This window comes from Ihuprevotella massiliensis, assembly GCA_900095835.1.
GTDB classification, from domain to species: Bacteria; Bacteroidota; Bacteroidia; order Bacteroidales; family Bacteroidaceae; genus Alloprevotella; species Alloprevotella massiliensis.
Genome location: LT608321.1, coordinates 57672 through 173014, shown reverse-complemented (window position 1 = coordinate 173014; position 115343 = coordinate 57672). Strand labels below are relative to the sequence as shown.

General features: G+C 45.1%; 88 protein-coding genes, 8 tRNA genes and 2 pseudogenes (2 of these 98 cut by a window edge). 67 read left to right on the top strand and 31 right to left on the bottom strand.

The annotated features are described in order from the left end of the window. The 4 genes from truA to rpsF form a co-directional block, all read right to left on the bottom strand. A protein-coding gene (gene truA / locus BQ2633_RS00805) for a tRNA pseudouridine(38-40) synthase TruA (protein WP_075564571.1) crosses the window boundary here: on the bottom strand, positions 1 to 23 show its beginning. It extends 706 nt beyond the left edge of the window; only the first 23 of its 729 coding nucleotides appear in the window; its start codon is at positions 21 to 23; its stop codon lies off the left edge, out of view. Positions 24 to 273: 250 nt separating this feature from the next. Further along, positions 274 to 723 carry a 50S ribosomal protein L9 gene (gene rplI / locus BQ2633_RS00800; RefSeq protein ID WP_075564570.1) on the bottom strand — a complete coding sequence of 150 codons (450 nt, stop codon included), beginning with the start codon at positions 721 to 723 and terminating at the stop codon, positions 274 to 276. An 18-nt stretch (positions 724 to 741) separates the two neighbouring features. Further along, on the bottom strand, positions 742 to 1005 hold the full coding sequence (rpsR, locus tag BQ2633_RS00795) for a 30S ribosomal protein S18 (RefSeq protein ID WP_009437654.1): 264 nt from the start codon (positions 1003 to 1005) through the stop codon (positions 742 to 744). A 3-nt stretch (positions 1006 to 1008) separates the two neighbouring features. After that, a complete protein-coding gene (gene rpsF, locus BQ2633_RS00790; RefSeq protein WP_044063311.1) occupies positions 1009 to 1344 on the bottom strand; it encodes a 30S ribosomal protein S6 in 336 nt (111 codons plus the stop codon). A 249-nt stretch (positions 1345 to 1593) separates the two neighbouring features. On the opposite strand from rpsF, the gene BQ2633_RS00785 reads away from it, so the two are divergent. The 39 genes and pseudogenes from BQ2633_RS00785 (at position 1594) to BQ2633_RS00595 (ending at position 47128) form a co-directional block, all read left to right on the top strand. Further along, positions 1594 to 4107 (top strand): ATP-dependent Clp protease ATP-binding subunit, encoded by a 2514-nt coding sequence (locus BQ2633_RS00785; RefSeq protein WP_075564569.1) that lies wholly within the window; start codon positions 1594 to 1596, stop codon positions 4105 to 4107. A gap of 100 nt (positions 4108 to 4207) precedes the next feature. Next, a complete protein-coding gene (locus BQ2633_RS00780) occupies positions 4208 to 8179 on the top strand; it encodes a DUF4922 domain-containing protein (RefSeq protein ID WP_075564568.1) in 3972 nt (1323 codons plus the stop codon). Continuing rightward, entirely contained in the window at positions 8172 to 9455 is a 1284-nt protein-coding gene (locus BQ2633_RS00775) for an MFS transporter (RefSeq protein WP_075564567.1), read from the top strand. Before BQ2633_RS00780 ends, BQ2633_RS00775 begins: the two co-directional genes overlap by 8 nt. 25 nt (positions 9456 to 9480) lie before the next feature. After that, positions 9481 to 10077, top strand: a complete 597-nt coding sequence (locus BQ2633_RS00770; protein ID WP_176720069.1) for a DUF4199 family protein — start codon at positions 9481 to 9483, stop codon at positions 10075 to 10077. A gap of 1058 nt (positions 10078 to 11135) precedes the next feature. Next, positions 11136 to 12113, top strand: a complete 978-nt coding sequence (locus BQ2633_RS00765; protein ID WP_075564565.1) for a glycosyltransferase family 2 protein — start codon at positions 11136 to 11138, stop codon at positions 12111 to 12113. A 52-nt stretch (positions 12114 to 12165) separates the two neighbouring features. Further along, positions 12166 to 12690, top strand: coding sequence for a DUF6452 family protein (locus BQ2633_RS00760; protein ID WP_075564564.1), 525 nt, complete (start codon positions 12166 to 12168; stop codon positions 12688 to 12690). Beyond that, the gene (locus BQ2633_RS00755) at positions 12647 to 13570 is read left to right on the top strand and encodes a DUF6048 family protein (protein ID WP_346047886.1); all 924 of its coding nucleotides are present in this window, start codon (positions 12647 to 12649) and stop codon (positions 13568 to 13570) included. Before BQ2633_RS00760 ends, BQ2633_RS00755 begins: the two co-directional genes overlap by 44 nt. Beyond that, positions 13567 to 14574, top strand: a complete 1008-nt coding sequence (locus BQ2633_RS00750) for an FAD:protein FMN transferase (protein WP_075564563.1) — start codon at positions 13567 to 13569, stop codon at positions 14572 to 14574. The genes BQ2633_RS00755 and BQ2633_RS00750 overlap by 4 nt, the downstream gene beginning before the upstream one ends. Next, the gene (locus BQ2633_RS00745; protein WP_075564562.1) at positions 14571 to 15245 is read left to right on the top strand and encodes a Crp/Fnr family transcriptional regulator; all 675 of its coding nucleotides are present in this window, start codon (positions 14571 to 14573) and stop codon (positions 15243 to 15245) included. The genes BQ2633_RS00750 and BQ2633_RS00745 overlap by 4 nt, the downstream gene beginning before the upstream one ends. A 70-nt stretch (positions 15246 to 15315) precedes the next feature. Continuing rightward, positions 15316 to 16137 (top strand): nucleoside triphosphate pyrophosphohydrolase, encoded by an 822-nt coding sequence (mazG, locus tag BQ2633_RS00740; RefSeq protein ID WP_075564561.1) that lies wholly within the window; start codon positions 15316 to 15318, stop codon positions 16135 to 16137. 7 nt (positions 16138 to 16144) lie between these two features. Further along, positions 16145 to 17185: an isochorismate synthase gene (locus tag BQ2633_RS00735; protein ID WP_075564560.1), complete on the top strand. Its 1041-nt coding sequence runs from the start codon at positions 16145 to 16147 to the stop codon at positions 17183 to 17185. Positions 17186 to 17212: 27 nt separating this feature from the next. Beyond that, complete coding sequence (menD, locus tag BQ2633_RS00730) at positions 17213 to 18742, top strand: 2-succinyl-5-enolpyruvyl-6-hydroxy-3-cyclohexene-1-carboxylic-acid synthase (protein WP_075564559.1); 1530 nt, start codon at positions 17213 to 17215, stop codon at positions 18740 to 18742. A gap of 34 nt (positions 18743 to 18776) precedes the next feature. Next, complete coding sequence (menB, locus tag BQ2633_RS00725) at positions 18777 to 19634, top strand: 1,4-dihydroxy-2-naphthoyl-CoA synthase (RefSeq protein ID WP_075564558.1); 858 nt, start codon at positions 18777 to 18779, stop codon at positions 19632 to 19634. Positions 19635 to 19679: 45 nt separating this feature from the next. After that, positions 19680 to 20768: pseudogene (locus tag BQ2633_RS11545) on the top strand (o-succinylbenzoate synthase); the annotation flags it as partial. Next, the gene (locus BQ2633_RS11540; RefSeq protein ID WP_346048681.1) at positions 20745 to 21764 is read left to right on the top strand and encodes an AMP-binding protein; all 1020 of its coding nucleotides are present in this window, start codon (positions 20745 to 20747) and stop codon (positions 21762 to 21764) included. The pseudogene BQ2633_RS11545 and the gene BQ2633_RS11540, both read left to right, overlap by 24 nt. A gap of 439 nt (positions 21765 to 22203) precedes the next feature. After that, on the top strand, positions 22204 to 22455 hold the full coding sequence (locus tag BQ2633_RS00715; RefSeq protein ID WP_075564556.1) for a type B 50S ribosomal protein L31: 252 nt from the start codon (positions 22204 to 22206) through the stop codon (positions 22453 to 22455). A 426-nt stretch (positions 22456 to 22881) separates the two neighbouring features. Continuing rightward, a complete protein-coding gene (locus BQ2633_RS00710) occupies positions 22882 to 23490 on the top strand; it encodes a thiamine phosphate synthase (RefSeq protein ID WP_075564555.1) in 609 nt (202 codons plus the stop codon). A gap of 161 nt (positions 23491 to 23651) precedes the next feature. Continuing rightward, the gene (locus BQ2633_RS00705; protein WP_075564554.1) at positions 23652 to 24584 is read left to right on the top strand and encodes a ribose-phosphate pyrophosphokinase; all 933 of its coding nucleotides are present in this window, start codon (positions 23652 to 23654) and stop codon (positions 24582 to 24584) included. Positions 24585 to 24797: 213 nt separating this feature from the next. Then, complete coding sequence (locus BQ2633_RS00700; RefSeq protein WP_075564553.1) at positions 24798 to 27197, top strand: transglycosylase domain-containing protein; 2400 nt, start codon at positions 24798 to 24800, stop codon at positions 27195 to 27197. Positions 27198 to 27282: 85 nt separating this feature from the next. Beyond that, positions 27283 to 28047 (top strand): 3-deoxy-manno-octulosonate cytidylyltransferase, encoded by a 765-nt coding sequence (gene kdsB / locus BQ2633_RS00695; protein WP_075564552.1) that lies wholly within the window; start codon positions 27283 to 27285, stop codon positions 28045 to 28047. A 94-nt stretch (positions 28048 to 28141) separates the two neighbouring features. Beyond that, positions 28142 to 29266, top strand: coding sequence for an MORN repeat-containing protein (locus BQ2633_RS00690; protein ID WP_075564551.1), 1125 nt, complete (start codon positions 28142 to 28144; stop codon positions 29264 to 29266). A gap of 155 nt (positions 29267 to 29421) precedes the next feature. Continuing rightward, the gene (locus tag BQ2633_RS00685) at positions 29422 to 31497 is read left to right on the top strand and encodes an alpha amylase C-terminal domain-containing protein (protein ID WP_176720068.1); all 2076 of its coding nucleotides are present in this window, start codon (positions 29422 to 29424) and stop codon (positions 31495 to 31497) included. Between the two features lie 3 nt (positions 31498 to 31500). Then, positions 31501 to 32442, top strand: a complete 942-nt coding sequence (locus tag BQ2633_RS00680; protein WP_075564550.1) for a hypothetical protein — start codon at positions 31501 to 31503, stop codon at positions 32440 to 32442. A 47-nt stretch (positions 32443 to 32489) separates the two neighbouring features. Then, positions 32490 to 33005, top strand: coding sequence for a DUF5063 domain-containing protein (locus tag BQ2633_RS00675; protein ID WP_075564549.1), 516 nt, complete (start codon positions 32490 to 32492; stop codon positions 33003 to 33005). A 31-nt stretch (positions 33006 to 33036) separates the two neighbouring features. Further along, positions 33037 to 33654, top strand: a complete 618-nt coding sequence (locus BQ2633_RS00670; protein WP_075567115.1) for a 3'-5' exonuclease — start codon at positions 33037 to 33039, stop codon at positions 33652 to 33654. Between the two features lie 18 nt (positions 33655 to 33672). Then, positions 33673 to 34863, top strand: a complete 1191-nt coding sequence (locus BQ2633_RS00665; RefSeq protein WP_075564548.1) for a class I SAM-dependent rRNA methyltransferase — start codon at positions 33673 to 33675, stop codon at positions 34861 to 34863. 90 nt (positions 34864 to 34953) lie between these two features. Next, positions 34954 to 35028: transfer RNA gene (locus BQ2633_RS00660), tRNA-Arg, on the top strand. Between the two features lie 206 nt (positions 35029 to 35234). Then, entirely contained in the window at positions 35235 to 36062 is an 828-nt protein-coding gene (gene pyrF, locus BQ2633_RS00655; protein ID WP_075564547.1) for an orotidine-5'-phosphate decarboxylase, read from the top strand. Between the two features lie 465 nt (positions 36063 to 36527). Then, positions 36528 to 36601, top strand: a tRNA-Thr gene (locus tag BQ2633_RS00650). Positions 36602 to 36953: 352 nt separating this feature from the next. Next, the gene (locus BQ2633_RS00645; RefSeq protein WP_075564546.1) at positions 36954 to 37640 is read left to right on the top strand and encodes a cell division ATP-binding protein FtsE; all 687 of its coding nucleotides are present in this window, start codon (positions 36954 to 36956) and stop codon (positions 37638 to 37640) included. A gap of 142 nt (positions 37641 to 37782) precedes the next feature. Continuing rightward, complete coding sequence (locus BQ2633_RS00640) at positions 37783 to 39096, top strand: aspartate kinase (RefSeq protein ID WP_075564545.1); 1314 nt, start codon at positions 37783 to 37785, stop codon at positions 39094 to 39096. 138 nt (positions 39097 to 39234) lie between these two features. Further along, the gene (lysA, locus tag BQ2633_RS00635) at positions 39235 to 40374 is read left to right on the top strand and encodes a diaminopimelate decarboxylase (protein ID WP_075564544.1); all 1140 of its coding nucleotides are present in this window, start codon (positions 39235 to 39237) and stop codon (positions 40372 to 40374) included. A 104-nt stretch (positions 40375 to 40478) separates the two neighbouring features. Next, the gene (gene hemW, locus BQ2633_RS00630) at positions 40479 to 41606 is read left to right on the top strand and encodes a radical SAM family heme chaperone HemW (RefSeq protein ID WP_075564543.1); all 1128 of its coding nucleotides are present in this window, start codon (positions 40479 to 40481) and stop codon (positions 41604 to 41606) included. Positions 41607 to 41741: 135 nt separating this feature from the next. Beyond that, positions 41742 to 43217: a Do family serine endopeptidase gene (locus BQ2633_RS00625; protein WP_075564542.1), complete on the top strand. Its 1476-nt coding sequence runs from the start codon at positions 41742 to 41744 to the stop codon at positions 43215 to 43217. 622 nt (positions 43218 to 43839) lie between these two features. Further along, positions 43840 to 44688, top strand: a complete 849-nt coding sequence (locus BQ2633_RS00615) for an outer membrane protein assembly factor BamD (protein WP_075564540.1) — start codon at positions 43840 to 43842, stop codon at positions 44686 to 44688. A gap of 63 nt (positions 44689 to 44751) precedes the next feature. Continuing rightward, positions 44752 to 45096: a DNA-directed RNA polymerase subunit omega gene (locus BQ2633_RS00610; RefSeq protein ID WP_075567113.1), complete on the top strand. Its 345-nt coding sequence runs from the start codon at positions 44752 to 44754 to the stop codon at positions 45094 to 45096. Between the two features lie 321 nt (positions 45097 to 45417). Further along, positions 45418 to 45891, top strand: coding sequence for a DUF4293 domain-containing protein (locus BQ2633_RS00605; protein WP_075564539.1), 474 nt, complete (start codon positions 45418 to 45420; stop codon positions 45889 to 45891). Positions 45892 to 45993: 102 nt separating this feature from the next. After that, positions 45994 to 46389, top strand: coding sequence for a single-stranded DNA-binding protein (locus BQ2633_RS00600; protein ID WP_075564538.1), 396 nt, complete (start codon positions 45994 to 45996; stop codon positions 46387 to 46389). A 73-nt stretch (positions 46390 to 46462) separates the two neighbouring features. Then, positions 46463 to 47128, top strand: coding sequence for a 4'-phosphopantetheinyl transferase family protein (locus BQ2633_RS00595; protein ID WP_075564537.1), 666 nt, complete (start codon positions 46463 to 46465; stop codon positions 47126 to 47128). A 90-nt stretch (positions 47129 to 47218) separates the two neighbouring features. On the opposite strand, the gene BQ2633_RS00590 is transcribed toward BQ2633_RS00595, so the two are convergent. The 6 genes from BQ2633_RS00590 to BQ2633_RS00560 form a co-directional block, all read right to left on the bottom strand. After that, positions 47219 to 48124: a glucosaminidase domain-containing protein gene (locus tag BQ2633_RS00590; protein ID WP_075564536.1), complete on the bottom strand. Its 906-nt coding sequence runs from the start codon at positions 48122 to 48124 to the stop codon at positions 47219 to 47221. Positions 48125 to 48573: 449 nt separating this feature from the next. Next, complete coding sequence (fumC, locus tag BQ2633_RS00580) at positions 48574 to 49971, bottom strand: class II fumarate hydratase (RefSeq protein ID WP_075564535.1); 1398 nt, start codon at positions 49969 to 49971, stop codon at positions 48574 to 48576. A gap of 213 nt (positions 49972 to 50184) precedes the next feature. Then, positions 50185 to 50257 (bottom strand) — tRNA-Pro (locus BQ2633_RS00575). A 78-nt stretch (positions 50258 to 50335) separates the two neighbouring features. Continuing rightward, a complete protein-coding gene (locus tag BQ2633_RS00570) occupies positions 50336 to 51622 on the bottom strand; it encodes an ABC transporter permease (protein WP_075564534.1) in 1287 nt (428 codons plus the stop codon). A 183-nt stretch (positions 51623 to 51805) separates the two neighbouring features. Further along, the gene (locus tag BQ2633_RS00565; protein WP_075564533.1) at positions 51806 to 53008 is read right to left on the bottom strand and encodes a pyridoxal phosphate-dependent aminotransferase; all 1203 of its coding nucleotides are present in this window, start codon (positions 53006 to 53008) and stop codon (positions 51806 to 51808) included. A 59-nt stretch (positions 53009 to 53067) separates the two neighbouring features. Continuing rightward, positions 53068 to 53976 carry an RluA family pseudouridine synthase gene (locus BQ2633_RS00560; protein WP_075564532.1) on the bottom strand — a complete coding sequence of 303 codons (909 nt, stop codon included), beginning with the start codon at positions 53974 to 53976 and terminating at the stop codon, positions 53068 to 53070. Between the two features lie 190 nt (positions 53977 to 54166). Between BQ2633_RS00560 and BQ2633_RS00555 the strand changes: the two genes are divergently transcribed. Together BQ2633_RS00555 and BQ2633_RS00550 are read left to right on the top strand one after the other, a co-directional pair. Then, positions 54167 to 55282, top strand: coding sequence for a hypothetical protein (locus BQ2633_RS00555; RefSeq protein ID WP_075564531.1), 1116 nt, complete (start codon positions 54167 to 54169; stop codon positions 55280 to 55282). A gap of 126 nt (positions 55283 to 55408) precedes the next feature. Beyond that, positions 55409 to 57049: an OmpP1/FadL family transporter gene (locus tag BQ2633_RS00550; protein ID WP_075564530.1), complete on the top strand. Its 1641-nt coding sequence runs from the start codon at positions 55409 to 55411 to the stop codon at positions 57047 to 57049. A 638-nt stretch (positions 57050 to 57687) separates the two neighbouring features. Here the strand turns inward: BQ2633_RS00550 and BQ2633_RS00540 are convergent. The 3 genes from BQ2633_RS00540 to BQ2633_RS00530 form a co-directional block, all read right to left on the bottom strand. Next, positions 57688 to 58728: a DHH family phosphoesterase gene (locus tag BQ2633_RS00540; protein WP_075564528.1), complete on the bottom strand. Its 1041-nt coding sequence runs from the start codon at positions 58726 to 58728 to the stop codon at positions 57688 to 57690. 181 nt (positions 58729 to 58909) lie between these two features. Next, the gene (rpe, locus tag BQ2633_RS00535) at positions 58910 to 59557 is read right to left on the bottom strand and encodes a ribulose-phosphate 3-epimerase (protein WP_075564527.1); all 648 of its coding nucleotides are present in this window, start codon (positions 59555 to 59557) and stop codon (positions 58910 to 58912) included. 15 nt (positions 59558 to 59572) lie between these two features. Further along, complete coding sequence (locus tag BQ2633_RS00530) at positions 59573 to 61342, bottom strand: hypothetical protein (RefSeq protein ID WP_075564526.1); 1770 nt, start codon at positions 61340 to 61342, stop codon at positions 59573 to 59575. A gap of 303 nt (positions 61343 to 61645) precedes the next feature. On the opposite strand from BQ2633_RS00530, the gene BQ2633_RS00525 reads away from it, so the two are divergent. After that, positions 61646 to 63589, top strand: coding sequence for a S9 family peptidase (locus tag BQ2633_RS00525; protein ID WP_075564525.1), 1944 nt, complete (start codon positions 61646 to 61648; stop codon positions 63587 to 63589). Between the two features lie 97 nt (positions 63590 to 63686). Here BQ2633_RS00525 and BQ2633_RS00520 read toward each other — a convergent pair whose 3' ends face one another. After that, positions 63687 to 65045 (bottom strand): DEAD/DEAH box helicase, encoded by a 1359-nt coding sequence (locus BQ2633_RS00520; RefSeq protein ID WP_075564524.1) that lies wholly within the window; start codon positions 65043 to 65045, stop codon positions 63687 to 63689. A gap of 567 nt (positions 65046 to 65612) precedes the next feature. On the opposite strand from BQ2633_RS00520, the gene BQ2633_RS00515 reads away from it, so the two are divergent. From BQ2633_RS00515 to BQ2633_RS00430, 17 genes are all read left to right on the top strand, one after another. Next, positions 65613 to 65683, top strand: a tRNA-Cys gene (locus BQ2633_RS00515). Between the two features lie 133 nt (positions 65684 to 65816). Further along, positions 65817 to 66755, top strand: a complete 939-nt coding sequence (gene lptB / locus BQ2633_RS00510) for an LPS export ABC transporter ATP-binding protein (protein ID WP_346047868.1) — start codon at positions 65817 to 65819, stop codon at positions 66753 to 66755. A 1930-nt stretch (positions 66756 to 68685) separates the two neighbouring features. After that, on the top strand, positions 68686 to 71031 hold the full coding sequence (locus BQ2633_RS00500; RefSeq protein WP_075564522.1) for a prolyl oligopeptidase family serine peptidase: 2346 nt from the start codon (positions 68686 to 68688) through the stop codon (positions 71029 to 71031). 170 nt (positions 71032 to 71201) lie between these two features. After that, entirely contained in the window at positions 71202 to 72047 is an 846-nt protein-coding gene (locus BQ2633_RS00495) for a DUF4348 domain-containing protein (protein ID WP_083233879.1), read from the top strand. A gap of 73 nt (positions 72048 to 72120) precedes the next feature. Next, positions 72121 to 73125: a UDP-N-acetylmuramate dehydrogenase gene (gene murB, locus BQ2633_RS00490; protein ID WP_075564520.1), complete on the top strand. Its 1005-nt coding sequence runs from the start codon at positions 72121 to 72123 to the stop codon at positions 73123 to 73125. Positions 73126 to 73199: 74 nt separating this feature from the next. Beyond that, positions 73200 to 73955 (top strand): exodeoxyribonuclease III, encoded by a 756-nt coding sequence (locus BQ2633_RS00485; protein WP_176720128.1) that lies wholly within the window; start codon positions 73200 to 73202, stop codon positions 73953 to 73955. A gap of 65 nt (positions 73956 to 74020) precedes the next feature. After that, positions 74021 to 75802, top strand: a complete 1782-nt coding sequence (gene sppA, locus BQ2633_RS00480; RefSeq protein ID WP_075564518.1) for a signal peptide peptidase SppA — start codon at positions 74021 to 74023, stop codon at positions 75800 to 75802. A 74-nt stretch (positions 75803 to 75876) separates the two neighbouring features. Continuing rightward, the gene (lpxK, locus tag BQ2633_RS00475) at positions 75877 to 76947 is read left to right on the top strand and encodes a tetraacyldisaccharide 4'-kinase (protein WP_075564517.1); all 1071 of its coding nucleotides are present in this window, start codon (positions 75877 to 75879) and stop codon (positions 76945 to 76947) included. Then, positions 76910 to 77722: a purine-nucleoside phosphorylase gene (locus BQ2633_RS00470; RefSeq protein WP_075564516.1), complete on the top strand. Its 813-nt coding sequence runs from the start codon at positions 76910 to 76912 to the stop codon at positions 77720 to 77722. Before lpxK ends, BQ2633_RS00470 begins: the two co-directional genes overlap by 38 nt. 329 nt (positions 77723 to 78051) lie before the next feature. Further along, positions 78052 to 78645, top strand: a complete 594-nt coding sequence (locus BQ2633_RS00465) for a TetR/AcrR family transcriptional regulator (protein ID WP_075564515.1) — start codon at positions 78052 to 78054, stop codon at positions 78643 to 78645. Between the two features lie 38 nt (positions 78646 to 78683). After that, entirely contained in the window at positions 78684 to 79430 is a 747-nt protein-coding gene (fabG, locus tag BQ2633_RS00460; protein WP_075564514.1) for a 3-oxoacyl-[acyl-carrier-protein] reductase, read from the top strand. Positions 79431 to 79589: 159 nt separating this feature from the next. Further along, the gene (locus BQ2633_RS00455; protein WP_075564513.1) at positions 79590 to 80288 is read left to right on the top strand and encodes an RluA family pseudouridine synthase; all 699 of its coding nucleotides are present in this window, start codon (positions 79590 to 79592) and stop codon (positions 80286 to 80288) included. A 323-nt stretch (positions 80289 to 80611) separates the two neighbouring features. Next, entirely contained in the window at positions 80612 to 82270 is a 1659-nt protein-coding gene (locus tag BQ2633_RS00450; protein WP_075564512.1) for an AMP-binding protein, read from the top strand. Positions 82271 to 82564: 294 nt separating this feature from the next. Continuing rightward, positions 82565 to 82825, top strand: a complete 261-nt coding sequence (locus BQ2633_RS00445; RefSeq protein WP_009437568.1) for a hypothetical protein — start codon at positions 82565 to 82567, stop codon at positions 82823 to 82825. Between the two features lie 9 nt (positions 82826 to 82834). Continuing rightward, entirely contained in the window at positions 82835 to 83386 is a 552-nt protein-coding gene (gene bamJ, locus BQ2633_RS00440) for a BamJ family beta-barrel-assembly machinery protein (protein WP_083233878.1), read from the top strand. Between the two features lie 483 nt (positions 83387 to 83869). Next, positions 83870 to 85066 (top strand): tryptophan synthase subunit beta, encoded by a 1197-nt coding sequence (gene trpB, locus BQ2633_RS00435; protein WP_075564511.1) that lies wholly within the window; start codon positions 83870 to 83872, stop codon positions 85064 to 85066. Positions 85067 to 85124: 58 nt separating this feature from the next. Continuing rightward, entirely contained in the window at positions 85125 to 85691 is a 567-nt protein-coding gene (locus tag BQ2633_RS00430; RefSeq protein ID WP_075564510.1) for an anthranilate synthase component II, read from the top strand. Between the two features lie 786 nt (positions 85692 to 86477). Here BQ2633_RS00430 and BQ2633_RS00425 read toward each other — a convergent pair. Further along, on the bottom strand, positions 86478 to 86726 hold the full coding sequence (locus tag BQ2633_RS00425; protein WP_141700096.1) for a hypothetical protein: 249 nt from the start codon (positions 86724 to 86726) through the stop codon (positions 86478 to 86480). Between the two features lie 1850 nt (positions 86727 to 88576). On the opposite strand from BQ2633_RS00425, the pseudogene BQ2633_RS00415 reads away from it, so the two are divergent. The 5 genes and pseudogenes from BQ2633_RS00415 to BQ2633_RS00395 all read left to right on the top strand — a co-directional run. Further along, a pseudogene (locus tag BQ2633_RS00415) lies at positions 88577 to 89125 on the top strand (ATP-binding cassette domain-containing protein); the annotation flags it as partial. Between the two features lie 1102 nt (positions 89126 to 90227). Further along, positions 90228 to 91853: an ABC-F family ATP-binding cassette domain-containing protein gene (locus BQ2633_RS00410; RefSeq protein WP_075564507.1), complete on the top strand. Its 1626-nt coding sequence runs from the start codon at positions 90228 to 90230 to the stop codon at positions 91851 to 91853. A 122-nt stretch (positions 91854 to 91975) separates the two neighbouring features. Next, entirely contained in the window at positions 91976 to 92566 is a 591-nt protein-coding gene (locus BQ2633_RS00405; RefSeq protein WP_346047860.1) for a nucleotide exchange factor GrpE, read from the top strand. A gap of 52 nt (positions 92567 to 92618) precedes the next feature. Continuing rightward, positions 92619 to 93782 carry a molecular chaperone DnaJ gene (gene dnaJ, locus BQ2633_RS00400; protein WP_075564505.1) on the top strand — a complete coding sequence of 388 codons (1164 nt, stop codon included), beginning with the start codon at positions 92619 to 92621 and terminating at the stop codon, positions 93780 to 93782. A 29-nt stretch (positions 93783 to 93811) separates the two neighbouring features. After that, positions 93812 to 95119 (top strand): bifunctional folylpolyglutamate synthase/dihydrofolate synthase, encoded by a 1308-nt coding sequence (locus BQ2633_RS00395; RefSeq protein WP_075564504.1) that lies wholly within the window; start codon positions 93812 to 93814, stop codon positions 95117 to 95119. Between the two features lie 128 nt (positions 95120 to 95247). On the opposite strand, the gene BQ2633_RS00390 is transcribed toward BQ2633_RS00395, so the two are convergent. The 16 genes from BQ2633_RS00390 to ileS form a co-directional block, all read right to left on the bottom strand. Continuing rightward, complete coding sequence (locus tag BQ2633_RS00390; protein ID WP_075564503.1) at positions 95248 to 96876, bottom strand: CCA tRNA nucleotidyltransferase; 1629 nt, start codon at positions 96874 to 96876, stop codon at positions 95248 to 95250. A gap of 94 nt (positions 96877 to 96970) precedes the next feature. Next, positions 96971 to 97966 carry a translation elongation factor Ts gene (tsf, locus tag BQ2633_RS00385; RefSeq protein WP_075564502.1) on the bottom strand — a complete coding sequence of 332 codons (996 nt, stop codon included), beginning with the start codon at positions 97964 to 97966 and terminating at the stop codon, positions 96971 to 96973. 108 nt (positions 97967 to 98074) lie between these two features. Next, on the bottom strand, positions 98075 to 98851 hold the full coding sequence (gene rpsB, locus BQ2633_RS00380) for a 30S ribosomal protein S2 (protein ID WP_075564501.1): 777 nt from the start codon (positions 98849 to 98851) through the stop codon (positions 98075 to 98077). Between the two features lie 292 nt (positions 98852 to 99143). Continuing rightward, complete coding sequence (gene rpsI / locus BQ2633_RS00375) at positions 99144 to 99530, bottom strand: 30S ribosomal protein S9 (protein ID WP_075564500.1); 387 nt, start codon at positions 99528 to 99530, stop codon at positions 99144 to 99146. 17 nt (positions 99531 to 99547) lie between these two features. Continuing rightward, positions 99548 to 100009 (bottom strand): 50S ribosomal protein L13, encoded by a 462-nt coding sequence (gene rplM, locus BQ2633_RS00370; RefSeq protein ID WP_009752160.1) that lies wholly within the window; start codon positions 100007 to 100009, stop codon positions 99548 to 99550. Positions 100010 to 100344: 335 nt separating this feature from the next. Next, a tRNA-Val gene (locus BQ2633_RS00365) sits at positions 100345 to 100422 on the bottom strand. A gap of 33 nt (positions 100423 to 100455) precedes the next feature. Beyond that, positions 100456 to 100530, bottom strand: a tRNA-Val gene (locus tag BQ2633_RS00360). A 56-nt stretch (positions 100531 to 100586) separates the two neighbouring features. Further along, a tRNA-Val gene (locus BQ2633_RS00355) sits at positions 100587 to 100661 on the bottom strand. A gap of 27 nt (positions 100662 to 100688) precedes the next feature. Next, a tRNA-Asp gene (locus BQ2633_RS00350) sits at positions 100689 to 100762 on the bottom strand. An 84-nt stretch (positions 100763 to 100846) separates the two neighbouring features. Beyond that, positions 100847 to 101374, bottom strand: a complete 528-nt coding sequence (locus BQ2633_RS00345) for a GNAT family N-acetyltransferase (RefSeq protein WP_075564499.1) — start codon at positions 101372 to 101374, stop codon at positions 100847 to 100849. Further along, positions 101371 to 102546 carry a glycosyltransferase family 2 protein gene (locus BQ2633_RS00340; RefSeq protein WP_075564498.1) on the bottom strand — a complete coding sequence of 392 codons (1176 nt, stop codon included), beginning with the start codon at positions 102544 to 102546 and terminating at the stop codon, positions 101371 to 101373. The genes BQ2633_RS00345 and BQ2633_RS00340 overlap by 4 nt, the downstream gene beginning before the upstream one ends. A 46-nt stretch (positions 102547 to 102592) precedes the next feature. Next, complete coding sequence (locus BQ2633_RS00335; RefSeq protein ID WP_141700095.1) at positions 102593 to 102844, bottom strand: hypothetical protein; 252 nt, start codon at positions 102842 to 102844, stop codon at positions 102593 to 102595. Positions 102845 to 102997: 153 nt separating this feature from the next. Beyond that, on the bottom strand, positions 102998 to 103819 hold the full coding sequence (locus BQ2633_RS00330) for a DUF4296 domain-containing protein (protein ID WP_075564496.1): 822 nt from the start codon (positions 103817 to 103819) through the stop codon (positions 102998 to 103000). 86 nt (positions 103820 to 103905) lie between these two features. Then, positions 103906 to 104568 (bottom strand): lipoprotein signal peptidase, encoded by a 663-nt coding sequence (locus tag BQ2633_RS00325; RefSeq protein ID WP_075564495.1) that lies wholly within the window; start codon positions 104566 to 104568, stop codon positions 103906 to 103908. Positions 104569 to 104720: 152 nt separating this feature from the next. Beyond that, entirely contained in the window at positions 104721 to 105101 is a 381-nt protein-coding gene (locus tag BQ2633_RS00320) for a TraR/DksA family transcriptional regulator (protein WP_075564494.1), read from the bottom strand. A gap of 104 nt (positions 105102 to 105205) precedes the next feature. Further along, a complete protein-coding gene (gene ileS / locus BQ2633_RS00315) occupies positions 105206 to 108751 on the bottom strand; it encodes an isoleucine--tRNA ligase (RefSeq protein ID WP_075564493.1) in 3546 nt (1181 codons plus the stop codon). Positions 108752 to 109099: 348 nt separating this feature from the next. Here ileS and BQ2633_RS00310 point away from each other — a divergent pair, with 348 nt between their 5' ends. The 3 genes from BQ2633_RS00310 to BQ2633_RS00300 form a co-directional block, all read left to right on the top strand. After that, entirely contained in the window at positions 109100 to 111802 is a 2703-nt protein-coding gene (locus BQ2633_RS00310) for a hypothetical protein (RefSeq protein ID WP_075564492.1), read from the top strand. Positions 111803 to 112104: 302 nt separating this feature from the next. Next, entirely contained in the window at positions 112105 to 114807 is a 2703-nt protein-coding gene (locus BQ2633_RS00305; RefSeq protein ID WP_141700094.1) for a hypothetical protein, read from the top strand. A gap of 325 nt (positions 114808 to 115132) precedes the next feature. Next, positions 115133 to 115343, top strand: the beginning of a protein-coding gene (locus BQ2633_RS00300) for a hypothetical protein (protein WP_141700093.1). It continues 2498 nt past the right edge of the window; only the first 211 of its 2709 coding nucleotides appear in the window; its start codon is at positions 115133 to 115135; the stop codon falls past the right edge of the window.

Genomic DNA, 115343 nt, shown 5'->3' with positions numbered 1-115343 from the left:
GAAAAGGTGATAAAGTAACGCATAAAATATAGTTTACAGCGCAGAGAGATGCTAGGTTTATTTTCGGACAACAATAAATCTCCACACTTACAGCGACTTAATAGGAAAGAAGAAGCCTTAAATCAGTATGGCACCAACCAAGCCTCCTCGAAATTGCAGCTTAATGCAAACAAAGTCATCGCTTGCACAAAATCATAAGTAAAGAAAAAACGCTGTACCCCTATAATAGGAGTACAGCGTAAATGCTAGTTACTTACAGCTGCAAGGGGAAGTTTAGGCTTCTTCAGCAACTACTTCGAAAGTAACTTCAGCAGTTACGTCCTTGTGGAGCTTAACAGCAGCCTTGTAAGTACCGATTTCCTTAACATCCTTGAGAACGATGCTCTTACGATCTACATCGAGACCGAGCTTAACGAGTTCTTCAGCGATGTGGAGGCTAGTAACTGAACCATAGATAGCACCAGTAGCGCTTACCTTAGTTGCAATTTTGATACCTTCAACAGCGTTGATTTTGGCAGCAAGTGCGAGAGCATCATTCTTGATCTTCTCGAGCTTGTGAGCTTGTTGCTTGAGAACTTCAGCAAGTTCCTTCTTTGCAGAAGCAGTAGCTACAACAGCCTTACCAGTGGGAATGAGGAAGTTACGACCGTAGCCGTCCTTCACAGTAACGATTTCATTCTTGAAACCGAGACCTTGCACGTTTTCTTTGAGAATAATTTCCATGTGTGTACCTCCTCTTTATTATTTCATCAAGTCAGTTACGAAGGGAAGGAGTGCAAGATGACGAGCACGCTTCACGGCCTGAGCCACACGACGTTGGAACTTCAAAGAAGTACCAGTGATACGACGGGGAAGGATCTTACCTTGTTCGTTGAGGAACTTCTTAAGGAATTCAGGATCTTTGTAGTCAATGTACTTGATACCGCTCTTCTTGAAACGGCAGTACTTCTTCTTCTTGACGTCTACTGTAGGGGGAGTCAAATAACGGATTTCAGATTGTGCCATGTTTTAGTCCTCCTTCTTATTTGAGCGACGCTTTGCAGCATATTCAGCAGCAAACTTGTCGAGTTTAACAGTAAGGAAACGGATTACGCGCTCGTCGCGACGGAAACCAACTTCCAATTTGTCTACTACAGAGGGTTCAGCCTTGAACTCCACCAATTGATAGAAACCAGTGCTCTTCTTGTCGATGGCATAAGCCAACTTCTTGAGGCCCCAGTTCTCTTCATTGATAACCTCAGCACCATTAGCGGTGAGGATACCTTTGAACTTTTCGACCGCTTCCTTCATCTGAACTTCAGACAAAACGGGAGTGAGGATGAAAACGGTCTCATACTGATTCATCATGTTGTGAATGTATTGAGTGAATAAATGAACATTCTCTTAGGGCTTCAACATCATTTACACAGAGAAAATGGCAGAATAGCCCAAAAGACGATGCAAAAGTACAACATTCTTGCAAAACGACCAAGTATTTCGAGCAAAATCCTCATTTTGGCATTATTATTGTAGGAATAGGGCAAGCATTACAGCTAGAAAGTTGTACCTTTGCAAAGATTACTCTACATAAAAGATATATCCGATACAGAAATAATGACTGACAACTTATCGCCTATAATTGCCCAAGTTCTCACCCTGAGTAAGGAGGAGTCTCGTCGCTTTCATCATCCGAAGGTGACCTCTTTGGCGTTGTTGCTGGCTATGCTCCGTAATCAAGAGGGGCAAGTGCGACAAATGATTGAGAATTTGGGAGCTCCAGTGGAACTTCTTCGTGATACTCTTGAACAAAGAATGGCAAATACCTCTAACCATGAGATTGCTGCGGAGGAACCGCAACTGGATGTTGACGCAGAACGAATTCTCCGCTTATCCCATCTTGAAGCACGACTACAGAAATCGCAAGAAACGACTGATGTACACATGCTTCTTGCTTTGCTTCGCGACCGCCACAACGAAGCCTGCAAACTCATTAATCAATATGGAGTAGAATATAAAAACATCACATCAAATCATACGAATTCTACTCCTACAACAAATCAACGTAACCCCGAGAACTCTCTTGAAATGGCTGGTGACATGCCCAGTAGTAACGGAGAAGCTCAACGTGGTGTAACCTCAAACTCTCCAAATGGTGGTGTAAGTAACAGCGAAACTCCTATCCTTGATAAGTTTGGGCAAGACCTGACACAAGCCGCTGCACAAGGTTGGTTAGACCCTATCGTAGGACGTCATGATGAAATCCAACGTGTGGCACAAATTCTTACACGTCGCAAAAAGAACAACCCTATTTTGATAGGTGAACCAGGCGTGGGCAAAAGTGCCCTTGTAGAAGGCTTGGCCCAACTTATTGTAAAAAATCAGGTGCCTCATCTGTTGATGAATAAGCGCATTGTGACGTTAGATATGGCTTCTATCGTTGCAGGGACACAATATCGTGGGCAGTTTGAAGATCGCCTACGTAAGCTCATCGAGGAACTTAAGTCCCATCGTGAAATCATTCTTTTCATTGATGAGATTCACACCATAATTGGTGCTGGTAGTGCCCCTGGTTCTTTAGATGCTGCTAATATCCTTAAGCCAGCTCTAGCACGTGGAGAAGTGCAATGCATTGGTGCCACCACCATTAGTGAGTATCGTAAGACCATCGAAAAAGATGGAGCTTTGGAGCGCCGTTTTCAGAAGATTCAACTTGAACCTACCACATCCGAGGATACTCTCGTCATACTAAATAACATCAAAGCGCGTTATGAAGATCACCACAATGTGACATATACCGACGCCGCTTTGCAGGCTTGTGTCACATTGACAGAGCGCTATATGTTCGAACGCTCACTACCCGATAAAGCCATCGATGCTTTGGATGAGGCAGGTAGCCGCATGCACTTATTGAAAGTGCAATTACCTGAACCCATTGTTGCACAAGAAAAGACTGTTGAAGCTCTTCGCCAATCAAAAGAAACTGCTGCGGCAGAACAAAGATATGAAGAGGCCGCTGAATTACGAGACCAACTCCGTCTGGCAGAAGCTGAAGTCGAGCGTTTGAAGGCAGAATGGCAATCAAATCTAAAGGAGCATCGCATCACTGTAGATGAAGCAGACATAGCAAGTGTTGTTTCGCTCATGAGTGGTGTCCCTGTGGAACGCATGCAAGAAGAAGAAACGATTCGCCTCAAAGGCATGCAACAAGCACTTGCTAGTAAGGTTATTGCCCAAAACCGTGCCATTCATCGTCTCACACGTGCCATCACACGCAACAGACTTGGGCTTAAAGACCCTAATCGTCCCATTGGTACTTTTATGTTTGTTGGACCTACCGGTGTTGGTAAGACTCACTTAGTAAAGACCTTGGCGGAATTTATGTTTGGCACGAAAGACTCTCTCATTCGTATTGACATGAGCGAATATGGAGAAAAGTTTTCAACCTCGCGTCTCATTGGTGCACCTCCTGGATATGTAGGCTATGAAGAAGGTGGTCAGCTCACGGAACAAGTGCGAAGACATCCCTACTCTATTATCCTACTCGATGAAATTGAAAAGGCACACCCTGATGTTTTCAATACACTTCTCCAAGTGATGGACGAAGGTCGTATGACAGACGGCAATGGCACTACTGTCGATTTTCGCAACACCGTCATCATTATGACCTCTAATAGTGGTAGCCGGCAGGTAAAAGAATTTGGAGCTGGAGTAGGTTTCGGCAGTTCTTCCGACGGAATTTCAGCAGATGCGGCAGAAAGCATTGTTCGAAAAGCTCTGCAACGCCAGTTTGCTCCAGAATTCCTCAATCGCCTAGACGAAATCATCATGTTTGACCCGCTCAACGCAGAAGGAATTGCACAGATTGCCGAACTGGAGATTCAAGCTCTCTCCAAACGTCTATCAGACAATGGACATCAACTGGAACTTACTCCTGCAGCGAAGCAATTTGTGGCGAAAAAAGCTTTTGACCCAGTATATGGAGCTCGCTCTTTGCGTCGCACACTTCAAGAATATGTGGAAGACCCAATCTGCGACCTGTTCTTAGATGGTGACCAGAAGCCTGTTCTCCGCATTGATATCGATGAACATGGCAAAAAGCTCAAACTAACCTCTTCCGATACCCTTTAACCCGTTTTGATACCCACTTGCGTTTTTCTCTATCTACAGAGATAGTAGTGGGTGTTCCAACGGTATTCTTCGCTTTCGGGCGAAAACAGATTTATAAGATATGACTGCATCTATTGATTTCTTCATCTATTGCCGTCCTTCTCAAAACATTGACACCGCACTTTCCATGACAGCTCACCCTGCCGTGGAAAGTGTGCATGTTTTACAGGACGATGATGTCCAACTTCCAGAAGCCCTTTCAACAATAGGTATAGATTTACCCACTTCTTCTAAGACCATACGCACCATTGCTCGCGAAAGTTCTGCAGAATTTGTACTTCTATTCTTGCAACCCAAGGGATTCTTACCCAATTATCGTTGTATTGATCGTATGCTACAAGTAGCAAAAGACACCAATGCTTCGATGGTATATGCTGATCGCTGGGAGCAACAAGAACATGAAGATGGAAGTTTCACACCACCTATATTGCATCCTGTCAATGACCACCAAATAGGTTCTGTTCGCGATGATTTTGATTTTGGTGGTTTGTGGCTTATTCGTGGCGAATTACTCCGACAATTCGCTGTCGGTCACAAACAACGCTATAAATATGCTGCCCCTTATTCGCTACGCCTTTTCCTAAGTCGTAGTGGTAACATCGTGCATCTGCGTGAGCCACTCTATTCAATGATAGAAACAGACGTACGCAAAAGTGGTGAAAAGCAGTTTGACTACGTAAACCCTTCTGCTCGCGAAGTACAACTAGAGATGGAGAAGGCATGCACTCTGCATCTTAAAGAAATTGGCGCATGGGTATCTCCCGAAGAATTCGATGATGTCCCCACTCCTTTTCCATCCTCTCTACTGAACGCTACAGAGAAGCCCAATACCCTCTCCCAGGCTTCCACAGAGATCACCGCACTGCCTACCGTACCTCTCGAAGGAAACACCGAACACTTCCCAGTAATGGCATCGGTCATCATTCCCGTACGGAATCGTGTACGTACTATTGCCGATGCTGTTCAGTCAGCTTTGTCACAAGTGGCAGACTTCTCCTTTAATGTCATTGTCATAGACAACCATTCGACCGACGGTACAAGCGATATATTAGAGAAACTTGCTGTAGACTCGAGAGTTAAAGTGCTAACACCGCAACAAACCGACTTGGGAATTGGAGGTTGCTGGGATTTGGCCATTCGCAGTGAGCATTGCGGTCGCTTTGCAATACAACTTGACTCCGACGATCTTTATAGCGGTACTGATGTATTGAGTCGTATTGTCGCAGCCTTTCACGAGCAAAAGGCAGCTATGGTGATAGGCGCCTATCGTATGGTGGATTTCTCGCTCAACACTCTACCTCCGGGTCTCATTGCTCATGCTGAATGGACGCCAGACAATGGCAGAAACAATGCGTTGCGTATCAATGGTTTGGGAGCTCCACGTGCGTTTGACGTGACAATACTACGCGGCATTGGTGTCCCCAACACGAGCTACGGTGAAGACTATGCACTGGGGCTCGCGATTTCACGCCACTATCGCATTGGACGTATCTATGACGAGCTTTATCTTTGCCGCCGATGGGAGGGGAATTCTGATGCAGCTCTTGCCATTGATGCTGTGAACCGCCATAATGCTTATAAAGATCAGTTGCGTACCATTGAGATTCAGGCAAGACAACAAATGAATCTTCGCTGGAATCATAATCTTCAGCAGTCAGAAGTAGTAGATTTCATCCGACAACAACTCTTTGCTTGGGAAGAAGTACGCCAACGCTTCGAGGCACTTCATCATTCTACTGAACTGAAATCTCTCCCTACTGCCACCTGTACACTCGCAGCGCAGCACAATCCTACACGCATTCACTCCACAAAAGCCAATATTACCCAAGACTTTCTGAAGAAACGTCCCTGTTTCCTCTGTGACAACCATCGTCCAAAGGTACAAACATGCCTACCTGTGGAAGGCAAATACCAAGTATTGATCAACCCCTACCCCATTCTTCCTCAACACCTCACGATTGTAAGTCGTCGTCACACCCCACAATCACTCAAAGGACGTTTAGGAGATTTCTGTAAAATGGTAATGGAGTTGCCCGACTTCATAGTATTTTACAATGGTGCTCGCTGTGGAGCTTCTGCCCCCGACCATATGCACTTCCAAGCAGGTGCAAGAGGGGTCGTTCCTCTTGAACGCGATTGGGCACAATACGAAGGAAGCCTTGAACGCCTCTATCCTATTTCCACTGAAGAGATTGTAGAAGTAGAAGAAGCTGGCTACACGCACAAGCACGAAGGTATCTATTTATTGCGCAACTACGCTTGCCCTGCCTTTGTGGTAATTGGGGAAAAGGCAGAAGGTAATCAGTTATTACTTTCCAAACTTTTATCTGCTCTTCCCGTTGCTTCGGGCATGAGTGAACCCGATGTGAACCTTCTTGCATGGCGTTCGTCCGGTCATGCTGCACACCCAGATACCACCGTTACGATTGTCTTCCCTCGCAAAAAGCACCGTCCTGCGTGCTATGCAGCCGAAGGTCCCGAACAACGCCTGATTTCTCCTGGAGCTATAGACATGGCAGGATTGATTATTACTCCACGCCATGAAGACTTTGATGCGCTCACGTCCCAACAAGCAGCTTCTATTTTAGCAGAAGTAACGCTTTCTGAAACAGAAATCGCTGCCATCACTCGCAAACTGCACAAGGCAGCCTCTAACAATGCAGCCCGTCGTAAGCCCAATCTCTTCAACGGTCGACGAGAGCCCAATGTAGAGGTTGCTATTATGAGCCACTCTCGCATCGAGTTCACGCTCAACACTCCTTTCTCTGCTAAAGGACACGTCATCTCGGGTACTCAAACCGTAGAATATAAAGATGGTACAATCCTATGGAATGGCAATGCTTACAGTGAATTATCCTTCCTCCCCGATACTCCTCTCAACGAAGCGTCATTTACCCTTCAAGGTGTACCCATTGGCATCAACTTCCACTGGGAACGTAAGCTCAATCAAACCTTCCATGGTGCGCTCTACTTCAAGGTTCATGAAGAATCTATCCTTGCCATCAACCATATTCCTGCTGAGCTATACCTTGAAAGTGTGATTTCTTCAGAGATGAGCCCAAATGCTTCACTCGAGCTGCTCAAGGCTCATGCCGTGGTTAGCCGTAGTTGGCTCTTCCGCATGATGATGCAACGTAGAAACAATGCACAGGGAGAGGGCAACTTCTTCACCTTCCAACGCAAAGACGATGAATATATCCGCTGGTATGGACGTGAAGAGCACACTCTCTTTGATGTATGCGCAGATGATCACTGCCAGCGCTACCAAGGAATACCCACCATTTCGCGTCCTGAAGTGCTACAAGCTATTAACGAAACGCGTGGACTTGTGCTAATGTCTGAAGGAGACATCTGCGATGCTCGTTTCTCAAAATGCTGTGGCGGTATGACCGAACGCTTCTCTTCCTGCTGGGAAGATCAAGATGAGCCCTATTTGGTAGCAACTCGCGACTTGCTCCCCAAGTCTTACAACGAACAGACCGCCTCAGAAGTAGACTTAACCAACGAGCAACAAGCTACAGCTTGGATTAAATCTACACCAGCCGCTTTCTGTCATACGCAAGATCAAACAATTCTGGCGCAAATTCTAAACGACTACGACCAAGAAACAGCAGACTTTTATCGTTGGGAAGTCTCTTATTCCCAAGAAGAAATTTCCCATCTTATACAAGAAAAGTTGGGACTTAACTTAGGCAACATCAAAGCGCTCATACCTATCGAACGCGGAGATAGTGGACGCATCATTCGACTTAAGTTGGTGGGTACAGATAAGACAATGACTATCGGTAAGGAACTCGAGATTCGCCGTGCACTTTCTCACACGCACCTCTATTCTAGTGCCTTTGTCGTTGAAACCTCTGGTGAAACAGCCGAAGGGCTCCCAGCTAACTTCCACCTTTATGGGGCTGGATGGGGGCATGGGGTCGGTCTTTGTCAAATTGGTGCCGCAATGATGGGTGCAGAAGGTTACAACTACGAAGAAATTCTTCTCCACTATTACAAAAATGCTTCAATCGAGACAAAATATGAATAGTTCAAAGCGCCATTCTCTCTTTTGGATTCCCTCTCTTTATTTTGTTGAAGGTGTGCCGTACACCATTGTAACAGTAGTTTCTCTCATCATGTACAAACGTTTAGGACTCAGTGACACTCAGTGTGCTGCTTACAGTGGTTGGCTAGGCCTTCCGTGGGTGATTAAACCGCTGTGGAGTCCTATTGTAGAGATTTTCAAGACCAAACGTTGGTGGATTCTTACGATGCAAGCACTGATGGGGATAGCTCTTGCACTCATAGCCTTCACTATTCCCACGCATTACTACGTTCAAGCAAGTCTTGCGCTCTTTTTCCTCATTGCCTTCTCTAGTGCAACACATGACATTGCTGCCGACGGTTTCTATATGTCAGCTCTAAACGAACATGATCAAGCGCAATACGTGGGCATTCGTAGTACATTCTACAAATTAGCAACCATCTTTGCAGAAGGGCTACTTCTTATGTATATTGGAAGTTGGGAGGTCATAACCAAAAATGTCACGGACGCATGGAGTATCGGTCTTGGAACTATTGCAGGACTTCTCATGTTAATGACAGTCTATCATTTGTGTACACTTCCAAAGACGGAACATAATGCCCACGATGACCGACATCATCTTAGCATAAAAGAAGCTGCCAAAGAATTTGGAACTACATTTCTGAGCTTTTTTCAGAAGCCTATGATTTTTACGGCACTTGTTTTTATGTTGCTCTACCGCTTACCCGAGGCTTTTCTTACAAAGATTTTTCCTCTCTTCCTTAGTGCAAAAGTAGAAAATGGTGGTCTAGCTCTTACTACGCAGCAAGTTGGTTTCGCTTATGGTACCGTTGGAGTTATAGGTCTGACTCTGGGCGGAATTTTAGGAGGAATGGCCGTTGCAAAAGATGGCTTCCAGCGTTGGAAATGGCCTATGGTTATAGCCATTTCTCTCCCCAACGTCCTCTATTGTTTCCTTGCCTACTATCAGCCGAGCAATTTTGTGTGGGTGAACGTGGCTATTGCCATAGAACAATTCGGTTATGGATTTGGTTTTACCCTCTATATGCTATTTTTGCTCTACTTTGCGCAGGGAGAATCTAAGGCGGCACACTATGCGATATGCACGGGTTGCATGGCATTAAGTCTGGCGGTACCAGGAATCACAGCGGGCTGGATAACGGACCAACTAGGCTATTACACAAGTTTCATTCTAGTGATGTGCCTCATCCCTGTGACATTCTGGGTTACTTCTATTATCAAAGTTCCTAACGACTATGGTCGCAAGACCAAAGTATAAGAGTTACGACCAAGACACTTTCTATATGGCAACTAATAAATCTTCAACAACGCCAATCAGCTCCTTTACCCAAACCAATGCTTTTGCGATGCAGCATGGGATTATCTTAGGGTTGATCCTCATTATCTTGCTCGGTACGCTGATAGCAGGGCTAACCAACAGCACCGCTTCCCTCATCTCAACGATACTAATCGTGGTCTATCCCATCATCGTGGGTAGACTCACCTTTGGCTTCCGTAAAATAGTGGCTCCCACTGATCGTTTTCCTCTTTTCAAAGGCTTTAGCCACGCACTTTTTAGCATGTTGTATGCTTCCATTTGGGCAGCCATCGCAACTTATTTCTACATGCGTTTCTTCGACAACGGACATTTCGTAAACACCTTACTGACATCTGTTTCTAATCCTCGCATGCAAGAATTGCTGAAAGCCAACGAACTTTGGTTTGTATCGCAAACACACTCGGGCCCCACGATCCTTGATAGCGTGCGTCAAATGCAGAACATCCCTCCAGCTACCTATGCAGAGACAGTTCTCTACATGAATATTTTACTCACACCCATCACCTCCCTCATCATTGGACTCTGCGCCATGCGCAACTACACAATACCAGCGCAACGATAGCTTTTGAACAGATCTATTTGCTTGACTTTACTTCTAAATCAAATATATGGAAAAGTTTCATTTAGGATAACAGCTAGCAAACAAAGATTATTCAACTCAACTTTGTGCTTTCCTTCCAAGGAAAGCGTTGACAAGCAAACATCTTGTCCCTAGCATTCCTTCATTATCCTGCGAAGTTAAAATCAACTTCGCAGGATTTCTTTTTCTTGTTTTGTTTACTCTTTAGCACTACCAGAGAGTTCTGCTTTTTTCTCTTTTTACGTCCCTACTAACGTTAATTGCATCCCCAAAATATAAGCCAAGTTTTCTAGAAACTAGGGGGATAGTTGCGCTTCTGACAAAAGAACTACAATACCCTTAGGCACATTTACACCCATTCTCACAAGTTTTCATCGATTTGCAGCACACTTATGAACTGCATCTTGCGAAGTTTTACTATTTTCGTGGTCATCTTTCTTCTATTTTATCGGAGATAATTTTAGAAATCTCCCTCGTTTTCTGAGTTTTCTCGGAGAAAATCTGAATTCCCTCCTTTGCTCCACACTAATATCCCGCAGATTTTCCTCTGAAGCTCCGTTCTAAATTTCCATAGCCACCTAGGAAGAGTACCAAACACAGGATTAAAAGTTAAATTAGCACTTTATTCCTGTAAAGTTTCCCTAACAAACTAATAGAAATTGGGGAGTGGAAAACCGTAAAGACTCCACAAATACCTAATATTTCTTTCAGGTGAATGATGGACTCTCCACCAAGTAAGACCCAAGGTCAAACATTCCGTTGGCCTTCAAAGTTTCCCCCCATAAAGTCCACCGAAGTTATCCTTCCGATAAGGCAAGTAACTAGCTTAGACAAACAGACTAACTAGCCCAGAGCAAATATACCTAACTTTCAACCTCTAATCTCTTTCCTCAATCGCTTGTGAAACCAAAGATAATTTGCTAACTTTGCAAAGTATATACTAGCCCTAAAACGGTAAAGTAAAGCGGAGACACTGCAATCAGTCGTAAAGCCTCTGCCCAACCACCGCTTGATAGCCCAAGCCAATAGGCATTTACACAATGAATACACCCACCACTTACCCCTGCGACATCACTGTTGTCGTTCCTCTCTTCAATGAAGATGAAAGTCTTCCCGAACTCTATGCATGGATTAAACGCGTCATGCACGAGCATAATTTCAGTTATGAAGTACTTTTTGTAGATGATGGATCTACAGATCAGTCATGGAATATCATCCAAAAATTGTCGGAAGAGGAAGAAGCAGTGCACGGCATCAAATTTCGTCGTAATTATGGCAAGAGTCCTGCCTTGTTTTGTGGATTCCGCAGCGCAAAAGGGCGAGTGGTCATCACCATGGATGCTGATTTACAAGATAGTCCCGATGAGATTCCCGAATTGTATCGCATGATTACCGAAGACGGATATGATCTCGTCAGCGGTTATAAGCAGAAAAGATACGACCCTATCTCGAAAACAATTCCCACCAAACTTTTCAATGCTACTGCACGAAAGGTAAGTGGTATCCCTAATCTTCACGACTTCAACTGTGGACTCAAAGCTTACCGCCTAGAAGTGGTGAAAAACATTGAGGTATATGGTGAGATGCACCGCTATATTCCTTACTTAGCAAAAAATGCAGGTTTTTCAAAAATCGGAGAAAAGGTAGTGCAACACCAAGCGCGCAAATTTGGCACTTCCAAATTTATGGGATTGAATCGCTTTGTCAACGGTTATCTTGACCTACTGTCGCTGTGGTTCCTCAACAGCTTTGGACTCAAACCCATGCACGTATTTGGGTTCTTGGGCACAGTGATGTTTGTCTTTGGTTTCTTAGCTACAATTGTAGTCGGCGGTGTGAAGCTCTATCACCTTTTTGCAGGTATTCCTGCGCCACTCGTCACCAACTCTCCCTATTTCTACATCTCACTCACCATGATGGTTCTAGGAACTCAGCTTTTTGTTGCTGGATTTTTGGGAGAACTCATCAGTCGCAACGCGCAGGGTCGCAACGACTATCACATCGAAGAAGAATTTTAAGACATAGGGTAAGCCTCAGACACCGTTTGCCCTGCACTCGCTCTACCATAATATGGCAAAAAACCTCCTACATAGTTTTCTTGGTCTTGCGGCATCTGGCATCATAATGGGAGTGGCAAGTTGCACCAACATTGATTGTCCACTCGACAATCAAGTGGAAATGGTACTCAATTTCTACCATTATGAGACAAAAAAAGTACTTTCACTCTCAGATACTTTAAGCATCTATGGAGTTAAAGGCGATACAACACAATTACTGTTCAATCGTGCGATAGGACAACGCACCATTCAAGTACCTTTGAATGTTGCATCCGAACGCGATACGCTGTTGCTCCGTTTCTCTTCTAGCACCGAAACTGCAACAGATACGTTGATTGTGTCGCATCAACCAAAGTCTCATTTTGAATCGCTGGACTGCCCAGCTTCTGTGTTCCACACGCTTACCAAAGTGAACTGGCGCGCGCACCAAAACACATCCAATCTCCTAACTGTGCAGGAAGTACTCATCACCAACCCCAATGTAGCATACGAAAATGTGGAACATCTCAAAGTATTCCTTCGTCCTGTTGCTCAGTAGTCTAGCCTCACTGGGTTCGATGATTAATGCAAAGGCTGCGAAAGTACAATCTTCGGCTTCTACGCCTGTCTGTTCTTCAGAAGAACAAGGACACTCTAATGAGTCAGTAGTAGCTCTTTCACCGCAAGACACTGAAGGTCGATTAGCAAACTCTCCTCTACCACTGCAGGACGACAGCACCACTATCACTCGCGCCCCACAAGGTGTGGAGTTTAACGACAGTAAACGTGAAGCCCTCAATCGTCTATTGGGTAATCGCAGTGTCCCCCTCTTGGCAGGTGTGAGCGTTTCGGTCAATCTAGCTGGTGCTTTTCTCAACACCTTCACTTCTTCGGGTACTTACGAAGGAGCTTTGCGCCTAAATTTCCGCAATAAATACTTTCCCATTGTAGAATTGGGTATCGGTGCAGCGAATCAAACGAGTGAAACTACGCAATTACACTACACCACTCGCGCACCATTTGGGCGAATTGGGCTTGACTACAATCTAAAGCGCGATAAACGAAGTACAAATCGCGTTTTTGTGGGAGCACGCTATGGATTTTCGGCCTTCAACTATGCCCTAAGTGGGACTCCTGTCCAAGATACACATTGGAAAACGGAAGCTCCCTTCCAATTCAATAACATCAGCGACAATGCCCACTGGGGTGAACTGGTGTTCGGATTGGAAACCTCAATATGGAAATTCATTCACCTTGGTTGGTCATTACGCTACCAAGTGCGCCTTTATGAGCACAACACCAACATCGGAAGAGCTTGGCACGTGCCTGGTTTTGGACGAAACTCAGAAAATAGTCACTTTTTTGGAACGTTCCAACTAATTTTTGATCTCACTCACTTTAAGAAAGCAAAAGCCCCTTCTATAAACTCTAGCAAATGAAACGTATCCTTTCTCTCATCTTCCTCATACTCTTAGTTGCTGGCACTGTATTTATTCTTTCTAGAAGTAAGTATCAGACTAGTGAAGGGCAGATTTTCGGCACTACTTACCATGTGCGTTACAATGCAACACACAGTTATGATAAGGAAATTGCAGAAGAACTCAATCGCGTGGACACTATATTCTCTCTCTTTAAAGAGAATAGTCTACTCTCTCGCTTCAATCGTGGAGAAGATAAGGGAATAGGCAATCCTCTATTTGCAGAAGTCATCAAGCTATCTCTTGAGATTTCTAACGACACTGAGGGGGCATTTGACATCACGGTTGCTCCATTGGTCAATGCTTGGGGATTTGGTTTCAAAAACAAGCAACCTCTTACTGATAATCAGGTAGATTCATTGCGCAAACTCGTAGGGTATCAGCATCTTTCATTTGATGGTAAACAACTCACTAAGGATATCCCCAACCTACAAATCGATTGTGGAGCAGTTGCAAAAGGATATGCTGTAGATCGCATAGCAAAATTGCTCAGCGAAAAGGGATGCCAAAACTATATGATTGAAATTGGTGGGGAAGTCGTTGTGAAAGGCAAGAACGATAAAGGTGAGAAATGGAAGATTGGAATCAACAAACCCACAGAAAATGCCAATACTTCTGACGAAGAACTCGAGACACTTCTAAGTCTCACGAATTGTGGTATCGCAACCTCTGGCAACTACCGCAACTTTTATATTAAAGATGGGAAGAAATACGCCCATTCTATCAATCCCAAGACGGGCTACCCTGTACAGCACTCTTTACTTTCGGCTACGGTTGTCAGTAATTCCTGCGCTAAAAGCGATGCACTTGCCACTGCTTTCATGGTGATGGGCTTAGATAAGGCTAAAGCCTATGTGCAAACCCACAAGGATGTCCATGTCTACTTTATCTATGCTGACGCAAAAGGCAACTACCAAGTGTGGATGTCCGACGGCATGAAACCTTTGATTGACTTACAACCATGAGCAGCCACATTTTCCACCGATTCGTCGGAAATCCGCTCTTTCAAGGACTGAGCGTAGATGACTTTGAACAGATTGCAGAGCGCGTACCTTTTGATTTCCATACGATAGCTCCAGGGCACACAATCGTACACGCCGACGATCCTTGCGATAGTCTCATCTGTACCCTCTCTGGCACGGTTTGCAAAGAAGAAGTAAGCGACTTACGCCACTATACTTTCCGCGAATTCATCACCACCAACACAGTGATTCAGCCAGAACGTCTTTTTGGCTTGCGTCCGCGTTATAGTGCCACTTTCTTAGCAGAGACAGAAGTACAATACTTCTCTGTGCCCAAACGAGAAGTGAGAGATGTATTGTTCACACTCACCCCTTTCCACCTCAACTATCTCAACCTTATCTGCACCACTCAACAGTTGCAAGATAGCAGAGTTTGGCGAGCTCTTCCAGACTCTTTGGAAGGACGCTTCTTGCATTTCCTCTATACACGGTCCTCGCGCCCTGCAGGTCAAAAAGAACTCGTGATAGACATGGTGGCTCTCGCAGGAGAACTCACTGCCACACGATTGCGCGTTTCACAAATGCTCAATGAACTCAATGATCGTGGGCTCATCGAATTGCGCCGACGACACATTCTCATTCCTTCTATGGAGGCTTTATTACAACATAATTAAAGGTGCTTCCACACATTTGAGAATTGTCTTCTCAACCCTCCTCCACCAACAGGATTATCCAACCATAACTATGCATACTCGACAAGAACAATTAGAAGCCTTCAGTCGCATGCTCGACGTGCTCAACGAACTGCGTGAGAAATGTCCATGGGATCGCAAACAAACCAACGAAAGCTTGCGCCCAAACACAATCGAAGAGGTGTACGAACTCTGTGATGCCCTCATGAAGTCGGACGAAAAAGAGATTTGCAAAGAATTAGGTGATGTGCTTCTCCATGTTTGTTTCTATGCTAAGCTGGCAGATGAAAAAGAACAATTTGACATTGCCGATGTTTGCAATAGACTTTGCGACAAACTCATCTTTCGTCATCCTCATGTTTACCCACCTTCCGATATCGCTGCAGCAGGTTTGCGTCAAGGCATCAAAATAGAGACCGCATCTGACGTGAGTATGCAATGGGAACAACTCAAGCAACTCGAAAAAGATGGCAATGAAACGGTATTGAGTGGCGTTCCGAATTCTCTTCCCGCCTTGATTAAAGCCTATCGGGTGCAGGATAAAGCGCGCAATGTCGGCTTTGATTGGGAAGAACGCTCACAAGTGTGGGAGAAAGTCAAAGAAGAACTGGCGGAATTTGAGGCTGAGGTGGAAAACATGGACAAGGACAAAGCAGAAGCCGAATTTGGCGATCTCATGTTCTCGTTAATCAACGCAGCCCGTCTGTATAAAATCAATCCAGACAACGCATTAGAGCGCACCAATCAGAAGTTTATCCGCCGATTCAACTATTTAGAATCTCAAACCCTCAAGAAAGGACGCAAGCTCACCGAGATGTCCCTAGAAGAAATGGACAAATACTGGGAAGAAGCCAAACGTCTAGAACAAGAATAACGCAGTAATGCTTGCATCCGTACGCTATCGTCTTCCAGGGGAAACCCTAGTGCATGAAATTGGCACAAAGCATCCTCCTAAAAGATGCACATCATTAGCTGAGATACCCCCTCAAAAAGGGTACCTCTTTGCACCATTTCAGGAAAACGACGCGCACCCACTCTGGTTCTTCCCAGCAGATGAGCAGCGCACTTGGACACAACCCACAGAAGTGCCAAGTTTTTCGCTAGCTTATGAAGTAGAAGAAGACCATCGTACGGAATATGTTCGTGCCTTCGAAGCATGTCAAGCTGCATTTCAACAAAGCGAACTACAGAAAGTAGTGCTTTCTCGCACTCTCTCTGTTCATTTTGACCCAAACCTTACTACAGACGATTATCATCGCTTGTTCGAACAAGCCTGCATCGCTTATCCTAATAGCTTTGTCAGCCTAATCTCATTACCAGCTCCATGGGGAACCTGGTTGATGGCTACGCCAGAAATCCTCATTTCTGCGAAAGATAACTTATGGCATACGATGGCTTTAGCAGGAACAATGGAAAAGACAGAAGACTCCTCTCTCAGCCTAGAAGTTTGGTCAGAGAAAAATCGCAAGGAACAACAATGGGTGGTGGATTATATCAGTCGACAATTAGAAAAACTCGGCTGTGACTATCAGAAGAGTCCAACCTACGTGCGACCCGCAGCGCATTTGCTGCATCTTTGTACGGACTTCTCTGTAATTCCCCCCAAGGAGAAAAGCATAGCTTGCGTCATTGAAGCACTTCACCCCACTCCTGCTGTCTGTGGTTGGGAGACTTCTACTGCCCAAGCGCTAATTTCTAAAGTAGAATCGCACAATCGCAGTTATTATTCAGGATATTCTGGTCCGATTGATCCCAATTCTGCACACCTATTTGTGACATTACGCTGTATGAATCTGAATAATGACACCGCAACTCTCTATGCAGGTGGTGGACTATTGCCAGAAAGCAACGAGAACAGCGAATGGCAAGAGACAGAACGTAAGCTCAATACGATGTTACGTTTGTTCTCTGCTCATAAATGAAGACTAGACTAGGCTCCAACGCTATATATGTATTCCAATAAGGCTAATATAAATTTACTCACAGCGCACCTCATTGCACATGACATTCGAGATATTGTCGTATGTCCAGGTTCGCGCAATGCCCCCATCGTACATAATTTGTACGAAGCAGGCAGTAAATTTCAGCTACATCCCATCACCGACGAGCGTAGTGCAGCTTTCGTAGCCATTGGTCTATGGATTAAGAAAAAAAGACCTATTGCCATCTGTGTCACCTCTGGTAGCGCCTTATTAAACTGTCTGCCAGGTATAGCAGAGGCGGCTTTTCGCCATATTCCTCTTGTGATGATTTCTGCCGACCGTCCTTTGTCCTTGCAGGGACAATTAGACGGACAGACAATTCCTCAGCAAGGTGCATGCACTCCCTATGCAAGATGCTGGCAAGTAGATGAAATTACAGAGGATTCTCAAGCCAGGGAAGTAAACCTCTACTTGCAATCAGCATTCGCTGCTTTGTCAGATAATGGTGGGCAACCGATACATTTGAATATCCCTATCAGCGAACCACTATTTGAGTTTACGACTAAGGAGTTGCCCCAAGTGGAGATTTCCGCAAGAGTAAACAAACCTGTAGCAAAACTCCCTAAACATTGGCAAGAACTTCTTTGCAATGCGCGTCTTCCCCTCCTGATTGTCGGGCAATATGAAGAGCCATTTATACCTGCCATTCAGCAATTACGCGCCAACAATCAGTTGCTAGTTTACGCTGAAAACATCAGCAACCAGCAGGATGCACGCATGGCATTGTGGCTTGATGAGCAAAAACTGTCTCCAGACGCTGTGATTCACATAGGCGGCTGTTTAGTAAATAAGTTTTTCAAGCAGCATTTACGCACGATAAACCAACTTCCAGTACTCCGTATCGATGAAACAGATGAATGCCCCGACACCTTTTTTCAAAAGGCAGAGAAACTCACCTGCAATCCTGCGGAAATTTTGCAACAGCTTGTAGATACCCTTCCCACAAAAAACGAAGTAGCTGCGGCTTATTCTCAACTATCCTCTCCCAAACAGACCTTCGACTACTCTATCGAAGCTATGTTTGTAGGCAATAGCACAGCAGTTCGTTGGACAAATAGACAATGGCAAGTCTTAAATGTACCCGTATATTGTAATCGAGGTACGAACGGTATTGAAGGTTCATTGTCCACAGCAGCAGGATACTCGCTTGCAGCAGCAGGAAAAGTGCTCTGTGTCATCGGAGATCTCTCGTTTTTCTATGATGCAAATGGACTTTGGAATCAGCATCTGGACGGTAAACTTCGCATTTTACTCATCAACAATCAGTGCGGTGCGATATTCCATCACCTTCCAGGCTTAAATCAAACCCCAGCCCTACCACAATTTGTTGCAGCAGCTCATCAAAACTCCGCCAAAGGTATAGCCGAAAGCTATCATTGCACATACCTTTCTGCAGAAAGTTTGTATTTAGCGGAAGACGCTCATCATCTCCTCATCAAACTATTGAACATTGAGAGTACGCGCCCCGTTATACTAGAAGTGTTTACTCCGATTTAATCAGCATATACACCCCTATAATTCACTCCTTCTTATGAGAACTTGGACTTCCCTCCACACCTATCAAGAAATTCTCTTCGACTTCTTCGAAGGCATCGCTCGTATCACCATCAATCGCCCTCGATATCGCAACGCGTTTACGCCAACAACCATCATGGAAATCTCTGACGCGCTACGCACTTGCCGCGAGAATCCAGACATTAATGTGGTTGTTTTAACTGGTGCTCACTCGCCTTTGCAAGAAGGACAAACGGAAGAAGAGCGTTTACGCACCGAAGCATTTTGCGCTGGTGGCGATATGCACGTAAAAGGTCGCGGTGGTTACGTTGGAGGAGACGGTGTGCCACGCTTGAACGTTTTGGAGGTACAGAAGCAAATCCGCTCACTACCTAAGCCCGTTATTGCCATGGTCAATGGTTTTGCTGTGGGCGGTGGCCACGTGTTGCACCTTATGTGTGACCTGACTATAGCCTCCGAAAATGCAAAATTTGGACAAACCGGACCTAAAGTTGGTTCGTTCGATGCCGGATTTGGCGCAAGCTACATGGCACGCATCGTAGGACAGAAAAAAGCACGTGAGATTTGGTTCCTTTGCAACCTTTATTCTGCCGAAGAAGCAGAACGCATGGGTATGGTCAATAAGGTCGTTCCTTTTGAACAACTCGAAGACGAAGTGGTGGCATGGGCAAAACGCATGATGGAACACTCTCCTCTTGCCCTACGCATGATTAAAGCAGGCTTGAATGCTGAGCTCGATGGTCAAGCTGGTATCCAAGAGTTGGCGGGTGATGCCACGATGCTCTACTACCTTCTCGATGAAGCGCACGAAGGTGGTCAAGCTTTTCTTGAAAAGAGAAAGCCTGACTGGAGCAAATTCCCAAAACTTCCTTAAGTTTTCTCCCTCTTCTACTGAAACACTTTTGTAAATCGTCATCTTATGTCGCACGATTTCGAGCAACTTACAACAACTTATTCCGAGAAGTCCTTGCATTTCCTCCAACCTGCAGGGACTTCTCGCGGTGTTTATCACGAGCGCAAAGTTTGGTATGTAGAAGCACGCGCACGTTATTGCGGACGCACCATTTATGGCATTGGAGAGTGTGCCCCACTTCCCCAGCTGAGTTGCGATGATGTTCCTAATTATGTTGAGATTCTTGCAGAAGCCTGTCAATTATGGGAAAAATCAGGACAACTACCTCGCGAGTTTTTACAAATCTATCCCTCCATTTTGATGGGTTTGGAGACTGCAGAACTTTCCCTTCGTTCTTGCGCCCAAAATGGTAATCCTTTTCAACTTTCCTCTACCCCATTTGCTCGTGGAGAAAAAGGAATTTCCATTAACGGTCTTGTGTGGATGGGCAACGCAGAAGAGATGATGACGCGCATGGAAAGCAAATTGTCGACTGGTTATCGGTGCGTGAAAATAAAAATCGGCGCTATTGACTTTGCTGCAGAACTGAATCTTTTGCGTATCTTGCGACAACAATATTCAAAAGCCGAGGTAGAACTTCGACTCGATGCCAATGGAGCCTTTTCTCCTAGTGAAGCTATGGAGAAGCTACAACAACTTGCAGCGTTCGACATTCATAGCATTGAGCAACCCATTCGCGCAGGTCAATGGGAGACAATGGCTGAACTCTGTCGCAAAAGCCCAATTCCCATAGCCTTAGACGAAGAACTTATAGGGGTTCATACAAGGCAAGCTAAAGAACGTCTGCTGGACACAATTCGTCCCCACTACATCATATTGAAACCCTCCTTACATGGGGGATTTTCAGGGGCGGAGGAATGGGAAGAACTAGCTGATGCACGGGGAATTGCCCACTGGGCTACCTCAGCACTTGAGAGCAACGTAGGCTTAAATGCGATTGCGCATTGGACAGCACGCAGACAGCAAGACCAAACTAAGCAAGATGGAGAATTGATGCCACAAGGACTGGGCACTGGTCAGCTCTTTACAGATAATTATACGGCTATTTCTTTAGAAATCAAAGGAGATGAGCTGTGGAATGGCACAGAGAAAGAGCGTTTTTTTCTGCAAGAACTCCGCACCTTCACCGAGGAATGGAATGATAGCACCAAAGATGTCGTAGAATTACAAACGAGTGGCAGCACGGGCAAGCCTAAAGTGATGCAAGCCACTAAAAGTGCCATGCGTGCTAGTGCCCAACGCACCCTTGACACTTTACACATCACTCCTGGAGCTACCGCCCTTCTCTGCCTTCCTCTTCAATATGTAGCTGGAAAAATGATGGTCGTTCGCGCACTAGTCGGTGACTTACGCCTGATTACAGCCGTTCCTAGTTTGCACCCTTATGAGCATCTTACAGGTGCTCCGCAATTTGTAGCCTTAACTCCACTACAAGCAGCAGCAACCCTTGAAGTCCCCAAGGAAAAAAGACTTTTAGCATCCACCGGCTGTGTCATTCTCGGAGGAGGCAGTGTTAGCCAGACTCTAGAAGAGAACCTTCAATCCTGCAAGGGCAGTGTCTATAGTACGTATGGAATGACGGAGACGCTCTCTCATATTGCTCTTCGCCGCATCAATGGTGCGCATCGTTCTGTTTGGTACACGCCATTAGCTGGTGTGCAGGTGACACTCAACACAGAGGGGTGCTTGATAATTTCAGATCCGACAACCAACAACTCCAGGCTCACGACCAACGACTTAGCAGAAATAAATGCTGTCGGACAATTTCGCATTCTAGGACGACGGGACAACGTAGTCTGCTCGGGAGGACTAAAACTGCATCTGGAAGTACTTGAGACCAAGTTGCAAGCTGAGGAAAAAGGACTTCTTCTTACCTCGGTCCCAGATGAAACTCTCGGAGAAGCCTTGGTCTGCTTATACCTCTCCACATACGACGAACAACACGTCAAAGAGCACTGTCAAAAGGTGCTCACCAAGCACGAACAACCTCGTCATTTTGTTGGTGTAAATAGTCTTCCACACACAAAGACAGGCAAACCAGCTCGTGCTGTTGCCAAAGAAATAGCTCTAAAAGCGTTATCCCTACCATAATCACCAACACTCCTCTTAAGAGGTAAACCGATATTGAAGGCATTGACGCAGGACCATGGTATAAAAACAGAGTTCTAATCATACCCCTTAGATAATCTTGCAGAGAGATTCAAAGGTTCAATCAAAATCGTCAGAGTTTTCCTCATAATCTCTGGGACAAGTTGAAAAATGTCATATACTTTCCCAAAATAAGTCAGAGTTTTTCCCAGATTTACTGTTTTTTTCTTTGAATGCGAGGAATATATGGCATAGACATTTGGTCAACTCTCTGAAATATCGTATCTTTGCACCGATTTAGACCAACTTCGGCATAATTCCGAATGGAAATGCCACATGGTTTTGTTCATCATCCAATGAATTGTAGCCGTGTTCGCTCGGTGGCATTCAGGACAATTCCATGTTTATTTACTAATAAACGAACAACAAACTCCTAACCACAATGAAAAAGGATTTGCATCCCGAAAACTATCGTCCCGTAGTCTTCAAAGACATGTCAAATGGCGATATGTTCTTGTCTCGCTCTACTTGCAAGACTTCAGACACTATCGAATTCGAAGGTGAAACTTACCCTCTCGTGAAGCTTGAAATCTCTTCAACTTCTCACCCCTTCTACACAGGTAAGTCTAAGCTCGTCGACACTGCTGGTCGCGTAGATAAGTTCATGAGCCGCTACGGCAAGAGCCGCAAATAAGACTCACGGACGCCAAGTCATATCAACTCCCCACACTTCAGATTGAAGTGTGGGGTATTTTATTTGAAATATGTTCTATACTCATTGAACTTCTCTTTCTATCTTCTCAAAGAAATAAAACCATCACCTTCGTTCACTCCATCCTTCCCGACTTTGAGTACACTAATATTTTCGAGTCCTTGTATAGTCTATTCCTCAAAAATGCTAACTGCATACGTCATTTTACAGTGTACTAAGAACATACTCTCAACGCTTAAGCATGTGTTATGGTCTTTTTCCTATAGAGCTTGCTATGTAGTCAATGTTTTTTGCTATCTTTGCAGAGGATTAGTCCTAAAGATGCGACAATTAGAGTGCAACTCCTCCACGCGCATTTAGGATTAGAACCACAAGTTTTCAGCACCCTCACCTATTCATTTCGCGATAATGAAACTTATTTTGATGACGCGTCCCGAATTTTTCGTGGAAGAGCACCAAATTCTAACTGCTCTCTTCGACGAAGGACTTGATACGCTTCACCTACGCAAACCGAACTCCGAACCGGTTTATTCCGAACGTATTCTTTCACTCATCCCCGATGGATATCGAAAGAAGATTGTGGTGCATGATCACTTCTACCTCAAGCAGGAATATGGACTCAAAGGTATTCACCTGAGCAACCGTAACACAGAGGTGACGCAAAACTACAAAGGACATATTTCTTGTTCTTGTCATAACACACAAGAACTCAGCAATTGCGCTAGCTTTTGCGACTATATGCTATTGGGACCACTCTTTGACGCTTTAGACCAAGATAATCTCAATCCCACTTTCTCCCTACAAATGCTTCGCCAAATGGCACAAAAGAAGGTCATCAACAAAAAAGTGATGGCCTTTGGTGGTATCGGCCTAAACAATATCCCAGAACTGAAAGACCTAGGTTTCGGTGGTTTTGTTATCCTAGGCGATATTTGGAATAGATTTAACATCCATACAAGCAGCGACTACAAAGAAGTGATTCACCACTTTCGAAAGCTTCGTAAAATTGTGGACTAATCGAATATCCCACGAGTTCATTATAGATACGCCAGAAAGGCAATTCTAAGTTGCCTCTAAAGTTCATTTAGAACACGTATCTCAAGCACAACAAAGAAGCTAAAGTACACCTTTTCTTCATCGACCCAATTCATTCCAAACCAATACACACTCACAACGTAATGAACAGTAAAATGAAAGTCTTCTCGGGCACTAAATCGCGCTACTTGGCCGAGAAAATTTGCGAAAACCTTGGTTGCTCACTTGGCAATGTAAGTATCACCTACTTTGCCGATGGCGAATTTGAGGTTTGCTACGAAGAATCTATCCGCGGATGCGATGTTTTCCTCGTGCAAAGCACTTTCCCCTCCACTGACAATCTCATGGAGTTGCTCCTCATGGTTGATGCTGCAAAACGTGCTTCAGCACGCTCTATCCAAGCCGTAGTGCCTTACTACGGATGGGCTAGACAAGACCGCAAGAGCAAGCCCCGCGTTTCTATTGCCGCAAAGCTCGTTGCCAACATGCTTAGCGTTGCTGGTATCGACCGCATCATGACAATGGATCTCCATGCAGACCAAGAACAAGGCTTCTTTGAAGTTCCTGTAGACCATTTGTTCGCATCAACCATTTTGCTCCCCTACGTAAAGAGCCTTAACCTCAAAAACATTTGTATCGCAACTCCTGATGTTGGTGGTTCAAAGCGTGCTAGCACCTACGCTAAGTACTTGGATTGCCCCATCGTAATCTGCAATAAGACTCGTAAACGCGCCAATGAGGTAGACTCAATGGAAGTAATTGGCGACGTAGCTGGCATGGACGTAGTTCTTGTTGACGACATGGTCGATACAGCAGGTACCATTACTAAGGCAGCAGACTTGCTCAAATCTAAAGGTGCAAACTCTGTACGCGCAATGGCATCTCACTGCATTATGTCTGGCCCCGCTGATGAACGCGTAGAAGCTAGTGCATTGGAAGAAATCGTATTTACCGATTCCATCCCCTACAATGGCACTTCTTCTAAGGTGAAGCAACTCAGTGTAGGACCTCTCTTTGCAGAGACTATTCGTCGCGTCCTCGAAAATGAAAGCATTAGCAGCCAATATCTCATCTAATTCTTTCTAATCACCACAAGAATTTCGGTGGAACTTTGTACAGCACTCAATTGAAACAGAGGCTTTCAGCATACTTTTCTAAAGTATTGCTTTATTCTTCTCTCATCTCAATGGTAGCGGTAGAGAGTTCCACCGAAATCATTTAGTTTAAAGGTCTTTATCTTAGAATATTGTAGCTAAGATTCATCCATCCTATAAATAAAAGTTTCGACTATGCGTCGCAAATTCATACTTACGCTTTGGACATTACTCATTAGCGGTTTACTGCTTACTTCACTCGCTTTCGTTGGAATTGAACGCGGGTGGATAGGTTATATGCCCGACTTGGAGCAAATCCAAAGTCCTATCAACAAATTTGCATCGCAAGCATTTACCTCAGACAGTGTACTTCTAGGTACATGGTCGCGCAAAGAAAATCGTGTTTTCGTTGCCCAGGACAGCATTTCTCCACATCTCATCAAAGCGCTTGTAGCCACAGAAGACGAGCGATTCTATGAACACTCGGGTGTTGACGCCAAAGCTTTAGGGCGCGCCGTAATTAAACGCGGAATTATGGGGCAACATAATGCCGGAGGTGGTTCAACCATTACACAACAGCTAGCAAAGCAATTATATTCTGCCACCGCTAAAACTACAATAGAACGCTTATTGCAAAAGCCCATCGAATGGGTGATTGCAGTAGAAATAGAGCGTTACTATACCAAAGAAGAGATAATCACCTTGTATCTCAACTACTTCGACTTCCTACACAACGCTGTGGGAATCAAAACAGCCGCCAACGTTTACTTCGGAAAATCGGCTTATAACTTGTCTATCAATGAGGCAGCTACGCTCATTGGTATGTGCAAAAATCCTTCTTACTTCAATCCAGTGCGAGACTTGGAGCGTTGTCGCCAACGTCGCAATGTAGTGCTTGGACAAATGGTTAAAGCAGGCTACTTAAGTGCGGATAGTTGCGCCCAATTAAGTGCGGAACCTATCACACTTAATTTCCATCGCATCGACCACAAAGAGGGAAAAGCAGCATACCTTCGCGAATATCTTCGTCAAATCTTAATGGCAGACAAACCCAAACGCGAGAACTACAGAGAATGGCAGTTGCAACAATTCTACACCGACTCGCTCTCCTGGGAGACTGACCCACTATATGGCTGGTGCAAGAAAAACAAGAAACGTGATGGTAGTAATTATGACCTATATACCGATGGACTAAAGGTATATACCACTATCGATTCTAGAATGCAGAGCTACGCAGAATCATCAGTGTTCAATCATGTTGCGTTTGGTTTACAGCCTGAATTTAACAAGAAACGAAGTTCTTTCCCCAACTTCCCCTACTCTAATAATCTGAGCGCAAATCAAATAAAGCAGATTTTCAATCGTGCCATGCGACAGAGTGATCGTTATCGTATGATGAAACAAGCAGGAGCAAGCGAGGATGAGATAGAATCTGCATTTAAGACCAAAATACCGATGACGGTATATAGCTATCATGGAGACGTTGACACCGTCATGTCGCCCATGGATTCTATTCGCTACTACAAATCATTCCTTCGTTCTGGCCTTGTTTCCATTGACCCGCATAACGGTTACGTGAAAGCCTACGTAGGAGGTCTACGTTATTCGCAATTCCAATATGATATGGCAATGGTAGGTCGTCGACAAATCGGTTCGACAATGAAACCTTTTGTCTTTGCCCTTGCAATGGAAGATGGATACACGCCTGAAAGTCTGGTTTCTAATGGTCAGCGTACATATCGCGTGGCAGGTGCTTCTTGGACTCCACGCAACGCCAACCACTCACGTGCGGGGCAGATGGTATCTCTTAAATGGGGATTATCGCAATCTAGCAACTGGGCTACCGCAAATCTCATGAATCAAGTGGATCAAAGTGGTAACCGCCTCGTTCGCTTGTTGCATAGTTTTGGAATTGCCAACCCAGACATTCACCCTTCTATGGCCTTATGTTTAGGGCCTTGTGACGTTACAGTAAGCGAAATGGCCTCTGCATACACAGCTTTTGTGAATAGCGGCCTGAGATGCGCTCCTATTCTTGTGAGCAAAATTGAAGATAGCGAGGGAAATGTAATTGCAGAATTCACTCCTCGCATGACAGAAGTCGTAACAGAACAATCAAGTCGATATATTATCGACATGATGCGAGCTGTAGTAGACCAAGGCACTGCCAAGCGTTTGAGATTCAAATACAACTTGACAGGACCAATAGCCGGTAAAACTGGTACAACCAACAACAACTCAGACGGATGGTTTGTGGGTTGCGTTCCAGATCTCGTTACAGTCTGCTGGGTAGGTGGAGAGGATCGCGACATTCACTTCAACTCCACTGCTATGGGACAAGGAGCCTCAACCGCTCTACCAATTTGGGCCTTCTATATGACGAAAGTTTATCGGGACAAGGCACTAGGATACGACCCCAAAGCAGAGTTCTATACTGATAACTCCAATAGTTCACAAACACCATCCCAGACAGAAACTGAGCCTTCAAAGAAGAAAGACTCCCCCACAAGCGAAGGCAACATCCAACAGCCCAAAGCAGCTACAACTAATAAAGAAAAAGAAAAGAATAATGGAGGGGATAATGTATTTCGATAAAGAAGTTGCACCCAATGAGCGATAATTAATCGAATACATTCTCATATTTTCAAGAAATTCTCACATCTCTCTTAATCGTTTGTTTATGAAATTCATCGCTATTATCCCTGCTCGATACGCTTCGACACGCTTTCCCGCAAAACCTTTAGCGATTCTTGCAGGAAAACCCATTATACAGCATGTATATGAGCGAGTTTCGAAAGTTATCTCCGACACATTCGTAGCAACTGATGACGAAAGAATAGCACAAGCTGTAGAGAAATTTGGAGGTAAGTATATCATGACTTCAACTCATCATCGTAGTGGGACTGATCGTTGCGAAGAAGCGGTTCAGAAATCAGGGATTGCAGCTGATGTTGTGGTCAATGTACAAGGAGATGAACCCTTCATTGCTGCAGCACAAATCGAAGCATTGTGTCAATGCTTTGAACACCCCAATACAGACATCGCTACATTGGTAAAACCCTTCACAGCCGACATGGGAATTGAAGCCTTGAAGAATCCCAATTCTCCCAAAGTGGTGCTGAACCAACAACAATGTGCCCTCTATTTCTCCCGTTCTGTTATTCCATATCTCCGAGGAGTAGATGAAAAGGAATGGCTTACACACCACACCTTCTACAAGCATATCGGTTTATATGCTTATAGCCGCTCTGTACTTAGTGAGATTACACAATTATCTCCAGGAATTCTAGAGCAAGCTGAGAGTTTGGAACAACTTCGTTGGTTAGAAAACGGATATTGTATCCGAGTGGGTAAAACAGATATTGAAACAATCGGTATAGATACTCCTGAAGACTTGCAACTAGCAGCTGATTTCTTGGTACAACAAGCACAAAAAAACAAATGAAAACTTTGTAGTGTCAAGAAGAAAAGCTATCTTTGCGCATATAACCACCGAGGTTTTTCCTCAAGTGTTTAAGATTCTCTCAATCTTTTTCTCTATGCGTAAATTTATTTTCACCACCCTTGCCGCAGCTTTCTTTGCATTGTCAGCCAGTGCAGATGATGGTTTGTCGGTAAAATCTTTCCGTTGGAAGGATGGAGACTATGTCGGCGATGCTACCAAAAACGTTCCTAATGGAAAAGGGCGTCTCATTATGGGAAATGGTGATATATACGAAGGGGACTTTGTCAAAGGAAAGCGCCAAGGATACGGCATTCTGACCCTGAAATCAGGAGAAAAGTACGAAGGTCAATGGTTCAACAACGAACAACATGGCCGAGGAGTATATTATTACATCAATAACAATCGCTACGACGGACTTTGGTATCGTGACTACAAAGAAGGAAAAGGCACGATGTACTATTACAATGGCGACGTTTATTCAGGCGATTGGAAAGACGACAAACGTAATGGTGAAGGCACCTACACATATGTAAGTGGTGCTTCTTACAAGGGTCATTGGGTCAATGATAAAAAACAAGGAAAAGGTTCTTTTGATTGGTTTGATGGCACAAAATACGAAGGCAATTGGTTTAACAACCAACGCAATGGATTCGGCACCTATTTTTACGCTGATGGAGACATGTATGTCGGTGATTGGAAAGACGATAACCAACACGGAAAAGGCATATATCGGTTCAAAAATGGTGATGTTTACGAAGGTCAATATCAAAATGGCGAACGCACAGGCGAAGGTGTAACCAATTTTGCCAATGGTGACAAATACACTGGACGTTTCCTCAATGGCGAACAAAGTGGACAAGGCACCTACATTTGGAAAGGTAAAGCCACCTACACGGGACAATGGAAAGCTGATAAACCTGATGGCAGAGGCGTGTACAAGACTAAAGCAGGCGACAACTACGATGGTACTTGGAAAAACGGCATGATGGACGGGGAAGGTGTGCTCCACACCGCGCAAGGTGAACGCTATAAAGGACAGTTCAAAGATAACCAAAAGCATGGCTCCTGCATTGAGATTACCGCAGATGGTACTCGATTTGAAGGAAGTTATGACCGAGGAGAGCGCCATGGCAACTTTACGGAATATGACAAAAACGGCAATAAAATAGCAGCAGGTTCATATAACCACGGAAGAAGAACGGAAACATTCCGCAAATAACAGATTGTTATTGGGCTTTTTAATATTTCTTCTATCCACTTCATTAGATATAAGAAAACAATTTGCATGGACCATTCTAGTGTTATGCAAACAACAGAAGCCCCTTCCGTTGCAGTTTCTACTATAAGCCTATCCTACAACAACGCGTATCTAATATGAAAGCTACCTCTAAAAAGCCAGCCCCAACCAAGGCTGCGGTTAGCAAAAAGGAAGCGAGCAAGAAAATGCCCCTTCCTAAGATTGTGAAGAACGACGAATGGCTTGTTCCTTATCAGGAAGCTATCGTCGGAAGACATCAACACGCTCTTACAAAAATAGAGGAGCTTACACAAAGCCAACAGAGTTTGGCAGAGTTTGCAATGGGTCACCACTTCTTCGGACTTCATCGCTCAGGCAAACAATGGATATTCCGCGAATGGGCACCTAATGCAACCCAGATTTTCCTTGTAGGTGATTTCAACAACTGGGAAGAGTCTTCAGAATATGAACTCACGCGTGTAGGAGAAAATGGAAACTGGGAGATTAAACTCCCTGCGAAATCCATCCACCACGGAGACCTTTACAAACTTCATGTATATTGGGAAGGAGGAAAAGGCGAACGCATTCCTTCTTATGCCACACGTGTGGTGCAAGACGAACAAACAAAGATTTTTTCAGCACAAGTTTGGGCGCCTGCTAATCCCTATGTTTTCAAGAAAATAAATTTCAAGCCCAACAGAAATCCCCTTCTTATCTACGAATGCCACATTGGTATGGCACAAGATGCCGAGAAGGTGGGCACATATAACGAGTTTCGTGAAAACATTCTTCCCCGCATCATCGCTGATGGGTACAATTGTATCCAAATAATGGCGATACAAGAGCATCCTTATTACGGGTCTTTTGGCTACCATATCTCCAATTTCTTTGCTGCTTCTTCCCGCTGTGGAACTCCTGAAGAGTTAAAACAGCTCATTGACGAAGCCCACCAGCACGGCATTGCAGTCATCATGGACTTAGTGCATAGCCATGCAGTAAAGAACGAAGTAGAAGGTCTTGGCAATTTTGCTGGAGATCCGCACCAATACTTCTATACAGGCGATAGACGTGAACATCCAGCTTGGGATTCTCTCTGTTTCGACTATGGTAAAAACGAGGTTTTACACTTCCTTCTCTCCAACTGTCGCTACTGGCTCGAAGAGTTCCAATTTGATGGTTTCCGATTCGACGGAGTAACTTCTATGCTTTATTATAGTCATGGTTTAGGAGAATCTTTCGGAGGTTATGGTGACTATTTTAATGGACGTCAAGACGACAATGCTATTTGCTATTTGACTTTGGCAAATGAAGTGATTCACCAGGTTAATCCTAACGCAATTACCATTGCAGAAGAAGTAAGCGGTATGCCTGGCCTTGCCCTACCCTTCAAGGATGGAGGCTATGGTTTTGACTACCGTATGGCAATGAACATCCCTGACTATTGGATTAAAACCATTAAAGAACTCAAGGATGAAGATTGGAAGCCATCCTCCATATTCTGGGAATTGACCAATCGTCGAGCAGACGAACATAATATCTCATATACAGAGAGCCACGACCAAGCCCTTGTAGGCGATAAAACAATTATCTTCCGCCTGATTGATGCCGATATGTATTGGCATTTCCGCAAGGGAGACGAAAACGATCGTGCTACTCGTGGCATTGCCCTACACAAAATGATTCGTTTGGTAACAGCTTCTACTATTAATGGCGGTTATCTTAACTTTATGGGTAATGAATTTGGACATCCTGAATGGATTGATTTCCCCCGAGAAGGCAACGGATGGAGCCATAAATATGCACGTCGCCAATGGCATTTGGTGGATGACAAAGAATTGTGCTATCACTTCTTAGGCGATTTTGACAAGGCTATGCTTAGCACCCTCAAATCGGAACGCAACATCCAGAAATTACCAGTTATTGAAATTTGGCACAACGATGGCGACCAGATTCTAGCATTCCAACGTGGCGATCTCCTATTCGTCTTCAACTTCTCCCCTACCACCTCCTATACGGATTACGGTTTCATGGTGAAAAAAGGAGCTTACTCTGTGGTACTTAATACAGACAACCCCGATTTCGGTGGCTATGGTCTCACAGACGACACCATCACTCACTTCACCAATGATGACCCAATCTTGGAAGCTGACGGTAAAGGCTGGTTACAACTCTACATTCCAGCGCGTTCCGCAGTGGTGCTTCGCAAGAAATAACTCATGAAGTCTTTATTTACTTACAACCGAAGAGTGCGTATTATCCAATATGCACTCTTCGGAGTGTTTATCTTCCACTTCACAGCTGTGTTGCATGCAGAGGATTTGCTCATCCTAAGCATGCGATATTTTCCTGCGCTAACCACCCAGCATCTTCTAGCCCATCCCCAATCTATTGGTAGCCTTACAACATTCGTTATTCTCCCTATTCTCATTGTCACAAACGAATACTGGCAATGGATAGCTCGCATAGGAGATACTTTACGTCAGTTTGCTGCTATATTTCTATCCTTCTTTCTCATTGGGATTATAGTTCCTTCGGATGAATTAAAGACTTTAGAGCATCAAACAGCGCGTCTTCTCTCCATAGGTCTGAGAGATAAAGCTTTTGAAGTGGGACGTAATTATCCATTTACAACGGCAAACTTACAATCGCTACGTATCCAAGCCCTTGCCACCAACGATAGTTTAGGCAATTTCCTCTTTTCAAAACCGCAGCACTACTATAGTATTCGACAAAGACGAGCATCTTTACAACAACTTTCTACTCCAGTCAGCCAAGGCGGTTTGAATTATTCGTCAAAAACAACTCACATACACCCAGAACCGCGACACATTTCCGCTCTTCTTGATGGTAATTTGCCCCTTTTTGCCAAGACACTGCCAAGTCACTTCACTCAACAGTTGAAGGTCTCTCAAATTCCGCTTTACTATCGTCAAGCATTGCTGCTATATATGCGCCTAAATACGCATCCTATCCTCAATTATGCTGACGATGCTACCGAAGCTAACTACAGAGACTTCCTAGAACAACAGCGCAAACTGCGTCTTCAATATCCACCTGCTGCCCAAGAAACTTACAGTATAGCCGAGAAAAATAAGATGGGTTTCTTCTACGGCAACACCTATTGGTACTACTTTTTCTATGAGATACCTCATCAATAAGTAGTTTTAGCAGCTCATTTTTTCACGCACTTTCAAAACCACCACAAATGGATCATATCTACCGCCGCGATGTTCTCGATTTTGTCACCATCGCCACAGAGTTTTGTAAACAAGTTGAACAATGCGCAGGCAGCGAACGCAGCGAATTTGTAAGCGTTATGCAGCGCCTACTTCCCATGATATACCTCAAAGCCTCTATGGTAGAAGAGGTAGAAGAAGGTATCGGCTACGTAGATTCAGTAGTCACAGAGGAAGACTACGAATATGTCCGCACGCAAATAGCCGCAATCATGCGTGATGCAGACGACTATCTGGACGTTTTTGTGGAAAGTTTTCGCTACTCAGACGCCCCTGTAGTCTGCACCGTTAGCGAAAGTCTGGCAGATGTTTACCAAGCACTGCGCAATATGGTAGAAACTTTCCGCAGTGAAATTGACGAAGCCATGGAAGTTGCCCTATTCGATTGTCTCGAAGATTTCAAACTTCGTTGGGGTCAACAACTTTTAGGAGCCACGCGCGCCATTCATGAACTCATCGCGTCTGGTCAAACCGATGAACTTTAGTGCTAGCAGCACAATCATTATTTCAAAAATCATGCAAGAACTTTTTGTTCGTACCGATAAGAAACTTATTTCCACCCTCCCTCGCTATACATTTGGCGGGCGTATTATCGTGGTGCAAAGCGAAAGCGAAGCCAACCGCGCGGTTGCCTATCTACGTACACAAAAAATAGTTGGCATCGACACCGAAACACGTCCTTCTTTTCGTCGGGGGCAACAACATAAAGTTGCGTTAATCCAGATTGCAACTTCCGACATTTGTTTTCTTTTCCGTCTCAACTACATGGGATTTCCTGAAAGTCTTGTCAACCTATTAGAAGATGCTCAAATTGCCAAGGTGGGATTATCGCTTAAAGACGACACCCACCAGTTGACGCAACGTCATCCAGGATTTACCCCCAAGCATTTCATCGACTTGCAACAGATGGCTTCGCAAATGGGTATTGAAGACATGAGCTTAGCTAAGCTCTTTGCCAACTTCTTTCGCCAGCGCATTTCTAAGAATGCCCAGCTTTCCAACTGGGAAGCGGATGCTCTCGATGAAAAACAACGCATTTATGCTGCCACCGATGCTAGTGCCTGTCTATTGCTTTACGCTAAAATGCAAGAACTCACCAGCAATCAGCAGTACAAACTTATTTCAGTCTCCTAATCTCCAAACATTCGCTCAATGATAACCATACAACTACGCAGAGGTAAAGCAGAAAGCATCAAACGTTTCCACCCTTGGATTTTCTCTGGGGCAATCCAAGGTACTCATCCCCGTAACCAACACATTGAAGAAGGAGAAATCGTTCGCGTGGTAGATCACGAGGGAGCGTTCATTGCACTTGGACACTATCAAATTGGCTCAATCGCAGTACGCATCCTTAGCTTTGAGGAAGTAAACATAGATGAAACCTTTTGGACCTCTCGACTGCGTCAAGCTTTTCGCATGCGTACTGCCTTGGGATACACCAATCGAGGCAAGGAACATAGTATCTATCGTCTAGTTCACGGAGAAGGCGATCAACTACCCGGACTAATCATCGACGTATTTGGAGAAACCGCAGTGATGCAAGCCCATTCTGTAGGTATGCACGTGTGTCGTGAAATCATTGCTGACGCACTTATCGAAGCCACGGAAGGTCAAGTGCGCAATGTTTACTACAAGAGCGAGACTACCCTTCCCTATAAAGCCGAGCTCGGTCAAGAAAATGGTTTTCTGCGTGGAGAGACTTCCGAAAATATCGCCCTTGAAAACGGACTTAAATTTCACATCGACTGGCTTCACGGGCAAAAAACAGGTTTCTTTATCGATCAACGAGACAATCGTGCCCTATTAGAGCACTATAGCCGTGGGAGAAATGTGCTCAACATGTTCTGCTACACGGGCGGATTCTCAGTATATGCTATGCGTGGAGCAGCCAATCTCGTGCACAGCGTAGATGTAAGTGCCAAAGCTATCGAACTTACACGTCAAAACATCGAACTCAACTTCCCCAACGATGCACGTCACGACGCCTTTGCCGAAGATGCTTTCAAATATCTCCAACGAGCAGGCAGCGACTATGACCTCATCGTTCTTGACCCTCCCGCCTTTGCTAAGCACAAAGACGCTCTTCGCAATGCCTTGAAGGGCTATACGCGCCTTAATGCAGCAGCATTTGCAAAAATTCGTCCTGGAGGCATCGTCTTTACTTTTTCTTGTTCTCAAGCAGTCAACAAAGACCAGTTCCGTCTAGCCGTCTTCACAGCTGCAGCTCAAAGCAAACGCCACGTACGCATCTTGCATCAGCTTCACCAACCAGCTGACCACCCCATCAACATCTACCACCCCGAAGGAGAATATCTCAAAGGTTTGGTACTATATGTAGAATAAAAACGAGGCAAGATTTGTTCAAACCATAGAAAATCACTAACTTTGCAGCCGAAATCAAGTTACCTATCATTATTAGTGACTTGCTCCTGAGGTTCCGTAGCTCAGTTGGATTAGAGCAACAGCCTTCTAAGCTGTGGGTCTTGGGTTCGAACCCCAACGGAATCACTGAGGAAAGCATTAGAAATTCTAATGCTTTCCTCTTTTTATATGCCACCTAAACAAGACAAGCAACCTTCATAGTGCCAAAGCATCCTACACATTCCCTCACCTTCTGCTCATTTTCGTCTTTTCCGTGGATTCTCTGCTAAAGACAAGTGCTAAACCGCAAAATTTTGTGTACCTTTGCAGCAGAACATAACTCCCAAGTCATCATGACACGCCAAGAACTCATTGACAACATTCGTCGCAAGCAGAGCTTTCTCTGCGTAGGTCTAGACACCGACCTCAAAAAGATTCCTCAACACCTCTTGCAAGAGGAAGATCCTATCTTTGCATTCAACAAAGCCATCATTGATGCCACTGCACCTTATTGCGTAGCTTACAAGCCCAATTTGGCTTTCTACGAATGCTTCGGTCTCGAAGGTTGGAAAGCTTTTGACAAAACTATCAATTACATCAAAACCCACTACCCCGACCAATTCATTATTGCAGATGCCAAACGTGGTGACATAGGCAACACCTCTGCCATGTATGCACGTTGCTTCTTTGAAGAAACTGGAGTAGACTCTCTCACGGTGGCTCCTTATATGGGTGAAGACTCAGTGACTCCTTTCCTGCAATATGAAGGCAAATGGGTCATTCTTTTAGCCCTCACTTCCAACAAAGGTAGCCACGATTTCCAACTCACCACTGACGAGCATGGCGAACGTCTTTTTGAAAAAGTGCTTCGTACCAGTCAACAATGGGGTAATGCCGATCAACTAATGTACGTAGTAGGTGCCACTCAAGGTAAGCTTTTTGAGGACATTCGCCGCATTGTTCCAGAGCATTTCCTCCTAGTTCCTGGTGTAGGTGCCCAAGGAGGTTCTTTAGAAGACGTATGCCAATATGGTATGAATAAAGACTGTGGTTTGTTGGTGAACTCCAGCCGAGCCATCATCTATGCCGATAGTAGCGAACAATTCGCTCAAGCTGCAAGACACGCAGCACAAGAAGTACAACAACAAATGGCGAACATCTTGGCAAAAGCACAATTCTAATCGCACATTTGATATCTTTTCCGATTTTCCCTTGTTGGATTTTTCTTCCAATAAGGGAAGATTTTCTTTTCACTTCTACCCAAAGTTCACTTCACGACTCCCCCCAAAGTGACCTCATGGAAGAAAAATCAGAAAAAAATCTCTGGAACAACTTCCTATTTTCACCTAAACATCCACCAGAAATTTAGACGACATTCTCGCTCTAAAACTACTTTTTCAGACTATTTTCGCCTAAAAACTCCCCATTTTAAGGGGAAAAACAAAGAAAAATGCACTTTTCTCGAAAAAAAAACGCCAAAACATTTGGAGGTTTGAAGAAAATGTTGTTCCTTTGCAATCGCAAACCGATAAGGAATGCACCACACGGGAAAGTGCTACACGGCTAGCTCCTTTCAAATCCTCCAGGGCTTGATCGCAGCAAAGGTAGTTAGTTGTAGCAGCGCGATGTGGTTAGCTTTCCCACCCGCCTCTTTAGCTCAGTTGGCCAGAGCACGTGATTTGTAATCTCGGGGTCGTTGGTTCGAATCCGACAAGAGGCTCACCAAGACATCCAGCAAAATTGCTGGATGTCTTTTTTTTATTGTAACTTTAATATCACTCTACTCCTACAACACGCCCCCCCTACACCCGACCTTCACGTCGCATAGTGCTCTATCCCCATGTTCTTCTTCAACCTACCCCCTCTCTGAATCCCAGTCATACTCGCCCACAAAAATCAGCAAATCACAGCAAACGGTAGATAATCTAGGATAAAAACACGATATCTCAAAAAAAAAGAGTATTTTTGCAGTCAAAGCGAATTTCGAGATGTCCCCATTCTCGTTGGGCAATCTTTCGGGATTACCAGAAGGAAAGTCCATCGCACATTCACCCTCTTGATATTTATCTTCTATGCTCATCGATATTAAAGGCGCAAACATCAGTATTGACGACCGAAAGATACTTGAAAATGTAGATTTTCATGTCAACAATGGCGAGTTTGTCTACGTTATTGGTCGCGTAGGAAGCGGTAAAAGCTCGCTTCTTCGTGCACTTTATGCCGAGTGCTACGTAGAAGAGGGAGAAGCTAAGGTCTTAGACTTCGATTTACTCCAACTTCGCAACAAGCATCTCCCAGAGTTGCGCCGTCATCTTGGCATCGTGTTTCAAGACTTTTCTCTTTTGCAACACCGCACAGTCGGGCAAAACCTCGACTTTGTGCTTAGTGCTACAGGCTGGAAAGTAAAGTCAGAAAGAGAATCACGCATTCGCGAAGTGCTTGACCAAGTTGAACTGTCACATAAAATCAACAATTTCCCCCACGAACTCTCGGGAGGTGAACAGCAACGCGTCGCCATCGCTCGCGCCATTCTCAACAAGCCAGCTCTAATCTTGGCAGATGAGCCAACAGGCAACCTCGACATGGAGACAGGACAACGCATTCTCGAACTTCTTCGTTCCCTTACCAACGAAAATACCGCTGTAGTTATAGTGACACATAATCGTTCCTACCTCACAGCCTACCCAGGCACAGTGTACCAATGTGCAGAAGGTCACCTCATCAATGTGACCAAACAGTTCGTTACTTCCGAGAAATAGAATTCAAAGAGCACAGGCAACTACAGTAAACTCAGCACGGAATCTTCATTTTGTGCTTCATCTAGATCTTACCCGCCCTCTTTCTCAACTCTATTCATCAGATATCCATCATACAGCTCCACAAAAGATATTGCTTCTCAATATGAAAGTCTACAAATTTGGCGGAACCTCCGTTGGTTCGCCCGAAAGAATGAAAGAAGTGTCTCGACTCATAACAGAAGATGGTGAGCCCAAGATTGTGGTTCTCTCAGCGATGAGCGGCACCACCAATAGCCTTGTCGAGATTGCCGACTATTTGCGCAAAGGAAACCCTGAAGGCGCAAGCAACATGGTCAATAGACTTCACAACCTTTATAAGCAACATCTCCCCCTACTCTATAGCAAAGAGGAGACAGCCACCAAGGTACGCGAGCGACTCGACAACCTATTCTTGCAACTCCACGAATTCCGCACACGTGAATTCAGTGAAGCTGACGAAAAGGCGATTTTGGCGCAGGGCGAAATCATGAGCACCAACATGGTGACTGAGTACTTGAAGGAATGCGGTGTTAAAGCCATTCTCCTTCCCGCGCTTGATTATATGCGTCTAGATGTCAATGGTGAGCCCGACCTCCCTTACATCCGCGAGCGCTTGGCTTATCTTCTTGACAAGAATCCCGACTACGACATCTATATCACGCAAGGATTCATCTGTCGTAATGCCGATGGTCAAATCGACAACCTCCAACGTGGCGGTTCTGACTACACAGCATCCCTCATTGGTGCTGCCATTCGTGCCAACGAAATTCAGATTTGGACCGATATCGATGGTATGCACAACAACGACCCTCGCTTTGTTGAAGGCACTACCCCTGTGCGTCAACTCAACTTTGAGGAAGCAGCAGAACTTGCCTACTTTGGTGCAAAGATTCTTCACCCCACCTGCGTGCAACCAGCTCGTTATGCAGGAGTGCCCGTTCGCCTGAAGAACACTTTGGATCCCCAAGCTCCTGGAACACTTATCAACAATGACTGCGAGGAAGGTCGTATCAAAGCTGTAGCTGCAAAGGACAATATCACAGTTATCAAGATTGTTAGTTCCCGAATGCTTTTGGCAACAGGATTTATGTGCAAAGTCTTCAACGTATTTGACAAATACAAAACGAGCATCGACATGATTACCACCAGTGAGGTGGGTGTATCTCTCAGCATCGACAACACCAGTCACTTGGCATCCATCGTAGACGAACTCAAGGAAGTGGGTACCGTCGTGGTAGATGAAGACATGTGCATTGTTTGCGTAGTCGGCGACTTGCGCTGGACTAACCGCGGTTTTGAGAGTGACGCCACGCTTGCCCTAAAGAACGTCCCTGTGCGCATGATTAGTTATGGTGGTTCCGATCACAACATCTCCTTCCTTGTGAGCATGGAGCACAAACAAGCCGCACTTCAAGCCCTCCAAAAGCACCTTTTCTAGGGCACTTCAATATCTCATATAGAGAATCTACATTTGTCCTTCTGAGCAATCTGTTGCTCTCAAGGACAAATGCCTTTCTAGGCTCCCACCTTTATTAAAAGTCCGCAGAGTTTTCCGACGTTTTATACTTGCCACCCAATGAATATATCCCGCTTTGCCCAGCGCGAAACTCCATTCTACTATTATAACCTCCCTCTTCTTCGTCAAACACTCGAAGCCATCACAGCTGCTACAGCCGATACCCCTCACTTTCATGTGCATTATGCACTCAAAGCCTGCGTAGCGCCAGAGGTTTTACGCACAATTTCACAGCACGGCCTTGGCGCTGACTGCGTCAGTGGTGGCGAAGTAGAAGTAGCACACCAACACGGTTTTGATGCAAGCAACATTGTTTTTGCAGGAGTTGGCAAAGCAGATTGGGAAATCAATCGTGCCCTCGAATTAGACATCCAGTGCTTCAACGTCGAAAGTCTCCCCGAACTGGAGATCATCAACGAGCTGGCAACTGCCCAGAAGAAAGTGGCAAAGGTGGCTTTCCGCATCAATCCCAACGTGGATGCTCGCACCCATGCTAAAATCACTACAGGACTCAACGAAAACAAGTTTGGTCTAGCAATCGACGATACCATTCCAGCCATTCGCAGAGCACAAGCGTTGTCCAATATCGAATTTGTGGGGCTACATTTCCATATCGGAAGCCAAATCACTGACCTTACTCCTTTCAGCGAATTGTGCACTCGCATCAATGAACTCCAAGTGCAACTCGAAGAAGCAGGCATTACAGTGCCAACTCTCAATGTGGGAGGCGGTCTTGGTGTGAATTACGAACAACCAGATGCCGATTCGATTCCCAATTTTGCAGCCTATTTTACTATTTTCAAGCAAAAACTCCAATTGCGCGAAGGACAATCCGTACATTTTGAATTAGGACGCTCCATTGTTGCCCAATGCGGCAGTCTCATCTCACGCGTTCTCTATGTCAAAGAAGGCCACGCGAAGCGCTTTGTCATCGTAGATGCTGGCATGACTGACTTAGTGCGCCCTGCTATGTATGGCAGCCTCCATCAAATTGACAATCTCTCACACCCCGAAGCTCCTCAAGCACAGTTTGACGTGGTGGGACCCATCTGCGAAAGCAGTGATGTTTTTGCTAGCGACTACAAGTTACCCACTCCTAAGCGAGGCGACCTCCTAGCATTCCGTTCTGCAGGTGCTTATGGTGAAATTATGGCTTCTCAATACAACTGCCGCCGCTTACCAGGGCACATTGCCGAATAATCTCCTGTTCCCTCTTTGCTTATCCCTCATCGCTTCTATCTTCTCTAAGGTTCATTTCCATGATTAGTCGAGATTGAAGCGATTTTTTTATACTCCCCATTTCTATGGCAGGCATCTACATTCACGTCCCATTTTGCGAAAAACGCTGCAGCTATTGTAGTTTTTACAGCACCATTCACGGCAAAAAAGAACGAGACGCTTTTGTCCGCAGTCTCGTTGCGGAGATGCAATACCGCAAAATAGATGAAACCATCCACACAGTCTATTTTGGGGGAGGCACTCCTTCGCAGTTGGATGCCGAAGAACTGGAACTATGCTTTGAAGCACTTCACCATATTTTCCAAATATCCCCAGAAGCGGAATTTACTTTTGAAGCAAACCCAGATGACATCACCGCAGAAAAAGCGCAACATCTTGCACAACTTGGTATAAATCGTGTGAGCCTTGGGGTACAGAGCTTCAATGATGCACAACTTCTCACCATCAACCGACGACATACAGCCCTACAAGCGCGAGAAGCCATTGACGTAGTGCACCAAGCTGGCATCGACAATCTCAGCATCGACTTAATGTTTGGGTTGCCACAGCAGACACTCTCCGATTGGCAGTGGGAACTACAACAAGCCTTTTCTCTCGACATCCAACATTTGTCAGCCTACGCCCTAACTTACGAAGAAGGCACTCCACTCTATTACGATCGTGCTAAGGGCAAAGTCAAGGAATGCGACGAGGAAACTTCGCTTGCTATGTTCCGCTTATTAACGGAGTCGGCACAAGAAGTTGGATTTGAACAATATGAAATCTCCAACTTCGCACGTCCTGGATTCCGCTCTCGGCATAATGCAAGCTATTGGCAAGGAATTCCGTATTTAGGCTTCGGACCTGGTGCCCATTCCTACGACGGTTCTTCCACTCGACGCTTCAATGAGCATAAACTTCGTGCCTACAATGCAGCAAGTATAGTAGACACTCCATTTGCCGATGTGCCCCATCAGCTCGAAATGCTCACCCCCGACGAACTTTACGACGAATTGATTCTCACACGTCTCCGCACCCGCGAGGGAATATCTCTGAACGAACTAAGCGAACATCGCAAATCCTATCTCCTACGTACAGCACAAACCTTCCTCAGTCGCGGACTTCTAATGCTCACATCCGACAACCGCTTGCAACTCACACACGCAGGTGTCTTTGTGTCCGATGACATCATGGGAGAACTTATGTGGCCGTAGTTATTTCAATAAACAATATAGGACGGTGCTACTGCAAAATTGTGGTAAATCCATTCCTCAACACTAAGAAAAGACTTGCAAGGATAGTCAGAATGGCTTACTTTTGCGAATATATCACTATAAAAAGCTATACAAATGGAAAAGAAAATAGTTCTAGCCCTCTTTTTATCAGCTTTCCTTGCCCAAGGTAAGGCCAGCAATGTAGCAGGTTTCCCACAACCCATAGCTCCAGCCGCAAGCATGGCTTCAGCGGCTCAGCCTGTTGATTTGACCACTGCAGCAGAAACTGCTACGCAGTCTGTGGTCTATATCAAGGTGTCTAGCACCAGTCGCCAATCACAGGTGCAAGAATTCGATCCATTTTCTGATTTCTTCGGAGATTTCTTTGGACGTGGTCAACGCAGTCCACAACAACGCCAAACCCCCAAGCGCAGTGGAGCGGGTTCTGGAGTTATTCTCACAGCAGACGGCTACATTGTCACCAATAATCACGTGGTGGAAGATGCTGACGAAATCCTCGTAAAGCTCAATGACAATCGTGAATATAAAGGACGAATCATCGGACTAGACAAGAGTTCTGACCTCGCACTCCTCAAGATAGAAGCAAAAGATTTGAAACCTATCACCGTAGGAAGCAGTGACAACTTGAAAGTAGGCGAATGGGTGCTTGCCATTGGCAACCCTTATGGCTTTACTTCCACAGTGACAGCCGGTATCGTCAGTGCTAAGGCACGCTCACTCCAAGGTAGTAACACCATCGAAAGTTTCATCCAAACTGATGCAGCCATCAACCCTGGAAACTCAGGTGGTGCGCTTGTCAATGTGAAAGGTGAATTGGTGGGAATCAATGCGATGCTCTATTCACAAACAGGCTCATACTCAGGATACGGCTTCGCCATTCCTACTACCATCATGAACAAAGTGGTAAAGGATCTCCGCGAGTTTGGCGCAGTGCAACGCGCACTTCTTGGTGTAGCAGGTACCGACGTATCAACTTATATCGATGCTCAAAAAGAAAAAGGTAAAGACACTGATTTAGGCGTACTTACAGGATTCTATATTGAAGAAGTAACTGCCGATGGAGCTGCAGAGGAAGCTGGTTTGAAACGCGGGGATGTCATCACAGAAATTGACGGAAAGAAGATTGAAAAGTATGGCAATTTGCAAGAGCTCTTGGCTAGTCACCGTCCTGGGGACAAAGTTCGTGTCACCTATGTGCGCAAGAAAAAGACATACACCGCCACACTCACACTGCGCAATGTACAAGGCACAACTTCTAAGATAGAGAGTGTGGATCAAGAGTCCATGGGTGCTGCTCTTCGTGCGCTTTCTGATGCTGAAAAAGCTGAACTTGGATTGAAAAATGGCATCATTGTGAGCAGTATCAAGGCAGGAAAACTTCAAGATGCAGGACTCAGCAAGGGTATCATCATCACGCAAGTGAACGACAAAGTGATAAACTCTGTTGCAGACTTTGAAGAAGCCGTGAAGGCAGCCAATATGAGCAGCGATCGCGTACTTTGGATTCGCGCAAAAACTCAAAGCGGACTTAATCGTTCTTACACTGTTGAACTGGGTGATGCCAAAACTTCTATCAAGAAAAAGAAGTAACCTTCTTTATCGCCACAAATACGCCCCTCCGATTCGAGGAACAAAAAGAGAGAAATTCCCAGTGAGTTTCTCTCTTTCATTTTTGATTTTAACACAAAATCCGGCGTTTTTTCGAGCACTCTATACTTAAGATAGAATCTATCGACTTCTCAGCGCATTAAAAAATGCGATTTCACACCTAGATTTGAAGAAATTGCCGAATTCATCAGAGATTTCAGTACTTTTTCTCCCACGTTTTCCCCAAAAAACTCCCCCCAATAGAGAAAAAGCTCCGTGGTTTTCAAAATTTTCTCGGACATTTTTCAGAATATCTCCTACGTTTTCTCTTGGACTCTCTGACAAATGCCCTAGAACTGCTTTTGAGTAGAAATAGAAACCACGAAAGAGCATCATAAGATTTCCATTTCTCTACTAAATTTTGTCTTTATGATTCGCGATTTTAACATAAGACGCCCACACTAAATAGGCACATATCCCATGCAACTGACGACGATTCTCTCTATAAGACTACAAAATTTCGTCAAAACCTTCACACAGAAATCCACAAACAACCCAAAATACGCTCGAAAATGTTTTGCACCCTCAGCAGAAATGCGTAAATTTGCACCCTAAATAGTGTATCATGAAGAAGACTCTCCTCCTGCTGCTTCTCATGGTTGCGGTTTTCGCTTCATGCTCTAACTACGAAAAGTTGCTGCAGTCAAGCGATTATACCCAAAGATACGAAGCAGCGAAGCAATACTACTACGCAGGTAGCTACACCAAAGCAAGTACGCTGCTTACCGACCTCATAGCTGGTGCTAAAGGCACGGACCGCGCAGAAGAAGCCCTGTTCTTATTGGGCATGTCTGCCTATCGCGACAAAGAATACGACGCTGCGGCTGGCTATTTCAAAAAGTATTATGAGACATATCCTCGTGGATACTATGTGGAAGAAGCCCATTTTTATGCTGGTGTTGCCCTATACGAGAATACTCCTGAGCCAGAATTGGACCAAAGCGATACGTACAAAGCCATCACCGAATTCCAGAAGTTTACTGAGGATTATCCTGATAGCCGTTATCGCAAAGAAGCTACTCGCCTCATCTTTGTGATGCAAGACAAGCTCATCGAAAAAGAATATGCCGCAGCTAAGCTTTACTTTGACCTCGGCACCTATTTTGGAACAAGCAGTAGCAGCAGTAGTGGTAACAACTACGAAGCTTGCGTCGTAACAGCTCAGAATGCGATTAGCGATTTCCCCTATAGTGAACGCCGAGAAGACTTTGCCATTCTCATTGTTCGTGCCAAGTTTGAACTTGCCGAACAGAGTGTAGAATCTAAAAAAGTGGAGCGATTCCAAAATGCCATTGACGAGTATCACGGTTTCGTGAACGAATATCCGAAATCAAAGTTCTTGCCCAAAGCAACTTCGCTTTACAATCGCGCAAAAGCCTTTCTTGCTAAGCCTCAAAATGCAGCACAGTCGTAAATGACACGCACTTTTATGGGCACCCTTCTCAACATTGCATCTAAAAAATACTCTATACACATCATGGACTACAAGAAGTCGAAAGCTCCCACCAACACTGTGACTCACAACCTCATGGATTTGGCCGAAGAAACAGGCAATCTCTATGAAAGTTTGGTAATCATAGCTAAACGTGCCAACCAAATTTCGGCACAAATGAAAGAGGATCTCAACAAAAAACTCAAAGAGTTTGCCTCTAGCAACGACAACCTCGAAGAGACTTTCGAGAACCGTGAGCAAATCGAAATCTCACGTTACTACGAACGCCTCCCTAAGGCTACATTGATTGCTGCTGACGAATTCCTCCGCGGTAAGGTTTACTTCAAAAACCCTAACAAGGATCGTAACCAGCATCTCACTAAAGACTAAACAGTAGTTCCTACTGTCCTATCAAAATGAAGGTCTTTCTGCGTCGTAATTGACCTGAAAGACCTTTCATTTTATGAGTTCTATTGTCTTGTATAGCACAATAGCTCCTTCACGCTTTAGTTATAGTGCTCAAACTTTTTTGCTTTGTCTCCTGCGACTCTTGGTTTCCCAGTATTCTAGCAATAAAGTCTCGACACAGCTACAATAAAAAGTGAAGGTCCTCATAAAGAAGCAAGCAACGACTGTAGAACTTTTACCAGTTTTCCCAAGACTGAACTCAATTATCTTCTTAGTTTTCATACAGACTTATCCCCATTCACCATGATTCAACGCATCCAATCTCTCTATCTTTTCATGGCTATCGTTCTAATGGTTCTGTCATTCTTCCTCCCTGTATGGGCATGGACTGATAGTTCAGACGTACTAACGAGCTATTTACTCTATAATTATGGCATTAGCTCCACACAGCCTTGTTACTCAGCTCCACTGCTCTACCCTGCTTTACTGAGCTTCTTTGCAGCTCTCTCCGTTCTGCTTTACGGTTGGGCATTTTTCTCTTTCAAGAACTTGAGTAAAGCGGTGAAACTTGTGACCTTTGCCCTCCTCAGCACCGTTGGTTATTTGGCTTGCTTAGGCTTTATAGTGTACGACATGGGTTTTACCCAACAATTGTCGGGCAACATTCCACAACTAGGCACCATTTTCCCTGCCATAGCCTTTGTACAAGGTGTAATGGCGCTCCGCGCCATCCGTCGCGACCAAGCCTTGCTTCGCTCTGCTGATCGCCTCCGCTAAGACTCACCCCCACAATAAACACAAATAACGCTTCCCTAGATGCGATGCAGAGCTTCTGCAAGGCTATCTAGACAAGGCTTTGTTTGATAGGAACCTTACGCTATGAATAAAGTAATGCTCATTGGTAACGTGGGAAAAGACCCAGAAGTACGTTACATCGACAATGGAGTTTGCACCGCAAAAGTGGCTTTAGCCACCAACACTCCTGGTTACACGCTCCCTAACGGCACACAAGTGCCTGATCGCGCTGAATGGCACAATCTTCTCTTCTGGCGAAAATTAGCAGAAGTGGTGGAACGCTATGTGCGCAAAGGAGACAAGCTCTACGTTGAAGGCGAACTCCGCACCCGCAACTACACCGACCATCAAGGGGTGGTACGCTATATCACTGAAATTTGGGTGAACAACATGGAGATGCTCACTCCTAAACAGCAGTCCAACCAAAACAATACGGCTACAGCTGCTCCTGAAACACCCAAAACAGAAGCGCCATTTTAATTCGATGCTAATAGGGCTTAGTGCTCTAGAAGTTCAAACTTCGATATCACTTTTTATGGACTGATTGAGGTTTATGCCCAAATTCGCAACTCTATCTTCCGACAATGCCAACATTTGGTTGTGGCAACTCACAGAGTCGCCCGAACAACTGTTGGCATTGTTGGCTACGCACCCCGATTACGCTCCCCAAGCACAATCCTTTCGCTCGACGCAACGCCAACGCGAATGGCTAGCCACGCGCGCCTTATTGCATGGTGTGCTGGGAGATGACCTGCGAATTGCCTATGATAAAGATGGAGCGCCACGACTCGTAAACATAAACCAAGAGCAGATTTCCCAAGACTCTTCCTATATGCAAGATGAGGAGCAAGGACTCCCTGCAATAAGTATCTCGCATTCTCATCAATGGGTTGCCATTGCTTTAGCCACCTCTAAACACTCTATTGGTCTTGATTTGGAAATTGTAAGTGAGAAAGCAGGAAGAGTGCAACATAAGTTTTTGACACAAGAGGAACAGCTGCTTATTTCTCCCACTCTCTCACCTACAGCTCTATGGTGCGCTAAAGAAGCTACTTATAAACTCTGCAACGATTCTGGTCTTCTTTTCTTAGAACAAATGAGACTATACAAGAAAGAAGAACAACTCTTGATGGAATTGCCGACCTTACAGCGCACAGCAAGCATAGAAATTGGAACATTTGAGGATTGTGCCTTTGCACTTGCGAAGTTTGTAGAGTAATCGCCTACTTGTTCTACACCACTCTATCCCTTCATATACAGAAAAGCCTTGAAGAAGTTCGCTGACTTCTTCAAGGCTTTTGCTATTTCATCATTTAAGCAGGAGCGCTGTTCCTACTTCGGGGGAGTAAGTGGGTGGTAGGTTATTCCATTTGTATAACTTGTGGAGCTTGATACCATAGCGTTGGGCTATGCTATACATAGACTCACCTGAAACAACTACGTGGTAGGTGTCGCGAATAGGCCTTGCTACACGACTTTTCTTCTTCGTTAGATATACAACCTCTCCACGAGATAATTGATAATGCTTGTCTACTTCATTGTAATTGCGGAGCTTGCGTTCTGATAGTCCCATGTCGCGTGCTATACTCTCGAAGGTATCACCAGGTCCCACCACAACGTAGACGAGATCGTTGCAAAGGTAAAGACGGCGTGCTGCCAATTCTGCTCTGCGCTCTGCCTCACGCTGGCGAGGGGTCTCTTGACTTCGTTGGTAACGGTCGTATTGTGCAAGATCATATCGCTCAATGACTCCAATCAACAACTCTGCATATCTGGGATTTGTGGCATAACCACACTCTTTCAATCCTCGTGCCCAGGCTCGATAGTCGTAGAAATCGAGGGAAAAGAGCGGACTATATCTCTTGCGCCCTGCCAAAAAGAGAGAATGATCTTCATAGCTTTCAGCAGCAGAATTGTACTTTCTAAACTGCTCGTTAGGCGCATCATCGGAACGCAATACAAAAGGTCCGGTCCAAGTTCCGCCTGTTTTGATACCGAAATGGTTGTTAGCTGTTGTGGCTAACATGGAACGGCCTGCACTACTCTCCAAAAGGCCTTGCGCCAAAGTGATGCTCGCAGGAATGCGATAACGCAACATCTGGTCAATAGCCATAGACTTATACGTCTCGATATACTGTCGATATGCCTCAGTCTGAGCAAATATAGAAAAGATACTCAGACAAAATAAAGCGCAAGATAATAGAAATCGATGCATACAATAACTCTTTTGCTACAAAGTTACGATTTTTCGAAGAAGCTGAACGAACTCTTGCTGGTAAAATATGCAAAGCAAGCACTTTAACCCAAATTGGTCATTAGATTCTGAACTGATTTCATTGGATTGTTGAGCAGATGGTTGGTTGTGAGTTCGAAAGCGTAGCGGGCTACGTCGAGAACTCACAAGCAACAAGATGCCAACAAGAAAAAGGAAGATGGTAGGAAGTTATCTTCTCTATAACGAATTGCACTATAACAGTCTAATGACCGATTGGGGGGGGTATGTAAAGAAATGGACGGAACTTCACTCAAATTGCAGTGCAAACAAAAATAGCTTCCCCAAAAGGCGACTTTGTCTGAGATATTATATGAATGTCTGCAGTCGTCTTCTGGGAAAGCAAAGTAAAAAAAGAGTACGCGTGATAAACCGCCTAGAGAAACGAAGAACTAGTTGAGCGGATGCGTCATATCTTCAGGACGTACCCATTTATCGAAATCTTCAGCCGTAACGTAGCCCAAACGCACAGCTTCTTCTTTCAATGTGGTTCCATTCTTATGCGCAGTTTGAGCAATCTCCGCAGCCTTATAATAGCCGATTTTCGTGTTGAGAGCAGTGACAAGCATCAAACTATTATTGAGCAATTCCTTAATACGAGGATGATTAGGCTCAATCCCATCTACGAGATGCTCTGTAAATGAAACGGCTGCATCACCCAAAAGTTGAGCACTGTGTAGGAAGTTAGCCGCCATCACAGGTTTGAAAACATTTAATTCAAAATGTCCTTGCATACCGCCAACAGCAATGGCTGTATCATTGCCAATCACTTGCGCGCACACCATTGTCAAAGCCTCAGCCTGCGTTGGATTTACCTTACCAGGCATAATTGAAGAGCCGGGTTCATTTGCTGGGATAATTATTTCGCCGATTCCACTGCGTGGACCTGAAGCAAGCAAACGAATGTCGTTGGCAATCTTATTCAGAGAAACAGCCACTTGTTTCAAAGCCCCGTGAGTTTCTACCACAGCATCGTGTGCTGCAAGAGCTTCAAACTTATTTTCAGCCGTTACAAAAGGAAGACCAGTAAATTCTGCAATGAAACGCGCAACGGTTACATCATAATCTTTAGGCGTATTGAGCCCCGTTCCCACTGCTGTACCTCCCAAAGCCAACTCTGAGAGATGTGGCAAAGTGTGTTCGATGGCGCGAATGCCGTGAGCTACTTGCGCTGCATATCCACTGAACTCTTGTCCCAAAGTCAAAGGAGTAGCATCCATTAAATGCGTTCTACCAATCTTCACCACGTCCTTCATTGCTTCTGCTTTGGCAGCGAGCGCAGTTTGCAGTTTGCGTAAGCCAGGAAGTGTCACTTCAACCACTTTTTTGTAGCAGGCAATATGCATTCCGGTAGGGAAAGTGTCGTTAGAAGACTGTGATTTGTTTACGTCATCGTTGGGCTGCAAAGTCTTCTCTCCTTCACCAATGACTTTTCCAGCCAATTGATGAGCACGATTTGCAATCACTTCATTGACATTCATATTGCTTTGCGTGCCAGAGCCCGTTTGCCAAATTACCAGAGGGAACTGTTCGTTCAACTTTCCTGCAAGAATTTCATCGCAAACCTGCGCGATGAGATCACGTTTTTCAAGAGGGAGGACTCCCAAAGCGTGATTAGCATAAGCAGCACCTTTTTTGAGATAGGCAAAACCTTCAATGATTTCGTGCGGCATAGAAGCAGGAACACCAATTTTGAAATTGTTGCGAGAGCGTTCTGTTTGTGCACCCCAAAGTTTGTCGGCAGGTACTTTCACCTCGCCAAGGGTGTCTTTCTCAATGCGATATTCCATAATTTATGGTTTTAGAATGTGCGATAATGAAGATAGAAGTCTACAAATCTTCGAAAGATAGCAGGTTGGGAGTTTTCAGGCAAACAACAAAGGCGACTGAGTTGCCTCAGTCGCCTTTAGTATGAGATAGAAAATCGATGGAGACAATGTCGCAGTAGAACTTTCTAGAAGTCTATTGCTGTCTGCCTATGTCCTTCGATTAAGATAAATGCGTCGGGGCGACAGGATTCGAACCTGCGACCCCCTGGTCCCAAACCAGGTGCGCTACCAACTGCGCTACGCCCCGCGGTTATCGTTTAACCGAGTGCAAAAGTACGCACTTTATTTGAACCTTCCAAATTTTCGAACAACTTTCTTTCAAAAACTACTCAAATTTGATGGCTTTTGATGGCTGAATACGAGAAACCATGTAACTAGGGAGCACCAAAGCAAGCGTGGTAAGCACTAAAGTGCCGACATTTACCAAGACTATTGCCCAGAGATTGATCTCGACTGGCACAGTTTCTACATAATAGTTGGCAGGATCTAGATGAATCAAGCCGTATTTCTGCTGAATCAACAAGAGACCAATCGTCACTACGTCGCCAATGAGCAAGCCGCGAACGATGATAAATCCAGCAAAATGCAAAAAGACATTGCGGATTTTCGTGTTGGTAGCTCCCATAGCTTTGAGCACACCAATGGTTTGTGTACGTTCGAGGATGAGAATAAACAAACCACTCACCATCGTGAAGCCAGAAACGCAGAGCATCAGTACAAGGATTACCATCATATTAAAGTCTAACAACTGCAACCATGAGAAGATGGAAGCATAATGATCGACAATGCTGAATGCCTTTCGAGCGTGCGAGACCTCATCATTGAGTTGCGAGCAGAGTCGTTCAACTTGTGGCAACGTCTGGTCAATAGCATCCATCCCTTTTAGGCGCACTTCTATGACTGTAGCCTCGTCCCCTTCCCAATGATTGAGCTTACGCACGGTGTTGAGGTCTGTGATGACAAAAGTTTTGTCAAAGATGGCCATGTTGGACTGATAGATACCACAGACTTTGAAACGACGCATCTTGATGGTCTCTTCAAAGAAATAAGCAAAAACTCTGTCACCCACCTTCAAATTAAGCTCATCGGCTTGCCTACGTGAGAGAAGAATCTCATTGCTAGCAGAAGATGTGACGCCATCTTCGGGAGTAACTACCGCCCCCTCAGCAGCGCTCCGCTTGGGCAAGCGACCTTCCACCAGACTATTCGCCAGAAAAGTGGTATCATAGTCAGCAGGAATGCCCTTAAGCGTTATACCCATGTAGTCATTCTTCGTCTTTAGGATACCCATCTTCTGAGCAATCGGAGCAACCCCGCGCACTTCTGGGATGCGCTTTAGACTATTTATGAGCTGCGTATCTGCATGGACAGGATAAGCATCGGGGGCTGCTAATGAACTCACATCAAGAATCTCGATGTGACTGCCAAAGCCCTCTACTTTTTTGGTAATTTCTTGCTTAAACCCTAGGATGATGCCAACAGAAAGTAGCATCACGATGAGCCCAATAGCCACACCTGTTGTGGCTATCGTGGTAGTAAGATGAGAGGCACGGCGTTGTTCAGAACCAACGTTGCTAAAGAATCGCCGTGCAACAAAGAAAGGAAAATTCATGAGTTCCTATTTCTTATCAGAAAATGCTTCTATTTTAGATAGTACGTGGCAGTATATAGAGATAAATTTCTCATTTACATAAGAATACTTCCATTTATATGTGAGAATGTTTCCATTTATATATGAAAACCCTCCTATTTATATATAGAACGCTTCCATATAATCTGCCACATCTTTAAAGACTTATTCCTCTACTCTGCCAGGATAAGCCTCCAAAGCATGTTTTAACACAACAAGTGCTCGAGCTAAATCCTCCTTATTGAGTACGTAAGCAATGCGCACTTGGTCTTTTCCTGCGCCAGGTGTGGTGTAGAAGCCTGCCGCTGGGGCGAGCATTACAGTTTCTCCCTCATAATCGAAGTCGCTTAAGCACCATGCACAGAATTTTTCTGCATCATCCACTGGTAATCGTGCGACTGTATAGAACGCGCCCATAGGAATTGGGCTGTACACACCAGGGATTATGTTTAAGCCATCAATCAAGCAATTTCGACGCTCCACATATTCATCATACATTTCGCGCATATACTCTTTGGGGGTATCGATGGAAGCCTCTGCCACTAACTGTCCAAGAAGCGGAGGAGACAATCGAGCTTGGCAAAACTTCATTACGGCATTGCGCACTTCTTCGTTCTTTGAGATTAAAGCTCCCACTCTGATGCCGCATTCTGAATAGCGTTTCGACACCGAATCAATGAGCACCACGTTTTGCTCTACTCCTTCCAAATGGCAAGCACTGATATAGGGTGAGCCTGTGTAGATAAATTCGCGATACACTTCATCCGAAAAGAGATACAAATCATATTTCTTGACTAAATCTCTAATCTGATTCATTTCTCTACGCGTGTAAAGATACCCCGTTGGGTTATTCGGGTTGCAAATTAAGATAGCGCGCGTGTGCTCGTTGATGAGTTCTTCAAACTTCTCCACGGCTGGCAAAGCAAAACCGTCTTCAATGGTGGTGGAAATCGTACGAATCCTTGCGCCAGCCGAAATGGCAAACGCCATATAATTGGCATACGCGGGCTCAGGTACGATTATTTCATCACCAGGATTGAGACAGGAGAGGAAAGCAAAGAGCACCGCTTCTGACCCTCCCGTAGTGATGATAATATCATCCACAGAAAGTTCGATATCGTAATGAGCATAGTACTTCACTAACTTCTCACGATAGGAAAGAAATCCTTGAGAAGGGGAATACTCTAGGACACTACGGTCGATATGACGTAACACTTCCAGCCCCACCTCAGGAGTTTTAAGGTCGGGCTGTCCGATGTTGAGATGATAAATCTTGGTGCCACGTGCTTCTGCTTCCGTGGCTAATGGTGCCAATTTACGGATGGGCGACTGCGGCATCTCGATGGCGCGTTCTGATATATGTGGCATGTCTAATTAAAAGTTTGAGGTTTCACGACATTGTACAGCAATGCAATGCTACACTCCGGCTATTGCTCTGTTTTTTGTCCCTTTTCTTTGAACACCGAAAGGAAAGCTTTTGGCGTAGGTGTTTCAAAATGAAGACGCTCGTTGGTGATGGGGTGATAAAAATCCAAGCGATAGGCATGGAGACACAAGCGACCTACAGGATCATCTCCATTTCCGTATTTAATATCTCCACAAACAGGGTGTCCTAAGTCTTGAAGATGCACACGAATTTGGTTCTTTCGACCAGTCTCTAGTTTGAGTTCAACCAAAGAATAACCATTTCCGGTGCGTAATGTGCGAAAATGGGTGAGAGCATACTTACCGCCATTGTCAGTTGGCGAAGAATACGTGATATAAGCCTTATTGTCTTTGAGCCAACTCTCAACGACTCCCTTCTTTTGTTGCATTTCTCCAGAAGCCAAAGCGTAATAACGACGATCCGTTACGATTTGTCGCCAGTTATGTTCGAGAATCTGCTCAGCTTCTATGGTTTTAGCGTACACCAAAAGGCCAGAAGTGTCCCGGTCTAGGCGATGTACCACGTGAGCAGTGCATTTTTGGCGCGACTTACGAAAGTAATCATCTAAAACGGTCTTCACGCAAAACTGTCCTTGTGTAGATGCCATCGACAATATACCGATATTTTTCTCGATAACTATGATTTGCGCATCTTCATAGACGATTTTCAAGAACTTGCTTTGGAACTGCGTGCGAGGTTTCTGCTTAGAAATCTCTACCATCATCCCAGGTTGGAGCATAAAATCATGCTGCGACACGTTTTTCTTATCCACTCTTACTCCACCTCCAGCAAGGATGGCTTTGGCTTTTGAGCGGCTAATGCCGTCGAGACATTGCATGACATAAGGCAGAAGCTCCGAGGCTTCACGCACTTTGAAGAAGGTATATTTGGGCTTTCGTGGATTGAACATGTTCGTATTGAGCTAGTGTTTAGAAAGCAAAGATACAATTTGCTGTTGGAAACGACAAATAAAATGAGTACCATTCCCCGATGAGTGTTAAAAATGCACGTTTACACTCATTATTCCTGTCGTTTGTCTACCTATTCTTCCAAGTTTTCTATATCTTTGCCTTATACATCCACATTAAACATCGATAATTATGAACAAGATAGCCCTTACTTGCATTGCTCTTTGCGCTAGTTTAGCCGCAATGGCTCAAGACGATGTCTACTTCGTGCCTACCAAGAAGGCCATTCAAAAGGAACGTGAGGAGAATTTGGGCTACAGCCAAAGTCGAACTTACGAAGTCCCTGCAGAAGCATTCGAACACGACGACTGGGCGGAAGGACGTAGCAACGGAAATCGTGGCATCGACGAATACAATCGTCGCACCTCTCGCTATGGTCGCGGCAAGGATTCCCTTCGTAACTCACGTTCACGCTACGAAGATGACGCCCCATACACAGCTACGAGTCGCATTGTGCGCTTTCGTTCTCCAGGCATCACCATCGTCACATCACCTTATTATTACGACTACTACGACTTCGTAAGCTACGACCCATGGATTGATGACTGGGCATGGGGCGGTTGGCGCACGAGCTTCGACCCCTTCTTTTATAATCGTTGGGGCGGATGGTACTCCCCTTGGAGTTTCTCCTACAACTATTGGGGAAGTCCTTGGCGCTATGGCTGGTACGACAGCTATTGGCACTATGGTTGGGGCTCTCCCTACTACTATGGTGGCTGGTACTCTCCCTTCTACTACGATTCTCCTCGCTGGTACAGCTATTCACGTCCTGCACATAGCATCAGTTATGGCACAACCACAGGTCGCGACTCACGGGGTGGCGTCTTCAACAGTGCGACAAATGATTGGGGACGTGGTGTAGTTTATGGCAACACTCGCTCCAATGTATACTACAACCGCGATAACGCGCAGCATAACTACGGAGCTGGAGCCTCCTATCGTGGTAGCCGTGTCAACACAGACCGCATGAGTCGTGAAGAAAACGCTCGCTACAACAACTCTACTCGCGATTACGACTACGGTCGCTCCGGTGGTTCTGGTAGCACCAACACCTACCAAGGCAGCTACCAACGCAGTGGTAGCGTGTTTGGTAGTGGAAGCTACAACAGCAACAGCAACTCTGGTAGCACACGCTCCGGAGGTAGCTATTCTTCTGGTGGAGGTTATTCCGGTGGTGGTAGCTATTCTGGTGGTAACAGCGGAGGTAGCACCCGACAAGGTGGCACCATCGTTGGCGGACGTCGCTAATACCCTCCCATCCTTCAGGTGTTTCTTCTGTAGTTTTTTACTTTTGAGCGCCAATCGTCCCTACTCTTTTGAAAATTCTCACCTTGGTGTCAGTAGCGGCACCAAGGTGCACAAAAAGCAGATTCCATGAAGAAGCTCTATATTTCAGCAGTTCTTGCTAGTGCCTTTGTTGCATTACCAACCGCTGCTCAAGATATCTACAAAATTGAACAACTTTCGAGCACCGACCTCAATGGCGATGCTCGCTACATCGGCATGGGTGGTGCCATGAGTGCTCTAGGCGCCAACCTTTCTGCCATAAGCACCAACCCTGCTTCCTCGGCACTTTATCGAAAATCAGACTTTTCTGCCACAGCTAGTTTGCTCAATCAAAACAACCGTGCAAACAACCTCAGCAACTCTTCGGTACGTAACACCAAAGCGAGCTTAGACCAGATGGGATTTGTCTATTCCCTCTATCTTGATGGTGGCAATCTCCGTTTTGTGAACATGGGCTTCAATTATAAAAAGTCCAAGAACTTCTCCACCAATGGACTACTCAACATCGTACCTATGCCAGGTGGAAACAATCTCTCACAATCGTTGCTCATGCGACAATTGGCACAAAATGGAAATGGATGGCTTGACCTCAACAACTCTGGGGCACGCGCTAGCACTTCTCCCTATGCCAACTTGGGCTACGACGTCTTTATGATTGATCCTGTCTATGATAGCAACAAGCGCATCACAGACTACAAACATGGACAGGCTGACGCTTACCATCAAAGCCGACAAACCGAAGGAGGCATCCAAGCCTACGACTTCAACTTGGCTTTCAACTTCAACGATCGCTTCTATTTTGGCGCAAACCTCGGAGTTTACAGCGTGAATTACGAATCGTGGGGCAACTACGAAGAGCAAAACCTACGTGAAGATGGCAGTTATTTCACTAGTGCTTCTGGCGAACGCAAAACTTTCATCATAAAGCACTATGAACAAATGACAGGTTCTGGTGTTGATGCAAAGTTTGGTGTCATCGTTCGCCCATTGGCTGAAAGCAACTTCCGACTTGGACTTAGTGTCACCACACCCACTCTCTATTCGCTGGAAACCAACAGCCGTCTTCACATGTCTTCCCCCTACGGACACACAGAGACGACGTCCAATACTAAATACGAATACACAGAGAACCAAGTATCTGTGAGCAACGACTATCGCATTGTAGCCCCTTGGAAAGTCAACTTCAGTCTCGGTACTACAATAGGACGTCGCGTAGCTTTGGGAGCAGAATATGAAATTGTGGATCACACCACAGCTCAAGCGCGTCTGATTGACGATTATAACGGAGAATTTGAAAGGAGTTCCGGACACCAAGACGAAGCACTCCAAAACGAAATCGACAATCACTTGAGAGACATCCACACCCTCCGCTTGGGCATGGAAGTGCTTGCGACTCCCAATTTCTCCGTTAGAGCAGGTTACAACTTTGTGTCAAGTCCCTTTGCCAAGAATGCCTACTTAAACATGCTCGTAAATGGACAATCACGTCGCTATTCCACAGCAACTGACTATATCAACTACGGCAACACGCATCGTGCCACCTTTGGTTTAGGCTATCGCTCTGGAAACTTCTATCTTGACGCCGCTTTCCTCTACCAAACTCAATCGGCTGACATGTATGCTTTCCACTACAATAGCAACAGCCGCGCTACAGAAAACGAACTCCCTGCACAGCAACTCAATTTGCGTCGCAGCACAGTTACGCTTACTGCTGGTTTCCGCTTCTAAGCATCACATACTTTTATTCACAAATCCCTCGCAGGTCTTTTCAGACCCACGAGGGATTTTGTGCATTTGGTAGACTACTATAAGTTACAACCACGCATCTTTCATAGTAGCAAATTTGGGAAACTTAATGGAAATCAGACCTTTATTTTAACACTTAATTTCGCTCTCCAGTGGACGAGCTTCCATTTACGCTAATCTCCCCACGCTTACGGCAGAGTAAATGGAGTTACAAATCAAACTTACTGAGGCAAAAATCACGAAATTCCTAGGTATGAACCTTCAAAATCGAACTTTTCTCCCCTTCCATTACGATAGTCTGACCAAAATCTCCGATGTTTTAAAGGAAAATCTCCGACAAAAAATAGAAAACGTCGGAGTTTTTTCAAATTATCTCCGACGTTTTTTCCAATATCATTGAGAACTTCTCCCCACTATCCTATTTTTACCCATCATCAACGCATGTTCATTTCTAGAAGCCAAGAAAACTCTCCTCAAATCTCCGTTAGATTTTAACATTATCATCATCGATTTATACACAAAACGAGCCAACAACATCGATAGATTTCGATGTTACTGGCTCGTAACTTGTGGAGCATTCAGATTGGAGTCCCCCCACAGTAGGAATATATCGTCTTTGTCTACAACTTATCTGCGTAAGCAGCGATGGCACGCTCAGCTGTTTTGATAGCCTCATCTAAGGGGAAAGGCAGTTCTCCACCTGCAGCGTTGAAGTGTCCGCCGCCATTGAAAAACTCTGCAGCAAGAGCATTCGCAGGAAAGTCATCAACACTGCGCACCGAAATACGAATAACCTCCTTCTCCGTGTCTTCTCTCAAGCTAATGCTCAGACGCATTCCCTTAACTTTTAGAGGTTCGTTGACCAATCCTTCAGCATCCCCACGAATGTAATGGAAACGCTTCATCTCATCGCGCGTTATCGTGAAAATGCTTGCACGACTATCCTCATAGAACTTGAGTTTTTCAGTGAGAATATAAGAGAAGAAGCGGAGACGATTTTCCGACCAAGTGTTGTTGACATTGCGGTTAATTTTATCCTTGTCAATACCTTTGGTGAGAAGATGCGCTATAATGATAAAAATCTCAGGATCATTCGACGCATAAGAGAAGCCTCCAGTGTCGGTCATCATGCCACAATAGATGCAAGCTGCCGTGCTACGCTTCATTTTCTCAAAGCCCCCCAACTGATAGATGAGTTTGAACACCAATTCGCACGTGCTGCACGCCTTAGGTTCTGAGACAATGAACTCTGCACATGAAGTGTCAGGGTGCTCATGATGGTCAATCATGATGCGCTTGGCTTTACTCCTCTCCACCACAGGCGCGAAATCTTGCAGACGATGGAGCGCATTGAAATCGAGTAAGCAAATGAGATCTGCGTTTTGCACAGCTTGAGTGGCTGCAACGCGCATATCATCTTTGGAATAGTAGAGCACATTTTTAGCCCCAGGCAACCAACGAAGGAAATCAGGACAAGGTGTAGGGAGCACCACGGTGACACGCTTGCCCAACTGCATGAGATAGTCTGCCCAAGCGAGCGTAGACCCCATGGCATCACCATCAGGACCACGATGGGCAGTAATGACCACATTGCGCGCATCTTTGAGAATGCTCATCAATTTGAACAATTCGGCAGGCGAAAGAAGAGGAGAAATTTCCATAAAAGGAGGAGATATGTGGATATTATCCGAAGGCGGACAAAAGAAGTAGGAGTAAAACACCATGATGGTGCTCCACTCCTTTCTATTGATTAAGAGAGGAGGAATGAGAAAGGGGCTTGTTGTGAGTTGGTATCCGCAGTCGTCACAGCAAGCTGTCTTTTCTTCCTATTAAAGCCGAGCACTAGAGCGCCTTGAGGGCAGCAACTTCAGCCACGGGATCGGGAGCACCAAACACAGCACTACCGGCTACGAGCACATCGGCTCCAGCGTCAACGAGAAGTTTTCCCGTTTCGCGATTCACTCCACCATCGATTTCAATCAAAGCCTTTGAGCCTGTACGATCTAGGAGTTCGCGAAGTTTGCGAGTTTTCTCCACCATTGAGGGGATAAACTTCTGACCGCCAAAACCAGGATTCACACTCATGAGCATCACCAAATCAAGATCTAGAGCGATTTCCTCCAACACACTCACGGGAGTGTGAGGATTGAGCGTCACACCAGCCATCATACCTTCAGCCTTAATAGCCTGAATGACACGGTGCAAGTGAGTGCACGCTTCATAATGTACATTCATCACGCGAGCGCCCAGTGCTTTTACCTCTTTGATGAACTTTTCGGGCTGCACAATCATCAGATGAACGTCGAGAGGTTTTGTGGCATGCTTTGCCATAGCTTGCATCACGGGGAAACCAAAGCTGATGTTAGGCACAAAAACGCCGTCCATCACATCAAGATGGTACCAGTCACATTCACTGGCGTTGAGCATTTCAATATCGCGCTGCAGGTTACCAAAATCGGCACTCAGCAACGAGGGGGAAACCATAGTCATAGTGGAGTAATGTATTTAGGAGTCTTTTCTATTATTTTCTTCAGCACGTAATTGTTCGATATACATCAGTTCATCGATTGCCTGCTTTTCGCTATCGGGAAAGTCTAAGAGTGCTTGGAAAATCGCCTCAGCATCATCGAGTTTGCGCTGATCAATCAGCACATATCCCTTGCGACGCTGCAAGAATCTAAAGAAGGCTTGCAATCCCTCTTCTTCTTTTTCATCGGCTTCAAGGCGAGCCAATTCTTGTTCGATATTCTTAATGAGACGTTCGATGGTAGCCAAAGCTCGGAAGTCCTTGGTGTTGACCAAAAGGTTCACATATTCCGAAGCATAGCGCACCGAGTTCTGAGGATAAACGATGTCGAGATAGAAATATGCTCGCTCGTAAAGTTTGAGTTTTGCATAACAGAAACCGATAAAATAGCACACTTCATAGAAATGCTCACGAGCCGCCTTGTTCAATCCCTCGAAATTGACATTGAGCACACGGTAAGCATTTTCCAAATGTTGGAGTGCCTCGTAGAAACGCTTTGCATTGAAGTAACGACGTCCCCAATAGAGATTGAACCCTACATTGGGTACAACGCTCATGCCCATGAAACGCTGCTCTTCGGTGAGCTTATCTCCGCGACACAGCGCATCTTGTGCCTCTTGCCATTGATAACGAAACTCGGCTTCACGTTGTTCATGCTCTACATGGTCACGCACCATCAGGAAGCGATGCGTAAGATTTTTGCGCATCTCAGCCATGCTCGTTTCAGAGTTGACAGGCGACAGGGGCGAAGTAGGTTCGATGAAAAGCACACTCACGTAGTCACTATTCTCTACGCGGCTTTCCACATCAAGATGAATCACAAAAGTTTTTTCTTCCAGCTCGCCGACTGTTGCTAGAACTTGCAGCGTCACGGGAGATAAGACAGCATCCCCTTCGACATCTGCTCCATCCCCTAACGCATCCAACAAAACAAAATTAGAAATCTCTTCGTGGGAAGAGAGAGCAATCTCTATAGGACGACTAGAAATCGAAGCCGCTATTTCTGTGGAAGTGGCATCGTCTGAGGCATCATATATGGTTTTGCTCCATTGGGTCTGCATCGTTTGCAAACCGTGGAACCTGATTTGGCTTTCGTCTTCATAGAAGGTATGAAAGAGCTGAGCAATCGTATGCTGTGCAGTCGAATTGTCGCGCCAAGTTAGCTTGGGATGTTGATGCCATAATTCGAGTTCGCTCGAAAGATAACGCTCACGCAAAGAGAGTGCACTATTCTCTTCAAGGTCGGAATTGCCACTTTCGCTAATTGAGTGGAAGATTTGTCGAAAAAGGCGTGACATCTCAAAGGTGTGCTGCAACATACTTCCCAATTCATAGCTTTGTCGCTTATCATGGTCTGCCAAACGGAAATTGAAAACTAGGTGTGTATTGATTGCTTCCTCCTTAGGATTGATCGTGTAATAGGCTTTGAAATCGCCTTGTTTCAAGTTGAAGTCATTGCAAGCAAAACGCAAATTGTCGATTTGCGTGAGAGGCACTTCCGAAAAATAAGGGAAATGGATGTGGACAAAGGTGTGATGCGCATTTGCCACTAGGCGAAACCTACCTTGCTGAAAAGAGAATACATAATCTGCTTCACCTGGCACTTGCTCATTCTCTTGAATCTCCCACTGCACTTGCAGACTTTTTAGCAACAGCTTCACCGTTTTATGCACTTTCACTGGCGCGAGTGCAGAAGGAGACAAAGCAGAACTTGCAGAAAAGAGGGATTTAATCCAATGCCAATTCATGTGATGAAGCTATTGATGTGTGACGTTTTTAAGTATGAGAAGCACAGCATAGCCGTTTCTAACGAAGAAACAGATACCTTTTGCCGTCTTTAGTGAGCAAAAATACAAATTTATCGCGACATGCTCCCGAGAAACAAGAAAAATCACGTATTTTTGCGCATGATTACTAGCAAGGACATTTGCATCAATGAGAATATTTCACTTTTCTGCTTCGAGCGTTGTCTTTTTCCCTTGGAAATTTTGTCCAATTCAGCTTAATATCATTCCTTTACTTCCCATTATCATCCCTCTCCTTTCGACTCAATGATTCCAATAGAAGACTTTTTCCGCAATTCCGACACGAATGGGTATCAAATCTCGCCCGATGGTCTGCACATTTCGTTTATGGCTCCCTATGAGGATCGCATGAACATCTTTGTGCGCTCCGTTGATGATGCTGGTAATTTGGGTGAAATGAAACAACTGACCTACGAAACGGAACGCAGTGTGGGTGGTTATTTATGGGCAGACAATGAGCGTCTCTTGTTTGTCAAAGACACAGGCGGAGATGAGAATTATCAACTCTATGGTGTCTGTGTAGACGGCACTGACGAACGCGCTTACACGAACTTTCCGGGTGTGCGCACTTCTATTATTGACGAACTTGAAGACATTCGCGACGAGGTGATTATTGGTCTCAACCAACGCAATCCGGAAGTCTTTGACCCTTATCGTTTGAATCTTGCCACCGGGGAACTCACGATGTTGGCAGAAAACCCGGGGAACTACATGGGATGGATGACAGATCATGAGGGTAAGCTCAGAATGGCAACGGCAGTTGTAGACGGTGTAAACACACAGTTGCTCTATCGCGATCATGAAGAGGAGGAATTCCGCCCAATTCTCACCACGAACTTTAAGGAAGAGGTAAACATTTGCCTCTTTACACCCGATAATCTCCACGTTTGGGCGATTAGCAATCTCCATCGCGACAAGGCAGCGCTTGTGCTCATTGACCCTCGTACGGGCGAGGAATTGGAAGTGCTATACGAAAATGATCGTTACGATGTAACAACTTTGAGCTACTCACGCAAACGGAAACAATTGCTCGGTGCCTTCTGTTCGGGGCATCGTGAGCCCATTCGCCATTACTTTGACGAAGAAGCAGCACAAGAACGCGAGCGCATACAAGCTCATTTCCCTCAACAACGTGTGGGAGCTATGGGTAGTGACAAGTCTGAACGCAAAAAGTTGCTTTACGTTGGCGGAGATCGCACTCGCGGTTCTTACTATTTCTACAATCTCGACACAGACACTGTGACCCATTTGGCAGATGCTGCTCCTTGGCTCTCTGCAGACGATATGGTGGAAATGCATGCAGTGACCTACACCACCAGCGATGGCCTCACGATTGAAGGTTATTTGAGTTTACCGAAAGGCGCAAAGTTAGTGACATCCTCCGCCCAATCTGATAGCACATCAGCACTTTCTTCCTGTAGCACCGATAAAATTGATGCGGCTCTACCAACTGCGATAGAACAACTGTCTTTGGCAGACAATCACGCTCCGCTTCCACTAGTTGTGAATCCTCACGGTGGTCCGTGGGCTCGCGACAGTTGGGGATTTTCCTCAGAAGTACAATTCCTTTGTTCGCGTGGTTACGCTGTGTTCCAAATGAATTTCCGTGGTAGTACGGGATATGGCAGAGAGTTCCTCGAATCTAGCTACAAGCAATGGGGACTCAAGATGCAAGACGATATCACAGAAGGCGTGCAACACTTGGTAAACCAAGGCATTGCAGATCCCAAGCGTATCGCCATCTATGGAGGTTCCTACGGAGGTTATGCTGCTTTGGCAGGTGCATGCTTCACTCCACAGCTCTACCGTTGCGCCATTGACTACGTCGGTGTGTCTAATCTCTTCACTTTCATGCAGACCATCCCTCCATATTGGCGACCCATGCTAGAAATGATGTACGAACAAGTGGGACATCCCGAAGAAGATGAAGCACAACTGGCGGCTACTTCTCCAGCACTCCACGCAGACAAGATAGTTTGCCCGCTATTTGTGGCGCAAGGTGCTAATGATCCACGTGTGAACAAGGCAGAAAGTGATCAAATGGTGGAAGCTCTGCGCCAACGCGGTGTGGAAGTGGAATATATGGTCAAAGACAATGAAGGCCACGGTTTTGCGAACCAAGAAAATCGCTTTGACTTCTATCGTGCCATGGAGCGTTTCTTGGAGAAACATCTCAAAAGCGTTGGTTAATATATAGGTATAACCCAAAAACAATCGGGGCTGTTCCATATACGGAACAGCCCCGATTGTTTATATCTGTCCAGGGTGATACAACTTCTCTGAGAGATTACTTCGCGCGCATCTCTTCAATCAAGGTCTTCATCCCTTTAATCTTCTCGCCACTCACTTGTTGGAGCAAACGCTTCAAAGCATTTCGCTGTACTGCCACATAGGATACGTGGGGATTTATATCAATACGCCCTATTTGTGCAGAGGTCAAACCTCCTTTTTTGCACAAGAAACCTAGAATATCGGCTTTTGAAAGCTTATCTTTCTTGCCACGACCGATGTAAAGCACCGCCCACTGTGAAGGTTGTGCTTTGATTGCTACGTCAGACACAGAGTAAGACTCATCAGCTTCAATGAAATCAGGGAGATGCTCCTCGGGCCCCACTAATAAATAGGCAGTCCCTTCTGCATCCCAACGAGCGGTGCGCCCAGAACGATGTGCAAAAGTAGCAGCATCCATAGGCAGATGATAATGGACAATGGCACGTACTTCGGGAATATCCAATCCACGAGCTGCCAAATCAGTGCTGACCATCACAGAAGCTGCGCCCGAACGAAAACGATACAGTGAGCGTTCTCGCACTTCTTGGTCTTGTCCTCCATGATAAAGGCTGGTGGGAAATCCTTTTTCTCGAAGATATTGCCCTACTCTATCCACACTCTCACGATGCGCCACAAAGACGATGGTGCTTGCTCCTCCAATGTGGGTGAGCAACTGTGCAAGTGTTTCCAGTTTATCTTTCTGAGGAGAAGAAATTTGACAAACTTTCAAGCGACTTGCCAAGTCATCTACAGAATCCAGATAGTTAATTGCAACAAATTTTCGCTGAGCTACAAGTGCTGGCACAGGAAGAACTTTCTTAGACTTCCTCTCTGCATTAGTTTCCGGCACACGTTCTCCCCACACATCACGCTTTTCTTCTTCAAAAGCAGTAGCAGAAGCCACAACTACTTGCGATACGAAATGCATGGACTCCCCGATACGATACATTTCCTCGCGAAATCCCAACTCAAGACATTTATCATATTCGTCGAGTACGAGGATTCTAGCGCCTAATACGTTGAGATTATCTTTACCGATGTGGTCTAGCAAACGTCCAGGGGTTGCAAAGATTACCTGTGGGTGTACCTCTTTGATGCGTCGATGCTCTTCCATCGTAGGACGTCCACCGTAGAGAGCTAATCCTCGAATCGAAGTGCCTACTTGAGCCTTGAACACTTGCTCCACTTGGGCTGCAAGTTCTCGACTAGGCACCACGACAACAGCCTGCACCGTGTCAAGTGTAGCATCAATACGGGCGATAAGCGGCAAAAGATAAGCCAAGGTTTTGCCACTGCCCGTGGGAGAGAGGAGCAGAACATTCTGATTTTGCTGAATGGCGTTTCCAGCTGCAAGCTGCATGGGATTGAGCTTCATAATTGAGTGCAATGTAGGGATAATCTATAAAGAGGGAGAAAACAGACAACAAAAGCGGCAGGCGCGATGCTGCGAAAAGGATAAAAAGAAGGCTGTACCGGTGAAGATGATGAAACTCCGAGTAAATAAGGATTTGAGTGTCCCACGCCCTCTGTAATCCGACCCCCACGCTGCATTGAAAGCGCAGTATCGGCACGCCATTAGACGAACGACTTGTCTCGGTGATTCAGATAAAATTGATGAGTATCCCAATCTGACCAGTACAGCCTATGCTATTGTTATGTAAAGGACAGCCTACGCTGTCTCAATCTCTTGTTGTTTGTATGAGCAAAGTTATATGTTTATTTTGAAACAGCCAAATATAATTCCTATTTTTCTATATACAATGAGCAGTTGCAGTTCTTAGGCAAAAGCACAGTTCCTCTCACCCAACTCAAGGTATCGATAAGGTTTTACAGCGCAATCAGTAGGATTCTACAAAATTCTCGATTAAAGTCGCAAAAAAGTGGGCAAAACATTTGCCAGTTTCAGAAAAAGCTGTACCTTTGCACTCGAAAACGAAAACAGGGTACCATGGCCGAGTGGCTAGGCACAGGTCTGCAAAACCTGCTACAGCAGTTCGAATCTGCTTGGTACCTCAATCCAAGGAGCACCTCGCAAAGAGTTGCTCCTTTTTTCTTTGGTTGTTTCCATCGTAGCACAACACTCACTTCTCTCAACCGAGAATCCCAAGAGTTGCTGCCTCTTTTTCTCTCATCAATCACGCACACCATGGAAGAAAAGTCCATCAACGCACCACAAGATTTGTCCTTTGACACCATGCAAGAGGATATACTCCTCGAGGATAACGAAAATCTTGAGTCAAACAACAGCATAGACCTCATCACAGATTTGAATGAGGTGGAAAACTCTGATGATTTAATTCCCGAAATCACGACCGAAAAACTCGTGTTGCGCACAGAAGGTTTGGTGAAACGCTATGGTAAGCGCACCGTTGTTAATGACGTTTCATTCGAAGTGCACCAAGGAGAAATCGTAGGATTGCTTGGCCCCAACGGAGCAGGTAAAACGACTTCTTTCTATATGACAACCGGATTGGTCGTTCCCAACGGAGGAAAGATTTATTTGGGAGAAAAAGAAATCACCAAAGCTCCCGTTTACAAGCGTGCCAAAGCCGGCATTGGTTATTTGGCACAGGAAGCCTCCGTGTTTCGCAAGATGAGCGTGGAAGACAACATCTCCTCAGTACTTGAGATGACTAACAAGTCACGCGAGGAACAACGTGAGATGCTAGAGTCGCTCATTTCAGAGTTTCGCTTGCAAAAAGTGCGCAAAAACCTGGGTGACCAACTTTCTGGTGGTGAACGTCGCCGTACAGAGATTGCTCGCTGCTTGGCCATCGACCCCAAATTCATTATGCTTGACGAACCTTTTGCAGGAGTCGACCCCATTGCGGTAGAAGACATTCAATATATTGTCTGGAAACTCAAGGACCGCAACATTGGTATTCTCATCACCGACCACAATGTTGAAGAAACTTTGAGCATCACCGACCGCGCCTACTTGCTCTTTGAAGGGAAAATCCTCTTTCATGGTAGCCCCGAAGAACTGGCAGCCAACGAAATTGTGCGTGATCGCTATTTGACCCACTCTTTCAAACTCCGCAAAAAGAATTTCCAACTTATCGCTGAACAACGCGAAGGAAAATGATTCATACATAATACCAAATGAAACCTATCTTACCTCTCTTTGTGTTAGCTCTGTGCACTGCACCACTCTGCGCTATAGGCACACGCACCACCTCTAATACTGTCTCGACGGCTGCTACAAACAGCCATGCAGCTATCGCAGAGTCAGCAGACTCTTCTCAGAAGAAAAAGGTAGAAACGAAAGTGGACTCTACCCATATCAATGACACCCTTCGCATAACCTCCGCGCAACTCTATGGCCCTGTTCAATTGCAGGAACCAGTGTGGGAAGATTCTGTAAACTCTGACGGTAAAAGCTATGAAGAAGATGAGGTAAAGGATTTGAATACTCATCTCGTAAAAAACAAAAATCTTCGTCCCACGCGCACTGTACAACAAGGAGAAGCCATCGATTCCAACAGTGTCAATGGCATTCGTTTTACGGTAGATGTACAACGATGGACGCAAGCACAGGTTTCAACAAAGAAGCTGAAAGATTTTGACACTTACGTCAACGGCGTTCCCCAGAGTGATAATACTATTTTCTTGCGCCCTGGTCGTACAGAAATCGCTTTGCTCACCTATTCTCCAGCTAGTGCACGCGACACATTTGACGTTTGTCTTGTCGGTAAGGATTTGGCAAAAGCAGAATTGAACAGTTCTAAGCCCAAAGCATTCTCTTTTGATGATATGCTTCACGGTGAACGCTTCTATAGTATGAAGATGTCGCCTTCTGGTCGCTACCTTCTCACTTATTACTATACAACCAATCACGAAGGAAAGAACGATTATCGCACTGTTCTTACCGACCTCCATACCCAACATACCATCTATCGCAGTGATAAGTATGAAAGGTGGACATGGATAGACGGGCAAGACAAACTCTATTACGAAACACAGGAGGACGGCGACAATCAACTCATGTCGCTTGACCCAGTCACCCTGGAAACGAAAGTTTTAGCCACAAATCTACCAGAAGGAACGATGGCATTGTCTCCCAATGGTAAATTTGCCATTTACCTTATCAACGAAGATGTTCAAGAGTCCGAAGGGGTGCTCAAACAACTCAAAGCCCCCGATGACCGTCAGGCAGGTTGGCGCAGTCGAAGTGCACTCTACTACGTGGACTTGAGTACAGGCGCTACACGACGTTTGACCTTTACCAAAGAAGATGTACACCTCAACGACATTTCTCACGATGGACAACGCATTCTCGTGAGTCAAAATATCCACGATTTGACTCGAAAGCCTTTCAACCACAAGAATGTTTATGAGATTTGGCTCGAAAAGGGCACAATAGATACCTTGCTCGTAGATCAACCTTGGTTGGGTAACGGACAATATAGCCCCGACGACAAACAAATTCTGTTTGAAGGCTCTCCTTCCGCCTTTGATGACATTGGCAGTAGCCTTCCCAAAGGACAAGTGGCGCAATCGTTCGACCAACGCTTGTTTTTGTTTGATCGCGCCACGCGCAAAGCTACAGCCTTGCTCAAAGACTTCAAACCTTCTGTGAGCCGAGCTGATTGGAATCCAGGAGATGGCTTCATTTATGCAGAATGTGCCGACGGATATGACGAAACAGTTTGGCGCATCAATCCCAAGAATGGACAACGCACACGCTTGAAGTTGCCTGTTACCATTGTAGAAGGTTTTACAATGTCGCAAACACACAAACCACGTATTGCGTTTTTCGGACAAACAGGAACAACCTCGCGAAATGGTTATTTGGCAGAACTCACCAATACAGCCCCTAACTGTAAACCTTTTGGTGAAGTATCTTTCCCAAAAGCCTTTGGCAAACGAGTTGTTGCAAGTTGCACTCCTTGGAAATTTACAACTTCTCGCGGAGATGTTGTAGAAGGATTCTATCACCTTCCCAGTAACTTTGATGCCACTCGCAAATACCNACCTCCGCGCAACTCTATGGCCCTGTTCAATTGCAGGAACCAGTGTGGGAAGATTCTGTAAACTCTGACGGTAAAAGCTATGAAGAAGATGAGGTAAAGGATTTGAATACTCATCTCGTAAAAAACAAAAATCTTCGTCCCACGCGCACTGTACAACAAGGAGAAGCCATCGATTCCAACAGTGTCAATGGCATTCGTTTTACGGTAGATGTACAACGATGGACGCAAGCACAGGTTTCAACAAAGAAGCTGAAAGATTTTGACACTTACGTCAACGGCGTTCCCCAGAGTGATAATACTATTTTCTTGCGCCCTGGTCGTACAGAAATCGCTTTGCTCACCTATTCTCCAGCTAGTGCACGCGACACATTTGACGTTTGTCTTGTCGGTAAGGATTTGGCAAAAGCAGAATTGAACAGTTCTAAGCCCAAAGCATTCTCTTTTGATGATATGCTTCACGGTGAACGCTTCTATAGTATGAAGATGTCGCCTTCTGGTCGCTACCTTCTCACTTATTACTATACAACCAATCACGAAGGAAAGAACGATTATCGCACTGTTCTTACCGACCTCCATACCCAACATACCATCTATCGCAGTGATAAGTATGAAAGGTGGACATGGATAGACGGGCAAGACAAACTCTATTACGAAACACAGGAGGACGGCGACAATCAACTCATGTCGCTTGACCCAGTCACCCTGGAAACGAAAGTTTTAGCCACAAATCTACCAGAAGGAACGATGGCATTGTCTCCCAATGGTAAATTTGCCATTTACCTTATCAACGAAGATGTTCAAGAGTCCGAAGGGGTGCTCAAACAACTCAAAGCCCCCGATGACCGTCAGGCAGGTTGGCGCAGTCGAAGTGCACTCTACTACGTGGACTTGAGTACAGGCGCTACACGACGTTTGACCTTTACCAAAGAAGATGTACACCTCAACGACATTTCTCACGATGGACAACGCATTCTCGTGAGTCAAAATATCCACGATTTGACTCGAAAGCCTTTCAACCACAAGAATGTTTATGAGATTTGGCTCGAAAAGGGCACAATAGATACCTTGCTCGTAGATCAACCTTGGTTGGGTAACGGACAATATAGCCCCGACGACAAACAAATTCTGTTTGAAGGCTCTCCTTCCGCCTTTGATGACATTGGCAGTAGCCTTCCCAAAGGACAAGTGGCGCAATCGTTCGACCAACGCTTGTTTTTGTTTGATCGCGCCACGCGCAAAGCTACAGCCTTGCTCAAAGACTTCAAACCTTCTGTGAGCCGAGCTGATTGGAATCCAGGAGATGGCTTCATTTATGCAGAATGTGCCGACGGATATGACGAAACAGTTTGGCGCATCAATCCCAAGAATGGACAACGCACACGCTTGAAGTTGCCTGTTACCATTGTAGAAGGTTTTACAATGTCGCAAACACACAAACCACGTATTGCGTTTTTCGGACAAACAGGAACAACCTCGCGAAATGGTTATTTGGCAGAACTCACCAATACAGCCCCTAACTGTAAACCTTTTGGTGAAGTATCTTTCCCAAAAGCCTTTGGCAAACGAGTTGTTGCAAGTTGCACTCCTTGGAAATTTACAACTTCTCGCGGAGATGTTGTAGAAGGATTCTATCACCTTCCCAGTAACTTTGATGCCACTCGCAAATACCCCATGATTGTTTATTATTATGGCGGTTGCATGCCCGTCACGCGCGCTTTAGAATCGCACTATCCTCTCTCAGTATTGGCTAATATGGGATACGTGGTTTTGGTGGTTGAACCTTCTGGTTGCACGGGCTATGGAGAAGAGTTCGCAGCCCGCCATATTAACACGTGGGGAAAAATGTCGGCAGACGATATTATAGAAGGTACCAAGGCTTTCTTGAAAGAACATCCCTATGTTGATGCCGCAAAAGTGGGTTGTATGGGAGCGAGTTATGGTGGTTTTATGACAGAACATCTGCAAACCCGCACCAACATCTTTGCAGCAGCCATAAGTCACGCAGGTATCTCCAACATTGCGTCCTATTGGGGCGGTGGATACTGGGGACACACCTATGGCGAGACGGCACAATATGGTTCATATCCTTGGAATAATCCCGATCTCTACACCAAACAATCGGCATTGTTCAATGCGGATAAGATTCACACTCCTCTGTTGTTGTTGCACGGCACTTCAGACACGAATGTACCCACCACAGAAAGTCAACAACTCTTCACAGCACTTCGTATCTTGGGGCGCCCCGTTAGCTACATCCAAATCAAAGGAGCTAACCACGTTGTCACAGACTACAAACAGCGCAATGAATGGCAAGACGCAATCATGGCATGGTTTGAAAAATATCTCCAAGGCAACGATGCTTGGTGGAAGCAGTTGGGCTTTGAATAAGAAAGATTTCCTATACTCCCTAAGGACTATCAGGTCGAACAAATCCACAACTAAAATACAATCTCTCAACGAGAGCCACAGAAAACGAGAAGCGAGGTCAAAAAGCCTCGCTTTTCTTTTTGTATATTTCTAGGATTTGTGTATCTTTGTCACCATATATAAAAACGATTATGAAGTTTCATTCGCTCTTCTTGGCAGCCACAGGTACTATCCTTCTGATGGGGGGATGTAAGCATCGTAATGACGTCCCTACCGAAGCCGTTGCGACTGCAGATACCAGCCAGATTGACACGACAACTACCGAAAACGATTCCATAGTGGAGGAGCAAGACACTATTGCTCCCCCAAAAAAGGCCGATGAGTTTTTTGACGACTTCGCATTTGCCTTTATGAAGAATCGTAAATTCCAACGTTCACGCATCAGCTTCCCACTCCCCTACACTATAGACGGACAATTGAAGCATATCTCTCGTAATGCTTGGAGATTCGATCGCATGTATTCTGCTCATGAGGTTTACACACTTATTTTCGATAGCCATAAGGGTACGAAGATGTCTAAGGACACGTCTGTTCGTAATGTGGTTGTGGAAGAATTAAACTTGGAGCTTCAGCGTGTCAAGAGCTATCGTTTTGAGCGAAAATCTGGAGAATGGATGCTCACCTCCCTCAATGAACAACCGATGGAGGAGAGTGTGAATAGCGATTTCTATAATTTCTATCATCACTTTGCTACTGACGACGATTTTCAAAAGACACACGTAGCGGAACCTATAAAGTTCTCGACCTACGATGAAGATAATTTCCAACGCATTAGTGGAACTATCTCTTCAGCTCAATGGAAAGACTTTGCTCCTGAGCTTCCCCATTCTCAGCTCACCAACATTCTCTACGGACAAACCTACAAGAATTCGAAGCTGCGCATCCTTTCCATCTCTTCCCTCTCTGGAGGTATGGCAAGCTCACTAACTTTCAAAAAGAAAAATGGTGAATGGATGCTCACACAAATCGAAAACTAATCCGATTAGCCTAGCGTCATTACCAGGTCCTTCTCACACATTCTTTACATTTTTCCCTCAACTTGCTTGAGATATGGCTTATTCTCTCACAGCTCACAACACTTTCGGCATTGCTGCTACCTGCGATGAATTTATTGAGTACACTTCTGTAGAAGAAATTCAACGGTTACTCCCCAAAATCAACCGACAACCCTGGTTGCATATTGGAGCTGGAAGTAATCTTCTCTTTGTTCATCCACATTTTGAAGGGATTATTCTGCATAGCGGCATCAAAGGCTGGGAAAAAGTCAGTGAAACTGATGCGACAGTAGACATTTGCGTGGGGGCTGGAGAGGATATGGATGCATTCATTGCGACCATGATTGACCATAGCTATTATGGACTTGAAAATCTATCTCACATACCTGGCGAAGTTGGGGCATCGGCAGTCCAAAATGTAGGAGCTTATGGTGTAGAAGCTGGAGATTTAATCATTAAAGTCGAAGCAATAGAAGTTGCAACACAACAAATAGTCACCCTCCTCCACGATGAGTGCCACTATGCCTATCGTTTCAGTGAATTCAAAGGGGAATGGCGTGGCAAATACATCATCACACACGTTACCTTTCGCTTGAAGAAAGTCTTTACTCCTATTCTTTCTCACAAATCCGTCCCACAAAAATTGGCAGATTTGGGCATCGCTCTGGAAAAGGCTCGAGCAACAGACTTACGACAAGCTATTATCGACATCAGAAGTGCTAAACTCCCTGACCCCAAAGTCATAGGAAGTGCCGGCTCCTTCTTTATGAACCCCATTGTGTCTCCTGAAGTTGCAGCAAATTTGTTGGAGAGATTTCCCAATATGCCACACTACTCGATGCCTAATGGTGTGAAGATTCCCGCAGGATGGCTCATCGAACAAGCACAATGGAAGGGAAAGTCATTAGGCAATGCAGGAGTACACCCCCAACAAGCCCTAGTGCTCATCAACAAAGGAGGAGCCACAGGAGCAGAAGTCGCCCATCTGGCACAAACGATTCAGCAAGATGTAGAGCAGAAATTCGGCATTTCGCTACATCCAGAGGTCATGTTCCTCTAAAAACTTCTGCCTCGTATTATAAATCCTCTTAATACTCACCTTTTCCCTATATACATAGGTACACAGAAAACTCTATAATGAAATTTATATCTTGGAATGTTAATGGACTTCGTGCCTGTCGCGAAAAAGGTTTTGAAGAAAGTTTTGCCAAACTAGATGCAGATTGCTTTTGCCTTCAAGAGACAAAATTGCAAGAAGGTCAAATAGATATCGCCTTTGATGGGTATGAAAGCTATTGGAACTACGCAGAAAAGAAAGGTTACTCCGGCACTTGTATCTTCACGCGTATCAAACCTCTGAGCGTACAATACGGACTTGGTATTGAAGAACACGACCATGAAGGACGTGTCATCACACTTGAGTTTGAAAATCTTTATCTGGTCACAGTCTACACACCTAACTCTCAAGATGGTTTGCGCCGTTTGGACTACCGCATGACGTGGGATGATGCTTTCCGCGCTTTCGTTCAAAAGCTAGATGAACACAAACCCGTTGTGATTTGCGGTGACCTCAATGTGGCGCACCAAGAAATTGACTTGAAAAATCCCAAGACCAATCGTAAAAACGCTGGTTTTACCGACGAAGAGCGCAATCAGTTTACCCAACTTCTACAGGCAGGCTTCACAGACACCTATCGTTTCTTCTACCCCGAACTCACAGATAGTTATTCTTGGTGGAGCTATCGTTTCAAAGCACGTGAGAAAAACGCAGGATGGCGCATCGACTATTTTGTCACCTCGCAACGGCTCAATGACAAACTGGTATCTGCAGGCATCCATCAAGAAATCTTTGGCAGTGATCACTGCCCCGTAGAACTAGTTATCGAATAAAATCAAGATAATATTCTGATAATTATCTAGGATTATCCCACATATCTATCCTTTACACCTTTTCTATGAAACAGTTTTTGCAATACGTTCTCGCCACCATCGTTGGTTTTATGGTGGTCAGCTTGTTCAGCTGCATCATGTTCTTTGTCATGTTGGGTGCCATCATCGCTTCGGGTGATGAACAGCCCCAAGTGGTTGACAATTCAGTCTTAAAGATATCGCTTAGCGGTACACTCGTCGACCAAGCACCAGCAGAGAATCCACTAGCCTCTTTGTTGGGCAACAATAGTGCTACAGGCACTCAAGGCTTAGACGTGCTACTCGATGCGATTCAAGTGGCAAAAGAAAGCGAAGAAATCAAAGGTATTTACCTTGAAGGTGGAGCATTGCAATCCGACTTTGCATCCAACGAAGAATTACGTCAAGCATTAGTTGATTTCAAAAAGAGTGGGAAATGGATTATTGCCTACGCTGATAGCTACACCCAAGGAGCTTACTACATAGCTTCTGTAGCAGACAAAGTGTTGCTCAATCCTAGTGGTATGCTAGATTGGCACGGTATTGCACAACAAACCACCTTCTACACAGGACTTATGGAAAAACTTGGCATCAAAGCCCAAGTCTTCAAAGTCGGCACCTTCAAAAGTGCGGTAGAACCCTTCACTTTAAAGCAGATGAGTGAAGCTAATCGGTTGCAAATGGCAGAGTTAATAGGAGGTTTGTGGAAAGACATGTGTGCTACTGTAGGAGCTTCACGCAAACTATCTCCTGATAGCCTCAACGCTTATGCAGATCGTTATATCATGCTTACCGATGCGAAGGACTATAAAAAGCTCAAGCTCGTTGATGACCTCACCTATATTGATCAAGTACGCGCACAACTTCAACAACGCGTGGGCAACGACTTGACCATGGTTGAGCCTAGTACACTTGCTGCATTGGTGCAACAAGAAGGCAAAGACCACATTGCAGTGTATTATGCAAGCGGAAACATCGTTGACGTAGCAGGAACTGGCGCCTTGATGGGCGGAAGTGAAGAAATTGTTGGAGACAAAGTAGTCAATGATCTCGACCTTCTTGCCAAGGATGAGGACGTAAAAGCTGTAGTCATTCGCATCAACTCCGGAGGTGGCTCTGCTTATGCCAGCGAGCAAATGTGGCGCGCCATCCAACTCCTCAAACAAAAGAAACCCGTAGTCGTTTCCATGGGCGGTGTTGCCGCTTCTGGTGGCTACTACATGGCTTGTGGGGCACAACGCATCTTTGCCGATCCCACAACTGTCACAGGCTCCATCGGCATCTTCGCTATGATTCCAGAGGCAAGCGAGTTGCTCACAAAAAAGCTCGGATTAAACTTTGATGTTGTTAAAACGAACCGCGCCTCAGATTTCGGCGGTCGTGGGCTTCGCATCGATGAAATGGGAGGAGCAGCCCTTCAGAAACACGTAAACCATGGATATGCCCTCTTCCTCAAGCGCGTTGCTGATGGTCGTACGGCTGCAGGGCGCAAAATGACTGTCGAAGAAGTCGACAATATTGGACAAGGTCGTGTATGGACAGGTCGTAAAGCCCTTAAGATTGGTCTCGTGGATCAACTCGGCAATCTCGGCCAAGCCATTGATTATGCCGCAAAACTGGCTAAAACGAAAGACTACTCAGTAGACAACTATCCAGTTGCACCCAGTTGGCTGGAGAATCTCAAAGCTAACGCGAACACTGACGACTATATGGAACGTAAGATTCGCACAGCACTTGGAGAATACTACGAGCCCTTGCAGATGCTCCATCAAGTGGATCAACATAATTATATGCAGGCTCGCTTACCCTTCACCATCAGTTTCAGATAAGTAGTCCCTCTCTTTATACCTACTTTCCCACTTCTCAGAGATTCTTCAGTAAGACTCCCCTTTTTCCCTTTTCTATGTCAGCAACATTCGCCCAACAACTATTGCACACGCTCCTCCTCCCCTTGGCTTGGTGCTATGATGGGGCGACGCGACTGCGTAATTGGGCGTTTGACCATGGACATCTCCCGACACAGCGATTTAACATCCCCATTATCGGAGTTGGCAATCTCGCTGTAGGTGGTACGGGAAAAACTCCACACACGCAGTGGATTGTGGAGCAATTACTGCAAATGGACAAGCGTGTTGCCGTTTTGTCTCGTGGTTACGGACGAAAGACGCGGGGGTTTCGTCTCATCAGCCCCACAAGCATCGCAAACGAGGTTGGAGATGAACCTCTTCAGCTCTTTCGCCACTTCGCCGAACGGAATTTCATAGGGGCAGTTTGCGAGAAGCGTGCCATCGGCATACAAACCTTGCTACAACTCGATGTTCCGCCCGAGGTCATCGTTCTTGACGATGCTTTCCAACATCGTTACGTATCGCCTGGTCTGAACCTCCTGCTCACTGACTATTCGCATACCTACGACAATGACAGCTTATTACCAGCAGGTCGCTTGCGTGAAAATGCTAGAGGAGCTGTTAGAGCCGACGTGATTATTGTCACAAAGTGTCCTCAGACATTGTCGGTCACTCAGCAAAATGCAAAATCCGCTGTGCTGCGATCCATACATCCTCTGAAGCCGACCGAAGAAGAACTTCCCATCTTCTTCACCACCATTGGCTACCCTCCCCTTCCTGCTGTAAAAGAAGCCCTCCTCATCACAGGTATTGCCAACCCCAGCCCATTGGTGAGGCATCTAGAAGCACAAGGCATTCGTGTGAAACACCTCGCATTTGCCGATCATCATCATTTCTCTGCAGCAGATTGCGCTCACATCATTGAGCAAAGCACACACTACTCTACCATTTTCACTACCGAAAAGGATGCCGTACGATTGGAGCAGCTCAACTTGCCCCAAAACATACGAAAAAAAATAAAACCTATTCCCATAACCGTGCAAGTGCTTTTCGAACAATCGGAAGCATTGCGACAGATTATTCAGCGTTATGTTAGCTCGAATTCAAGAAACCGCACAGTGGATTAAAGCCCACACCTCGCTTCGTCCCAACACAGCCATTGTCTTAGGCACCGGTCTTGGACGTTTGGCAGAAGAAATCGAAGTCATTGAAAAATTCCCCTATGCCGATATTCCCAACTTCCCTGTTTCCACTGTAGAAGGACACTCTGGTTGCCTCATCTTCGGACGTTTAGGCAACAAAGAAGTACTTGCCATGCAAGGACGTTTCCACTACTACGAAGGTTACGACATGAAACAGGTCACTTTTCCCATTCGTGTGATGCACGAACTTGGCATAAATACCCTTTTTGTTTCCAATGCGTCAGGAGGTGTCAACCCAGATTTTGCCATTGGCGACCTTATGTTTATCACCGACCACATTAACTTCTTCCCCGAGCACCCACTTCGTGGCAAGAACTTCCCCACAGGTCCCCGTTTCCCCGACATGAGTGCAGCCTACAATCCAGAATTACTCCAGTTGGCTCGCACCATAGCAAAAGAAAAAGGCATCCGCCACGTCGAGGGAGTGTATGTAGGCACTCAAGGCCCCACTTTTGAGACACCCGCAGAATATCGTATGTATCATCGATTGGGTGGCGACGCAGTCGGCATGTCCACTGTGCCCGAAGTTATCGTAGCGCACCACACAGGCATCCGTGTCTTCGGCATCTCCATCATCACCGACCTTGGCGTAGAAGGCAAGATTGTAGAGGTAAGCCACGAAGAAGTACAAATTGCAGCAAATGCCGTGCAACCCCTTATGGCAGATCTCATGCGTGAAATGATCAAACGAAGCTGTTAATCTTCTTGTTTTCACATTCTCCTGCTCAAGCATTGCACCTCTTGTTGGCAGCTTTCGCAAAAGCCTCCGCAAAAGGTGCAATGCTTTTCTTTCCCTTTCACATCCATGGGAACTTTCTGTTTCCAGCAACAACGCTGTAGAAAACTCTTACCATCAAGCGTCAGCCTAACGAAATCCCCACCATCTTAACCCATTTATCCTTCAGAAGAACGCCATCCCTCCTTGCATCTCGCAAGTAATTTATCGCCATCGAGGAAAAACAAGACAAAAACTGCACACTTCTAGAAAAAATGCGTAACTTTGCACCAGAAATTCATTGACACCCAGCCATGTCTATCAGTAAAACTCGTCAGAAACTCATTACCGTTGCTCGTGAACTCTTTGCCAAGCAAGGATTTGATGGCATCACAATGAACGATATTGCTCAAGCTTCTCAAAAAGGGCGACGCACGATGTACACCTACTTTAGTAGTAAGGAAGACATCTACTATGCTGTCATCGAAGACGAACTGGAGCATCTCTCCGAAGAGATGGACAAAGTGGTGAACCTCTCCATCAATCCACAGGAGAAAATAGTGAAGATTATTTACACCCACCTTCATCTCATCGAAGATGTGGTGAAGCGCAACGGTTCACTTCGCGCAGAGTTCTTCAGCGACATCCACAAAGTAGAACGCGTGCGACGTAAGTTTGACCTCGAAGAACTTCACGCACTGCGTAGCATCTTGCGAGAAGGTGTGGCAAAAGGCATTTTCAAAATAGATCATGTCAATCTCACTGCCGACGTCATCCACTACGCCATTAAAGGTATTGAAGTGCCTTTCATGTTCGATCGTTTAGGTCAAGGGCTTTCCATGGAAGAAAGTGTAGTGGTAGTAGAACGTCTCATCAGTCGTGCCCTAGGTGTCGGTGTAGCCCAATAATCGTATAATCATTATCTCCATAAATATCCAATCAAAATATGGGACTCTTAACAGGAAAAACAGCCTTGATCACTGGTGCAGCTCGCGGCATTGGTAAGGCTCTCGCTCTCAAGTTTGCAGAAGAAGGTGCAAACATTGCATTTACCGACCTCGTTATTGACGAAGCAGGTGAAGAAACTCGCAAAGAAATCGAAGCAAAAGGCGTGAAGTGCTTGGCTTATGCCAGCAACGCTGCTAACTTTGAAGAAACTGCAGAAGTTGTGAAGAAGATTCACGAAGATTTCGGCACCATCGACGTATTGGTCAACAACGCAGGTATCACCAAAGATGGTCTGATGCTCCGCATGACAGAAGCTCAATGGGATGCTGTAATCAACGTAAACTTGAAGTCTGCTTTCAATTTCGTCCACGCTTGTCTTCCCATCATGATGCGTCAACGTGGCGGTTCTATCATCAACATGTCAAGTGTCGTAGGTGTACACGGCAATGCTGGTCAAGCCAACTATGCAGCTTCTAAGGCCGGTATGATTGCCCTTGCCAAGAGTGTAGCTCAAGAAATGGGTAGCCGCGGTGTTCGTGCTAACGCTATTGCTCCTGGTTTCATCGAAACAGCAATGACTCACCAACTTTCTGAAGAGGTGCGCAAGGAGTGGATGAAGCAAATCCCTCTCCGTCGTGGCGGTCAAGCAGAAGACGTGGCTAATGTAGCTGTATTCCTCGCATCTGACCTTTCTTCCTATGTCACTGGTCAAGTGATCCAGGTAGACGGTGGTATGAACACCTAATTTCATCCCCCAAAAAAGTTTATAGTGCCGAGTGGCTTCCTTCGGAGCTACTCGGCACTTTCTTATTGGTTTCCTTTGAAGTGCACGCTTACAACAAGCCAACCTCTATGCCGCATCAAGGCAAACTTATTAACCATCAGACAGCCCACTCACATTCTCATGGAAGTACTTTACGAAGACAATCATATTATCATTGTAAACAAAGCCGCTGGCGAAATCGTGCAAGGCGACAAGACGGGCGATGCCACATTGGCAGATGCCGTAAAGTCCTACATCAAAGAGAAATATGCGAAGCCTGGTGAAGTATTCTTGGGCACAGTGCATCGTCTCGACCGCCCTGTCAGCGGTGTTGTAGTCTATGCACGCACTTCCAAAGCACTTTCGCGTCTCAATGACATGTTTCGTCTGGGACAAGTACACAAGACCTATCATGCCATCACCTCCAAGGAACCATTAGCACGAAGTGGTCAGCCGCAATTATCTATTGGCAATCCCACCAATTTGGTTCATTTCCTCACGCGCAATGAGCGACAAAACAAGGCGTATGCGCATCTTCACGAAGTCCCTTCCTCAAAGCGTGCCAGTCTTGATGCCACCATCTTAAAAGTTGGTGACCGCACTCAACTCATAGAAGTCAATCTCCACACAGGGCGTCATCATCAAATCCGCTGTCAATTAGCCGCAGTGGGCTACCCCATTCGTGGTGACTTGAAATATGGGGCTCCACGTTCCAATCCCGATGGTAGTATCTGTCTTCATGCGCATCACATAGAGTTCGTACATCCCGTGTCAAAACAGCTGATTAGCATCTCAGCACCCTACCCACAAAGTCTAAGTATTTGGCGCGCATTCGAATAGAAGATTTCTACTTTCACAGCACACAATCCACCAAAAGGACACAATTCATCAACTTTTAGTATGATTTTCTTGGTAGGGCCTCCATTTCTTCGTATATTTGCTACTGAAACATCTAGCCATGTTTCCGCAGCAACTAGCACTAAACTATTTGTAGTTCTACATGACAACAAATACTTCCCTAGCTAGAATTGTCCAATGACAAACGACTAGCTTCTCCCCCCTAAACTTATCGCATTACTGCGGCTGTTTTTCATACTTCCGAACATATTCATGGCAATATCCTCGTCGATGACTTGGATAGTGCCTTTTTTATTACTACAACTATGATAGAAAAGTATTTCAATGCCACAAACTTCTATAACACTGAGGAGTTTGCCAAAGGATTCCACATACACGTCCCCGATAATTTCAACTTCGCCTACGATATTGTAGACAAATGGGCTACCCAAGCTCCCAACAAACGCGCGCTTTGCTGGGTCAACGAACATGGTCGTCATCATGACTTCACCTTTGGAGAGATGAAACAACTCTCCGATGCCGCAGCGTCCTTCTTCCAATCCATAGGCATCGGTCGTGGTGACATGGTAATGCTCATGCTCAAACGTCGCTACGAATTTTGGATTGCCATTCTAGGACTTCACAAGATTGGTGCCGTAGCCATCCCAGCCACCCACTTGCTCACCCCCAAGGATATTGAATATCGTTGCAATGCTGCTGACATCTGTGCTATCATCTGCACGGAAGAGCACGAGATGCAAGACAAAATAAATGCTGCCCTGCCACTATGCCCTACCGTGAAGTATCGCATCGCCATTGATGCTCCAGAAGATGGCTGGCACGACTTCCATCGTGGTTTGCAAGAAGCTGCTCCTTTTATGCGACCTTCTACGCCCGTCAATAGCAACGACGATATCATGCTCCTCTATTTCACCTCAGGTACAACAGGCAACCCTAAGATGGTGACACATAATTTCGCTTATCCCCTCGGACATATCGTTACCGCCAAGTATTGGCAGCAGTTGCACGAAGACAGTTTGCACCTCACCGTAGCAGACACAGGCTGGGCTAAGGTAGCGTGGGGCAAACTCTATGGGCAGTGGATCATCGGGGCTGCCATCTTTGTCTACGACCACGAACGTTTTGATGCAGCCACCATGCTACGACTCATTCAAGACTATCGCATCACCTCTTTCTGCGCTCCCCCAACGGTCTATCGCTTCATGGTGCGCGAGGACCTGTCTTCCTACGATCTCTCCGCACTCGAACACGCGACTACAGCTGGCGAAGCCTTAAATCCTTCTGTTTTTGAGGCTTTCCAAAAAGGCACAGGCTTGAAGATGACCGAAGCCTTCGGGCAGACAGAGACGACTCCGCTCATTGTCACCTTCCCATGGGTAGAACCACGTCCAGGCTCGATGGGTATCCCTAATCCCATCTACAACCTCGACATCATTCGCCCCGATGGTAGTTCTGCAGGAGTCGGCGAAAAGGGAGAAATCGTCATTCGCATGCCCGAAGATGGTAGTCATCCCCTCGGTCTTTTCCGTGGATACTATCGTGACGAAGCCATGACCCAACAAGTGCTTCACGACGGACTGTACCACACTTGCGATATGGCTTATCGCGACGAGGATGGCTATTGCTGGTTTGTGGGCCGCACCGACGATATTATCAAGAGTTCGGGCTACCGCATCGGACCATTTGAAGTGGAAAGTGCTGTTATGACTCACCCCTCTGTAGTGGAATGCGCCATCACTGGCGTGCCTGATGACATTCGTGGCATGGTGGTGAAAGCTACCATTGTTTTAGCCCCAGAATATAAGGAAAAAGCTGGTCCAGATCTTGTACGCGAAATCCAACAGCACGTCAAACGCGTAACAGCTCCCTACAAGTATCCTCGTCTCATCGAGTTTGTCGATGCGCTCCCCAAGACAATTAGTGGAAAAATTCGCCGTGTCGAGATTCGTCAAAATGAGCAATAACAACCCTGTATTGCATCATTTTTTCTAATCTGACCTATAGAAGAACCATTGGTCCTCAACTTTACTGAAGTACCTCCATGTTTTGCGTCAAAAACTTGGACCATTTACAGAGAAGTTGAGGATTTTTTATAACAATCAGTTTGAAAACATCTACAATTCTTTGGTGTTTTCAGCGCTTTCTTTTACTTTTGCAATCGAAAGAGCGTACTTTATTACAACACTTACAATTCTCTTCAACTCTGTGTGCAATGGATTTTAGACCCTATGCGTACACAATCACAAAACTTGTTAGATATGGATAAAGCTAAATTTGAAAAAGTGATGGGTGTCATTGGCACCATTACTGCAGTTCTCATGTACGTGTTCTACATCAACACGATTCTCAACAACCTCAATGGACAAAAAGGTGACTGGGTTCAACCTTTGATGGCATGCATCAACTGTATCATTTGGGTCAGCTATGGTCTTTTCAAAGAACGTCGCGATTGGCCCGTAGCTCTCGCTAATGCTCCTGGCATCATCTTCGGACTCGTAGCTGCTGTCACCGCATTCTAAACTCTTATTATGCTCACATTCATTGCACATTTGACTCAATCCGTCTTCCACTTCAACCGTAATCTTCTTTTAGCTGGCTCCATACTCACCGCAGCAGCAACAATCACGAGTTGCTCCAATCAGAACAAAGCTCATGACGCTGCCGCAGCTACAGCAGAAAACGATAGCATCGAAGCGCGCCAAATGGCAAAAGAGGAAGCATTTCTGGCACAAAAAGCCAAAGAACCCGGTGTACAATCGCTCGGTGGTGGACTCCTTTACAAGGTGCTTCGCGCTGGAAATGGTGCACAACCCACTTCCACCAGTATGGTGACCGTGGACTATGAAGGCAAACTCATCGATGGCACTATCTTCGACAGCAGTTACCAACGCGGAGAACCCGCTAGTTTCCCTGTCAGTGGCGTCGTTGCAGGATGGCAAATTGCCCTAAAGGCAATGCATGTGGGCGATGAATGGGAAGTATATATCCCACAATATCTGGGATATGGCGAGAACGGCACCAATAACATTCCCCCCTACTCCACCCTCATCTTCAAGATTTCACTGAAATCAGTGGAGTAACCGACACTGGCTCGAGAGTTTTGTGCGTCACGATGTAGAACCCAAGCACATTGCAGCGCAAATAGCCATTCACCTTGTCTTCATCATCTCCGCACTTGCCATGACTTTCATGGATAAAATGACGGCAAATACGCACTAAAAGCGCCTATTTTCTCTGAATTCCCCCACTTTGGGAGAAAAAATCTCTGCGAATCTTGGCTTTTTCGCCATTTTGCATTACATTTGCAAAATCAAATCACAATTCGACCGTAAACAACAATGATGCAACAAAACAACAATAAGGGTTGGTGGCGCACTCAAGATAGTAATATCGTGAGTTAGACATCGCACACCCTAATTGTTCGTCCATCATCGTCGAAATACAGAGGCTTGTCGTTACTCACGGCAAGCCTTTTTTGTCGTGAGTTGCGCGCAACAGTCCCGACGTCAACTGTTGCAGCCCTGCTTTCCGAGTATCATATATCTCTTCAACAACAACGACTTATGACTTCTTTCCATATTGATTCAAATGGTTTTTACGGTAAATTTGGCGGTGCCTTCGTGCCCGATGTCTTGCAACCCAACATCGAGGCTCTGCAAGAAGCCTATCTTCCCATCATCGAAAGCGAAGACTTCCAACGCGAGTTTCACGAACTCTTGAGAGACTATGTGGGTCGTCCTAGTCCCCTCTATTTTGCTCGTCGCCTCAGTGAGAAATATGGCGCAAAGATTTATCTCAAGCGCGAAGATCTCAACCACACTGGGGCGCATAAGATCAATAATGCTTTGGGGCAAATCTTGCTCGCCAAACGTATGGGCAAAAAGCGCATCATTGCTGAAACTGGTGCTGGACAACATGGTGTTGCAACAGCTACGGCTTGCGCTCTCATGGGCATGGAATGCTGCATCTACATGGGAGCCATCGATGTGGAACGTCAACACGTCAATGTGGAACGCATGCGCATGCTTGGAGCCACAGTAATGCCTGCCGAGAGTGGCAACAAGACCTTGAAAGACGCCGTAAACGAAGCCTTAATGGCATGGTGTGAAAGTCCAGAAGATACGTTCTATCTCATCGGTTCTGCTGTGGGTCCTCATCCTTATCCCGACATGGTAGCACGCCTTCAAAGTGTCATTAGCAAAGAAATCAAAGGGCAACTGATGGAAAAGGAAGGTCGCGACCACCCTGACTATTTGATGGCGTGCATCGGCGGAGGTTCTAATGCAGCAGGAGCCATGTATCACTATCTCGACGACGAGCGCGTCAAAATTGTATTGGGTGAAGCCGGCGGACTTGGTAAAGATAGCGGATCTACTGCCGCAACTATCAACATTGGTTCAGAAGGTGTATTGCATGGCAGCAGAACACTTGTTATACAAACTCCTGAAGGCGAAGTGCAAGAGCCTTATTCCATTTCAGCAGGTTTGGACTATCCTGGCATCGGTCCGCTCATTTCTCATCTTGCCGACCAAAATCGTGCTCAAGTATTGTCTATCAACGATGACGAAGCGCTTCGTGCAGCTTTTGAACTCACACGTCTTGAAGGAATCATACCAGCTCTCGAAAGTAGCCACGCACTCGCGCTTCTACCTCATCTCAACTTCCAACCAGAAGATGTAGTGGTGATCAATGTGAGTGGCAGAGGTGATAAAGACATCTCGACTTATCTCGCTCACAATGCTGAGATTTTAGGAGAATAAGTAGCATTTCTGGTTTGTCTCTTTGTTTAAAACTCATCTCATCTCTAGACCTATTGATATGCAGCACGTTTTGCTCATCGACAATTACGACTCTTTTGTCCATAACCTTGCACATCTGGTGCAAGCGTTGGGGGCTGAAGTCACCATCTTGCGCAATGACGAAGTGGCGCAGGTCGATTTATCAGAATACTCCCATCTTCTGCTGTCTCCCGGTCCTGGTTTACCAGAAGAAGCAGGCGATTTGCTACCCCTCATTCGTCGTGCCGCAGGACAAATCCCCATGCTCGGTGTCTGTCTGGGTCACCAAGCCATTGCCCAATGCTATGGGGGCACGCTATTTCAACACGAACAGCCACTGCATGGCATAGAAAGCCGCTGTCATCTTCTCACAGATGATGGCTTGTGGGCTAATCTTCCAGATGAAATATCAGTGGGTCGCTACCATTCTTGGTCTGTCAGCGAACCTCTACCAGAGATTTTAGAAGTCACTGCCCGCGCTGACGATGGCACGGTTATGGCTTTTCGACATCTAAGCCTGAATATTCGTGGAGTACAGTTTCATCCTGAGAGTATTCTCACACCTTTCGGAGCAGAAATTATAGACAACTGGCTTTCTCTTTCCTAAGGAGAAGGTCAGTTGTGGTAGTATTCCACCAAGACCTTCTTTTTTCACATTTACTTAGTTAAAATCGCGACTCAAAAACGACCATCATTGGGAGCGATCTAAGAAAGAGAAATCGAAACATCTCCGAGAAAAACGATGAAAAGATTCCCCGTTTTAAGCACAAATCTACCCGATTCCCTAATTTTAGGGGAGTAATTCTCTATTTTCATGGCATTTTGTGTTAGTTTCGTCAGAGTTTCACCCAAAAACGTTGGACTTTTTCCAAAAAACGTCCGACAAAATTTTGATTTCGTGGGAAGTTTTTTCCAATACGTCCGACATAATTTCACGCCAATGCGATAAACAGCTTTTTTCCTCCCTCATACCATTAAAATCAATGCCCTGAGAATCGCATAATCGCCCACAAAGAGAAAAAAACTTCATAGACCGCGTTAAATTCGACATTTCACAACGCAAATATTTTAGAATTATTGTTATCTATCAAAGCAATACTCTTCCAAATAAGAATACGGCTGAAATCCAACGATGGACTTCAGCCGTATTGTATGAGTAAGACGAGAATTACTTTGGGAGGAGGGCGCGAGTGTGGCTCCTGCTACAGAGACCGCCTCTGTAAATGTTCCCACCCCATCAGCCACACAAGGCGGAATGACTGGGGGCAGCGCTTCAAACCAAAGAAATTTGCTACGCGAAGATACACAATCTTACGCTAGCGTAGGTTCAGCTAGGAGAAAGCTAATGAGTTAGTATACAACCTTTCTGTAAGAGTTGGGTTTACAGCTCTACTCAAGAAATAACTAGAGAAGCCACATATTCGATCATTTGCAAAAGTTCAAATCTCATACCAGCAGACATTCTATCTGCATAAAACATCATCTTCTTTCTATCTTCACGAAGAAAGTAAAGCCAAGCTAAATCTCCATATGCCACATCTTGAGGGATTGTCTTTAGATAATTTTCTTTAGGCGTAGGGTTTATCTTCCTCAGCTCTTCTTGCGTTACGTTGTGGTCGTATATCGTTTCAATCTTCTTCATTGCTATTGTCATTAGGGTGTGTGATGCAAATATACATACTCCAAAATAACAGGGCAAGTCTTAGTCATTTTTATTGCAATTTTCTAGCGACAAACATTCGTATGTAGAGTCAAGCATTAGCTGTAGATGTAAATAGCGTGCCATTTATTATCCGAAAGACAACGTGCAGGGTATTTTGGACTGGATAAATAAAGACTGCCTGCGAGTAGCCGTAGACGAAACAAAGCTATCAGCTGCATTGACAAACAGCAGTCCAATTCCGCTGACGTTGCCAAAACAGCTAATAGCTTTGATGATGCTGCAAAGGTAATAAAAGAGTTTGAAAAAAACAAACTTTCAGAAGAAATTTGCCCCAGCAGTGTAAAGATTTAGTTTTGGAAAAGTTGCAGCCTTGCGGTTTGCTTTATTATCAATCTAGAAAATGGTAGATAACCCTACGTCAAGCACTTCGACTCTTGGTAATACTTAGCTGTGACGCCTTATGCAGTAGCCAACACTTCGACACACTGCACACCAACATGATACAAAAATCAATTCTGAACGTCATTAAGTTCTATCGCAAGAGTAAGAAGAGAGATGCTCAGGGCAATCCACTTAGCGAGAATGGAACTTTGGCAAATGGGAAGAATAAGCTCGTGTTGTTGGAAATGTCCAGCGCCAAAGAAAAGCCGAAATAGTACATTCGCCCTTAATCTATGAGCATGGTTTTAAACAAAATAAGACGACAAGCCAAGCGTGAGGACGGGCAACTCCTCATACTGCCCTCTGATTGCGACTCAGAGGAGGTCGGTGCCCTTTCCGACCCTACGCAAAGCTTATCGTCTGACGGCAAAGGTAAAGATTATAATCGAGACGAGCAAAAAGAAAAAGAAAAAAACAAATCTGACAACAAACTACGAGAGGGCTAGGACAGTCAAGCATTAGCTGTAGATGTAAATAGCGTGCCATTTATTATCCGAAAGACAACGTGCAGGGGGATTTTGGACTGGATAAATAAAGACTGCCTGCGAGTAGCTGTAGACGAAACAAAGCTATCAGCTGCATTGACAAACAGCGGTCCAATTCCGCTGAGGTTGCCAAAACAGCTAATAGCTTTGATGATGTTGCAAAGGTAATAAAAGAGTTTGAAAATCCCAAACTTTCAGAAGAAATTTGCCCCAGCAGTGTAAAGATTTAGTTTCGGAAAAGTTGCAGCTTTTGGGTCTACCTTTGTTATCAGTCAAGAAAATGATAGAGAACCCTACGTCAAGCGCTTCGACTCTTGGTAATACTTAGCTGTGACTCCTTATGCAGTAGCCAAATACTTCGACTCACGATACCCACGATAATATACCCGCTGTTCCTTTACGATTGATTAGAGCGATTACTATCTGAAAAGGAAATCCGTACCCCCCTATTGATGGGTAATGCGGATAGGGGAAACGTGATAATTTGAAGTTTTGCGAACAGCAACATTTCAGCATAATCCTTTTACCGTGATTCGTGAACTATCGCAATGAAACAAGGTCTGGTACGAAGCAGCTGCCCTCAAGTGGAAGATGTGGAAGGGCTTTACTCGTCTCTAGAGTTACGAGGTGATAAATCGACACAAAGACTCAATATCCCCCAAAAGAGGAAGCACAACTGCCGTATATTGTCAAGACCATTGCACATTTATCACGCGTGCAATGGTCTTTTAGTGGCAAACTTCATGGGTTGTTCGCTCATCTGCAGAAAAATACGTAACTTTGTAAGCTGGAAAGTGGCAGTATCTGTGCAGACCTGCTACTTTAGTGCTCATGGGCTTCTCATTTCATATCGAGATTCTAGATGAGCGACTTTACAATTAAGCAAAAACAACTACGTTATAAATGATCACTCTCTCCAACATCGCCGTACAATTTGGTAAGCGCATCCTCTATCAGGACGTAAATATGAAGTTTACCAACGGCAACATCTATGGTGTTATTGGCGCAAACGGTGCCGGTAAGTCTACACTGCTCAAAGCTATCAGTGGCGAACTTGAACCAACCAAAGGTAAAGTTGAACTTGGTCCAGGCGAACGTCTGTCTGTGCTCTCACAGGACCACTTCAAATTTGACGACCAGACAGTGCTCGATACCGTGCTGCAAGGACACACTGTGATGTGGCAGGTGATGCAAGAGCGCAATGAACTCTATTCCAAAGAAGAGTTTACGGACGAAGATGGCATCAAAGTGGCTGAACTCGAAGACAAGTTTGCCACAATCGGTGGATATACCGCAGAGAATGACGCTGCAACGCTTCTTTCTGGTCTTGGCATCAAGGAAAACCTCCATGGCAAACTCATGGGTGAGCTTTCTAACAAACAGAAAGTGCGCGTGATGTTGGCACAAGCCCTCTTTGGTGAGCCCGACAACTTGCTTCTCGACGAGCCTACCAANCCTCATACTGCCCTCTGATTGCGACTCAGAGGAGGTCGGTGCCCTTTCCGACCCTACGCAAAGCTTATCGTCTGACGGCAAAGGTAAAGATTATAATCGAGACGAGCAAAAAGAAAAAGAAAAAAACAAATCTGACAACAAACTACGAGAGGGCTAGGACAGTCAAGCATTAGCTGTAGATGTAAATAGCGTGCCATTTATTATCCGAAAGACAACGTGCAGGGGGATTTTGGACTGGATAAATAAAGACTGCCTGCGAGTAGCTGTAGACGAAACAAAGCTATCAGCTGCATTGACAAACAGCGGTCCAATTCCGCTGAGGTTGCCAAAACAGCTAATAGCTTTGATGATGTTGCAAAGGTAATAAAAGAGTTTGAAAATCCCAAACTTTCAGAAGAAATTTGCCCCAGCAGTGTAAAGATTTAGTTTCGGAAAAGTTGCAGCTTTTGGGTCTACCTTTGTTATCAGTCAAGAAAATGATAGAGAACCCTACGTCAAGCGCTTCGACTCTTGGTAATACTTAGCTGTGACTCCTTATGCAGTAGCCAAATACTTCGACTCACGATACCCACGATAATATACCCGCTGTTCCTTTACGATTGATTAGAGCGATTACTATCTGAAAAGGAAATCCGTACCCCCCTATTGATGGGTAATGCGGATAGGGGAAACGTGATAATTTGAAGTTTTGCGAACAGCAACATTTCAGCATAATCCTTTTACCGTGATTCGTGAACTATCGCAATGAAACAAGGTCTGGTACGAAGCAGCTGCCCTCAAGTGGAAGATGTGGAAGGGCTTTACTCGTCTCTAGAGTTACGAGGTGATAAATCGACACAAAGACTCAATATCCCCCAAAAGAGGAAGCACAACTGCCGTATATTGTCAAGACCATTGCACATTTATCACGCGTGCAATGGTCTTTTAGTGGCAAACTTCATGGGTTGTTCGCTCATCTGCAGAAAAATACGTAACTTTGTAAGCTGGAAAGTGGCAGTATCTGTGCAGACCTGCTACTTTAGTGCTCATGGGCTTCTCATTTCATATCGAGATTCTAGATGAGCGACTTTACAATTAAGCAAAAACAACTACGTTATAAATGATCACTCTCTCCAACATCGCCGTACAATTTGGTAAGCGCATCCTCTATCAGGACGTAAATATGAAGTTTACCAACGGCAACATCTATGGTGTTATTGGCGCAAACGGTGCCGGTAAGTCTACACTGCTCAAAGCTATCAGTGGCGAACTTGAACCAACCAAAGGTAAAGTTGAACTTGGTCCAGGCGAACGTCTGTCTGTGCTCTCACAGGACCACTTCAAATTTGACGACCAGACAGTGCTCGATACCGTGCTGCAAGGACACACTGTGATGTGGCAGGTGATGCAAGAGCGCAATGAACTCTATTCCAAAGAAGAGTTTACGGACGAAGATGGCATCAAAGTGGCTGAACTCGAAGACAAGTTTGCCACAATCGGTGGATATACCGCAGAGAATGACGCTGCAACGCTTCTTTCTGGTCTTGGCATCAAGGAAAACCTCCATGGCAAACTCATGGGTGAGCTTTCTAACAAACAGAAAGTGCGCGTGATGTTGGCACAAGCCCTCTTTGGTGAGCCCGACAACTTGCTTCTCGACGAGCCTACCAATGACCTTGACCTCGAGACGGTGGAATGGCTCGAAGAATACCTCGGCAATGTGGAACACACTGTCCTTGTAGTGAGCCACGACCGCCACTTCCTAGACCAAGTTTGTACCCACACGGTGGACATTGACTTCGGTAAAGTTACGCTCTTCTCTGGTAACTATTCGTTCTGGTACGAATCTTCTCAATTGGCACTCCGCCAAGCACAAAACCAACGTCAGAAGGCAGAGGAAAAACGTAAGGAGTTGGAAGAGTTTATCCGCCGCTTCTCTGCTAACGTGGCGAAGAGTAAGCAAACGACTTCTCGTAAGAAGATGCTCGAGAAGCTCAATGTGGAAGAAATTAAGCCTTCTACTCGTCGCTATCCAGGTATTATCTTCCAGATGGAACGCGAGCCCGGTAACCAGATCTTGGAAGTGCAAGACCTTAAAGCTGTAGCCGACGATGGCACAGTGCTCTTCGACAAGGTGAATTTCCAAGTGGAGAAGGAAGAAAAAGTGGTATTCATCAGCCATGATCCTCGTGCGATGACGGCTCTCTTTGAGATTATCAATGGTAACCAAGAAGCTGCTGCTGGTACTTACTCGTGGGGCGTCACCATCACTACGGCTTATTTGCCACTCGACAACACAGAGTTCTTCGACACAGACCTCAATATGCTCGACTGGCTCTCTCAATATGGCGAAGGTAACGAAGTGTATTTCAAAGCGTTCCTCGGACGTATGCTCTTCAAAGACGAGGAAATCCTCAAGAAGGTCAACGTGCTTTCGGGGGGTGAAAAGATGCGTTGTATGATTGCCCGTATGCAACTGCGCAATGCCAACTGCTTGATTCTTGACACGCCTACCAACCACCTCGACATGGAGTCTATCCAAGCCTTCAACAATAACCTTAAAGGCTTCAAGGGTAACATCCTCTTCTCCTCACACGACCACGAATTTATCAACACCGTTGCTAATCGCGTGATTGAACTCACCCCCAACGGCACGATTGACAAGTTGATGAGCTACGAAGACTACGTGCACGATGCTCGCATCCGTGAATTGCGTGAACAACTCTACGGAGAAAACAAAGCCTAAATTTCGACAATCTCGACAGCTGGTGGCGCGTACATAAGGCAAACTAGCTGACAATTCTACACATTGACCCTCTTTCGGCATAATATTTGCAGAAAGAGGGTCAAACTAATAAGCATAAAATCATGGAAGAAAAAGAACCATTGACTAACAATACAACAAACGACGAAACAACTCAGCCCGAAACAAACGAGCAAGAAGTTCAAAATCAAGCAGAAACTGCAACAGAAGCTACAGAAGCTCCTGCAGCAAAACTGACTGATGCCGAAAAGTTGGCACAAGCTGAGACTGAAATTGCAGAACTCAAAGATAAGATTTTGAGACAAGCTGCTGATTTTGCAAATTTCCGCAAGCACAGTATGGCTACCCACACCGAATTGATTCTCAATGGTGGTAAGAAAGTGCTCGAAAGCTTGCTTCCCATCCTTGATGATATGGAGCGCGCTGAAGCAAATTTGGCAAAAAGCGAAGACGTAGAAACTTTGCGCGAAGGCTTGTCGCTGATTTTCCAAAAGTTGCAACGCACACTCGAACAACAAGGTCTGAAGAAGATGGAAACTAAGGAAGCTCAGTTTGACACTGATTTCCACGAAGCTGTAGCTCTCTTCCCCACAGAAGATGAGCAACAAAAGAATCACATCATCGACTGCGTGCAAACGGGCTATATGCTCAACGACAAAGTGTTGCGCCACGCCAAAGTGGTGGTGGGACAATAACTAAAGTCTTCCGCAGCCACGGATTTTTTTCATCCTAACAAGCAACAAGACAATGGCAGATTTAGACTACTATCAAATACTCGGTGTCGACAAAAGTGCCAGTGACGCTGAGATCAAGAAGGCTTACCGTAAGGTGGCCATGAAGTATCACCCAGATAAAAACCCTGGTGACAAGGAAGCTGAAGAGAAGTTTAAGGAAGCGGCAGAAGCCTACGAGGTATTGCGCGATCCTGAAAAGCGACAACGCTACGACCAATTTGGTAAAGCAGCTTTCGAAGGTGGTGCAGGAGCTGGAGGATTTGGTGGCGGATTTACCGACATCAACGACATCTTCTCACACTTCAGCGACATCTTTGGCGGTGGAGGCTTCGGAGGTTTTGGCGGTTTCGGTGGAGGCGGTGCCTCTGCTGGACCTCAGCAATACCGCGGTGGAGATTTGCGTTTGAAAACCAAACTCACTCTCGAAGAAATCGCTACTGGCGTAACCAAAAAGTTCAAGGTAAAAAAGCAAGTTGAGTGTAACGAATGTCATGGCTCAGGAAGTGAACCAGGACACAATGCAGAAACTTGCTCCACTTGCCATGGTAGCGGCTATGTGATTCGCAATGCACGCACCATCTTCGGCACGATGCAACAACAGAGCCCTTGCCCCACTTGTCATGGTGAGGGAAAAGTGGTGACACATAAGTGCAAAAAGTGTCATGGTGATGGTGTTGTGGCTGGTGAAGAAGTGATTGAAGTGCGCATCCCTGCGGGCGTAGCTGAAGGAATGGTCGTGACCGTTCCCGGAAAAGGACATGCCGGCAAGCACAACGGTGTTCCTGGAGACATTCAAGTCCTTATCGAAGAGTTGCCACACGAACATTTCATCCGTGATGACAACGATTTGATTTATAACCTTCTCCTCACCGTGAGCCAAGCAACCTTGGGTGACCAAGTGGAAGTGCCTACGCTCGAAGGAAAAGCTCGCGTGACCATCAAACCTGGCACACAACCTGGCACTCGTATGCGCTTACGCAGTAAGGGTCTCCCAGCTGTGCAAGGTTATGGCTATGGACGTGGCGATATTGTCATCAATATCTCCGTCTACATCCCCGAAACGCTGTCTAAGGAAGAAAAGGAGGCATTTGAAGCGATGAAAGAAAGCGACAACTTAAAGCCTTCTCCAAGCATTCTGAATAAAATTTTCAATTCTTTCCGTGCTTACTTTAGTTAAGTGCACGAAAGGTTGTAAGTAGAAACGCAATGAACTATCAAGAAACCTTAGATTATCTATTCACTGCTGCCCCGATGTTTCAAAGCGTCGGGGCAGGAGCGTATAAAGAGGGCTTGTCTACGACACTGGCTCTGGATGAACACTTTAACCATCCCCATCGTTCCTACGAAATAATTCATGTGGCTGGTACTAATGGCAAAGGTTCGACCTCTCACACCCTAGCCGCCATTTTGCAACTCGCTGGTTATCGCGTAGGACTCTACACCTCTCCGCATTTGGTGGACTTTCGCGAACGCATCCGAGTGAATGGGGTGTGTATTCCTGAGCAACGCGTCATTGACTTTGTGGAGCAAGAGCGCGCCTTCTTTGAACCGCTCTACCCTTCTTTCTTTGAACTGACCACTGCCTTGGCTTTTCGCTACTTTCAAGAACAAGCAGTGGACGTGGCAGTGGTAGAAGTAGGACTGGGTGGACGATTAGATTGCACAAACATCGTAAATCCATTGGTGAGTGTGGTGACAAATATCTCCTTCGACCACATCAATCTATTGGGAAACACCTTAGAAGCCATTGCTTTTGAAAAAGCGGGTATATTCAAAAAGGGAGTTCCTGCTGTGATTGGCGCCGCGCAACCAGAAGTTCGTACTGTTTTTGAAAAAGTGGCAAAGGAAAAGGGAGCGAAACTTGTTTTTGCGGAAGAAGAAAGTCCTTTGGAGAAAATTGAAAGCACGCAAAACGGAACATTTGTTTACCACACACGCTTGTGGGGAGAGGTTCACGCTAGTTTGAACGGTGCTTGTCAATCTCAAAACGCACGCACCATTTTTTGCGCTTTAGCTCAACTTCCCCAAGAAATGCAAGAACGTATTACGCCTGAAAATGTTAGAAATGGATTTCTCCACGTGGCAGAAATTACGGGATTGCAAGGTCGATGGCAGATTGTTAGTGAAGCTCCACGCGTCATTGCTGATACTGGACACAACGAAGACGCTTGGCGATACTTGACTCCGCAACTCGAATCACTTGCAGCAAACGCTTCAGAACCTACATCAGCTCTCCATATCATGTTTGGCGTGTGTACCGACAAAGATGTGGCGCACATTCTTCCACTGCTCCCTAAAAATGCTACTTACTATTGGACACAAGCTAGTGTAGCAAGAGCTTTACCGGCTGAAAAACTCAAAACAATAGCGGAACAATCTGGTTTGCAGGGCGACGCCTTCTCCTCTGTTTCAGAAGCCTATGCTACTGCAATGCTGCGTGTTCCCAAAGATGGTACGCTATTTATAGGTGGCAGTTCGTTTGTGGTTGCTGACTTCTTGAGCAACCTCCAATGATTGTATAAGAATTCGATATCAATTCTTCTCTATATCAAAAGAAGCTGAGTGAGTCGCAAAGAAAATCCCTCAGAAGTAGATAATCATTCTATTTCTGAGGGATTCTTTATACACTATAGTCGAAAGTACTAATCAACAGTGCCTGTAGGAATTGGATTTATGGGAGTAAGTCCCATCTTGGCAGCGCGTTTGAGGATAAACTCCAAGGCTGCTTCGTGTTCATTGGGCACTACTCCATCCAAAATCGCATCTTTCAACGCAGATTTAAGCGCGCCAATCTCTTGACAGGGTTGCAAATCGAAGATTCGCATGATTTCTTTACCATCAACTGGAGGTTGAAAATTACGAATACGATCTTTCTCTTCTAAATCTATGAGTTTCTGGCGAACCAGTTGGTAATTGGCATAGAAATTTTGCTTTCTACGTTCGTTCTTTGACGTGATATCAGCTTCGCAAAGCATCATTAAGTCGTCAATATCATTGCCAGCATCAAAAAGCAAACGGCGAACTGCTGAATCAGTCACTTCTTCGTCAGCTATATTGATGGGACGCATGTGGAGATCTACCAATTTCTCCACATATTTCATGCGTTCATCCAGTGGTAACTTAAGACGGCGAAACATCGGTTTCACCATTCTCATACCAAGATAATTGTGGTTGTGGAAGGTCCAACCGATTTTATTGTCCCAACGTTTTGATTTGGGTTTACCAATGTCGTGCAGTAATGCAGCCCAGCGGTGAAATAAGATTTCATCTTTTGTGCGTGCTGCGGGAATTTCTTCCTCCTCTACTTCTCGCTCAGAGGAAGTCTCCGCATTTTGTTGCGAGGAGTTTCCTGTCACTTGTTGCGAAAGTCGAGACAATCTATTCTCTTCAGCCAATCTTTGTCGCTCTACAAGATTCTCTAATACTTCAAGCGTATGATAAAAATTATTCTTATGCTTACGCCCATTTCTCTCTTCTACTATATCGAGAGCAACCAACTCGGGTAGAATGATTTCTAACAAACCACAACGATGTAAGTCGATGAAGCCTTTAGACGGATGTGGAGCGAGCATTATTTTGTTGAGTTCATCAATGATGCGCTCTGCAGAAATGATTTTAATACGCTCTTTGTTGCGAGATAAGGCTTCGAAAGTTTCTTCCTCGATTTGAAAATTCAACTGCGTAGCAAAACGAACACAGCGCATCATTCTGAGGGGATCATCGCTAAACGTGATATCTGGGTCGAGCGGTGTAGCAATGATGCCTTCTTCCAAATCGACAAGTCCATCGAAAGGATCAACCAGCTCTCCCAAACGAGATTGGTTAAGACAAATGGCTAACGCATTGATGGTGAAATCGCGTCTACGTTGGTCATCATCCAGAGTGCCGTCTTCCACAATGGGTTTACGCGAATCGTGAGAATAACTCTCCTTGCGAGCACCTACAAACTCTATTTCCTCTTCTTGTTGCACACGTTTTCCGTCAACAGTGGTCCAATGGCGCCACTTCACTTGTGCAGTACCGAAATTACGAAACACAGAGCAATGTGCACCTTTACCTAAACTTTTGCAAAAAGCTTGAGCCACCTCGATTCCAGACCCCACAACAACGACATCGACGTCTTTGGAAGGACGTTTAAGAATGAAATCGCGCACATAACCGCCGACAATATAGGCTTCTAGCCCCATAGCGTCAACCGTTTCTGTAAGTTTTTGGAAATGTGGTGAGGAAAGATGGGCCGCAAATTGAGCTTGTGTAGGAATCTGCAACATAATGTTCAGAAGAGAATGGATGAAATATCAAAATTCGAGCCGACCCCATTGTGGTCGGCTCGAATAAATATAGCCTTAGGGCGAGCAAAAAGAATTACTCAGCGCTGAGGGTGTAGCGTTGGAAACCAGTCACAGTAAGACCCTTCTCAACTTCGTTGAGGAATTGAGCGATAGTCTTAGTCTTGTCCCAAATGTATTCTTGTTCAAGAAGGCAAACTTCTTTGAAGAACTTGCCGAGACGACCCTTAGCAATGTTTTGAATCATTTGCTCGTTGAGGTTAGCTTCCTTCTCAGCAGCAGTCTTTTCCTTGAGTTCGCGGATTTCTTGTGCTTGAGCTTCAGTGATGCTACCCTTCATGATGCCTTCATTGAGGTGCTCTTCGCTTTCTGCGATGTAGAGGTTGAAACCAGCCTTCTTGAGTGCAGCTTCAACAGCCTTTTGCACTTGTTCGAGACGAGTCTTTTCAACAGCTACGTTGAATTCGTTGTCTTTTACTTCTTGAGCCACACCGCTTTCGTCGATAGCGAGGGGAGCAGCAGAAGCTACTTGCATTGCTACGTTCTTACCAACAGTTTCATCAGCAACCTTGCTGCTCAAAGCAACGAGTGTGCAGAGGCTGTTGTTGTTGGCGTGGTTGTAAGCAGCAAGGCTTTCACCTTCAACAACGAGGTAAGCATCGAGTTCCATTTTTTCGCCAGTCACACCAGATTGGTCAGTGATGCGTTCTGCAACAGTACGACCATCGAGTGTCAAAGCCTTAACTTCTTCAACGTTCTTGCAACGTGCTACAACAGCAGCGTCGAGGATGTCCTTAGCCAAAGCTACGAAGTCAGCATTCTTAGCTACGAAGTCAGTTTCGCACTTAAGTGCAAGGATAGCACCATAGTTGCCATCGATCTTAACGAGAACGCAACCTTCAGCAGCTTCACGGTCAGAACGCTTAGCAGCGATAGCTTGACCGCGCTTGCGCACGAGTTCAACAGCAGCATCGAGATCGCCTTCAGCTTCAGCGAGGGCATTCTTACAATCGCTCAAACCAGCACCAGTCAAGGCGCGGAGCTTCTTGATATCTTCAATATTTACAGCCATTTTGCTTGTATATTGTTTGTCGGGATTTGAAAAAAGGAGAACGGGGTGAGGTGATTGGTCGTTAATGTTTGACTTTCACCACCCCGTCCTATATTACTTCAGCAAGAATTAAGCCTTTTCAGCTTCAGACTTCTCAGCACGTGCTTGACGAGCGCGCTTGTTGTCTTCATTCTTTTCATCGTTGGCAGCCTTCTCTACCTTACGTTCAGCCACACCTTCAGCGATAGCAGCGCAGCAAGCGTCGAGGATAACCTCGATGCTCTTTGTTGCATCGTCGTTAGCGGGGATAGCGAAGTCCACGATGTTGGGATCAGCATTAGTATCAACGATACCAAATACAGGGATACCCAAACGGATAGCTTCTTTCACTGCGATGTGTTCCTTGCATACGTCAACAACGAAGAGAGCAGCAGGAAGACGAGTGAGGTCAGCGATAGAACCGAGGTTCTTTTCAAGCTTAGCACGTTGACGGCTAATTTGAAGAATTTCGCGCTTTGAAAGGTTAGAGAAAGTACCATCAGCAGTAAGTTTGTCGATGTTAGTCATCTTCTTCACTGCCTTGCGGATGGTTGGGAAGTTAGTGAGCATACCACCTGGCCAGCGTTCGGTCACGTAAGGCATGTTCACAGCAGCTGCCTTTTCAGCAACTGCCAATTTGGCCTGTTTCTTAGTAGCTACAAAGAGGATACGACGACCAGACTTTGCGATTTCCTTGAGAGCTTCAGCAGCTTCGTCTACTTTAGCAACAGTCTTGTGGAGGTCGATGATGTGGATGCCATTGCGCTCCATAAAGATGTAAGGAGCCATAGCGGGATTCCACTTGCGCTTGAGGTGACCGAAGTGGCAGCCAGCCTCGAGAAGGGTTTCAAAATTAGTTCTAGACATTTTGAATTGTAGTTTACTTTCCTTGTAAGTTGAGGAGCATTCTATCAATCTTCATGACTACCCTGCCCTTTATTGATAGACAGAATATAAGATTGTTTCAGTTGCCCAGGAATGGCAACGCGTACTCCTATAATTATTGATTGTCTTATGCACTAACAAGAGTGCTAGACATTTCAACCAACCCATGAGTAGCATCAACCTGCGAATCTAAATAAGCCAGCAGAATTATGGATGGTCTCATGCGTTTGGATGCTAAACGTTTTTCTGTTTTCAGCAAACTTGCCGATAGAGATTAACGCTTGCTGAACTGGAAGCGACGACGTGCCTTTGGACGACCTGGCTTCTTACGTTCAACTTCGCGAGGATCGCGAGTCATAAAGCCTTCTGCACGAAGAGCCTTCTTATCGTCAGCATTGATTTTCACCAAAGCGCGAGCAATAGCAAGGCGAAGTGCTTGGCTCTGACCAGTAAAACCACCACCTTGGAGGTTTACTTTGATGTCATACTTTTCAGTAGCTTCGAGGAGAGTAAGAGGTTGCTTCACCACGAACTGAAGGATTGAAGAGGGGAAGTATTCGGTGAGGTCACGCTTGTTGATAGTAATCTTACCAGAACCCTCAGTGACAAAGATACGGGCAACGGCGCTTTTGCGACGACCCAGAGCATTAATTTGTTCCATTGTGTCTACTTGTTTGATTACTTGAGGGTGTTAATATCAAGAGCTTTGGGGCTTTGTGCCTCGTGCTTATGCTCAGTACCCACATAAACGTGGAGGTTACGGAGCAATTGCGCGCCAAGACGATTCTTGGGAAGCATACCCTTTACAACACGACGAAGGAGCTTATCTGCACCATTGGGCTTAGCCAAGATAGAAGCAGGAGTATGCTCACGTTGTCCACCAGGATAACCAGTGTAAGTGTAGTACACACGGTCTGTCATCTTCTTACCAGTCAAGATAAACTTGTCGGCGTTGATGATGATTACGTTGTCACCGCAGTCCACGTGAGGAGTAAAGTTAGGCTTGTACTTACCACGGAGGAGCTTGGCAACTTTTGAAGCAAGGCGACCCAAAACTTGATCGGTAGCATCGATAACTACCCATTCTTTCTGAGCGGTCTCCTTGTTTGCAGAAATGGTCTTGTAGCTTAAAGTATCCATTCTAATGATTAATTTGTAGTTACTAAGTGGGCTTTCGCCCATAAATCAATAAATTATCTTTTTCTTGCGATTCTCTAACCACCAAATTCGGCCAAAGAATTTGGCTATTAACACGCAAGTGCAACCTCAAAATGAGGTAACTTGATAATAATCGGCACGCAAAATTACTCATTTCTCATGACTCCACCAAACATTTCTCAGAGAAAAGCACTGCAAACACCTATTTCTCCAGAAAAAGGAGGAAACTATGCCCGAAACCTTACTCTCACATCCAAATCGTATCAAATTACCATTGGGAACAAAAAAATAGACAAGCACCAGAAGTACTTGTCTATTGGTGGGCGCTGACGGATTCGAACCGCCGACCCTCTGCTTGTAAGGCAGACGCTCTGAACCAGCTGAGCTAAGCGCCCTTATCTCTCTAAATGAGAATAAGAATTATTTTGTGGACGCTGACGGATTCGAACCGCCGACCCTCTGCTTGTAAGGCAGACGCTCTGAACCAGCTGAGCTAAGCGTCCTTTATACTGATTATATCAGTATAGAGTTCTTTTTCATCTCGAAGAAATTCTATATGTGGGCGCTGACGGATTCGAACCGCCGACCCTCTGCTTGTAAGGCAGACGCTCTGAACCAGCTGAGCTAAGCGCCCTCTTCGAGGTTTTGCAAATCAACATTGCGGTGCGTACGGGACTCGAACCCGTGACCCCATGCGTGACAGGCATGTATTCTAACCAACTGAACTAACGCACCTTGTCGTTTGCGAGTGCAAAGGTAGAACTTTCTCGCGATTCCACCAAATGTTTCGACAACTTTTTTCGCAAAAAGTCCAATTTCCTAGTAATCTCCCCCGAAAACGCACTGAAAAAGGTGTGCATTCTGGGTTTTTCCACTTTTGACAAACCAAGCTGGAAGAATGGCGATCGACTGAAAACCTACCTTCTGAAACAAAGCTTGAGAAGCAATATTCTCAGATTGGACGTAAGCATACAGCTGCACAAGGGAAAGCTGTTGTGATGCCCAGTCGCAGAGTTGTTGCAAAGCAGCAGTGGCTATCCCTTGATGACGATAAGGAGAAAGGATGGCAATTCCCACCTCTGCCCTACGGTGCTCGGGACTAAACTCAACGAGGTCTATAAAGCCTACTGCTGTGGAGGGTTGCACCTCTATCACTAAACGCAATTGACGCATGGCGTAAATATCCTGCGTAAGGCTTAGTTGTATGAATTGCTTCATTGCCCCACGAGAAAGTGGCATGAGATTACTGGAGGATTCGTAGAAACGCGAATCATTCTCCACTTCATACAACATCTCCAAATCGGACATTTCTAGAGCACGAAGACGAACTTGGACTGATGTATTCATTCAAAGATTTCCTTTCCTGTTATCATTATTCCCCACGAAGGGAAGAATGTGGCTATACCTTGCTTGCGATCCAAAGTGCGTAACTGTTTTACAATCTCCGTATAACTAGTCTCTTCGGGAGAGAACCCACAAAAACTATAGCTCTTGGGAGTTTCCGTTGCAGACAAGAACTGAAGCCCCCAAACGTCGGCATGGCCTTGCCATTGCTCTTTTAAATTATCAGACCCGATGACTCGCAATTGCAAAGGAAGACTGGGCACTTTTGGCGTAAGAAATCGAGACCATTTTTTCAGTAGCTGTTGTAAGAGTGCCAATAATGCGCGAGTATAGATGGCACATCGCACTGGAATGCGTATCGCTAATGAAGAAGTGGGGAAATGCTTTTGGAAGAAGATGAGCATGGCTTCATAAAATACATGCACATAGCGATAGGAATTTTTATGTGTGCTCTCACCTTTATAATGCACAATAGGAGTGGGCACATAAAAATTTTGATAACCTGCTTTCAAAAAACGATAGGAGAGATCAATATCTTCACCATACATGAAGAAGTCTTCGTCAAATCCTCCAACTTCGTTAAGGGCTTCTCTACTGCAAAACATGAAAGCACCACTCACGATATCGATGGGTGCTGTTTCTTCTTGCGAAAGATAGCTCATATAATAACGCGCGAGCTTTCGGCTCTTGGGAAATAGCTTGGTCAGGCCCGACATTCTACAAAAAGCCACCCAAGGAGTAGGTAAACCTCGACGGCTTTCTGGTGCAAATTGTCCATTAGCCTGAAGCATCGCCACACCTATAGCCCCTAATTTAGGTTGTTCTCGTGCCGCAGACAAACAGTCTAGTAATGTATGTTCGGTAAGAATGGTATCTGGATTGAGAAACAACACATATTCACCCTTGCAATGGCGCAACGCTTGATTATTAGCACGGCCAAAACCAACATTATGACGATTGGCAATGAGGCACAAACGCGCACCATCATTGCTGGCATCTAATTGAGAGGGAAAAGCATCTTTAAGATAAGCTATGGTCCCATCTTGAGAATCGTTGTCTACGACAAAAACTTCTACATCAATCGCCGCTACTTGAGATGAGCGAAACAAACTGTCTAAACACTGACGGATGAAGTAGCGCACATTATAAGACACGATGATGACAGAAAGTTGCATACTAATGAAATAAGATTTTAGGAGTCGAAAAAAAGAGAGAAGAAGTCTACTCCGACAAGACCACCTCACCACCAGGCATTTCTACAAGTGTACCTCGATGCCACACAGTAGCCGCTATTTCATGGGTTAGCGGAATAACCTCTTTCAGACGAGCATCACTATCAAGCGACAACACCACTTGACGCAACTCCTCTCCATTGGCACGCATAAAGACCTGCGTGGCAATTTTATATACCTGGCTCAAGCCCACTCGCTGGGAACCAGATGTTCTGAAATAACGTAAGAGCAGTGAAGACATAACCGTAGAAAAACGAGGCGTGACCTAAGATGCTTACCGAAACCTATCAAGAATAGCCCCAGCGGACCAGCAGAACTTCACTTCCTCTCTATATTCAAGGATAAGAAAGGAAGTAAATCACCTTTTAATACCTATTTTTCGGCACAAGAATAACTATTGAGCCGCATCTTTCACGCGATGAAGTTTAATTTGGCTGAAGTTGATTACTTGTGGATAGGATTCCCATGTGCTTGATGAAGTAAACTGCACCATCACCTTTTTAAGATTGCGTTTCGCCAAGGGCAAACGGACTTCGTGATGAGTTTGGAAATAATAGATGCTATAATAGGTGGTTGCCAATGAGTCATTATCATAAACAGCAGTCACGAACGTTTGCGCTTGTTTACTGCCGCCTCCATACAGCCATTGTGCATCAAAGCTTAAGACAAGAGCATCATTTCTCATACGCTTCCCTTTAGCAGAACCTTCGTACACAAAGCGATTGGAAGTTGCAGCATCTAATAACACATGATCCTTTTGCCACAACATAACGCTATCGGCAGCACCATTGGCGACTCTATTTCCTCCACTACTCTCTCTGTTTACCTCCGCAATTACTTGTTCTATTTGGAGATTTAATTTTTTCATCTCCTCTGGATTTCTCAAATAGAATGCCAGTGAGTGCTTATAATCAGACTCTGATATATTATATTTGGAAAAGACAGCAGTTCTATATTTGAGGTAATTGCGATGACTCTCTGCCAATAAAGAGTCGGAGGAAGCAACTATCATCCCATCACTACTGTTCATTCCTTGGTTGTCTTCTTGAGCTAAGGAATTTGCAAGCTGATAGTCATACAGCACATGAGCCATTTCGTCAGCCGGTAGAATCTTTCGTTCACCGGTTCTACTGGTACATGCCGACAACAATCCCACCGCAACTATAGGTAATCCGCGGCGCAACCATTGTGGAATGCTATTAAAGTCGACAATCATGGAAAAGGGATATAAAGATTCGAGATTCCTTCTTCTACTTGAATCATATAGAATTAGCAGAGGACAGAGCTAATTGACCATAACGCTTATTCTTCTGTTTGCTTTTCAGCGCTTGTATCTACTGACTTAGGAGTGCCATTCATCAGCAGCGAAAGATACTTGTAATAAAACAGAATCATAGCCGCTGCGCCTACTGAAATGGCAGCATCGGCAAAATTAAAAATTGCTCCAAAAAACGTACCACCACCTAAGAAAGGTACCCAGTCAGGCCACTGAAATAGGGGGAAATAGAACATATCTACCACGTGTCCATGTAGGAAGGTGCCATAACCCTGGCCCATAGGTACAAAATGAGCTGGCAATGCTCCAAAAGAGGCTGCATAATATGGCGCGCTTTCTGTAAAAATCAAACCATAAAAAGCATTATCAACGATATTACCGAATGCACCTGCTATAATCATGGCTAAGCAGACGATAAACCCAATTGGGGCACGCTTCTTCACCTCTTTACTCAAGACATAAATAAAGAAAGCTACAGCGCAGAGACGGAAAACTGTGAGAACCCCCGTACCTATGAAGTCCATACCAAAAGCCATACCTCGGTTTTCAGTAAAACGAAGTTGAAACCAAGAGGCTATTTCATACGATTCCCCCAATAAAAATTGAGTCTTAATCGCTATTTTAATGATTTGGTCAATGATGATGATGCCGAGTGGAATCAACACCGCGAGAAAAGCACGCAGTCTCATGTATAATACGTAGTATAAATGGACAAACTCAGAGAGAATGTATTTCGTTCAATAACAAGTCTGGCAAATTTACTCTACAGCCAATAGAATGGAGCCTTCTACAAAATCCATATTTGTATGAAAAGCTCCATTCCAAAGTGTTGTAGATACAATTATTTACCTTGCGCCAACTTGGCCTCAATGCTAAGGGTTGCATGAGGAACGGCGCGGAGTCTTTCTTTGGGAATCAACTTCTTGGTAACACGACAGATACCATAAGTTTTGTTCTCAATGCGTACCAAAGCTTGTTGCAAACTAGTGATGAACTTCTTTAATCGTTCAGCAGCCACCATTTGCTCTTCCATCGATTGCACGCTAGACCCCTCCTCGAGAGTATGATAGGTGGGCATTGTGTCATCGATGTCATTGCTATTGCGCTTGTTGAGTGTGGCTATAATTTCTTCAAACTGTTGACGAGCCACTTCTAATTTCTCATTGATAAGAGCACGGAATTCAGCCAGCTCTTCATCAGTGTATCTAGTTTTCTCTGACATAAGATTGTAGGGGTTAAAATAAATTTCGTCACTATTAAATAGAACCGTGCAAGTGGGGGCAGTGAACAGCGCCTCTGCCCCACTCCACTATAAATAGATTTAGATTACACCTTATTGATTAAGAACTTCACATTTGTTCCGTCCAAATCAAACTCGGTTTCGCTCTCAACATTGTCAACGAGTTCAATGCTTTCTGCCAAAACTTGCCCAGCAATAAAGTCTCGATATTCAGTGACAGCCTTTTCGGCAACTGGAGTTGATTCAACGACAATGCGAATACGATCAGTAATTTCAAAACCGCTATCTTTTCGGAAGGCTTGCACGCGCTTCACAATTTCGCGGGCTACGCCTTCATTGCGAAGTTCTTCGGTGATGGTGATATCCAATGCCACAGTGAGCGCACCTTCGTTTGCTACACTCCATCCGGGCATGTCTTCACTAATGATTTCTACATCATTGCGTTCGATGAGACAAGATTCGCCTTCCACCACAACGGTGAGCGTACCGTTCTTTTCGAGTTCCGCAATCTGGTCTTGAGAAATAGCCGTAACCACTTCGTTCACCGCCTTCATCAATTTGCCGAACTTCTTACCCATTACGCGGAAATTGCACTTCACTTTCTTTTCCAGCATCTGACCTTCCACGAAATCAATGGTTTTCACATTGACTTCATCAAGCACAAGCTGTTGCACAGCTTCTAGTCGCGTGCGCACCAAAGGATCGGTAACAGGGATGGCAATGCGTTGCAAAGGCTGACGCACAATGATGCGTTCCTTCTTGCGGAGTGAGAGCACAAGCGAGGTAGTTTGTTGCGCCAACTCCATACGTGCTTCAAGCTCCTTGTCAATAAGTTGCTCATCAGCCACGGGGAAACGGTCAAGATGCACGCTATCAGCCGTAGCACGTGCCGTGCCTGCCGTAAGATCTTTGTAAAGACGATCAGCATAGAAAGGCGCGATGGGAGCCATCAAACGACTCAAGGTGAGCAGGCAAGTATACAACGTCTGATAAGCCGCAAGTTTGTCTGCGGTCATAGCCCCTGCCCAGTAGCGTTTGCGATTGAGACGCACATACCAATTGGAAAGATTGTCGACTGTGAAGGCTTGAATCAAACGTCCAGCACGCGTTGGCTCATAATCCTCATAGCAAGCTGTGACTTCGCGCACAAGCGTGTTGAGTTCGCTGAGAATCCATCTGTCAATCTCTGGACGCTCTGCCACGGGAACCTCAGCAGCTTCAGGATCGAAGTTGTCCACATTGGCATACATGGAGAAGAACGAATAAGTTTGAATCAACTTACCGAAGAACGTACGGTTGGTTTCCACCACTCCTTCTGGGTCAAACTTCAAGTTATCCCAAGGCGAAGAGTTGGTAATCATATACCAACGCACGGGGTCACTACCATATTCTTTGATGGCGCCAAAGGGATCGATAGCATTGCCAAGACGCTTAGACATCTTTTGTCCATTCTTATCAAGAACAAGACCATTAGAGATAACGGCTTTGAACGCCACGGAATCAAACACCATCGTCGCAATAGCGTGAAGTGTGAAGAACCAACCACGAGTTTGATCCACACCTTCTGCGATAAAGTCCGCAGGATACACCGTACGACTATCTAGGAGTTCCTTATTTTCAAATGGATAATGGATTTGTGCATAAGGCATCGCACCAGAATCAAACCAAACGTCAATAAGGTCTGTTTCACGATAAAGAGGATTACCAGAAGCAGAAACTAGTACGATATCATCTACATGAGGACGGTGCAAGTCAATGCGGTTATAGTTTTCTTTGCTATAATCACCAGGTACAAAACCCTGTTCCTTCAGAGGATTCTTTTGCATCACTCCTGCAGCCACAGACTTTTCAATCTCGTTGTAGAGTTCTTCGACCGAACCGATGCAGAGTTCTTCCTTCTGAGCATTGCGCCAAATGGGCAATGGAGTACCCCAATAACGTGAACGGCTTAAGTTCCAGTCATTCAGGTTTTCCAACCATTTACCAAAACGTCCGGTACCCGTTGATTCGGGTTTCCAGAGAATCGTTTTGTTGAGTTCTATCATGCGTTCCTTCACCGCCGTAGAGCGAATGAACCAACTATCAAGAGGATAGTAAAGCACAGGCTTATCCGTACGCCAGCAGTGAGGATAATTGTGGACATGCTTCTCGATGCGGAACGCTTGTCCCGCTTGTTTCATCTCCATACAGAGGATGATGTCCAAGTTTTCGGATTTCTCGGCAGTCTTTTCGTCAAACTTTCCACCTTCGTTGAAACGAGGGTCGTAGGCATTCTTGACAAAATCTCCAGCGTGACGTCCATAAGCTGTTGTATCTACGCACTTTTCAACGAAAGCAGGGGCGCAATCATCAAGGGTGTAATACTTACCTGTGAGATCTACCATTGGACGAGTCTCACCCGCCTTATTGATAATGAAGAGCGAAGGAATGCCAGCTGCCTTAGCCACCTTAGCATCGTCTGCACCAAACGTAGGCGCGATGTGTACGATACCCGTACCATCTTCAGTGGTCACATAGTCACCAGGGATTACGCGGAAAGCCTCATCAGCCATTTCCACAAATCGATCTTGCCCCACAGAGAAGACACGATCAGCGTGCTTTTCCGCATATTCGCGCACAAAGTCTGCGGCAGTGTCAGCCACCTTCTCCGAAGGACGCACCCAAGGCATCAATTGAGCATAGCGCAAGCCCACGAGTTCCGCACCTTTATAACGTGCAACAACACGATAAGGCACCACTTTATCGCCGACAGCGTAGTTCATTTCAGCATTTTCGCCTTCAGCCTTGAAATATGCTGCTACACGATTCTCAGCGATAATGGCAGAGATAGGTTCAGCAGTATAGGGGTTAAAGGTTTGCACTGCCACGTAATCAATATTAGGACCTACGCAGAGGGCTGTGTTAGAAGGCAAAGTCCAAGGTGTTGTAGTCCAAGCCAAGAACACAGGCTTTCCCCACCCCTTCAATGCCTCAGGAGCATCGAGAATCTCGAATTGCGCGGTCACCGTAGTATCTTTCACGTCGCGGTACGCACCAGGCTGGTTCAGTTCGTGACTAGAGAGCCCTGTACCAGCAGCTGGACTATAAGGTTGAATGGTATAGCCTTTATATAATAGCCCTTTTTGATAGAGTTGCTTAAGCAACCACCAAAGAGTCTCAATGTATGAGTTTTCGTAAGTGATATAAGGATGTTCCATATCCACCCAATACCCCATAAGATGAGAGAGGTCACTCCATTCTTGGGTGTACATCATCACATTACGACGGCAATGGGCATTGTATTCTTCGATAGAAATCTTCTGACCAATATCTTCTTTGGTGATGCCTAATTCTTTTTCAACACCCAATTCTACGGGTAGTCCATGGGTATCCCATCCTGCCTTACGATTAACTTGGAATCCCTGCATCGTCTTATAACGGCAGAATACATCCTTAATGGTACGCGCCATTACGTGGTGAATACCAGGGTGCCCATTAGCTGAGGGAGGTCCTTCAAAGAAAACATACGACGGGCAACCTTCGCGCTCACTGATGCTGCGGTGGAAGAGGTCTGCCTCATCCCATTCTTTCAGCACTTCTTCGTTAACGGCGTATAGGTTCATGCCACTACGCTCAGTAAATTTCTTACTCATATTTTGTTGCTCAGTTTCGTTTCGAGAAAATATACAAGCGCAAAATTACAATAAAAATCGGAGATACGCGAAACTTGACTTCAAAAACAAACATCAACTCTTACTTGTCTTTACACCCGTGTCAAATCTCAAGTATTTGACACGGGCTTTTTTTATTCTAATGCTAAAAACAGAATTATCACGTGGTTCATATTGTAGTCTTAAGCAAAAAGAGCATCAAAAAAAGCATTTTTCCTCATAACTTCCCTACAATCCATAAAAAAGAATTACCTTTGCCCTAAGAAAAATCTATCTATTTATTAAATATGAGTACTCTTACTCATACCTACGTCTTTTCACCTTAGAAATATGATAAAACTACCTAAACAAGCTCGAATTTGGACTGTCCTCATTCTGCTCACTGGAGGAATGGGACTTTCTGCTATGGCTCAATCAGCACCTCCTGAAGATTGGACGGTTTCTGCCCAAACCACTGCTGCACAATGTGAATCAGATGGTACCATCACTCTAAGCAATCAAAATGCAGATGCACTCCACAATTTCACATATTCGCTCATGAAGCAAGGTACAACAACAGCTATTAAAGCCTCAAGTAGCAACATCTTTTCTAGTATTGCCCCAGGCACTTACACTGTCGAGGTCAAAGCAGACCTTAAGACCGACCCAAATAAAAAATACACGAGAAGAATTGAAAACGTGGTGGTAGCCGGTGACTACAAAGTGTTAGCTGTCACGTACAACCCCGCCTCATCACGTGCTTCTTATGCAGCCTGTCCTAAAGGAACGATAGTACTGAACGTTGAGAACGGCAGGCAAGAAAATCTGACTTTTCAGTTCGTCAACGCACCTGCAGGTGTCACAACAATGACTCCTATCTCTGCCACAAAAAATGCCGATGGCACCTATACACTTGCTAGAGACACCTATCCCCCAGGAAACTACACTCTTAAAGTGTCTGATGGTTGTATATCGCATACTATTAACGTTCCGGTCAAAGAACTTAGTCAGTTGCCTGCATTTAGTAAGGAAAACTTCCAAATTTTCAATTCAACATTCTCGAGGCAATACACAAATTACCCTTCAGCACAATACTCGTGTACTTCACCTATAGCACAGACAACTCTTAGTGCAGAGACCTTTTCTAACAAAGAACTGATGCGTTATCTCCAAGAAGGCTTGTTTGAAATTGCACTTACTAAAGCTGGAGTAAATCCACGTGACGACCAATTCCAAACGATTTCTTCCCAAAGAAACTTTGCGTATGCCCTTGACATGTCACCCTATACCCTTTCGGAAAACTATAACCAAAACTTCAAGGTTGTAATTCGTTTGAAAGATTGTCCTAGTGTTTCACGAGGATTTAATGTCTACTTCAGACGTCCTAGGATAAGCATTCCAACTAGTGTAGTAGAAAAGGGCTGTGGTGTCTACACTAATGCATACTTATTCTACAAAGATTATGACGGACTTTTCTGCTTTCCTATTACTATTAATCTGAGAGAAACTCAAACAGGACCAATAGTTAAAACAGAAACATTTATGAGCCCACAGGAAAACCTAGCCTCTAGGCTTGAGTTAGATTTGGGTAAAACCTACTATTACGAGATCATAGATGGCATAAACCAAAAAGTACTAGAAGGCAATTTCACAAAGAGGGGAAATATACTCTTTGGAGGAACATATTCAATCGACTGCGGAGCCAAATACGTTCGTACATTTAAAACCAACGTTTTCGATGCTTGTCTTCCCTATAAAGTGCAAATCTTTAATAAGCAAACACAGGCAAAAGTCTATGAGACAGTAATCAATCATAAGAACTATGTAGACTCTCCCCCATTAGACTTTGATGTTGAATATGAATATAGAGCAATAAAAAATGGTACTGTTATCTCTTCTGATGATATCATAAATAGAATAGGAATTACGGCACAGGCTGAATCTCCTGCCGAATGTAAAAGAGACGTAGGAGATATTACTTTCTTACTAAATGGATTAGCCAATAAACCGCATACACTTGTTATTCGTCAAGGCACTAAAGAATTTGCAAGATCTGTTTTTAATGGAGCAAATGCTATATCAAAACTAAGCTTTGCTTCAAAATACCTTCCTGCAGGACATTACCAATTAGACGTTTCGGTAGAGGGATGTCCCACAGTGACTCACGAATATGACTGGAAGGGCTTCTACAACCGAGAGAACTTTTCCTACGATAGCCGAATCACCTGCGAAGGTTTAGAGGTTACTCCTAGCGGCAACATAACTTTCCAAGGAAATGCCGTTCCCACGAAGACTTTCTTCCGCATTCTCTCCGGACCAGACGGTGGAAACACAGGGAGTACAATACCCTTGGGAAAAAAGTTTCTGCTCACCCAAAACGGCACCTATCTTTTAGGCATTTTGGCCACGAATAATAACACTTGCGCTCTTGATACGATAGTCATAAACTATGAGCGAAAACCTTTAAATTTAGCCACTGAATATACTTCTGCCTACGCTTGTGTGGATGGCACAAAAACAGGTCACATCTTAATCAAAGCACAAGACGGTGTACCCCCCTACCGCTATGAACTGTGGAATGCTGATGGTACGCAACCCATCCTCTCTAATGGGAATAAAGTGGTTCCTTTTGAGATCCTAGCCAATGATGTCGCTCACTTTGTTCATGGAGTTGCCAAAGAAGTCTATACCGTAAAGATTACTGATGCTTGTAGTAGTTCTATCACACAAACGGTCACCATTAGAGACCTCACAAGTCTTACGATAGCCGATGCAGATGTAAAAGAGATTTGCGAAGGAGAAACAATCCAGCTCAAAGGTGTTGCTTTGGAAAACTATGAATGGTACCTGCCCAATGCGAAACCTACGGATATGCCCTTCTCGACAGAACGAAATCCCACCATCCCCAATGCTAAAGTGGGACATTCTGGCCTCTATGTTCTCAAATTCAAACCCCGATTCTGTGGTAAAGGCATTGAGGGTTCCGTCCAAATCACAGTGCATCCTTGCTATACTCCCATCAACCCTCAATTGATGACCAAAGTCATGAAATAACCAGCCTTGCAAGGCTATCTCATTCTCGTCCGTCTTGGATTACAGAATGAATGACAAGTCCCCAAATGTCCGTGTCAAATCTCTAGTATTTGACACGGACATTTTTGTTTTCTCATTGAATAACCACAATAAAGGCTGTCTTCACAGCTTCTTCTCCCTCATAAAATGTCTTTTTAGTTGTTTTTCCCTATGTCACCTATTTTTATTCGAAGAAAACTATTATCTTTGCAGTTCAAAATCAAAAGAAATCTATCACAAGATATACAACTACTTAGCTCAAAACTATATACGACTAAAAAAATATGACAAAACTATCTAACCCAATCAGAATTTGGGCAGCCCTTTTTCTACTCATTGCTGGGACATGTCTTCCTGTCATGGCGCAACAAGCAACAGCAGATAATTGGACAATCTCAGCTCAAACCACTCCAGCACAATGTGAGTCAGATGGTACCATTGCCATATCCAACCAGAATGGTGATGCCCTCATCAACTTCACCTACTCACTCCTTAAGAAAGGAACGGTAACCGTTATTAAAGCTTCCAGTGACAACACGTTTTATAGCGTACCTCCTGGCATCTATACCGTGAAAGTGAATGCGGATTCCAAAAAAGATCCATCAAAGAAATTTACTAGAACGCTCGACGACATCGTGGTCGGTGGTGACTACAAAGTTCTGGACGTCACATTCAACCCAACTTTATCACGTCCCTCTTATGCTGGCTGTAACAGAGGTTCGATTGTACTGAACATAGCCAACGGAAGACAGGAAAATTTAAGCTATCGTTTTCTTAACGCACCAACAGGAGTCGCTACACAGACCCCTATCACTGCTACCAAGAATGCAGACGGCACCTACAAGCTGGCAGGAGACAACTATCCTGCAGGGTCCTACAAGCTTGAAGTGTCTGATAATTGCGTAACACGTTCTGTTGTATTTTCTATTAGCGAGCTTAGTCACTTACCGACTTTCAAAGACGAATCTTTCAAAATATTCTATTCTGAAAAAATTCGTGCAGCATCTCCTTCTGCACAATATTCTTGCAGCTCGCCTTTGGCTTTCGTAACCCTCAATCAAGCGACGCTCTCTAATAAAGAATTGATGCGCTATATTGAAGATGGATTATTTGAAATTGGTCTCTCTACTCTTGATAAAAATCCACGTGACGATCAATTTCAAACGCTCTTGTCTAAAGAACAATTTATGTATGCACTGGATATGTCGCCCTCCACGATATCCGGTAGCTACTCGTATAACAATACGCACAAAGTCGTGATTCGTTTGAAAGACTGCCCTAGCATATCAAGAGAATTTCCAGTCAAATTCATGCCCCCCAAGTTTACGGTATCTTCATGGTTAACCCCGGTGGGTTGTACACAATACACGAAAGCATACCTCTTTTATAAAGATTATGATGGGCTATTCTGCTTTCCCGTCACCATTAATTTGCGAGAAAGTGAAACTGGCCCTATAATTAAAACAGAGACCTTCATGTCTCCAGAGGAAAACTTATCTTCTAATTTGATTCTAGACTTCGGTAAGACGTATTATTATGAAGTTATAGATGCCACAGGCAAGCAACTCCGTAAAGGTTCATTCTCCCAACAAGGAAAAATAACCTTTGGTTCTACCTACGCAACTGAATGCGGTGCGAAGTATATACGACCCTACAAAAGTGAATCATTTAGTGCTTGTCCTCCCTATACCGCACAAATTATCAATCTTGCAACCAACGAGAAAATTCAAGATGTTATAGTCAATGACTCCAAAGAAGTTTTATCTCCTCCTTTGCAATTTGATGTAAAGTATCGATTTGTAGCTATTAAAGATGGTCTAACCACTTTTACTGACAACTTTATCGAAACTCCAAAAATCAAGGTTACAAATTATGCATCACAAGAGTGCAAACGAGATGTCGGAGAAATTAGACTTACTATTCTTGGATTATCCAATGGTTCTCACACGGTTGTTATTCGTCAAAACACCAGGCAAATAGCTAGACGTCTCCTCCAAAGTATGTCTACGTCTTCAAATTTATATATATCCGATTTATTCCTTCCACCTGGAAAATATCAATTAGATATATCAACAGAAGGCTGTCCTACAGTGACCCATGAATTTGACTGGAAGGGATTCTACAATCGAGAAAATTTCGCCTATGACAGCCAAGCTACTTGTGCTGGTTTAGAAGTAACTCCACGTGGTAACATTATCGAGCAAGGAAAAGCAGTTCCAGAGAAAACATTCTTCCGCATTCTTTCAGGACCAGAAGGGGGGTACTCTAAGAGCACAATACCCATGGGAGAAAAGTTTCAGCTCACTCAAAGCGGCACATATCTTTTGGGAATAGTGGTTAACAATAAGACAAACTGTGCTCTTGACACCATAGTTATCAACTATGAGCGCTCACCTCTCAAATTGAACACGAAATATACCTCTGCATACGCTTGTGTTGATGGCACCAAAGCGGGACACATCCTGATCAAAGCGCAAGACGGCGTCCCCCCATATCGCTATGAGCTGTGGAATGAAGAAGGTACACACCCCATCGTTTCCAACGGAAATACAGTTACTCCGTTAGAAATACTGCCTAATGGTGTGGCGCACTTTGTTTATGGGGTAGCCAATGATGTCTATACAATAAAGGTCATTGATAAGTGTGACAACAGCTTCATGCAACAAATCACCATTAGAGACCTCTCTCAGCTCACGCTAGCTGATGCACAAGGAAGAGAAATTTGCGAAGGCGAAAGCATCCAGCTCCTTGGTATTCCTTTGGAAAACTACGAATGGTATTTGCCCAATGCGAAAGCTACGGATATGCCTTTCTCTAGAGAACAAAATCCCGTCATCCCCAATGCAAAAGTGGGACATTCTGGAATTTATGTTCTTAAGTTCAAACCTCAATTCTGCGGCAAAGGCATTGAGGGGTCAATTGAAATCAAAGTACATCCCTGCTATGCTCCAATCAACCCACAATTGATGACCAAAGTCATGAAATAACCAGCCTCGCAAGGCTATCTCATTCTCGTCCGTCTTGGATTACAGAATGAATGACAAGTCCCCAAATGTCCGTGTCAAATCTCTAGTATTTGACACGGACTTTTTTATAATAGTCTAATACCCTAAGAGCTTTAAAATAGCTTGCCTATTTCTATACTTCTCAATAGAAAAGATTTAAAGCTCGTACAACACATTCACTTTTGCAAGAGATAACACTATTTTTTTCTAGAAAACAATTACCTTTGCAGTGGATAATATAGAAACTTATTAGTTTAGATGTTGAGCAACACTGCTCTTACCTCTAATGATAGTACAAGAACTTACAATGAAATCACTTAAGAAAGTAAGCCTATGGATAGGATTCATCCTACTCCTAATGGGAACCTATCTCCCTACAATGGCACAAGAAGCGTCAGGAAACGACTGGACCATTTCAGTAGAAACTACTCCTGCACAATGCCAATCAGATGGTGTGGTAAAAGTAACCAATCAGAATTCTGATGCCCTCTACAACTTCACCTATTCCCTACAAGAAG

Bases quoted from the DNA above. Each gene is read 5' to 3' on its own strand.
- rplI (WP_075564570.1), bottom strand. From the start codon at position 723: ATGGAAATTATTCTCAAAGAAAACGTGCAAGGTCTCGGTTTCAAGAAT.
- rpsR (WP_009437654.1), bottom strand. From the start codon at position 1,005: ATGGCACAATCTGAAATCCGTTATTTGACTCCCCCTACAGTAGACGTC.
- rpsF (WP_044063311.1), bottom strand. From the start codon at position 1,344: ATGAATCAGTATGAGACCGTTTTCATCCTCACTCCCGTTTTGTCTGAA.
- BQ2633_RS00785 (WP_075564569.1), top strand. From the start codon at position 1,594: ATGACTGACAACTTATCGCCTATAATTGCCCAAGTTCTCACCCTGAGT.
- BQ2633_RS00780 (WP_075564568.1), top strand. From the start codon at position 4,208: ATGACTGCATCTATTGATTTCTTCATCTATTGCCGTCCTTCTCAAAAC.
- BQ2633_RS00775 (WP_075564567.1), top strand. From the start codon at position 8,172: ATGAATAGTTCAAAGCGCCATTCTCTCTTTTGGATTCCCTCTCTTTAT.
- BQ2633_RS00770 (WP_176720069.1), top strand. From the start codon at position 9,481: ATGGCAACTAATAAATCTTCAACAACGCCAATCAGCTCCTTTACCCAA.
- BQ2633_RS00765 (WP_075564565.1), top strand. From the start codon at position 11,136: ATGAATACACCCACCACTTACCCCTGCGACATCACTGTTGTCGTTCCT.
- BQ2633_RS00760 (WP_075564564.1), top strand. From the start codon at position 12,166: ATGGCAAAAAACCTCCTACATAGTTTTCTTGGTCTTGCGGCATCTGGC.
- BQ2633_RS00755 (WP_346047886.1), top strand. From the start codon at position 12,647: ATGTGGAACATCTCAAAGTATTCCTTCGTCCTGTTGCTCAGTAGTCTA.
- BQ2633_RS00750 (WP_075564563.1), top strand. From the start codon at position 13,567: ATGAAACGTATCCTTTCTCTCATCTTCCTCATACTCTTAGTTGCTGGC.
- BQ2633_RS00745 (WP_075564562.1), top strand. From the start codon at position 14,571: ATGAGCAGCCACATTTTCCACCGATTCGTCGGAAATCCGCTCTTTCAA.
- mazG (WP_075564561.1), top strand. From the start codon at position 15,316: ATGCATACTCGACAAGAACAATTAGAAGCCTTCAGTCGCATGCTCGAC.
- BQ2633_RS00735 (WP_075564560.1), top strand. From the start codon at position 16,145: ATGCTTGCATCCGTACGCTATCGTCTTCCAGGGGAAACCCTAGTGCAT.
- menD (WP_075564559.1), top strand. From the start codon at position 17,213: ATGTATTCCAATAAGGCTAATATAAATTTACTCACAGCGCACCTCATT.
- menB (WP_075564558.1), top strand. From the start codon at position 18,777: ATGAGAACTTGGACTTCCCTCCACACCTATCAAGAAATTCTCTTCGAC.
- BQ2633_RS00715 (WP_075564556.1), top strand. From the start codon at position 22,204: ATGAAAAAGGATTTGCATCCCGAAAACTATCGTCCCGTAGTCTTCAAA.
- BQ2633_RS00710 (WP_075564555.1), top strand. From the start codon at position 22,882: ATGAAACTTATTTTGATGACGCGTCCCGAATTTTTCGTGGAAGAGCAC.
- BQ2633_RS00705 (WP_075564554.1), top strand. From the start codon at position 23,652: ATGAACAGTAAAATGAAAGTCTTCTCGGGCACTAAATCGCGCTACTTG.
- BQ2633_RS00700 (WP_075564553.1), top strand. From the start codon at position 24,798: ATGCGTCGCAAATTCATACTTACGCTTTGGACATTACTCATTAGCGGT.
- kdsB (WP_075564552.1), top strand. From the start codon at position 27,283: ATGAAATTCATCGCTATTATCCCTGCTCGATACGCTTCGACACGCTTT.
- BQ2633_RS00690 (WP_075564551.1), top strand. From the start codon at position 28,142: ATGCGTAAATTTATTTTCACCACCCTTGCCGCAGCTTTCTTTGCATTG.
- BQ2633_RS00685 (WP_176720068.1), top strand. From the start codon at position 29,422: ATGAAAGCTACCTCTAAAAAGCCAGCCCCAACCAAGGCTGCGGTTAGC.
- BQ2633_RS00680 (WP_075564550.1), top strand. From the start codon at position 31,501: ATGAAGTCTTTATTTACTTACAACCGAAGAGTGCGTATTATCCAATAT.
- BQ2633_RS00675 (WP_075564549.1), top strand. From the start codon at position 32,490: ATGGATCATATCTACCGCCGCGATGTTCTCGATTTTGTCACCATCGCC.
- BQ2633_RS00670 (WP_075567115.1), top strand. From the start codon at position 33,037: ATGCAAGAACTTTTTGTTCGTACCGATAAGAAACTTATTTCCACCCTC.
- BQ2633_RS00665 (WP_075564548.1), top strand. From the start codon at position 33,673: ATGATAACCATACAACTACGCAGAGGTAAAGCAGAAAGCATCAAACGT.
- pyrF (WP_075564547.1), top strand. From the start codon at position 35,235: ATGACACGCCAAGAACTCATTGACAACATTCGTCGCAAGCAGAGCTTT.
- BQ2633_RS00645 (WP_075564546.1), top strand. From the start codon at position 36,954: ATGCTCATCGATATTAAAGGCGCAAACATCAGTATTGACGACCGAAAG.
- BQ2633_RS00640 (WP_075564545.1), top strand. From the start codon at position 37,783: ATGAAAGTCTACAAATTTGGCGGAACCTCCGTTGGTTCGCCCGAAAGA.
- lysA (WP_075564544.1), top strand. From the start codon at position 39,235: ATGAATATATCCCGCTTTGCCCAGCGCGAAACTCCATTCTACTATTAT.
- hemW (WP_075564543.1), top strand. From the start codon at position 40,479: ATGGCAGGCATCTACATTCACGTCCCATTTTGCGAAAAACGCTGCAGC.
- BQ2633_RS00625 (WP_075564542.1), top strand. From the start codon at position 41,742: ATGGAAAAGAAAATAGTTCTAGCCCTCTTTTTATCAGCTTTCCTTGCC.
- BQ2633_RS00615 (WP_075564540.1), top strand. From the start codon at position 43,840: ATGAAGAAGACTCTCCTCCTGCTGCTTCTCATGGTTGCGGTTTTCGCT.
- BQ2633_RS00610 (WP_075567113.1), top strand. From the start codon at position 44,752: ATGGACTACAAGAAGTCGAAAGCTCCCACCAACACTGTGACTCACAAC.
- BQ2633_RS00605 (WP_075564539.1), top strand. From the start codon at position 45,418: ATGATTCAACGCATCCAATCTCTCTATCTTTTCATGGCTATCGTTCTA.
- BQ2633_RS00600 (WP_075564538.1), top strand. From the start codon at position 45,994: ATGAATAAAGTAATGCTCATTGGTAACGTGGGAAAAGACCCAGAAGTA.
- BQ2633_RS00595 (WP_075564537.1), top strand. From the start codon at position 46,463: ATGCCCAAATTCGCAACTCTATCTTCCGACAATGCCAACATTTGGTTG.
- BQ2633_RS00590 (WP_075564536.1), bottom strand. From the start codon at position 48,124: ATGCATCGATTTCTATTATCTTGCGCTTTATTTTGTCTGAGTATCTTT.
- fumC (WP_075564535.1), bottom strand. From the start codon at position 49,971: ATGGAATATCGCATTGAGAAAGACACCCTTGGCGAGGTGAAAGTACCT.
- BQ2633_RS00570 (WP_075564534.1), bottom strand. From the start codon at position 51,622: ATGAATTTTCCTTTCTTTGTTGCACGGCGATTCTTTAGCAACGTTGGT.
- BQ2633_RS00565 (WP_075564533.1), bottom strand. From the start codon at position 53,008: ATGCCACATATATCAGAACGCGCCATCGAGATGCCGCAGTCGCCCATC.
- BQ2633_RS00560 (WP_075564532.1), bottom strand. From the start codon at position 53,976: ATGTTCAATCCACGAAAGCCCAAATATACCTTCTTCAAAGTGCGTGAA.
- BQ2633_RS00555 (WP_075564531.1), top strand. From the start codon at position 54,167: ATGAACAAGATAGCCCTTACTTGCATTGCTCTTTGCGCTAGTTTAGCC.
- BQ2633_RS00550 (WP_075564530.1), top strand. From the start codon at position 55,409: ATGAAGAAGCTCTATATTTCAGCAGTTCTTGCTAGTGCCTTTGTTGCA.
- BQ2633_RS00540 (WP_075564528.1), bottom strand. From the start codon at position 58,728: ATGGAAATTTCTCCTCTTCTTTCGCCTGCCGAATTGTTCAAATTGATG.
- rpe (WP_075564527.1), bottom strand. From the start codon at position 59,557: ATGACTATGGTTTCCCCCTCGTTGCTGAGTGCCGATTTTGGTAACCTG.
- BQ2633_RS00530 (WP_075564526.1), bottom strand. From the start codon at position 61,342: ATGAATTGGCATTGGATTAAATCCCTCTTTTCTGCAAGTTCTGCTTTG.
- BQ2633_RS00525 (WP_075564525.1), top strand. From the start codon at position 61,646: ATGATTCCAATAGAAGACTTTTTCCGCAATTCCGACACGAATGGGTAT.
- BQ2633_RS00520 (WP_075564524.1), bottom strand. From the start codon at position 65,045: ATGAAGCTCAATCCCATGCAGCTTGCAGCTGGAAACGCCATTCAGCAA.
- lptB (WP_346047868.1), top strand. From the start codon at position 65,817: ATGGAAGAAAAGTCCATCAACGCACCACAAGATTTGTCCTTTGACACC.
- BQ2633_RS00495 (WP_083233879.1), top strand. From the start codon at position 71,202: ATGAAGTTTCATTCGCTCTTCTTGGCAGCCACAGGTACTATCCTTCTG.
- murB (WP_075564520.1), top strand. From the start codon at position 72,121: ATGGCTTATTCTCTCACAGCTCACAACACTTTCGGCATTGCTGCTACC.
- sppA (WP_075564518.1), top strand. From the start codon at position 74,021: ATGAAACAGTTTTTGCAATACGTTCTCGCCACCATCGTTGGTTTTATG.
- lpxK (WP_075564517.1), top strand. From the start codon at position 75,877: ATGTCAGCAACATTCGCCCAACAACTATTGCACACGCTCCTCCTCCCC.
- BQ2633_RS00470 (WP_075564516.1), top strand. From the start codon at position 76,910: ATGTTAGCTCGAATTCAAGAAACCGCACAGTGGATTAAAGCCCACACC.
- BQ2633_RS00465 (WP_075564515.1), top strand. From the start codon at position 78,052: ATGTCTATCAGTAAAACTCGTCAGAAACTCATTACCGTTGCTCGTGAA.
- fabG (WP_075564514.1), top strand. From the start codon at position 78,684: ATGGGACTCTTAACAGGAAAAACAGCCTTGATCACTGGTGCAGCTCGC.
- BQ2633_RS00455 (WP_075564513.1), top strand. From the start codon at position 79,590: ATGGAAGTACTTTACGAAGACAATCATATTATCATTGTAAACAAAGCC.
- BQ2633_RS00450 (WP_075564512.1), top strand. From the start codon at position 80,612: ATGATAGAAAAGTATTTCAATGCCACAAACTTCTATAACACTGAGGAG.
- BQ2633_RS00445 (WP_009437568.1), top strand. From the start codon at position 82,565: ATGGATAAAGCTAAATTTGAAAAAGTGATGGGTGTCATTGGCACCATT.
- bamJ (WP_083233878.1), top strand. From the start codon at position 82,835: ATGCTCACATTCATTGCACATTTGACTCAATCCGTCTTCCACTTCAAC.
- trpB (WP_075564511.1), top strand. From the start codon at position 83,870: ATGACTTCTTTCCATATTGATTCAAATGGTTTTTACGGTAAATTTGGC.
- BQ2633_RS00430 (WP_075564510.1), top strand. From the start codon at position 85,125: ATGCAGCACGTTTTGCTCATCGACAATTACGACTCTTTTGTCCATAAC.
- BQ2633_RS00425 (WP_141700096.1), bottom strand. From the start codon at position 86,726: ATGAAGAAGATTGAAACGATATACGACCACAACGTAACGCAAGAAGAG.
- BQ2633_RS00410 (WP_075564507.1), top strand. From the start codon at position 90,228: ATGATCACTCTCTCCAACATCGCCGTACAATTTGGTAAGCGCATCCTC.
- BQ2633_RS00405 (WP_346047860.1), top strand. From the start codon at position 91,976: ATGGAAGAAAAAGAACCATTGACTAACAATACAACAAACGACGAAACA.
- dnaJ (WP_075564505.1), top strand. From the start codon at position 92,619: ATGGCAGATTTAGACTACTATCAAATACTCGGTGTCGACAAAAGTGCC.
- BQ2633_RS00395 (WP_075564504.1), top strand. From the start codon at position 93,812: ATGAACTATCAAGAAACCTTAGATTATCTATTCACTGCTGCCCCGATG.
- BQ2633_RS00390 (WP_075564503.1), bottom strand. From the start codon at position 96,876: ATGTTGCAGATTCCTACACAAGCTCAATTTGCGGCCCATCTTTCCTCA.
- tsf (WP_075564502.1), bottom strand. From the start codon at position 97,966: ATGGCTGTAAATATTGAAGATATCAAGAAGCTCCGCGCCTTGACTGGT.
- rpsB (WP_075564501.1), bottom strand. From the start codon at position 98,851: ATGTCTAGAACTAATTTTGAAACCCTTCTCGAGGCTGGCTGCCACTTC.
- rpsI (WP_075564500.1), bottom strand. From the start codon at position 99,530: ATGGAACAAATTAATGCTCTGGGTCGTCGCAAAAGCGCCGTTGCCCGT.
- rplM (WP_009752160.1), bottom strand. From the start codon at position 100,009: ATGGATACTTTAAGCTACAAGACCATTTCTGCAAACAAGGAGACCGCT.
- BQ2633_RS00345 (WP_075564499.1), bottom strand. From the start codon at position 101,374: ATGAATACATCAGTCCAAGTTCGTCTTCGTGCTCTAGAAATGTCCGAT.
- BQ2633_RS00340 (WP_075564498.1), bottom strand. From the start codon at position 102,546: ATGCAACTTTCTGTCATCATCGTGTCTTATAATGTGCGCTACTTCATC.
- BQ2633_RS00335 (WP_141700095.1), bottom strand. From the start codon at position 102,844: ATGTCTTCACTGCTCTTACGTTATTTCAGAACATCTGGTTCCCAGCGA.
- BQ2633_RS00330 (WP_075564496.1), bottom strand. From the start codon at position 103,819: ATGATTGTCGACTTTAATAGCATTCCACAATGGTTGCGCCGCGGATTA.
- BQ2633_RS00325 (WP_075564495.1), bottom strand. From the start codon at position 104,568: ATGAGACTGCGTGCTTTTCTCGCGGTGTTGATTCCACTCGGCATCATC.
- BQ2633_RS00320 (WP_075564494.1), bottom strand. From the start codon at position 105,101: ATGTCAGAGAAAACTAGATACACTGATGAAGAGCTGGCTGAATTCCGT.
- ileS (WP_075564493.1), bottom strand. From the start codon at position 108,751: ATGAGTAAGAAATTTACTGAGCGTAGTGGCATGAACCTATACGCCGTT.
- BQ2633_RS00310 (WP_075564492.1), top strand. From the start codon at position 109,100: ATGATAAAACTACCTAAACAAGCTCGAATTTGGACTGTCCTCATTCTG.
- BQ2633_RS00305 (WP_141700094.1), top strand. From the start codon at position 112,105: ATGACAAAACTATCTAACCCAATCAGAATTTGGGCAGCCCTTTTTCTA.